At 68.3% G+C, this 115343-nt stretch carries 95 protein-coding genes and 1 tRNA gene (1 of these 96 running past the window's edge); 47 read left to right on the top strand and 49 right to left on the bottom strand.

Annotation, left to right across the window (positions count from 1 at the left end):
- Positions 1-35 precede the first annotated feature (35 nt).
- The 3 genes from SYV04_RS39885 to rpe form a co-directional block, all read right to left on the bottom strand.
- A complete protein-coding gene (locus tag SYV04_RS39885; protein WP_321551328.1) occupies positions 36-266 on the bottom strand; it encodes an addiction module protein in 231 nt (76 codons plus the stop codon).
- 169 nt (positions 267-435) lie between these two features.
- Positions 436-512 (bottom strand) — tRNA-Pro (locus SYV04_RS39890).
- Between the two features lie 167 nt (positions 513-679).
- Complete coding sequence (rpe, locus tag SYV04_RS39895) at positions 680-1339, bottom strand: ribulose-phosphate 3-epimerase (RefSeq protein ID WP_321551329.1); 660 nt, start codon at positions 1337-1339, stop codon at positions 680-682.
- Between the two features lie 256 nt (positions 1340-1595).
- Here rpe and SYV04_RS39900 point away from each other — a divergent pair, with 256 nt between their 5' ends.
- Both SYV04_RS39900 and SYV04_RS39905 read left to right on the top strand, forming a co-directional pair.
- Entirely contained in the window at positions 1596-3023 is a 1428-nt protein-coding gene (locus SYV04_RS39900) for a GAF and HD-GYP domain-containing protein (protein WP_321551330.1), read from the top strand.
- A gap of 34 nt (positions 3024-3057) precedes the next feature.
- Positions 3058-3420 (top strand): hypothetical protein, encoded by a 363-nt coding sequence (locus tag SYV04_RS39905; RefSeq protein ID WP_321551331.1) that lies wholly within the window; start codon positions 3058-3060, stop codon positions 3418-3420.
- A gap of 58 nt (positions 3421-3478) precedes the next feature.
- Here the strand turns inward: SYV04_RS39905 and pyk are convergent, their stop codons facing one another.
- The 5 genes from pyk to SYV04_RS39930 form a co-directional block, all read right to left on the bottom strand.
- Positions 3479-4918 (bottom strand): pyruvate kinase, encoded by a 1440-nt coding sequence (pyk, locus tag SYV04_RS39910; RefSeq protein WP_321551332.1) that lies wholly within the window; start codon positions 4916-4918, stop codon positions 3479-3481.
- A gap of 100 nt (positions 4919-5018) precedes the next feature.
- A complete protein-coding gene (locus SYV04_RS39915) occupies positions 5019-5861 on the bottom strand; it encodes a hypothetical protein (protein ID WP_321551333.1) in 843 nt (280 codons plus the stop codon).
- Positions 5862-5939: 78 nt separating this feature from the next.
- Positions 5940-6497, bottom strand: coding sequence for a YkgJ family cysteine cluster protein (locus tag SYV04_RS39920; RefSeq protein ID WP_321551334.1), 558 nt, complete (start codon positions 6495-6497; stop codon positions 5940-5942).
- Positions 6494-7954 (bottom strand): NFACT RNA binding domain-containing protein, encoded by a 1461-nt coding sequence (locus tag SYV04_RS39925; protein ID WP_321551335.1) that lies wholly within the window; start codon positions 7952-7954, stop codon positions 6494-6496. The genes SYV04_RS39920 and SYV04_RS39925 overlap by 4 nt, the downstream gene beginning before the upstream one ends.
- A 96-nt stretch (positions 7955-8050) precedes the next feature.
- The gene (locus SYV04_RS39930; protein ID WP_321551336.1) at positions 8051-8212 is read right to left on the bottom strand and encodes a hypothetical protein; all 162 of its coding nucleotides are present in this window, start codon (positions 8210-8212) and stop codon (positions 8051-8053) included.
- A gap of 296 nt (positions 8213-8508) precedes the next feature.
- Between SYV04_RS39930 and SYV04_RS39935 the strand changes: the two genes are divergently transcribed.
- Complete coding sequence (locus SYV04_RS39935; protein ID WP_321551337.1) at positions 8509-9804, top strand: glycoside hydrolase family 1 protein; 1296 nt, start codon at positions 8509-8511, stop codon at positions 9802-9804.
- Here SYV04_RS39935 and dusB read toward each other — a convergent pair.
- Positions 9783-10796, bottom strand: a complete 1014-nt coding sequence (gene dusB, locus SYV04_RS39940; RefSeq protein ID WP_321551338.1) for a tRNA dihydrouridine synthase DusB — start codon at positions 10794-10796, stop codon at positions 9783-9785. The two genes, SYV04_RS39935 and dusB, sit on opposite strands and share 22 nt — an antisense overlap.
- A 92-nt stretch (positions 10797-10888) precedes the next feature.
- Between dusB and SYV04_RS39945 the strand changes: the two genes are divergently transcribed.
- The 5 genes from SYV04_RS39945 to SYV04_RS39965 all read left to right on the top strand — a co-directional run bounded on the left by SYV04_RS39945 (position 10889) and on the right by SYV04_RS39965 (position 15609).
- A complete protein-coding gene (locus SYV04_RS39945) occupies positions 10889-12271 on the top strand; it encodes a TPR end-of-group domain-containing protein (protein WP_321551339.1) in 1383 nt (460 codons plus the stop codon).
- Between the two features lie 82 nt (positions 12272-12353).
- Positions 12354-13358 (top strand): acyl-CoA desaturase, encoded by a 1005-nt coding sequence (locus tag SYV04_RS39950; protein ID WP_321551340.1) that lies wholly within the window; start codon positions 12354-12356, stop codon positions 13356-13358.
- 82 nt (positions 13359-13440) lie between these two features.
- A complete protein-coding gene (locus tag SYV04_RS39955; protein ID WP_321551341.1) occupies positions 13441-14046 on the top strand; it encodes an RNA polymerase sigma factor in 606 nt (201 codons plus the stop codon).
- Positions 14043-14831, top strand: coding sequence for an NrsF family protein (locus SYV04_RS39960; protein ID WP_321551342.1), 789 nt, complete (start codon positions 14043-14045; stop codon positions 14829-14831). The genes SYV04_RS39955 and SYV04_RS39960 overlap by 4 nt, the downstream gene beginning before the upstream one ends.
- Positions 14832-14877: 46 nt before the next feature.
- On the top strand, positions 14878-15609 hold the full coding sequence (locus tag SYV04_RS39965; RefSeq protein WP_321551343.1) for a DUF1223 domain-containing protein: 732 nt from the start codon (positions 14878-14880) through the stop codon (positions 15607-15609).
- A 59-nt stretch (positions 15610-15668) separates the two neighbouring features.
- Here the strand turns inward: SYV04_RS39965 and SYV04_RS39970 are convergent, their stop codons facing one another.
- Genes SYV04_RS39970 through SYV04_RS39980 form a run of 3 tightly spaced genes read right to left on the bottom strand, consistent with a single transcriptional unit; the run spans position 15669 to position 18611 of the window.
- Positions 15669-16106 (bottom strand): peroxiredoxin, encoded by a 438-nt coding sequence (locus SYV04_RS39970; RefSeq protein ID WP_321551344.1) that lies wholly within the window; start codon positions 16104-16106, stop codon positions 15669-15671.
- A gap of 15 nt (positions 16107-16121) precedes the next feature.
- Positions 16122-17420 (bottom strand): UDP-glucose dehydrogenase family protein, encoded by a 1299-nt coding sequence (locus tag SYV04_RS39975; protein ID WP_321551345.1) that lies wholly within the window; start codon positions 17418-17420, stop codon positions 16122-16124.
- Between the two features lie 51 nt (positions 17421-17471).
- On the bottom strand, positions 17472-18611 hold the full coding sequence (locus SYV04_RS39980; RefSeq protein ID WP_321551346.1) for a CgeB family protein: 1140 nt from the start codon (positions 18609-18611) through the stop codon (positions 17472-17474).
- Positions 18612-19148: 537 nt separating this feature from the next.
- On the opposite strand from SYV04_RS39980, the gene SYV04_RS39985 reads away from it, so the two are divergent.
- From SYV04_RS39985 to SYV04_RS40005, 5 genes are all read left to right on the top strand, one after another.
- On the top strand, positions 19149-19784 hold the full coding sequence (locus SYV04_RS39985; RefSeq protein ID WP_321551347.1) for a helix-turn-helix transcriptional regulator: 636 nt from the start codon (positions 19149-19151) through the stop codon (positions 19782-19784).
- A gap of 177 nt (positions 19785-19961) precedes the next feature.
- The gene (locus tag SYV04_RS39990) at positions 19962-20225 is read left to right on the top strand and encodes a histidine kinase dimerization/phospho-acceptor domain-containing protein (protein ID WP_321551348.1); all 264 of its coding nucleotides are present in this window, start codon (positions 19962-19964) and stop codon (positions 20223-20225) included.
- Between the two features lie 172 nt (positions 20226-20397).
- Entirely contained in the window at positions 20398-21324 is a 927-nt protein-coding gene (locus tag SYV04_RS39995; RefSeq protein WP_321551349.1) for a DUF4202 family protein, read from the top strand.
- Entirely contained in the window at positions 21321-22448 is a 1128-nt protein-coding gene (locus SYV04_RS40000; RefSeq protein WP_321551350.1) for a CgeB family protein, read from the top strand. Before SYV04_RS39995 ends, SYV04_RS40000 begins: the two co-directional genes overlap by 4 nt.
- Before the next feature lie 112 nt (positions 22449-22560).
- On the top strand, positions 22561-23556 hold the full coding sequence (locus SYV04_RS40005) for a UDP-glucuronic acid decarboxylase family protein (RefSeq protein ID WP_321551431.1): 996 nt from the start codon (positions 22561-22563) through the stop codon (positions 23554-23556).
- A 13-nt stretch (positions 23557-23569) separates the two neighbouring features.
- On the opposite strand, the gene SYV04_RS40010 is transcribed toward SYV04_RS40005, so the two are convergent.
- A complete protein-coding gene (locus SYV04_RS40010; protein WP_321551351.1) occupies positions 23570-24136 on the bottom strand; it encodes a Uma2 family endonuclease in 567 nt (188 codons plus the stop codon).
- A gap of 191 nt (positions 24137-24327) precedes the next feature.
- On the opposite strand from SYV04_RS40010, the gene SYV04_RS40015 reads away from it, so the two are divergent.
- Positions 24328-25191 carry a hypothetical protein gene (locus SYV04_RS40015; protein ID WP_321551352.1) on the top strand — a complete coding sequence of 288 codons (864 nt, stop codon included), beginning with the start codon at positions 24328-24330 and terminating at the stop codon, positions 25189-25191.
- 72 nt (positions 25192-25263) lie between these two features.
- On the opposite strand, the gene SYV04_RS40020 is transcribed toward SYV04_RS40015, so the two are convergent.
- From SYV04_RS40020 to SYV04_RS40040, 5 genes are all read right to left on the bottom strand, one after another.
- Complete coding sequence (locus tag SYV04_RS40020) at positions 25264-25782, bottom strand: peroxiredoxin (protein ID WP_321551353.1); 519 nt, start codon at positions 25780-25782, stop codon at positions 25264-25266.
- Between the two features lie 56 nt (positions 25783-25838).
- Positions 25839-27119, bottom strand: coding sequence for an amidohydrolase family protein (locus SYV04_RS40025; protein WP_321551354.1), 1281 nt, complete (start codon positions 27117-27119; stop codon positions 25839-25841).
- Positions 27120-27275: 156 nt separating this feature from the next.
- Complete coding sequence (locus SYV04_RS40030) at positions 27276-27725, bottom strand: hypothetical protein (RefSeq protein WP_321551355.1); 450 nt, start codon at positions 27723-27725, stop codon at positions 27276-27278.
- Between the two features lie 11 nt (positions 27726-27736).
- Positions 27737-28180 (bottom strand): hypothetical protein, encoded by a 444-nt coding sequence (locus SYV04_RS40035; protein WP_321551356.1) that lies wholly within the window; start codon positions 28178-28180, stop codon positions 27737-27739.
- Positions 28177-28632, bottom strand: a complete 456-nt coding sequence (locus tag SYV04_RS40040; RefSeq protein WP_321551357.1) for a hypothetical protein — start codon at positions 28630-28632, stop codon at positions 28177-28179. Before SYV04_RS40040 ends, SYV04_RS40035 begins: the two co-directional genes overlap by 4 nt.
- Before the next feature lie 186 nt (positions 28633-28818).
- Here SYV04_RS40040 and SYV04_RS40045 point away from each other — a divergent pair, with 186 nt between their 5' ends.
- From SYV04_RS40045 to SYV04_RS40055, 3 genes are read left to right on the top strand one after another with little or no spacing between them, the layout of a single operon-like run.
- The gene (locus SYV04_RS40045; RefSeq protein ID WP_321551358.1) at positions 28819-30921 is read left to right on the top strand and encodes a protein kinase domain-containing protein; all 2103 of its coding nucleotides are present in this window, start codon (positions 28819-28821) and stop codon (positions 30919-30921) included.
- Positions 30922-30935: 14 nt separating this feature from the next.
- A complete protein-coding gene (locus SYV04_RS40050; RefSeq protein ID WP_321551359.1) occupies positions 30936-31958 on the top strand; it encodes an extracellular catalytic domain type 1 short-chain-length polyhydroxyalkanoate depolymerase in 1023 nt (340 codons plus the stop codon).
- Positions 31925-32719: a carbohydrate deacetylase gene (locus tag SYV04_RS40055; protein WP_321551360.1), complete on the top strand. Its 795-nt coding sequence runs from the start codon at positions 31925-31927 to the stop codon at positions 32717-32719. The genes SYV04_RS40050 and SYV04_RS40055 overlap by 34 nt, the downstream gene beginning before the upstream one ends.
- Here SYV04_RS40055 and SYV04_RS40060 read toward each other — a convergent pair.
- Entirely contained in the window at positions 32703-34622 is a 1920-nt protein-coding gene (locus SYV04_RS40060) for an ATP-binding protein (protein WP_321551361.1), read from the bottom strand. The two genes, SYV04_RS40055 and SYV04_RS40060, sit on opposite strands and share 17 nt — an antisense overlap.
- Before the next feature lie 213 nt (positions 34623-34835).
- Between SYV04_RS40060 and queF the strand changes: the two genes are divergently transcribed.
- On the top strand, positions 34836-35198 hold the full coding sequence (gene queF / locus SYV04_RS40065) for a preQ(1) synthase (protein ID WP_321551362.1): 363 nt from the start codon (positions 34836-34838) through the stop codon (positions 35196-35198).
- On the opposite strand, the gene truB is transcribed toward queF, so the two are convergent.
- Both truB and SYV04_RS40075 read right to left on the bottom strand, forming a co-directional pair.
- Positions 35195-36112 carry a tRNA pseudouridine(55) synthase TruB gene (truB, locus tag SYV04_RS40070; protein WP_321551363.1) on the bottom strand — a complete coding sequence of 306 codons (918 nt, stop codon included), beginning with the start codon at positions 36110-36112 and terminating at the stop codon, positions 35195-35197. The genes queF and truB overlap by 4 nt on opposite strands.
- A gap of 58 nt (positions 36113-36170) precedes the next feature.
- A complete protein-coding gene (locus SYV04_RS40075) occupies positions 36171-37049 on the bottom strand; it encodes an NmrA/HSCARG family protein (RefSeq protein ID WP_321551364.1) in 879 nt (292 codons plus the stop codon).
- A 121-nt stretch (positions 37050-37170) separates the two neighbouring features.
- Between SYV04_RS40075 and SYV04_RS40080 the strand changes: the two genes are divergently transcribed.
- Entirely contained in the window at positions 37171-37602 is a 432-nt protein-coding gene (locus tag SYV04_RS40080; protein ID WP_321551365.1) for a hypothetical protein, read from the top strand.
- Here the strand turns inward: SYV04_RS40080 and SYV04_RS40085 are convergent.
- On the bottom strand, positions 37592-38608 hold the full coding sequence (locus SYV04_RS40085; protein ID WP_422724023.1) for a serine/threonine-protein kinase: 1017 nt from the start codon (positions 38606-38608) through the stop codon (positions 37592-37594). The two genes, SYV04_RS40080 and SYV04_RS40085, sit on opposite strands and share 11 nt — an antisense overlap.
- Before the next feature lie 208 nt (positions 38609-38816).
- On the opposite strand from SYV04_RS40085, the gene SYV04_RS40090 reads away from it, so the two are divergent.
- Both SYV04_RS40090 and SYV04_RS40095 read left to right on the top strand, forming a co-directional pair.
- Positions 38817-39014, top strand: coding sequence for a hypothetical protein (locus SYV04_RS40090; protein WP_321551367.1), 198 nt, complete (start codon positions 38817-38819; stop codon positions 39012-39014).
- A gap of 115 nt (positions 39015-39129) precedes the next feature.
- Positions 39130-40185, top strand: a complete 1056-nt coding sequence (locus SYV04_RS40095; RefSeq protein WP_321551368.1) for a phospholipase D-like domain-containing protein — start codon at positions 39130-39132, stop codon at positions 40183-40185.
- 18 nt (positions 40186-40203) lie between these two features.
- On the opposite strand, the gene SYV04_RS40100 is transcribed toward SYV04_RS40095, so the two are convergent.
- The 4 genes from SYV04_RS40100 to ppk1 form a co-directional block, all read right to left on the bottom strand.
- Positions 40204-41232 (bottom strand): Rpn family recombination-promoting nuclease/putative transposase, encoded by a 1029-nt coding sequence (locus SYV04_RS40100; protein WP_321551369.1) that lies wholly within the window; start codon positions 41230-41232, stop codon positions 40204-40206.
- 111 nt (positions 41233-41343) lie between these two features.
- Positions 41344-42747 carry a serine/threonine-protein kinase gene (locus SYV04_RS40105; RefSeq protein ID WP_321551370.1) on the bottom strand — a complete coding sequence of 468 codons (1404 nt, stop codon included), beginning with the start codon at positions 42745-42747 and terminating at the stop codon, positions 41344-41346.
- Positions 42748-42963: 216 nt separating this feature from the next.
- Entirely contained in the window at positions 42964-43545 is a 582-nt protein-coding gene (locus SYV04_RS40110; RefSeq protein WP_321551371.1) for a hypothetical protein, read from the bottom strand.
- A 497-nt stretch (positions 43546-44042) separates the two neighbouring features.
- On the bottom strand, positions 44043-46232 hold the full coding sequence (ppk1, locus tag SYV04_RS40115) for a polyphosphate kinase 1 (RefSeq protein ID WP_321551372.1): 2190 nt from the start codon (positions 46230-46232) through the stop codon (positions 44043-44045).
- 113 nt (positions 46233-46345) lie between these two features.
- On the opposite strand from ppk1, the gene SYV04_RS40120 reads away from it, so the two are divergent.
- Positions 46346-47848, top strand: a complete 1503-nt coding sequence (locus SYV04_RS40120; RefSeq protein WP_321551373.1) for a Ppx/GppA phosphatase family protein — start codon at positions 46346-46348, stop codon at positions 47846-47848.
- Positions 47849-47997: 149 nt separating this feature from the next.
- On the top strand, positions 47998-49218 hold the full coding sequence (locus SYV04_RS40125) for a zinc-dependent alcohol dehydrogenase (protein WP_321551374.1): 1221 nt from the start codon (positions 47998-48000) through the stop codon (positions 49216-49218).
- A 120-nt stretch (positions 49219-49338) separates the two neighbouring features.
- Here SYV04_RS40125 and SYV04_RS40130 read toward each other — a convergent pair whose 3' ends face one another.
- The 3 genes from SYV04_RS40130 to SYV04_RS40140 all read right to left on the bottom strand — a co-directional run bounded on the left by SYV04_RS40130 (position 49339) and on the right by SYV04_RS40140 (position 54908).
- Positions 49339-52962 carry a DUF5011 domain-containing protein gene (locus SYV04_RS40130; RefSeq protein ID WP_321551375.1) on the bottom strand — a complete coding sequence of 1208 codons (3624 nt, stop codon included), beginning with the start codon at positions 52960-52962 and terminating at the stop codon, positions 49339-49341.
- Between the two features lie 198 nt (positions 52963-53160).
- Positions 53161-54186: an S-adenosylmethionine:tRNA ribosyltransferase-isomerase gene (locus tag SYV04_RS40135; RefSeq protein WP_321551376.1), complete on the bottom strand. Its 1026-nt coding sequence runs from the start codon at positions 54184-54186 to the stop codon at positions 53161-53163.
- Positions 54183-54908 carry an SDR family NAD(P)-dependent oxidoreductase gene (locus SYV04_RS40140; protein WP_321551377.1) on the bottom strand — a complete coding sequence of 242 codons (726 nt, stop codon included), beginning with the start codon at positions 54906-54908 and terminating at the stop codon, positions 54183-54185. Before SYV04_RS40140 ends, SYV04_RS40135 begins: the two co-directional genes overlap by 4 nt.
- An 85-nt stretch (positions 54909-54993) precedes the next feature.
- On the opposite strand from SYV04_RS40140, the gene SYV04_RS40145 reads away from it, so the two are divergent.
- Positions 54994-55554: a helix-turn-helix domain-containing protein gene (locus SYV04_RS40145; RefSeq protein WP_321551378.1), complete on the top strand. Its 561-nt coding sequence runs from the start codon at positions 54994-54996 to the stop codon at positions 55552-55554.
- A 12-nt stretch (positions 55555-55566) separates the two neighbouring features.
- On the opposite strand, the gene SYV04_RS40150 is transcribed toward SYV04_RS40145, so the two are convergent.
- A complete protein-coding gene (locus SYV04_RS40150) occupies positions 55567-56400 on the bottom strand; it encodes an ATP adenylyltransferase family protein (RefSeq protein WP_321551379.1) in 834 nt (277 codons plus the stop codon).
- Positions 56397-57005 (bottom strand): 2OG-Fe(II) oxygenase, encoded by a 609-nt coding sequence (locus SYV04_RS40155; RefSeq protein ID WP_321551380.1) that lies wholly within the window; start codon positions 57003-57005, stop codon positions 56397-56399. Before SYV04_RS40155 ends, SYV04_RS40150 begins: the two co-directional genes overlap by 4 nt.
- Before the next feature lie 60 nt (positions 57006-57065).
- Between SYV04_RS40155 and SYV04_RS40160 the strand changes: the two genes are divergently transcribed.
- Positions 57066-57680, top strand: coding sequence for a DUF4230 domain-containing protein (locus SYV04_RS40160; RefSeq protein WP_321551381.1), 615 nt, complete (start codon positions 57066-57068; stop codon positions 57678-57680).
- Positions 57681-57784: 104 nt separating this feature from the next.
- On the opposite strand, the gene SYV04_RS40165 is transcribed toward SYV04_RS40160, so the two are convergent.
- Together SYV04_RS40165 and SYV04_RS40170 are read right to left on the bottom strand one after the other, a co-directional pair.
- Positions 57785-59035 (bottom strand): tetratricopeptide repeat protein, encoded by a 1251-nt coding sequence (locus tag SYV04_RS40165; protein WP_321551382.1) that lies wholly within the window; start codon positions 59033-59035, stop codon positions 57785-57787.
- A 9-nt stretch (positions 59036-59044) separates the two neighbouring features.
- A complete protein-coding gene (locus SYV04_RS40170) occupies positions 59045-59794 on the bottom strand; it encodes a hypothetical protein (RefSeq protein ID WP_321551383.1) in 750 nt (249 codons plus the stop codon).
- Positions 59795-60161: 367 nt separating this feature from the next.
- Between SYV04_RS40170 and SYV04_RS40175 the strand changes: the two genes are divergently transcribed.
- Positions 60162-60566, top strand: a complete 405-nt coding sequence (locus SYV04_RS40175; protein ID WP_321551384.1) for a DUF1801 domain-containing protein — start codon at positions 60162-60164, stop codon at positions 60564-60566.
- A gap of 27 nt (positions 60567-60593) precedes the next feature.
- Here SYV04_RS40175 and SYV04_RS40180 read toward each other — a convergent pair whose 3' ends face one another.
- Both SYV04_RS40180 and SYV04_RS40185 read right to left on the bottom strand, forming a co-directional pair.
- Positions 60594-61985, bottom strand: a complete 1392-nt coding sequence (locus SYV04_RS40180; RefSeq protein ID WP_321551385.1) for a sensor histidine kinase — start codon at positions 61983-61985, stop codon at positions 60594-60596.
- A complete protein-coding gene (locus SYV04_RS40185) occupies positions 61982-62668 on the bottom strand; it encodes a response regulator transcription factor (protein ID WP_321551386.1) in 687 nt (228 codons plus the stop codon). The genes SYV04_RS40180 and SYV04_RS40185 overlap by 4 nt, the downstream gene beginning before the upstream one ends.
- A gap of 155 nt (positions 62669-62823) precedes the next feature.
- On the opposite strand from SYV04_RS40185, the gene SYV04_RS40190 reads away from it, so the two are divergent.
- From SYV04_RS40190 to SYV04_RS40205, 4 genes are all read left to right on the top strand, one after another.
- Entirely contained in the window at positions 62824-66060 is a 3237-nt protein-coding gene (locus tag SYV04_RS40190) for a galactose-binding domain-containing protein (RefSeq protein ID WP_321551387.1), read from the top strand.
- Positions 66061-66457: 397 nt separating this feature from the next.
- Positions 66458-67636, top strand: a complete 1179-nt coding sequence (locus SYV04_RS40195) for a DUF2380 domain-containing protein (RefSeq protein WP_321551388.1) — start codon at positions 66458-66460, stop codon at positions 67634-67636.
- Positions 67633-68100, top strand: coding sequence for an NUDIX hydrolase (locus tag SYV04_RS40200; protein WP_321551389.1), 468 nt, complete (start codon positions 67633-67635; stop codon positions 68098-68100). Before SYV04_RS40195 ends, SYV04_RS40200 begins: the two co-directional genes overlap by 4 nt.
- Positions 68101-68279: 179 nt before the next feature.
- Complete coding sequence (locus SYV04_RS40205; protein WP_321551390.1) at positions 68280-69476, top strand: site-specific integrase; 1197 nt, start codon at positions 68280-68282, stop codon at positions 69474-69476.
- Here SYV04_RS40205 and SYV04_RS40210 read toward each other — a convergent pair.
- The 3 genes from SYV04_RS40210 to SYV04_RS40220 all read right to left on the bottom strand — a co-directional run bounded on the left by SYV04_RS40210 (position 69454) and on the right by SYV04_RS40220 (position 76123).
- Entirely contained in the window at positions 69454-69849 is a 396-nt protein-coding gene (locus SYV04_RS40210) for a helix-turn-helix domain-containing protein (RefSeq protein ID WP_321551391.1), read from the bottom strand. The genes SYV04_RS40205 and SYV04_RS40210 overlap by 23 nt on opposite strands.
- A gap of 1519 nt (positions 69850-71368) precedes the next feature.
- Positions 71369-73954 carry a DEAD/DEAH box helicase gene (locus tag SYV04_RS40215; RefSeq protein ID WP_321551392.1) on the bottom strand — a complete coding sequence of 862 codons (2586 nt, stop codon included), beginning with the start codon at positions 73952-73954 and terminating at the stop codon, positions 71369-71371.
- A 3-nt stretch (positions 73955-73957) separates the two neighbouring features.
- Positions 73958-76123, bottom strand: coding sequence for a site-specific DNA-methyltransferase (locus SYV04_RS40220; protein WP_321551393.1), 2166 nt, complete (start codon positions 76121-76123; stop codon positions 73958-73960).
- A 3150-nt stretch (positions 76124-79273) separates the two neighbouring features.
- Between SYV04_RS40220 and SYV04_RS40225 the strand changes: the two genes are divergently transcribed.
- From SYV04_RS40225 to SYV04_RS40250, 6 genes are all read left to right on the top strand, one after another.
- Positions 79274-79585, top strand: coding sequence for a hypothetical protein (locus tag SYV04_RS40225; RefSeq protein ID WP_321551394.1), 312 nt, complete (start codon positions 79274-79276; stop codon positions 79583-79585).
- A gap of 250 nt (positions 79586-79835) precedes the next feature.
- Positions 79836-80681, top strand: coding sequence for a DUF2381 family protein (locus SYV04_RS40230; RefSeq protein WP_321551395.1), 846 nt, complete (start codon positions 79836-79838; stop codon positions 80679-80681).
- Positions 80678-82558 (top strand): serine/threonine protein kinase, encoded by a 1881-nt coding sequence (locus tag SYV04_RS40235; protein ID WP_321551396.1) that lies wholly within the window; start codon positions 80678-80680, stop codon positions 82556-82558. Before SYV04_RS40230 ends, SYV04_RS40235 begins: the two co-directional genes overlap by 4 nt.
- A gap of 624 nt (positions 82559-83182) precedes the next feature.
- On the top strand, positions 83183-84370 hold the full coding sequence (locus SYV04_RS40240) for a serine/threonine-protein kinase (protein WP_321551397.1): 1188 nt from the start codon (positions 83183-83185) through the stop codon (positions 84368-84370).
- Positions 84371-84802: 432 nt separating this feature from the next.
- Positions 84803-85171, top strand: a complete 369-nt coding sequence (locus SYV04_RS40245) for a helix-turn-helix transcriptional regulator (protein WP_321551398.1) — start codon at positions 84803-84805, stop codon at positions 85169-85171.
- The gene (locus SYV04_RS40250) at positions 85168-85584 is read left to right on the top strand and encodes a hypothetical protein (RefSeq protein ID WP_321551399.1); all 417 of its coding nucleotides are present in this window, start codon (positions 85168-85170) and stop codon (positions 85582-85584) included. Before SYV04_RS40245 ends, SYV04_RS40250 begins: the two co-directional genes overlap by 4 nt.
- 304 nt (positions 85585-85888) lie before the next feature.
- On the opposite strand, the gene SYV04_RS40255 is transcribed toward SYV04_RS40250, so the two are convergent.
- Positions 85889-86644, bottom strand: coding sequence for an SDR family oxidoreductase (locus tag SYV04_RS40255; protein ID WP_321551400.1), 756 nt, complete (start codon positions 86642-86644; stop codon positions 85889-85891).
- A gap of 91 nt (positions 86645-86735) precedes the next feature.
- On the opposite strand from SYV04_RS40255, the gene SYV04_RS40260 reads away from it, so the two are divergent.
- Positions 86736-87656, top strand: coding sequence for a LysR family transcriptional regulator (locus SYV04_RS40260; protein ID WP_321551401.1), 921 nt, complete (start codon positions 86736-86738; stop codon positions 87654-87656).
- A 190-nt stretch (positions 87657-87846) separates the two neighbouring features.
- Here the strand turns inward: SYV04_RS40260 and SYV04_RS40265 are convergent, their stop codons facing one another.
- Positions 87847-88470: a TetR/AcrR family transcriptional regulator gene (locus SYV04_RS40265; protein WP_321551402.1), complete on the bottom strand. Its 624-nt coding sequence runs from the start codon at positions 88468-88470 to the stop codon at positions 87847-87849.
- Between the two features lie 295 nt (positions 88471-88765).
- On the opposite strand from SYV04_RS40265, the gene SYV04_RS40270 reads away from it, so the two are divergent.
- The 3 genes from SYV04_RS40270 to SYV04_RS40280 all read left to right on the top strand — a co-directional run bounded on the left by SYV04_RS40270 (position 88766) and on the right by SYV04_RS40280 (position 93774).
- On the top strand, positions 88766-90337 hold the full coding sequence (locus tag SYV04_RS40270) for a CocE/NonD family hydrolase (RefSeq protein WP_321551403.1): 1572 nt from the start codon (positions 88766-88768) through the stop codon (positions 90335-90337).
- 271 nt (positions 90338-90608) lie between these two features.
- A complete protein-coding gene (locus SYV04_RS40275) occupies positions 90609-91796 on the top strand; it encodes a hypothetical protein (protein WP_321551404.1) in 1188 nt (395 codons plus the stop codon).
- A gap of 160 nt (positions 91797-91956) precedes the next feature.
- The gene (locus SYV04_RS40280) at positions 91957-93774 is read left to right on the top strand and encodes an N-acetylmuramoyl-L-alanine amidase (protein ID WP_321551405.1); all 1818 of its coding nucleotides are present in this window, start codon (positions 91957-91959) and stop codon (positions 93772-93774) included.
- Between the two features lie 86 nt (positions 93775-93860).
- Here SYV04_RS40280 and SYV04_RS40285 read toward each other — a convergent pair whose 3' ends face one another.
- From SYV04_RS40285 to SYV04_RS40305, 5 genes are all read right to left on the bottom strand, one after another.
- Complete coding sequence (locus tag SYV04_RS40285) at positions 93861-95867, bottom strand: hypothetical protein (RefSeq protein ID WP_321551406.1); 2007 nt, start codon at positions 95865-95867, stop codon at positions 93861-93863.
- Positions 95868-95962: 95 nt separating this feature from the next.
- The gene (locus SYV04_RS40290; protein WP_321551407.1) at positions 95963-96967 is read right to left on the bottom strand and encodes an SRPBCC domain-containing protein; all 1005 of its coding nucleotides are present in this window, start codon (positions 96965-96967) and stop codon (positions 95963-95965) included.
- A gap of 78 nt (positions 96968-97045) precedes the next feature.
- Positions 97046-98350 (bottom strand): Zn-dependent hydrolase, encoded by a 1305-nt coding sequence (locus SYV04_RS40295; protein WP_321551408.1) that lies wholly within the window; start codon positions 98348-98350, stop codon positions 97046-97048.
- Between the two features lie 106 nt (positions 98351-98456).
- On the bottom strand, positions 98457-99014 hold the full coding sequence (locus tag SYV04_RS40300; RefSeq protein ID WP_321551409.1) for an ester cyclase: 558 nt from the start codon (positions 99012-99014) through the stop codon (positions 98457-98459).
- Positions 99011-100117 carry an aromatic ring-hydroxylating dioxygenase subunit alpha gene (locus tag SYV04_RS40305; RefSeq protein WP_321551410.1) on the bottom strand — a complete coding sequence of 369 codons (1107 nt, stop codon included), beginning with the start codon at positions 100115-100117 and terminating at the stop codon, positions 99011-99013. Before SYV04_RS40305 ends, SYV04_RS40300 begins: the two co-directional genes overlap by 4 nt.
- Positions 100118-100219: 102 nt before the next feature.
- On the opposite strand from SYV04_RS40305, the gene SYV04_RS40310 reads away from it, so the two are divergent.
- A complete protein-coding gene (locus tag SYV04_RS40310) occupies positions 100220-101461 on the top strand; it encodes a hypothetical protein (RefSeq protein ID WP_321551411.1) in 1242 nt (413 codons plus the stop codon).
- Positions 101462-101635: 174 nt separating this feature from the next.
- Here SYV04_RS40310 and fusA read toward each other — a convergent pair whose 3' ends face one another.
- Positions 101636-103738: an elongation factor G gene (gene fusA / locus SYV04_RS40315; RefSeq protein ID WP_321551412.1), complete on the bottom strand. Its 2103-nt coding sequence runs from the start codon at positions 103736-103738 to the stop codon at positions 101636-101638.
- A 507-nt stretch (positions 103739-104245) separates the two neighbouring features.
- Here fusA and SYV04_RS40320 point away from each other — a divergent pair.
- The 4 genes from SYV04_RS40320 (at position 104246) to SYV04_RS40335 (ending at position 110120) form a co-directional block, all read left to right on the top strand.
- Positions 104246-104410: a hypothetical protein gene (locus SYV04_RS40320; protein ID WP_321551413.1), complete on the top strand. Its 165-nt coding sequence runs from the start codon at positions 104246-104248 to the stop codon at positions 104408-104410.
- Positions 104411-104982: 572 nt separating this feature from the next.
- Entirely contained in the window at positions 104983-106767 is a 1785-nt protein-coding gene (locus SYV04_RS40325) for a DUF5011 domain-containing protein (protein ID WP_321551414.1), read from the top strand.
- Positions 106768-107093: 326 nt separating this feature from the next.
- Entirely contained in the window at positions 107094-109589 is a 2496-nt protein-coding gene (locus SYV04_RS40330; RefSeq protein WP_321551415.1) for a CARDB domain-containing protein, read from the top strand.
- A gap of 51 nt (positions 109590-109640) precedes the next feature.
- Positions 109641-110120 (top strand): GFA family protein, encoded by a 480-nt coding sequence (locus tag SYV04_RS40335; protein WP_479691458.1) that lies wholly within the window; start codon positions 109641-109643, stop codon positions 110118-110120.
- 414 nt (positions 110121-110534) lie between these two features.
- On the opposite strand, the gene SYV04_RS40340 is transcribed toward SYV04_RS40335, so the two are convergent.
- Positions 110535-111398, bottom strand: coding sequence for a serine/threonine-protein kinase (locus SYV04_RS40340; protein ID WP_321551416.1), 864 nt, complete (start codon positions 111396-111398; stop codon positions 110535-110537).
- 219 nt (positions 111399-111617) lie between these two features.
- Here SYV04_RS40340 and SYV04_RS40345 point away from each other — a divergent pair, with 219 nt between their 5' ends.
- Together SYV04_RS40345 and SYV04_RS40350 are read left to right on the top strand one after the other, a co-directional pair.
- A complete protein-coding gene (locus SYV04_RS40345; protein WP_321551417.1) occupies positions 111618-112211 on the top strand; it encodes a PadR family transcriptional regulator in 594 nt (197 codons plus the stop codon).
- Positions 112201-113781, top strand: coding sequence for a nitrilase-related carbon-nitrogen hydrolase (locus SYV04_RS40350; protein ID WP_321551418.1), 1581 nt, complete (start codon positions 112201-112203; stop codon positions 113779-113781). Before SYV04_RS40345 ends, SYV04_RS40350 begins: the two co-directional genes overlap by 11 nt.
- On the opposite strand, the gene SYV04_RS40355 is transcribed toward SYV04_RS40350, so the two are convergent.
- Positions 113778-115187: a DHA2 family efflux MFS transporter permease subunit gene (locus SYV04_RS40355; protein ID WP_321551419.1), complete on the bottom strand. Its 1410-nt coding sequence runs from the start codon at positions 115185-115187 to the stop codon at positions 113778-113780. The genes SYV04_RS40350 and SYV04_RS40355 overlap by 4 nt on opposite strands.
- An 83-nt stretch (positions 115188-115270) precedes the next feature.
- Positions 115271-115343, bottom strand: partial view of a DUF808 domain-containing protein gene (locus SYV04_RS40360; RefSeq protein ID WP_321551420.1) — the 3' end only. It continues 872 nt past the right edge of the window; only the last 73 of its 945 coding nucleotides appear in the window; its start codon lies beyond the right edge, outside the window — the gene reads right to left on this strand; its stop codon occupies positions 115271-115273.

Consider the following 115343-nt stretch of genomic DNA (forward strand, 5'->3'; position numbering starts at 1 on the left):
AGCGAAGAATTTGGCTCCCAGGCCAACGCGCTGGCCTAGCCGAGCCGGGCACTGATGCGCTCCTCGACCTGCTCCCAGGAAACCGTCTTCACGCTCCCGTTGAGCACTTCACGAGCCCGGCGCTCCAGTTCCGCAGACCACTCGACCTGGGCCTCCGGGTCCTCGTCCTCAACCTCCAAGCTGAGCAGAAGCTTGTGGGCAACCTCGGCGCGCTCCTCTGGGGGAAGCCGCAGCACATCCGAGAGGAGGTCTTCCTTGGTCGCCATCGGGCAGAGTTTAAGCCCCGCCCCATCCACCGGCAACGAACGCCCGGCCCGGAGGGCTGCCAGAATCGAGCCCTCTCCGCTTGCCGCGGGTTTGCGGCTGAAGGGCGTCGGGGAAAAACAAAAGCCCTGGAGTTTCTGCGGAAGTCCGCGAAACCCCAGGGCTTTCGAATGGTCGGGGAGACAGGATTTGAACCTGCGACCCCTTGGTCCCGAACCAAGTGCTCTACCAGGCTGAGCCACTCCCCGTTACCTGTCCTCTGCCGGGGTGCTTCCTCGGGCCGACAGAGTGCGGCGGATGTACCCGACCCGCCCGGCTGAGTCAACGTCTCAAGCACCCCTTTTCGTTCCTCCTACCTCCCAAACGCCAGCAGGCCTCCGCTCCACCCGGGGGCTCGCCGCCCCGGTCGCCTTTCCTACCCCTCCGGCCTCAGCGAACGGATCGCCTGCGCGTAGTCCTTCGAGCCAAACACGTACGAGCCCGCCACCAGCACCGTCGCCCCCGCCTCCACCACCCGCCGCGCCGTCTCCGCGTTGATGCCCCCGTCCACCTCGATGTCCGTGTTCAACCCCCGAGCGTCCATCATCGCCCTCAGCCGCCGCACCTTGTCCACCGTCGACTCGATGAAGCTCTGCCCCCCAAACCCCGGGTTCACACTCATCAACAGCACCATCTCCACCTCCCCCAACACGTCCTCCACCGCGGACACTGGCGTCGAGGGGTTCAGCACCACCGCCGGCCGCGCGCCCGCCTGGCGGATCTGCTGCAACGTCCGGTGCAGGTGAGGGCTCGCCTCCACGTGAACCGTCAGGATGTCCGCTCCCGCCTTCGCGAACGCCTCCACGTACCGCTCCGGCTCCACGATCATCAGATGCACGTCCAGCGGCCGGGTCGCCGACCGCTTGATGGCCTCCACCACCACCGGCCCGATCGTGATGTTCGGCACGAACCGGCCATCCATGACATCCACGTGAACCCAGTCCGCCCCCGCCGCCTCCACGGCGCGCACTTCCTCCGCCAGACGGCCGAAATCACAGGACAACAGCGACGGAGAGACGCGAACGGGACGGTTCATGGCGGGTCCGCTTCTTAACCGCTCCGGGTTTCCAACGGTACCGGACATTCCCTGCATGCACGCCGGTGGACACCCCGCTATCCAGTATGGTGGGCGGCCAGGCAGGCCGGACCCTCACGCGTCGTGCTACAACATGCGTGCCGACCCAACCCACGCCGTCACCCGGAGTCGCTCACCGGTGCTTTTCTCGTCCGACGAAAACGCTCTGACCCGCCGTCTTCAAAAGCTCACGTCCATTCTCGACGTGACCAAGGCGATGAGCGCCGAGCGCGATCTCGACCTGCTCCTGCCTCTCATCATCTATGAGGCCTCCAAGGTCGTCGAGGCTGACCGCTGCTCGCTCTTCATCCTCGACCGCGAGCGCAATGAGCTGTGGAGCAAGGTCGCTCAGGGCTCCAAGAACGAGATCCGCCTGCCCGTCGGCAGCGGCATCGCCGGCCAGGTCGCCGCCACCGGCGCCGTCATCAACATCCCGGATGCCTACTCCGACGAGCGTTTCAACCGCTCCTTCGACATCTCCAGCGGCTACCGCACGCAGACCATCCTCTGCGTCCCCATGCGCGATGCCAATGGTGAAGTCACCGGCGTCATCCAGGCCCTCAACAAGCGCGGCGGCCGCAGCTTCGACGCCGAGGACGAGGAGCTGCTGCTCGCTCTGGGCGCCCAGGCCGCTGGCGCCATCGAGAACGCCCTGCTCCACGAGGAGATCAACCGTCTCTTCGAGGGCTTCGTCTCCGCCTCCGTCGTCGCCATCGAAGCGCGCGACCCGTCCACCGCCGGTCACTCCGGCCGCGTGGCCGACCTCACCGTGTCGCTCGCTCAGACCCTCGAGCACCTGGAGAACGGCTCCTACGCCAACACCCGCTTCTCCGCCGTGGAGTTGCAGGAGCTGCGCTACGCCTCGCTGCTCCATGACTTCGGCAAGGTCGGCGTGCGCGAGGCCGTGCTCGTCAAGGCCGAGAAGCTCTACCCCCATGAGCTGGAGATGCTGCGCGCCCGCTTCCAGATCGCGCGCAAGGATCTGCAGCTCCAGAGCTACCGCCGCCGCCTCGCCGCCGTGAAGGTACGCGGCGACAAGGCCCTCGCCGAGATCGACGGCGAGGAGGATGAGCGGCTCGCCGAGGACCTCAAGCGCCTGGATGAAGTGTTCGACTTCCTCCTCACCTGCAACCGCCCCACCGTGCTCGCCCAGGGCGGCTTCGAGCGCCTCACCGAGCTGCGCAAGCTCACCTATACCGACTCGCGCGAGCAGTCCCAGCCACTGCTGCTCGACGGAGAGATCCGCTCGCTGTCCATCCCCCGTGGCACCCTCTCCACCGAGGAGCGCAAGGAGATCGAGAGCCACGTCGAGCACACCTACCGCTTCCTCTCGCAGATCCCCTGGACGCGCGCCCTGCGCCGCGTGCCGGAGATCGCCTACGCCCACCACGAGAAGCTCGATGGCACCGGCTACCCCCGCGCCATCCCCGAGAAGACCATCCCCGTGCAGTCGAAGATGATGGCCATCTCGGACATCTACGACGCGCTCACCGCCTCCGATCGGCCCTACAAGAAGGCCGTACCCCACACGCTCGCCCTCGACATCCTCAACAAGGAGGCCAAGGGCGGACAGCTCGACCGCGAGCTGCTCACCGTGTTCATCGAGGCGGAGATCCCCCGGAAGGCCCTGGGCTCCGTGAAGTAAGGCGTTCCGGCTTCGCCGCATCCTCATCCTCGGCGTGCTGCGCCCGAACGGCGCCGACGGCGGGTTCCAGCACCTGAAGCACCTGCTGGCCCCGAGGCTCGACGCGGAAGGGGGTACCCTCGTGCTCAGCGCCCACCAGACCCAGGCCACCGAGCTCGGCGGCGGCCTGCTCCACCCGCCCGTCAACGGCCACTCCTTCGTCGCGAAGTACACGATGAGCGGCGCCTTCCGCTGGGCCCGGGTGGTGGCCATGACCAGCTACTCCCCGCATGTGGCGCTGCTGCCGGATGGCGGGACCGTGGGCGTGCTGCCCGTCTTCGATCGCGTCTTCTTCGATCAGAGAACCTGGAGCAGCACCGGCCGGTTCGACACGCTCTTCTTCAACGCCGGGCCCTAGCCCGCAAAGCAGAAGCCCCTCCCACCGGGTGGTGTGGAGGGGCTTCTTTACTTCCGCGCTACGAAGCTCCGCCCTGGATGGTGTGCAGCCGCAGGCTGTTGATCTTGCCCGGCTGCCCCACCGGCGCGCCGTAGACGATGACGATGCGATCGCCCGCCCGGGCCAGCCCACGCGCCAGGAGCTCCTCCTCCACGCGGCGCACCATCGCCTCCGTGTCCTGGATGGGCTCCAGCACCCGCGGCACCACGCCCCACAGGAGCGCCAGCCGGCGGCGCACTTCCTGGTTCGGGCTGAACGCGACAATCGGAACCGGCGGCCGGTAGTGCGCCAGCAGCCGCGCCGTCACGCCCGACAGCGTGAACGCCGCGATGAGCGAGGCTCCGCTCGCCGCCGCCGCCTGGCACGCCACCCGGGCAATCACGTCCGGGAAGTGCGCCGGCAGCCCCAGCGGCGCGTCGATGATCCGCCCCAGGTTCTGCACCCGCCCCGCCGACTCGGCCGCCAGCACGATGCGGTCCATCATCTGCACCGACTCGATCGGGTACTTGCCGCTGGCCGTCTCGCCCGACAGCATCACCGCGTCCGCCCCATCGAACACCGCGTTGGCCACGTCGCTGGCCTCCGCGCGCGTGGGCCGCGGGTTGTCGATCATCGAGTTGAGCATCTGCGTCGCCACGATGACCGGCAGGCCGCGCGCGTTGGCCCGGCGGACGATGTCCTTCTGCACCGCCGGCACCTCCTCGGGCGGAATCTCCACGCCCAGGTCACCGCGCGCCACCATCACCCCGTCCGTCTTGTCCAGGATGGCGTCCAGCCGCGCGATGGCCTCCGGCTTCTCCAGCTTGGCGATGATGGGCACCTGCCGGCCCACCTCCGCCATCGCCTGCCGCGCCATCTCGATGTCCGCCGGCTGCCGCACGAACGACAGCGCCAGGAAGTCCACGCCCGCCTTGATGCCGAAGACCAGGTCCTCGCGGTCCTTCGGCGTCAGCGCGTCGGCCCGCACCGCCACGCCCGGCAGGTTGATGCCCTTGTTGTTCTTCAGTACGCCGCCCACCACCACCTGCGTGCGCAACAGCTGCTTCTTGTCCGTCTCGATGACCTTGAGCTCGAGCAGACCGTCATCCAGGAGGATGCGGTCGCCCGGGTTCACGTCCGCCGCCAGGTGCGGGTACGTGGTGGAGACGATGTCGTCGTTGCCCTTCACGCTCTCATCGGTGGTGATGGAGAACGTGGCGCCCTCCTTCAGCTCCGTGCTTCCGGTGATGAAGCGGCCGGTGCGGATCTTCGGGCCCTGCAGGTCCCCGAGGATGCCCACCGCCTTGCGCACCTTCATCGAGGCCGCGCGCAGCTTGGCGATGTTCTCCGCGTGCTGCTCGTGGCTGCCGTGGGAGAAGTTCAACCGGGCCACATCCATGCCCGCGTCCAGCAGCGCCTCCAGCATCTCCTGGCTCTGGCTGGCAGGGCCCAGGGTGCAGACAATCTTTGCTCGTCGCATAGGGGCAGGGAGGATGGGGGGCCCCTCGCGCGCGGTCAAGCACGCAACGCAGGCCCTTCGCTCGGTAAAACGGTAAAAGGGCTGCCAGGCCGCAGAGGCTTCAACCTCTCAACAACACGCCCAGGTTCTCCCGCTCCCAGCGCAGTGCGGCAGCGTAGTGCGGGAAGGCCTTCTCTCGGTCCCGGAACGCTCGCGGGTGGTGAACCCGCCGCCCGCCCCGCCCCGTGCTGGGGAAGAGCTGGTGCAGCATCTCGTGGAAGACGATGAACTCCACGAAGAAGGCAGGCACCTCGGGCCGGTCCAGCGCCGGGTGGATGCGAATCTCGCGCGTCTGGTGGTCGTAGACGCCCAGGCGGATGGACTTGCGCCGACGCCGCGGCGGCATGCGCCCCCAGCCAATGCGCGCCTGGATGCCGTCCTGGAAGTAGGTGCGGTTGACCGCCTCGAAGAGGGCCTGCAAATCGAAGCAACGCCCCTGCGGGTTGAGATCCGCGTCCGTCTCCCGACGGAACTGGCGGATGCGCGGCTGCTGGCCCCGGATGTAGTCGTCCAGGAGGCCGCCCGCTCCCCTGTGGCCCCGGCCGGCGTAGTCCGCCACCGCGCGCACTACTGGCTCGGGCGCGTCCAGGAACATGTGGTGCAGCCGCAGCTGCAGCACGTTGGCGCCCCGGCGAAAGGACACCATCGTCGAGCGGTTGTCCGTCACCGCCAAACGCACCGGCATGCCCAGGTCCGCCGACAGTCGCCACGCCAGCGACTCGGCCCGGGAGAACAGCTCGTCGCGCGTATCGCTGACGACGCGCGGCGCTTCCTCCACCAACCGGTTGCGCACCGGTGGCTGCATCGGCACGGGCACCGGTACAGCCCCAGGCACGGGCTGCACCTGCGGCGCCGGGCTGCCGGACAGGGTGAAGAGGGACATCTGGCGGGGGTACTCAGGCATCACTCGCCCAGCATCGTACCCGGCACCCCCACGGACTCAAGGCCGGTCGACATCGCCCGCCTCCTCTCCGTCGTGCCGTCAACCGCGGCCATGGTTCCGCGCCTCCTCCGCCAGCTGCGCTCCCAGCGCCTCCACCACCTCGCGCGTCGTACCAAAAGCCACTAGCACTTGCTCCATGGACTCGGCCTCCTCCACCGCGAGGCATGCGCTGCCCTCCTCGCGCGCCGCCTGGAGGTCCCCATAGCGGCCGACCGCCAGGCTCCAGCTCCCATCCGCCCACCGCTCGAAAGGGTAGAGCCGGCAGGCTATCGGGCGCACGTCCGCGGGGAGCATGCAGCCACGCTCGCGCTCATAGAAGACGCAGGCCCCTTCCTTCGCCAGCAGCGTCAACTGCACCGGCCCGCGGCGGAAGTAGCCCCGGTAGAGCGGCCAGCGGGCCTCGAAGTCCGCTGCCTCCTCCTCGGAGACGCCCACCTCCCGGATGAAGCGGCGCGGGGCGAGCCACGTATGCGCGGCGATGCGCTCCACGTCCGAGCGCGTCACCATCGCCAGCGACTCGGTGCCTCGCGGCTCGCAGCAGGACTTGCCCAACAGCTTCGGGCAGCGCGCACAGGCCGGGCTCTGCGGCGGCTTCATCCGAGCTGCGGCTCCGCGTGGCGCGTCTTCAGCAGGCGCTCGAGCCGCTCGGGCTCCAGGCGCACCATGAACGTCTTCTCGCGGCTGTAGAGCACCTGGCCGGGCGAGGCTCCCTTCACCTTGCGGACGAACTTCACCGGCACGTAGCTCACCTCGCCCCGCGGCTCTCCCTTGGCTCCCGAGTGGTGGAGCGCCAGGTGCGCGGCATCCAGCAACACCTCCTGCGCCACCTCCATGCCCTTGCCCAGCGGCACCACCACGTGGCTGCCCGGCTGCCCCCTCGCGTGCAGCCACAGGTGGTAGGGCCGCGCCACCTTGAAGGTCAGCGCGTCATTGTCCTCCGAGCCCCGCCCCACCCAGATGCGCTGGCCCCCGTGCCCCACGTACTCCTTATAAGGACGGCCCTCCTGCGGCCCCTCCTCTCCCGCCGGGATGTGGAGCACCTCCGCCTGGGCCAGCAGCGCCGCCTCGTCCATTCGCTCCAACTGCTCCAGCGCTGACTGCGCGTGCGCCACCTCGCGGGCCAGCTCCGCCTCGCGCCGGCGCGCCTGCTCCACGCCTCGCGTCAGCCGCTTGTACTGGTGGAAGCGCCAGTCCACCTCCTCCTTCGGCGAGCGCTTCGGGTCCAGCGTCACCTTCACGTCCTCCACGCCCGCCTCCGTATAGGCGGTGAGCGTCACCTCCGTGGCGCCCCGGCGCAGGCGGTGCATGTTCTGCGTGAGCAGCTCGCCCAGCCGGCGGTGCTCCTCCGCCTCCGGTCCTCGCGCCGCTTCGGCCCGCACCTTCTCCAGTGTCCGCCCCGAGCGCTTGAGCCGCGCCCGATAGGGCTGCGCCAGGCGCCGACGAATCGTCTCCGCGCGGCTCTTGCGGTCCCGCTCTCCCAGCAGCCGCTCGGCGGCCTCCGCATAGGGGGCGAAGTCTCCCGGCACGGGTGCCAGGCGCGAGGAGGACTGGCGCGCCTTCTCCAGCGCCTCGGGCGCGAGGGGCTCCGGTGGCGTCCACTGCGCTCCCGGGTACAGCCCCCGACGCTGGCCCAGTCCCTCGCCCGAGAGCATCAGCACCCGCCCGCTCTCGCTCAGCAGCACCAGCCCGCCCGGTGACGACAGCTCCAGCACCAGCCGCCGCGTGCCCTCCTCCTCTTGATGGAAGTCGAGCTCCACCACGCGCTCGGCCTCGCGCCAGCGCGCGCCGCGCAGCTTGAAGCCCGTGAGCTCCTGGCGCAGCCACCGCTGAAAGGGCGCGGGCTCTCCCGGCGTGGGGAAGCGATCAGCGGCCACCGAGAGCCGCGAGAGCTCTCCTTCCGCGCACAGGCACAGGAAGAAGGAGCGTCCGGGAATGCGCATCTCCACGTACGCCAGGCGCGGCAGCGGGCACCACGCCTTCTGCACCACCGCGCCCTTGAGGCGCTCCCCCACCTCCACCACCACCTGCTCCAGCTCCGTGGGCCGCAGCGACATGAGGCCCCTCCCCTCTGGAAAAATGAAAACGGCTCGGCGGAGTCCGCCGAGCCGTTCACGGGAGTCTAATGGAGTCTAACGCCCGTGGAGACCGCTTCAGGCCGTGGGGGCCGGGGTCGCAGCCGCCTTCTTGCGGGAGGCAGTCTTGCGCGTGGCCTTCTTGGCAGCCCCGCCCTTCTTCGCCGCCGTCTTCTTCTTCGGGGCGGCGGACTTCTTCGTGGTCTTCGCGGTCTTCGCGGTCTTCTTCTTGGCGGCCATGCAAAACCCTCCGTTGAGTTGGTTGCCCACACCCAAGGGGGGTGGGGCCCTGCACTCGCACTTCGTGATCGAGTGCTTGGAACTAATGGTAGAGGCGACTTGCGTGTGTGTCAACGCATGGTGACGTATTGCAGTGCGTGGCGAGGGCCGATTTTTCGGCCTCCGCGCATTCAGCGGCCCCAAAGTCGGGCCAGCGGCGAGCAGCCGAGCCCTCGCCGAGGCCGAAAAATCGGCTCCGGACGCGCTTCGCCGCGCGGGCCGAGAATTCGGCTCCGGACTAGGGTGCGCGCCCGACCATGAGTGCCGACGAGAAGACGTTTCCCGAGGACTTCACCTTTGGAGTGGCCACCTCCGCGTACCAGGTGGAGGGCGGAATCGAGAACGACTGGGCCGAGTGGGAGCGCGCCGGGAAGCTGAAGGAGCCGCACGTGCGCTGCGGCCGCGCGGTGGACCACTGGAACCGTTACGAAGAGGACTATGGGCTCGCGCTGGAGGCGGGGGCGCGCGCCTTCCGCATCTCGCTGGAGTGGGCGCGCATCGAGCCGGAGCGGGGCCGCTTCGATGGCGCGGCGCTCGAGGCCTACCGCGAGCGGCTCTTGCGGATGAAGGCCCGCGGCCTGCGCCCCGTGGTGACGCTGCACCACTTCACCCACCCCACGTGGTTCCACCGGGAGACGCCGTGGCACCTGCCGTCCAGCGTGGAAGCCTTTCGCGCTTATTCCCGCGTGTGCGCGCCGCTGCTGAAGGACCTGGACGCGCTGCTCATCACCCTCAACGAGCCCATGGTGGTGCTGCTGGGCGGCTATCTGCAGGGCCTGCTGCCGCCGGGCATCGCCGACGGGCCGAAGACGATGGCGGCCCTGGAGAACATGGTGCGGGCGCACGTGGCCGCGCGCGAGGAGCTGCAGGCGGTGCTCGGGAAGGTGGAGCTGGGAATTTCCCAGAACATGCTCTGCTTCGCGCCGGACCGGTGGTGGCACCCGCTGGACCGCGCCCTGGTCCGGCTGGGCGGCCACGCCTACAACCACGCCTTCCATGAGGCGCTCGTCACCGGAAAGCTCCGGGTGACGATGCCGGGCGTGGCCTCCACCCGGGTGGACATTCCCCAGGCGAAGGGCTCGTGCGAGTTCATCGGCGTCAACTACTACTCCCGCGCCCACCTGCGCTTCATCCCCCGCCCCCCGTTCATCGAGTTCAAGTTCCGCGACAAGCTCGGCCGCGGCCTCACCGACATCGGCTGGGAGGACTACCCCGAGGGCTTCGGAGACATCCTCCGCGAGGTGAAGCGCTACGGGCTGCCCGTGTGGGTGACGGAGAACGGCATCGACGACCGCGACGGCGCGCGCCGGCCCCACTACATCCACCGGCACCTGGAGCAGGTACTCGCCGCCCGGGCGCAGGGCGTGGACGTGCGCGGCTACCTCTATTGGAGCCTGCTGGACAACTTCGAGTGGCTGGAGGGCTGGGGGCCCCGCTTCGGGCTCTACCACGTCGACTTCGAGACGCTGGAGCGCCGCCCCACCCCCGCCTGCGCGTACTTCCGCGAGGTGGCGCAGGGCCGAAAGCTGGTTCAGCCCAGCGCGGCCCGGTAGTCCACGTCCTGCTCCTCCTCGGGAGCCGACAGGTCCACGAGGGCGGAGGCGAAGAAGCGCCGCACGGCCTCCTCCACCGCCTCGGGCGTATCCAGCGCGTTGACCTCCGCGCGGAAGGTAGCGGCACCGCGCAGGCCGTGCGCGTACCAGGCCATGTGCTTGCGGAACGAGCGCACCGCGCCCAGCACGTCGCCCACGAAGTCCACGTGCGCGCGGAAGTGCTCCAGTACCCCCGCGCAGCGCTCCTCGGGCGTGGGCGGCTCGCCTCCGGCCAGCTCGCGGAAGATCCACGGGTTGCCCAGCGCCGCCCGGCCAATCATCACGAAGTCACAGCCGGTGGACTCCTGCATCCGCCGGGCGTCCGCGGGCGTCTTCACGTCCCCATTGCCGATGATGACCCGGTCCGGGAAGTGGCGCTTGAGGTCGGCGATGACGTTCCAGTCCGCGTGCCCCGAGTAACCCTGGTCCCGCGTGCGCGGGTGGATGGCCAGCGCCGCGCAGCCCGCCTCGAACAACGTGCCCGCGAGCTGCAGGTAGTTCAGGTTCTGACGGTCCCAGCCCGAGCGAATCTTGCAGGTAACAGGCAGCCCCGTGGCGATGACGATTTGCCGGACGATGTCCGCGGCGCGCAGCGGCTCGCACAGCAGGGCGCTGCCGGCCCCGTTCTTCGTCACCTTCTTCACCGGGCAGCCCATGTTGATGTCGATGATCTGCGCGCCGTACTCCTTGCCCATCACCGCCGCGCGCGCCATGGCCTCCGGCTCGCCTCCAAAAATCTGCAGCGAGTAGGGGCGCTCCACCTTGGAGTCGAAGCGCAGGTACTTCAGCGTGCGCTGGTTGGCGCGCATCAACCCCTGCGAGCTCACCAGCTCCGTGGGGCACAGCGCCGCGCCCATCCGAAAGGCGATGACCCGGAAGGGGCGCTCGCTCACCCCCGCCATGGGCGCGAGAATGTAGGGGTTGGGGAGGCTATAGGGGCCGATCTGCAACATGGGGGGCAGGGAAACTAGCGGATTGCCAAACGGTGTGCAGGTGCCTAGCAACAGCCTGCACGGTCACACCCTAACGGTTAAGGTGGTAGCCCATGTTCCGCTTTCGCCTCGGGACGATTCCCGTCGAGGTCCAGGCCAGCCATCTGCTCACCTCGGCGGTGCTCGCCTTCTCTTTCATGCCCGAGACCCGGCCCGGCATCACCGGCTCGGCCGCCTTCTATGTGCTGTCGTGGGTGCTCATCGTCTTCGTGTCCGTGCTCATCCATGAGCTGGGCCATGCCCTGGTCAGTCGGGTGTACGGCTACCAGCCGAGCATCACCCTGGCCTGGATGGGCGGGCATACCCACCCCAATGCCCCCGGCCCCATCCCCTGGCACCGGGACGTGCTGCTGACCCTGGCCGGCCCCCTCTTCGGGCTGATGCTGGGGGTGGCGTGCTGGGCGAGCCTCCGCTTCCTCCAGCCCGAGTCGGAGGCGCTCCAGTACTTCTTGATGGTGGGCGCCATCGCCAACTTCTTCTGGGCCGGCTTCAACATGCTGCCCGTGCTGCCGCTGGATGGAGGGCGCATCTCCAGCGTGCTGGCGGTGAAGTTCTTCGGACACCGCGGCTTCGTGGTGTCCCAGGCCGTGGCGCTGCTCACCTGCGTGGCCCTGGTGGCCTGGGGGCTCCAGCAGCGCGCGCCCATGCTCACCCTGTTCTTCGCCATGTTCGGATTCCAGGCGGCGCGCACCCTCACCGAGGCGCTGCGCGGCGGTGGCAAGCAGGTGGGCCTGGAGCAGGCGCCCCTGGTGAATGCGCTCGAGCAGGCCGAGCTGGCGCTCTCCCAGGGAGAGACCCGGGAGGCGCGGGTCCGGGCCGCCTCCGTGCTCGACGCGGGCGAGGCGCTCACCCCGGAGCTGGCCAGCCGCGCCCACTATCTTCTGGGGTGGGTGGCCCTCAAGGAGGGCCAGGGCCGGCCGGCGCTGGACCACTTCTCCCAGGTGCAGGGCCAGTCCGTGGAGGCCCACGCCCTGGGCGCGGCCTTCTCGCTGATCGGCGACGAGCCGCGCGCCCTGCCCCTGTGGGAGAAGGCCTGGCGCGACAGCGGGGATCGCACGGTGATGCACGAGTACGCTGGCTGCCTCATCCGCTCGGGCAGGACGCCCCAGGCGCTCAAGCTCCCGGGGGTGGACCCGGCGGCGGCCTTCTCCTGCGCCGAGCGCGTGCTCTTCATCCGGGGCGCGTACTCGGAGGCGGCGGCCATGGGAGAAGAGGCGCTCGCCCACGCGCCCAACCCCACCATCGCCTATGACGCGGCGTGTGCATTCGCTCGCGCACACAACACCTCTGACGCGGTGCGCATGCTGCACCGCGCCAGCGAGCTGGGCTTCCGCGACGCGGCCTATGCCGCCTCGGACGAGGATCTGGCGCCGCTGCACGGGCACCCGGGGTTCGAGGCCTGGCTGGCCGCACTGCGGCAATCTGCATCCTCCTGACAGAGCCATGACAAAGGGGGGTGTTGATGCGGGGTGAGGCTGAGCACTTTCCCGCCCGCTCAACACCCTGCCGAGGCTCCGCTTGCAAACCGACTCCCCCCTCCAGGTTTCCGACGAGAAGATCAACTGGGTCAGCTCCATCCCCTTCATCGCGATGCACCTGATGTGCCTCTTCGTGTTCTACGTGGGGGCCAAGCCGGTGGACGTGCTGGTGTGCCTGGCGCTGTACGTGGTGCGCATGTGGGGCATCACCGCGGGCTACCACCGCTACTTCAGCCACCGGGCCTATAAGACGAACCGCGTCTTCCAGTTCATCCTGGCCTTCGTGGGCACCACCGCCACGCAGAAGGGCGTGCTGTGGTGGGCGGCCAACCACCGGCACCACCACCGCGAGTCGGACTCCGAGAAGGACATCCACTCGCCCATCCAGAAGGGCTTCTGGTGGAGCCACATGGGGTGGATCATGTGCCCCAAGTACGAGGCCACCCGCTTCGAGTCCATCAAGGACTTCGCGCGCTTCCCGGAGCTGCGCTTCCTCAACCGCTTCCACCTGCTGCCGCCCATCGCCCTGGCCGTGGCGCTGTACTTCATCGGCGGCTTCTCGATGCTGGTGTGGGGCTTCTTCGTGAGCACCACCGTGCTGTGGCACGGCACCTTCACCATCAACTCGCTGAGCCACATCTTCGGCAAGCGCCGCTACAAGACGACCGACACCAGCAAGAACAACTGGCTGCTGGCGCTCATCACCCTGGGCGAGGGGTGGCACAACAACCACCACTACCACCAGAACACCGCCAACCAGGGCTGGTTCTGGTGGGAGGTGGACTTCAGCTACTACTCGCTCAAGGCGCTCTCGTGGATGCGCATTGTCAGTGACTTGCGCACCCCGTCCGATTCGGTGAAGTACTCCTTCAAGAAGTACTCGGCCGAGGACCGCGCGGCGCTCAACGCCCCCACGGCCTTCTGGGGTGCGATGGCGGCGCAGAAGAAGGCGGCGGAGGGCAAGGTGCGCGAGGCCCTGGCCGCCGCGGCCGACCACCTGCCCACCTCGGCGCCGGCTCCCCAGCCGATGCTCAAGCGGCAGTAGGGCAGGCAGGGCGGCCCGCACGTCACTCCCCCGGTCGCCCAGGCGCCGGGGTAGAGTGCGCGGGCCTGTGTCACCTTCTTTCGTGAAACCTGAAGCCGGCCTCCCGCGTACAGGACAGGCCTCGGCGCGCAGCGGCGCCGAGGAGTCCGACGAGGAGTTGATGGCCAGGTTCTGCCAGGGAGAGGCGGGAGCGTTCGACGCGCTGTTCCAGCGCTATTCGCGCCCGGTCCACGGCTACCTGACGCGGCTCACGGGAAGCCCCTCGGCGGCCGAGGACCTGGTGCAGCTCACCTTCCTGTCCCTGGTGCGCGCCCGTGGGCGCTTCCAGCCGGGCGCCCGGGTGAAGCCGTGGCTGTACGCCATCGCCACCAACGCCGCCCGCGACAACCAGCGCCGCAACAAGCGCCCGGAGGAGCTCACCGAGGAGGGAGAGCTGCCCGCCACCGTCGCCGCCGACTCGCCCGGCCCCCGGGACACGGGCCTGGAGCGCACGGTGCAGCGCGCCCTGGAGATGCTGCCCGAGGGCCAGCGCGTCCCCATCGTCCTCCACCGCTTCGAGGGCATGAGCTTCGCGGAGATCGCCGAGTCCATGGGCCTGACGGAGTCAGCGGTGAAGGTGCGCGCCCACCGGGGCTATGCGCGGCTGCGCGAGCTGCTCGCGGGCCTGCGAGAGGAAACGAGCTCATGAGCCCCGAGTGCGAACGCGTGATGGATGCCCTGGGAGGCCCGCTGCCGCCCGAGCTGGCCGCGCATGCCGCCTCGTGCCCGGACTGCCGCGCCCTCACCGCGGGCTTCGGCGCGCTCGAGGCCCTGCCGGTCGCCGCCCCGCCGGCGCCCGCGGTCTCGGCCCCGAAGCTCGAGGCGGCGCGCACCCAGGCCCTCCAGGAGTTGGCCGCCAAGCCCCTCCCCACGCCGTGGTGGCGCGAGCTGCTCGTGCTGCTGGCGGTGTATGCCGTGGTGATGGTGGGCGGCGTGTTCGGGCTGGGCCGCGTGGGGCTGGTGGCCAACATGGCCCCTCCGATGGTGGTGGCCGGCATCGCCTTGCTCCTGCTCGCGCTGGTGGGCGGCGGCGCGTTCATCGCCGTGTCTCCCTCGGGCCGGCGGACGCCCTGGCTGTTCATCGGCGCGGTCGCCGTGGCCGTGGCCATCGTCCAGATCGTCGGAGGCTCGGGTCAGCCAGGGCTGCGCGGCTTCCTCGCGGGTGTGATTGGGTGCATGAAGACGGAGGTGCTCTTGTCGGTGCCTCCCCTGCTCATCACCCTGGTGCTGCTGTGCCGCACCGCCTTCCAGCCCGTGCGCGCCGTGGCCGCCGGGCTGTCCGCGGCCGGAGTGAGCCTCTTCGTCCTGCACCTGCACTGCTCGGACGGCACCGCCTCGCACCTGGCGCTCGGCCATGTGCTGCCGTGGCTGGTGCTGGCCGGGGTGGCGCTGCTGCTTCGCGCGTGGCTGCCCACGCGCAGCTACGCCCCCTGAAAGGCCCGCGTGTAACCGGCGCGCGCGGAGCGGCGTACCACCGGGTATGCACGCCGTCCTCCTCGCCCTGCCCATGCTCCTCACCGCCGCCACGCCGCGCACCCCTGTCCTGGTGGAGCTGTTCACCTCCGAGGGCTGCTCGAGCTGTCCCTCCGCGGATGACTCCCTGGCGCGGCTGGCCCAGAAGCAGCCCGTGGAGGGCGCCGAGCTCATCGCGCTTGGGTTCCACGTGGACTACTGGGACTCCCTCGGGTGGAAGGACCCCTACGCCGCGCCCGAGTACGGCGCCCGCCAGCGCCGCTACGTGCTCGATGGGGACGAGAACCGCGTCTACACCCCGCAAATGGTGGTGGACGGCGAGCGCACCTTCGTCGGCAACGAGGAGGAGGCCCGCGCCCAGGCCGCCGCCGCCGCCAAGCGCCCCAAGGTTCCCCTGAACCTCACCGCGCGCGTGGAGGGCAGCGCGGTGGTGGTGCGCGTGCGAACGGAGACGGCCCCCGCCGAGGGCCTGGAGCTGTGGGCGGCGCTGGCCGAGGACGGGCTCTCCTCGGAGGTGAAGCGGGGGGAGAACGCCGGGCGGAAGCTGGTACACGCGGCGGTGGTGCGCACCCTGGCGAGCCTGCCCGCGCCCAAGGCGGCGGAGGGCAGCTTCGTCTCCGAGGCACGGCTGAAGCTCGCGCCGGGCTGGAAGCGGGAGAAGCTGCGCGCGGTGGTGGTGCTACAGGCGCCCGGCGGCGCGGTGCGCGGCGCGGCGGCGGTGGAGCTGGCGCAGCGCTGAAGGGGGCGGAGGCGCACCCGGGTCCTGCCCGGACACGCCCCGCCGTCCCTGAAAGCGGGTCAGACCTCCGAGAGCGCCTGCTGGGGGAAGGCGCGCGCGTCCACCTTCGGGTAGTACGCCTTCACCAGCCCGTCCGGGCCGACGATGACCCCCACCCGGCGCGCGTTGGGCGCCTTGGCGTCGTCACAAGCGCCGTAGGCCATCCCCACCGTGCGCTCGGTGTCGCACAGCAGGGGGAAGTTGAACCCGAACTTCTCGGCGAAGGCCTTGTTCTCCTCGGCCGTGTCGAAGCTGATGCCGAGGATCTCCGCGGACTTCTCCTGGTACTTCGGCTTGTGGTCGCGGAAGCCGCACCCCTCGGCCGTGCAGCCCGGGGTGTCCGCCTTCGGGTAGAACCAGAGAATCACGGTCTTGCCCCGGTACTCGGACAGCGTGTGCGTCCGACCGGTGTGGTCCTTCACCGTGAAGTTCGGGGCCATGTCTCCAGGCTTGAGCATGGGGCGCTTTCTAACTCAGGGACGGCCGATGCCGTAATAGGTGAAGCCTTCCTCCCGCATCTGTGTCGGGTCGAAGATATTGCGGCCATCGAAGATGACCGGGTTCTTCATCAGGCCCTTGAGCCGCTGGAAGTCCGGGCGCCGGAACTCGTTCCACTCCGTCACCAGGAAGAGCGCGTCGGCCCCTTCCGCCGCCGCGTACCCGGAGGGCGCGTACCGCACGCGGTTGCCGAAGTAGCGCTGCGCTGCCTGCGTGGCCACCGGGTCATGGCACTGCACCCGGGCGCCCTTGCCCAGCAGCCCCTCGATGAGCTCCACCGAGGGCGCCTCGCGCATGTCGTCCGTCTTCGGCTTGAAGGCCAGCCCCCACACCGCGAACGTCTTGTCCGACAGCTCCCCGAAGTGCCGCACCGCCTTCGCCAACAGGCAGCGCTTCTGCCGCTGGTTGGTGTGCTCCACGGCGCGCAGCAGGTCCAGCTCCACGCCGTTCTCCCGCCCCGTGGCCATCAGCGCCTTCACGTCCTTGGGGAAGCACGAGCCGCCGTAGCCCACGCCCGGGTGCAGGAACGGGTGGCCGATGCGCCGGTCCGAGCCCATGCCCTTGCGCACGAAGTCCACGTCCGCGCCCACCTTCTCGCAGAGCGCGGCGATGTCGTTCATGAAGGAGATGCGCGTGGCCAGCATCGCGTTGGCCGCGTACTTCGTCATCTCCGCCGAGCGCGCATCCATATAGAGGATGGGGTTCTCCGTGCGCACGAACGGCGCGTAGAGCTGCCCCATGATGCGCCGCGCCCGCTCGGAGCTGGTGCCAATCACCACCCGGTCCGGCTTGAGGAAGTCCTCCAGCGCCGCGCCCTCCTTGAGGAACTCGGGGTTGGAGACGACGTCGAACTCCACCTTCGTCACCTGGGCAATGACTTCCCGCACCTTGTCCGCCGTGCCCACCGGCACGGTGCTCTTGTCCACCACCACCGTGTACTGGCGCAGCGCCCGGCCGATGCCCTCGGCCGCGTCCAGCACGTAGCTCAGGTCCGCGTCCCCACTCTCGCCCTGCGGCGTGCCCACGGCGATGAACACCACCTGCGCCGACTCCACCGCGGCCGAGAGGCTCGTGGTGAAGTGCAGCCGCAGCGCCTTCATGTTGCGGTGCAGCAGCTCCTCCAGCCCCGGCTCATAGATGGGGCACACGCCGGCCTGGAGCGCGCGGACCTTGCCCTCGTCCACGTCCACGCAGGTGACGTCATTGCCAGACTCGGCGAGGCAGGTGCCTGCCACCAGGCCCACATACCCTGTACCCACGACTGCGATCTTCATGGCGTGCCAGTCCCTTTCACGTCGGTGTCGAAAGTGTTGCGCCGCCCTTGCTCAGGCGGTGACCCGCTCCTGAGTCATCGGCTGCGCCGGCCGGGTCTCCAGGCCCAGCTCGCGGCAGATGATGAGGAGCTCCTCCACGCGGTGGGCGCAGGTGTGGCGCGCCAGCACCGTGCGCAGGCCCCGCAGGGCGAACTCGCGGCGCATGGCCTCGTCCGCGAGCAGCTCCGCGAGCATGCGCTTCATCTCCTCGCCCGTGCGGGCGACGAGGAAGTCCATTCCTGGCCGGAAGAGGCCCTCCGCGTCCCACCAGGGCGCGCTCACCAGGGGGATGCCGCACGCCAGCGCCTCGAAGGGGCGGATGGTGGGGATGCCCGGCAGCGCCCGGACATAGGGCCTGCGTGGCACATGCACCGTCACCTTCGCTCGGGCGAAGGCCTCGGGCGCCTCGTGGTTGGGCAGCCAGCCCGTGTAGGAGATGCCCGCCTCCGCCAGCGCCTCGCGCGCCGACTCCGGGTAGCGCACGCCGTAAACCGTGGCCTTCAGCTTCAGCGCCTCCACCGGCTTCAGGAGGTATTCATGCAGCTCGGCGGTGCGCTCGTCGTCTCCCCAGTTGCCAATCCAGACGAGGTCCTCACTCCGCTCGGTGCCCGGCATGGGGCGGAAGACACGCGTGTCGGCCGCCTCGTGCCACGTCCAGGCGCGGCGCGCCCAGCCCTTGGAGACGTAGAGCTGGCGGATGACCTCTCCGAAGGCGAGCACGCCGTCGTAGGGGTTCAGGTCGTAGCTGGCCAGCTCGTGCGGCGCGGTGACGCTGCGGTGGTGGGTGTCATGGAACAGGAGCCGGAAGCGGCCGCCCTGTGCGCGCAACTGGCCCAGGCGCTGGACCAGCTCCGGCGTACACCACTCGTGGACGATGACCAGGTCGGCGCCCTCGACGGCGCCCTCCAGGTGGAGCGTGCGCGGGTCGTACCGGAGCGGGCGCACGCGCGGGTAGGTGAAGCGCACCGCGTCCAGCGCCTCCTTCGCCCGGGGCTCGGCCAGGAGGTTGCGCATGCTCCAGGCATCCCCGGGCTCGTAGACACGGACCTCATGCCCCCGCGCGCAGAGTTCCGTGACGACACCCCGCAGGAAGTGGGCGTTGCCGTGGTTCCAGTCCGACAGCAGCGAATGACAGAAGAGGACGACTCTCATGAGACGGGTCCCTCGAGCAGGGCCGCCGGTTTCCCGGAGGCGCGGGGAAAATGACGCCACGCGTGAGCCCTTCGCCCCCCCTGGGAAAAGGAGAGGCGACGGAGCCGGCGACAGCACCCGGCCCCGTTGCGCGCATCGCGACTCGCTTGGTCGTGGCCGAACCTAGGCAGGCGTGCATGGGGCCGGAAGCCCTCCCAGCCCATGTCCGGCCGGCGTACAGGGCGATCAGCCGCCAGTGAGCAAGTGCTTGAGACTCCAGGGCTTTCAGGGACTCGACACCCCACCTGCCCTGGCCCCGCGGGGCGATTGACGGGCTCCAAGGTCGTCCGTCACGCTCACAACGTGTCAGGTCGGTGGCCAGGGCTCGCGGAGGCGCCGCAGCCCCCATGACGCAAGATTTGCGGCCTCAGATGGGCGAGCGCAAAGTTTGCGTGTACTCAAGAGGATTCTTCCCCTCTGTTCATTGGGGAACACTGCTTGCAGTATTGAGGGGCCTTACCCGAGGGCCCCACCGTGCGAGAGCCAAGCATTGCGATTTTGTCGGACCGAAAGCCGTTTCGAGAAGGCATCGTCCGTTTCCTGCAGTCCCAAGGGCTTCAGCACATCACCGAGTACGACTCGGGGGCGGAGCTGGTGCGAGACCTGCGCAGCGTGGTGACGCGGCTGGTGCTCATCGACATGGAGCATCGCTCGGAGGCGCCCTTCTCCCTGCTGCTGGAGGTGCGCCGCCACGCGCCTGGCTGCACGGCCATGATTCTGGGAGCGACGCTGCCGAGCGCGGCGGCCAACAGCGACGGTGACGCCGCCACTCCGGAGCGCGGGGTGCTCGGAGTCGATCCGCAGATGCTCATGGCGGTGGCGCAGCTGGCCCAGGCGAACGCCGAGCCTGGCACGCTTCAGGCCCAGGAGCCCCAGCGCCAGCGCTGGTCCACCCTGACGCCCCGGCAACGCGAGGTGCTGGGCTACCTCTCCACCGGCTCGGACAACCTGAAGATCGCCGCCCACCTGGGCATCTCCGAGCGGGCCGTGAAGGCGCACGTCTCCGCCCTGCTCTCGCTCTTCAGCGCGGAGAACCGCACGGAGCTGGCGGTCCTCGCCTGCCGGGCCGGGATGCGGCCTCCCCACCGCAGCCAGCCGACTCCGCCTCCCTTGCCCCAGCCCCGCCTCGCCTGAGAGCGCCTCCGGAGCGCGCCCGCCCCACGGGACCGTGTCGCAGGTGGGACGACATGCCCTGGAGAGCGATCTCCTCGGAGCGCGTTTCGGTTGAAGATGTCGAAGTCACGGCAATGTGACACATCCAATGCACGGGAGCGTCTCGCCGACGCCTCCGTGCTGGGGGGGTGGAAGACCATGGGAACGATCACCACGGGAGGTGCGATGCACCTCCTCGAGGAAGCGACGACCGTTGTGGACACCGCGGAGCGCGTCGCCTCCGAGTTGCGCTACCCGCTCACGGCCCTGCGGCTGTCGGCCGAGGGGTTGTTGAGGCAGCTCCAGGACACGCAAGGCGACCCGACAGAGATCGACGCGGCGCAATCCCTCATCCACTCGGTGGAGCGGATGAGCCGCATGGTCCAGACCTTCCTGGAAGTCCAAGCGTCCGAGCTCACCTGAGCGAGAGCCCCACACGCGGGCCGAGCCCTTCACCTCGCGAGGCGGGGGCTCGGCACCTGCCCGCTCTGTACGCTGGTCCACGGAAGTCCTGCCCGGACCGCCAGTGGTGGCACCGGGGCTCTATCCCCAGCATGGGCGGGGGTTCAGCCGGCGGGCGGCCCTGGGAGGCAGGATGCTGCGCCAGCTGTGGGTCACCGAGCTTGATGCCGTGCGTCCGGGCGCGTGGGAGGCCTGGACGCTCCTCTCGACGGAGTTCCCCACGGTGGCGGTGTTGCCGCCGGCCTCCGATGAGGGCGCCGAGGTGGTGCGCCTGGATGTCGAGGAGTGGCGCTCGCCGGACTTCGATCCCCTTACGTGGGATCCGCGCGTCTTCTCGGCGGAAGGGGCGCCGGTGCTCGCGCTGCACCTGGAGGGCGCGCGGGGGGCGGAGCTCGCCATGGCGGCGCTGGAGATCCTCACGCGCTACCAGGCGCTGGTGGGCCGGCGCAACCGGGCCTCCTCGACGCCGTTGTTCGAGCGCATCCTCAAGAAGCACCGGGAGCTGCACGACATGCGCAAGCCCCTGGTCCGCTCCGACTACCTGCACGCGCTGGACGCGTGGCAGTGGGTGCTGCGGCTGGAGCCGGGGGCGGAGCTGAGCGTGCAGGTGGCGGCGCTCTTCCATGACGTGGAGCGGCTGCTCTCGGAGCCCGACTTCCGGGTGGAGCATCACGCCACCGACTACCAGGCCTTCAAGGACGCCCACGCCGAGCGCGGCGCGGAGCTGACGCGCGCGCTGCTCTCGGAGATGGCGGTGGACGCGGCCACGCGCGAGCGGGTGCGCTGGCTCGTCACCCGCCACGAGCGGCCCGGCGAGGATGAGGGGCTGGCGCTGCTCAACGACGCGGACGCCCTCTCCTTCTTCTCGCTCAACGCCTCGGGCTTCGCCCGCTACTTCACCCCCGAGCACACCCGCCGCAAGGTGGCCTATACGCTCGCCCGCCTCCGTCCCCAGCACCACGCGCGGCTGGAGTGGATGCGCCTGGCGCCGGAGGTGCGGCTCCTGCTCGACGACCAGTTGCAGGAGCTGCGCTCGCCCTTTCAGGAGGGCGTCGCATGAAGCTCGTCATCTTCGGTCTCACGGTCAGCTCTTCGTGGAGCAACGGCCACGCCACGCTCTGGCGTGGGCTCATCTCCGCGCTGGTGGCGAAGGGCTACCGGGTCGTCTTCTTCGAGCAGGACCTGCCCTTCTACTCCCCGCGCCGGGACCTGACGGAGCTGCCGCAGGGTGGAGAGCTGGTGCTCTACTCCTCGTGGCAGGAGGTGTTGCCCCGCGCCCGTCGGGAGCTGGCGGGCGCGGACGTGGGGCTGGTGACGTCCTACTGCCCGGATGGCGTGGCCGCCTCGCGGCTGGTGCTGGACTCGAACGTGCCGGTCCGCTGCTTCTATGACCTGGACACGCCCCACACCCTGGAGCGCGTCCAGCGAGGCGAGCGTGTGGAGTACCTGCTTCCGAACGGGCTGGGCGCCTTCGACCTGGTGCTGAGCTACACGGGAGGCCGTTCGCTCACGGCGTTGCGGGAAGTGCTGGGCGCGCGCCACGTGGCGCCCCTCTACGGGAGCGTGGACCCGGGCATGTACTATCCGGTGCCGCCCAAGCAGGTCTACTGGTCGGACTTCTCGTACCTGGGCCCTCACGAGGAGGCGCTGGAGCGCTTCTTCCTGGAGCCCGCGCGGCGGCTCCCCCGGCGGCGCTTCGTCCTCGGAGGAGAGCGCTACCCGACGGACTTCGCCTGGCCGCCCAACCTCTTCCTCGTCCAGCACCTGCCCCCCACCGAGCACCCGGCCTTCTACAGCTCCTCGCTGCTCACGCTGAACGTGACGCGCGGCCCCATGGCGGAGCTGGGCTACTGCCCCTCGGGGCGCCTCTTCGAATCGGCCGCGTGCGGTACCCCCGTGCTCAGCGACAGCTGGGAGGGCCTGGGGACGTTCTTCCGCATCGGCGAAGAAATCCTCGTGGCCCGCAGCACGGAAGAGGCCCTCGAGGCCATCTCCCTGCCAGCGGAGCAGCTGATGCGCATCGGCCGGGCCGCCCGGGAGCGGGCCCTCACCGAGCACACATCGGATCACCGCGCCGAGGAGCTGGTCCGGCTGCTGGAGGCCGCTCACTCCCCCTACACCCGTCCGCCCCGGCGCCCCGAGCCCCCCTCCCCACAGGCGGGCGCCTTCAGCGCAAGGACCTGAACCCAACGCTGGCGGTCGGGGACGTGTCGAGAGAAGAACCGTCGCGCGGCTCCGGAGTCCCTCGCCTCTTTCGTTCCAGGCCCTCCCGCCAAAGCTTGTGGGCATGAGTGACATGAACGGCAAGCGCATCGTGGTCCTCGGGGGAACGGGCTTCCTCGGCTCTCACCTGTGTGAGCGACTGCTGCGCGATGGCGCCGAAGAGGTCATCAGCCTCGACAACGGCATCACCGGTGACGAAAGCAACGTCACCCGCCTGTCCGAGCTGGGCAACATCCTCCCCGTGCGCCACGACATCACCGAGCCCATCCGCCTGCTGGGGCCGGTGGACTACGTGTTCAACCTGGCCTCGCCCGCCTCGCCCATCAACTATTCCCAGTTGCCCATCGAGACGCTGCGCGTGGGCGCGCTGGGCACGGAGAACGGGCTGCGGCTGGCGCGCGAGAAGGGCGCCGTGTTCCTCCAGGCCTCCACATCGGAGGTGTACGGAGATCCGCTCGTACATCCGCAGCGAGAGGACTATTGGGGAAACGTGAACCCCATCGGCCCGCGCGCCTGCTACGACGAGGCCAAGCGCTACGGCGAGGCCCTCGTCATGGCCTACCACCGCGCGCACGGGGTGCGCACCCGCATCGCCCGCATCTTCAATACCTATGGGCCGAAGATGCGGCTGGTGGACGGCCGCGTGGTGCCCGCCTTCATCGGCCAGGCGCTGCGCGGCGAGGACTTCACCGTGTTCGGCGATGGCTCGCAGACGCGCTCGTTCTGCTACGTGCGGGACCTCATCGATGGGCTGGTGCGGCTGGCCCTCTCGGACGTCCTCGTGCCGGTGAACCTGGGCAACCCGCGCGAGATGACCATCCTCCAGCTCGCCGAGGCGGTGCGCACCGCGGCGGGAGGTGGAGGCCGCATCGTCTTCCAGCCGCTGCCCCGGGAGGACCCCAAGCAGCGCCGCCCGGACATCTCCCGTGCCCGGCTGTTGCTGGGCTGGGAGCCCCAGGTGTCCCTGGAGGAGGGACTCGCGGAGACGCTCGCGTACTTCCGCAAGGTGCTCGGCATCAGCGCTCCAGCCGGGTACGAGAGCACGGAGCAGGGCCCGCTGCTCATGTAGGCGTTACCGAGGGTCAGCGCTCCCAGAGCGCGCCCAGTTCCAGGGCGAGCTGGGCGAACGGCTCGGCCTGCACCGTGACGTCGCCCAGGTGCGCGCCGGTCCGAGTCCACTGGCCATCCTCCAGGCGGTACACCTCCAGCACATGAGGCCGTGGGTCCACCAGCCACAGGTGCTTCACGCCCTCGCGTGCGTACGAAGCCATCTTCTGGACGCGATCCAACGCCTCCGTGGAGGGCGATAGCACCTCACAGACCCAATCGGGTGCCAGCGTCATCGCGGCGGTATCGGGCAGCTCCGGCAGGCGTTCGCGCCGCCACCCGGCCAGGTCTGGCACCAGCGCCTCGCCACTCAGGTGCAGTTCGGGCTCGAACAGGAGCACCCAGCCGCCAGGGCCCTCCCCCTCCAGATTCCGGTCGAACGGCCGCAGCGCTCCGCTCAGTCGGAAGGCCGCTCGGGCATGCCGGGGCCTCGGTCGGGGACTCACATAGAGCTCGCCCCCGACGATCTCCCCCACGAAGTTGGAGGGAACCGCCTCCAGATCTTCGTATGTGGCCTCACGCCGTGGCGGCCTGTCGCTCATCCGCTCAGGATGCAGCCCCGCCTGTGTCACCGCAACCGGCCCCTCTACCCGCCCTTGGACATGCTCGCTCATACGCCCAGCATGCACCCTACCTCTGACATCCTCTCTCGGTGGCGCTACTCTGTAGGTCGCAGGAGCACCTTCCCGGGATACCATTGGCAATTCATGATTTTCTTGCTATCCAAGAATACATGAAAAACCACATTTTCAAGGCGTGCGTCGCTGCCCTCGTGTCCACCGCGTGCGGAGGCGAGCTGCCTGAAGCAGATGAGGCGCTCTCGACCCGAGAGCAGGCCGCCTACGCGGGCGTGAACGGCTCCTACTGTCTCGAGAGCCCCTACAACTGCAAGCTTCAGGCATCTGGCGGCAATCGCGTCCCCACCAACGATCCCGCCGATGACAACTGGGGCCTGGTAACGGGCGTCCTCATCCGCGACGGCAACGGCACCGTGATGGGCACCAACACCCGCACCAGCTCCGCCTTCAACTACGGGCAGACGCGCACCTTCGCCGGCGAGCTCCATGCCTTCGCGGTGTCCACCTCCAACTCGAGCGCCGGGTGGCTGCCGATCTCCGCCATCCTCGGGCGCACGTCCTTCGAGCAGAAGGTCGGCCACGTCTCGGCGCTGGGCGCGGGCCTGGCCAAGCTGGGTTGCTACTCCGTGCGCAACTCGCACGACACCACCCTCGAGCTCAAGAAGGTGGTCTACGACAGCCAGGCGACCCATGAGCGCGCGGGCGACTACCTGCCGCTGGTGCGCGCCAACGGCCTGCGCTCCGCCAACCTCACCTTCAACGTGCCGGGCTTCGCCCTCGGAGGCCCCGCGGTGGACCACTTCCCCGCCGGCACCAAGTTCCAGCGCCTGGACGTGCCCACCGACAATGGCGCCCCGTCCATCGACATCCCGCTCTGGGTCCAGGACAGCGTCGGCCGCTACCGCCAGCAGTCGGGGACCATGAAGTTCATCTACGGCTACGTCATCGCCGCCACCGGCACCAAGCGCAACGGGTGGATGGCCTACGACGCGCTCCAGGTCAGCTCCGGCTGCCCCTGAGCCTCTACTGAAGGCCCAGCCTCGCTCGAGCGCTACCGCTCGGGCGAGGCGGACCCCTTCTCGCGTTCCGGGTTACGGCGTCCCCGCGTCCGGCTTCTTCTCCGGCCTGCGCAGCGGACACGCCACGATGGCTCCTTCCGGATCGATGGCGTCCTTGCCGGACTCCACCTTGAGGATCTTCCGACCCTCGCCAATCACGAACGTGTAGCGCTGGGCGAAGGACACCACCGGTGTCTTCACGTCGAACGACTTCACCACCTTGCCTTCCGGGTCGGGGATGAAGGCGAACGGCGCCTTCAACGATTCCTTGAACTTCTTCAACGTCACCGCGTCATCCATGGAGACGGCCAGGACCTGGCCGTTGAGCTTCTCGATGTCCGCGTACCGGTCCCGGTACGCCGAGAGCTCGCGCGTTCAACCAGGTGTGAACGCCTTGGGGAAGAAGGCCACGATGACCGGGCCCTGCTTCACCATCTCCGACAACGTGTACGTCTTGCCGTCAGTGTCCGTCACCGTGAAGTCCGGCGCCGTGTCACCAACTTGCGGGACGGCTCCCGAAAAGAAGCCCGTCACCAATATGGGAAGGAGCATGCCTCCGTCTTAGTGGCCCGCCCGCCTGCAAAGCAAGCTGGCCCGGAGTGCCACTGTCAGCCGCCCGCCATCCGCGCCCACACCGCCGAGGCCGCCTCGCGCGCCTGATCCGCCACCACCGTCGGGTTCACCGACAGCGGCCGGCGCGCCCACAGGCGCCACGTGCCCTCCACCATCACCGCCTCCACGTGCCGCGAGCCCAGGCCGAACACCACGTGCCAGGCCAGGTTCTCCGCCGAAAGCGGCGTGGCCGGCAGGTAGTCCAGGATGAGCAGGTCCGCCAGCGCGCCCTCGCGCAACGGCCCCACCGGCGTGTCGAACGCCTGCGTCGCCAGCCGGTGGCCATTGGCCAGGTAGCGCAGCACGTCGATGGGCTGCCCCGCCTCCTGCGAGCGCAGGTACGCCGCCTGGGCCTCGGCGAAGAGATCCGCGCACAGCCAGTCGGCGCCCAGCGTCGCCCGCGCGCCGAACTTCAGCGCCGGCGCGTACCCCACCTCGAGCCGCTGGTTGGAGCGCGGCGTGTGGACCAGCCACGCGCCCGTGCTGATGACCTGCGCCAGGTCCGCCCACGCCAGGTGCCCCGCGTGCGCCATCAGGCTCTTGGGCGACAGCAGGCCGTTGTCCATCAACCGCGACACCGGCGCCGCCCCGTGGCGCTCCACCGAGAGCTTCTCGTCCAGCGGATCCTCCGCCAGCGGCAGGTGCAGCCCCGTGTTGGTGGAGGCCAGCGCCTCCTTCAGCCCCTCCAGCGCGTCATTGCCCAGGGTGAAGGTCGGCCCGGCGCCCACCTGGCCCCGGAAGCGCCCCTTGGCCTTGCGGGCAAAGCCCACCGTCTCCTCCAGCCCTTCCTCGCGCCCCACCGCCCCCATCCGGTCCGTCACCGCGTAGGAGAGCACCCCGCGCACCCCCACCTCGTGCAGCCCGCGCGCGACCCGTACCAGCGAGCCGGAGATGGCCTTGGGCGAGGAGTGCCAGTCGAACAGCGTGGTGGTGCCGCATTGCAGCGCCTCGAGGCCTCCCGCGCAGGCGGCCACCTGCACCGCGTCCCCGTCCAGCGCGCCCTCGTAGCGCCAGCGCACCTTCTCCAGCACCTCCTGGTAGCTGTCCAGCTTCGGCTCGGGCATGCCCCGGCCCAGCGACATGTGCAGCCGGTGGTGCGCGCTCACCAGGCCCGGGAAGACGAGCTTGCCCGACAGGGCCACCACCTCGTCCTCCGGCCCGGGCCGCAGATCCGGCCCGCGCGCGACGATGCGCTCGCCCTCGATGCGCAGGTCCACGCGCTCGACGACGGCCGGCTCCAGCTCGACGACATTTCCACCCTTGAGGACGGTGCCCAACGGCCCTCCCACCACGAAGAACGGCGACGTATCGCGTCATACCGGGCACCCCACGCTTCGGGGCTCCCGGCTCTGTCCGAGGTTACCACCGCCTCCGGCGCTGGCCAGCGGTGGCGGCACAGGCAATCGACTCCCTGGGGTCCGCCTGACTCGCCCTCAGCGAGCGGCGACCGGGGGACGGGGCTCGCCCTGGGCTGGCCGCTCGGCGCTGCCTGCCCGCTTGAGCTTCACCACCTCCGCCGTCACTGTCACGCTGCTGGGCAGCGGCACGAAGAAGAAGATGGCGCCCAGCACCTTCTGTACGGGCAGGTACTGCGTCTGCCGGAAACGGACGTTGATGGCGCCATCCCCGCCCATCTCCCGCACCTGGGGGATGAGCACCTCGCGCAGGCCCGCGTCGATGTCCGTGCCCACCACGTCAATGAAGCCGAGCAGCAGCACGCCCGAGCGCGTGGCCTGCACCACGCCCAGGCTCTCGTAGGGCTCGGCGATGTCGCCCGCGGCGAGGAAGGTGTCCGGGCCGCCGGGCTGCGAGGGGATGGAGGCGGTGTTGATGACGGTGCAGCCGGTGAGGGCCACGAGCGAGAGGGCAAGCACGAGACGCATCGAAGGAGGCCTCACGGAGCAGACAGGAACTGGATGACTTCGCCGGTGACCACCACCGAGCGGTTGCGCGTCTTCACGCCTCCGCCCGAGCCGCTCAGGGCGCTGGAGACCGATTCGGAGAGGTCCGAGACCCGCTCCACCTCGGTGGGTGGGTTCTCGTCGTTGAACTCGATGTGGATGACGCCATCGCCGCCCATGCCCAGGGCCACCTGGGAGAGCGTGCCCCGGATGGTGCCGTCCAGCCCAGCCTCGCCCATGTCCGACACGCCGGCGACGGTGACGCCGTAGCCCGTCACCTGCGCGAAGCCCAGCGTGCGGTAGGCGCGTGGGGCGCCACCGGTGCTCAGGTAGACGCCGCGCTCGTCGGCGGAGGGACGGTTGGACAGCGGCGAGCCGCGCACCGTGGCGCCGCAGCCGGTGGCCACCACCAGCAGCAGGGGGAGCAGCAGTCTCATAGCGAGGTACCCGGGACGCTCGTCACCGTGCCGGTTCCCGGAGGTGCGCCGCCGGGCTCGAGCTTCACCACCTCGCCGGTGAGGGTGGCCTCGTTGGGCAGCGGCAGGAAGAAGAGGATGGCAAAGAGGATGCGGGTGGGCAGCGTGTACTGCGTCTGCTGGAAGCGCACGTTGATGACGCCGTCGCCGCCCATGTTCCAGATCTGCGGCATGAGCTGCTCCTCCAGCGTCCCCTGAAGGTCCGTGCCGGCGGGGTCCGCGAAGCCGAACAGGAGCACACCGCGCCGCGTCGCCTGCACCACGCCCATGCTCTTGTAGGGCCCGGGGATGTCCGAGGTGGAGACGAACACGCCCCGGCTGCTCCGGTCGGCGGGTACCCGCGCCACGTCCACCGTGGTGCAGCCTCCCAGCACCGCCACCCACCCCAGCACAAGTACCAGCCGACCCCACATGCGGTGCGCCCTCCGTTGCCGCGGACGCGGAGCGTGGGGCGGGAAACACCCGTGGGCAAATTTCCGGCTTCCCCGGTCTCCTGCCCGGCAATCAGGCGGCGGCGCGCCTCAGGGAGATAGGACGGGGGCCTCCGGCTACGTAGACTGCGGCCCGCCTTGAGCGCCCCGGATCAGAACCCCAACTGGATGGGCCCTTACCGCCTGAGCGCGCGCATCGCGACAGGTGGCATGGCGGAGGTGTACCTCGCCCGCCGCATCGATGAGGACGGGCGGCGCGGCCCCTCCGTGGCGGTGAAGCGGCTGTTGCCCCACCTCATCAATGACCGGCGCATCGTCCAGATGTTCCTCAATGAGGCGCGCATCACCGCCCAGGTGCGTCACCCTCACGTCGTCTCCATCCTCGAGCTGGGGATGGCCGAGAGCGAGCCCTTCATCGCGATGGAGCTGCTGGAGGGCCGCTCGTTCGCGGAGGTGCGCCAGGAGGCCGCCGAGCGCGCCCGCCGCGTGCCCCTGGGCGTCACGTTGCGCGTGCTGGTGGATGCGTGCCGGGGGTTGGACGCCGCCCACCGAGCCGTGGACGAGGCGGGCCGCCCGCTGCGCATCGTCCACCGCGACTTCACCCCGGACAACATCCACGTCGGCGTCAACGGCTCCATCAAGGTCATCGACTTCGGCATCGCCAAGGCCGAGTCGCTCGGCTCCGGCACCGAGCCCGGCACCCTCAAGGGCAAGTTCTTCTACATGTCGCCGGAGATGATCGTCGGACAGACGGTGGACCACCGCGCCGACATCTTCGCCGCGGGGGTGATGCTCTACGAGCAGCTCTGTGGCCGCCGCCCCTTCACCGGCCTCAACCCCGAGGAGGTGCTCTCACGCATCGCCGAGGGCCGCCCCCGCCCGCCCACCGACTTCGACCCCTCGGTGCCCCTCGCCCTGGAGCACATCTGCCTCACCGCGCTCCACCGCCAGCCGTCGGCGCGCTTCGAGACGCTGCAGATGTTCATCGACGCCATCGAGAGCGTGGGCGGCCCCGCCGAGGTCGCCACTCCCGAGCAGGTGGCCGCCTACGTCGAGTCGCTCTTCCCGCTGGACCGGGACCCCAAGCGGCAGGCGCTGCAGCGCGCCCGCTCCGCCGACCCTTCGGACTCGGGCTCCGAGCCGATTCGGCCCCTGGTGGACCTCGCTCGGATCGCCGCCGCCCAGGCCGCCAGCTCCGCCACGGTGTCGGTGCCGCCTCCGCCCGCGCCGCTGGCGCCCGTGGCCTCCGCGCCCCCCTCGCTCCCTCCGGAGCCCGCCACCCGGCCCGCCACGCCCTCCGCCAAGGCGCGCACTCCCTCCACCGAGGCGCGCTCTCGTGGCCCGGGGCGCGCGCTGCTCCTGGCCGGGGTGCTGCTGCTCGCGCTCGGCGCGGGCGTGACCTTCCTGCTGCTGCGCCCCAGCATGCCTCCGGCCGAGCGGCTCACCACCGCCGAGGCCTCCTCCACCCGCGAGGCGCGGACCTCCGCCCTGAAGGGGTTGGGCGAGGACCCTCGCTCCACCGCCCAGGAGCTGGCGCGGGCCGGGGCGCTGCTCATGGACGTGGGCGCGCATGACGCGGCGCTCGAGCTGGCGGAGGCCTTCACCCGGCGCTTCCCTCGAGAGGTGGAGTCGCACCTGCTGGCCGCGCGGGCCGCGACCGAGACCCGCATGGGCAAGCGGGCCGAGCGCGCCATCGAGGAGGCCTCCGCGCTGGCCCCCGGAGATGTGCGTCCCATGCTCGCCCTCGCCGAGCTGCGCGAGCGCCAGGGGGATGTGTCCGGCGCGGCGGCGGCGCTCTCCAAGGCCTACGAGAAGCGCCCCAAGGACACCCGGATCGCCCCGCGCTACGGGCGGCTGCTGTCCCTGAGCGGCAAGCTGGACGAGGCGGCCGAGGTGCTCGGCGCCTGGACCAAGGACAACAATGACGCGGAGGCCCTCGCCGAGCTGGCCTTCGTGCGCTACCGCCAGGAGCGCATGGACGACGCGGCGGCGCTGCTCAAGCGCGCGCTGCGCAAGGCCCCCAAGCTCGCCGTGGCGCACTACTACCTGGGCGCCGTCCTGTTCCACCAGGGAGACAGCACGGGCGCCGAGCGCGCCTACCGCGAGGCGGATCAGCTCGCGCCCCAGGATCCGCGTGCCCTCGCCGCGCGCTGCCAGCTCCATGCCCGAAAGGGCAACGCGGCTGCCGTGGCCGAAATCCGACGGGAGCTGGCCTCCCGCTTCCCGGACCGCTCCGAAGCGCTGGCGGCGGAGTGCCAGGCGCGCGATTAATCCTCACGCCCTCTATGCCCTCCTCCTCCCGCCTGCTGGCTCTCGGCGCCGCGCTGCTCCTGCTCGGCGCCACCGGTTGCGACTCTTCCTCCACGCCTCCGGCCCAACCCGACGCGGGCACCCCGACGCCCGACAGCGGCTACCCGCCCATCGTGGACCGCACCTCCTGCTCCGGCCTCACCGTGGGGCCGGGCGACCACGAGTGGACGGTGCAGCACCAGGGTCGCGCCCGCTCCTACAAGGTCCACGTGCCTTCGGGCTACGTCGCCACGCGCCCCACGCCCACCGTCATCGCCTTCCACGGCTTTGGCTCCAACGCGCTGGAGCAGGAGGGCCTCAGCCAGATGTCCCAGGTGGCCGACGAGGAGGGCTTCATCGCCATCTACCCCACGGGAGTGAACTACCCCGAGGCGCTGCGCAACCCGGACGCGGGGCTGGACGACACGCGCAGTTGGAACGGGGGCGGGTGCTGCGGCCCGGCGCAGATCTACAACGTGGATGACGTGGGCTTCGTGGAGGCCCTCTTCAACGACCTGGACACGCGCGTGTGCGTGGACACCCGGCGCACCTACGCCACGGGCATGTCCAATGGCGCTTTCTTCTCGTACCGATTGGCGTGCGACCGGGCCGAGCGCTTCGCGGCCATCGCTCCCGTGGCGGGCATGGAGAACAACACCTCCTGCGAGCCCCGCCGCCCGGTGCCGGTGATGCACTTCCACGGCACCGCGGACACCACCATCCCCTTCGACGGAGGCACCATCCCCCTCGGTCGCCCCTACACCTCCGCGCCGGCCACGGTGGCGCGACAGGCCAGCCGCAACGGCTGCAACGGAGCGCTCCAGGAGACGTACCGCCGGGGGGACAGCACCTGCCAGACGCACACCGGCTGCACCGCCCCGGCCACCCTCTGCACCATCCGGGACGGAGGCCACACCTGGCCGGGAGGGCTGATGCCTCCCGAGTTCGGCCACACCACGCGGGACCTCGACGCCACGCGCGAGATGTGGCGCTTCTTCGAGGCGCACCCCCGTCCCTGAGCGCGAGGCCTTCCCTGAGCGCCCGCGCCCTCATCATCAACGCCGATGACCTGGGCTACGAGCCCGCCATCACCCGGGGAATCCTCCGCGCGATGCGCGAAGGGGTCGTCTCCTCGGCCACCTTCATGGTGAACACGCCCTACTCCGAGGAGGCGGCGCGCCAGGCCGGCGGGCTGTCCATCGGTCTGCACCTCAACCTCGCGCGCGGCAGCCCCGTGTGGCCTGGCTTCCCTCGGAACTTCCTGGTGGACGGTGCCTTCTCCGAGCCCCTCGCGCCCACGCTGCCGGTGGAGGTGGTGGAGGCCGAGACCCGCGCCCAGCTCGAGCGGCTCTCCGCGCTGCTGGGCCAGCTGGCCACCCACGTGGATGTGCATCGACACTTGCACCAACACTCGAACGTGCTCACCGGGGTGGCTCGCGCCGCCCGGGCCGCGGGGCTGCCGGTGCGCTCCATCCATGAGGCCATGCGCCGCGAGCTCCAGGCTCAGGGTGTGGCCACCAACGCGCACTTCGTGGGCGAGTCGGGCGCCGAGGCGTACTGGACGCTGGAGCGCTTCGAGGCCGTGCTGGCCGCGCTGCCTCCCACCGGCGTCACCGAGCTGATGTGCCACCCCGGCTACCGCCCCGAGATGTTCAAGGGAAGCTATGCGGCCCAGCGCGAGGTGGAGCTCGACACCTTCCTCCACGCGCGGGCCCGCGAGGCGCTCGCCCGCGCGGGGCTCACCCCCACGGGCTTCGGCGCCCTCACAGCCGGGCGCTGACCTCTTCCAGGACGCGAGGATTGGTCTCCTCGGCCACCGGCCAACCCGGATCCGGCGTCAGCGCCAGCGTGTTGCGCACCCGGGCGATCAGCTCGTCGGCGCGGTAGGGCCGTGAGCAGAGGATGGTGCCCTCCCAGGCCCAGGCCGGAAGCTCCGCGCCGGCCAGGAGGATGGGCACCGGCCGGGCGCGCGGCAGGGTGGCGAACGTCTCCAGGAAGAGGCCCACCTCCTTCTGCGAGGCGCTGGCCGACAAGAGGATGATGTCCACCGGAAGGTGCGCCGCGTCCCGCAGCGCGTCGCTGCCGTTGCGCACCGTGAGCACCTCGAAGCCCTCGGCGCGCAGCGCACGCTCGGCCTCGGCCTCCTGCAGCCGGTCCTCGTCCAGCAGGAGCACGCGCGGCGGGAGCTGCCGCACCTCGCGCGCCGGCATGCGCGGCAGGCACACGGTGAAGGTAGAGCCCAGGCCCTCGGCGCTGGAGAGCGTGAGGTTGCCCCCGTGCAGGTTGCAGATGGAGTGGCTGATGAAGAGCCCCAGCCCCAGCCCGCCGAAGTTGCGGTGCGACACGTTGCGCGCCCGGTAGAAGCGCTGGAACACCTGCGACTGGTCCGCGCCGGGGATGCCGATGCCGTGGTCCTTCACGTGGATACGCGCCTGGCCATCCAGCTCCTCCAGCTCCACGTGGATGGGCTCGCCCGCGGGGCTGTACTTGTGCGCGTTCTCCAGCAGGTTGACGATGACCTGCTCCAGCCGGTCCCGGTCTCCCTGCACCCACAGGCGCCGGGGCGGCATGTCCACCGTGAAGGAGCGCTCGAAGGCGTGGCGGAACTGGTCCACCACCTCGGCCACCAGTTGCCCAATCTCCAGCGGCGAGCGGTGCAGCTCCAGCTTGCCCAGCTCCAGCCGCGAGGCGTCCAGCAAGTCATCCACCAGCCCCACCAGCCGGTCCACCTGCCGCTTGGACTTGAGCACGCTGGAGAGCTCCACCGGCTGCCCGGCGCCGATGCGCCGCTCCATGGTGAAGAGGCTGAGCTTGAGCGGCGTCAGCGGCGTCTTCAGCTCGTGCGAGGCGATGGACATGAACTCCTCGCGCACCCGGAGCGCCGCCTGGGCCTCTCTCAGGAGCCGCGCGTTCTCCACCGCCACCGCGAGCTGGCCCGCCGCCGCCGTCCACAGGTCCAGCTCGCGCGCGGAGAACGAAGCGCCCTGCTCCTTATAAAGGAGCAGCAGCCCTACCGTGCGCCGCGGCGCGCACAGCGGCACCGCGGCGAAGATGGAGCCCATGGAGTCGCCATAGCCCCGCTGAATTCCAATCTGCGCCCGCCGCGTCCCCAGCGCCTGCTGGAAGGGGTCCGCCGACGGGTCAAAGGCATCTTCGGGAGACTCCGTGCTGGCCAGGTCCGACACCGCCGCGCGTCGCAGCGTGCCCTGCTGGCCCTCCTCGCAGAGGAACACCTCGGCGCGCCGCACCCGGGCATAGCGCACCAGGGCCGTCACCGCGGCGGCGCACACGCTGTCCACCTCCAGCGTCTCGCCCACCGCGCGCGCCACCTCCTGGACGACTTGAGAGAAGGCCTCCTCGTCATCCAGCCCCGAGGGCTCGAAGAGCAGCCACATGCCCGGCGCCTCGCCCTCGCAGGGAGGCCGCACCTGGACACGTACCTGTCGCATCATGTGGGTAATCACATGGCCGACGTGCTCGCGCTCCTCGCGGACGGCGCGCTCCAGCGCGTCGCGGCCCCTGCCGAACTCCAGGACTTCGAGCAGGTTGCGGCCGAGTGTCGGCGCTACTCCCACCTTCCGGGCGAAGTCCGCCTCCAGCCACTGCACTCGCAGATCCGTTCCCACGCGGGCCATGGCCTGCGGCAGGTGGGAGAGGACGTTTTCGAGGTCAGGGGGAAGCATGGGAGGGGCAATCACCGAAATAAGGGTGCCCCACCCCGATCGACAACCCACCCCCTGGTTTTTCCTGCGTATCCGACACCTGCCCCGTTCTAGGGCGGACAGAGCATGCGGGGGAGCCTCCGGGGCTCGACAGTGCTCTTGCCCCACGGGCGGGTAGACGTCGTTTACGGAACCCATGCATCCGCGATTCCGTGTGGTAGACGACACCCCGCCATGCCTTCTCAGCCCACCAAGGACCTACAGACCTTCCCCAACCCGGCCACCGACCGGGACTACGAGATCGCCTTCGATGTGCCGGAGTTCACCTGCCTGTGCCCACTCACGGGCCAGCCGGACTTCGCGCACTTCAAGATCCGCTACGTGCCAGATCAGCTCTGTGTGGAGCTCAAGAGCCTGAAGCTCTACATGTGGGCGTACCGCAACGAGGGCGCCTTCCACGAGAAGGTGACGAACACCATCGCCGACGACATCGTCCGGGCCATCAACCCGCGCAAGCTCACGGTGGTGGGCGACTTCTTCGTGCGCGGTGGCATCGGCACCGTCGTCACGGTGACGCACGAGAAGAAGAAGGACTAGAGCCCGCCGCGCAGCTCCAGCTCCGCGCGCAGCTCTCCGGTCTGGGCCCGCAGGAGCGCCACCAGGCGCCCCTGGTGGAAGCCGCGCACGGGGGCCTCGGGATCCGGGTACCCGGCGGGGAGTCTCCAGTCGGGCGGCAGGAGCCTCCCCATGGGGATGGGCCGCTCGCGCCGGAGCTCTCCCACCTCCGCGTCCGAGAGCTCGCGCGTGGCGCACCAGGGCAGCACCTGCCGGCCGTGGAGCCCCACGCGCTGGCCTGGGCCTGGGTCTTCCCAGGGGCCGATGGCGGTGCGGTGGAGCCGGGACAGGTGCGCTCCGCAGCCGAGCGTCCGCCCCAGCTCTCGCGCCAGCGCGCGCACGTAGAAGCCACCGCGGCACGTCAGCTCCAGGCGGCTCGCGCGAGGCAGCTCATGGGAGAGCCAGCGCGCCGCGTGGAGGTAGACGCGCGAGGGCGGCAGCACCACCTCCTCGCCTCGGTGGGCCTTGCGGTAGGCGGGCTCTCCGTCCACCTTCTTGGCGCTGGTGGCCGGGGGCACCTGGTCGTGCCAGCCTCTGAAGCCCGCCAGCGCCGCGTCGAGCGCCTCGGGGGTGAGGGGGTCGGTGCGGCCCTGGTGGACGACACGGCCCAACAGGTCTCCGTTGTCGGTCTCGGTGCCCCACACCACCTCCGCCACGTAGCGCTTGGGCACGGAGTGGATGAGGTCCATCAACCGCGTGGCCTGTCCCACCAGCAGCAGCAGAAGCCCCTCGGCGAACGGATCCAGCGTGCCGCCATGACACACGGGGGTACGCTTGCCGGGCTTCGCGGCCTGGAGCTCCGCCATGAAGGTCCGCACCACCGAGAAGCTCGTGTCACCCACGGGTTTGTGCGCGAGGTAGATGCCGGGCTTCATCCGCGAGTCGTGGGTGGGCATGGCCCGTGGCTCCAAGGCCGAACAGAGGCCCGGAGCATAGGCGCGAAGTCCGCGGGCTTCACCTCGACAGTTCACCCCAGTCTTGGGCCTCCGCCCACTGAGCGAAGGTGCGCCAGCCCACCTCCGGGTACTGGCGGCGAAGCGCGGGAATGTCCACGTGGAAGCCGGTGCGCGCCATCCAGGCGAGTGTGGCCGCGACGTTCCGGCCGAGTTCCCCTTCGACTGGGAAGGACTCGAGGGGAAGCGACACGGGCTGGACGGTGCGCCCCAGCAAGCGCGAGAGGATGGCGGCGAGTAGGGGAGCGTTGAGCGCGTCTCCGGCGATGTCGACGCGGCGGCCCAGGAAGTCCTCCCGGTGCGCGAACACACTGGCGCAGAAGCGGCCGATGTCCTCGACCGTGATGAGCTGCACTGTCTTCTCGGGCGGCATCCACCGGACGTACTGCCCCTCCCGCAGGCGCGTGAGGGCGAAGGGCGTCAGCAGGTTCTCCATGAAGTACACCGGCCCCACGAGGGTGAAAGGCACCCCGGAGTCGCGCAGGTGCTGCTCCACCTTCCGCTTGCTCTCGAAGCTGGGGATGCCGGTGGACTCGTCGGTATGGGCGGCCGAGGCATAGACCACGTGGGAGATGCCCGCGCGCCGAGCGGCCTCCACCCACGCGATGCCATGGCGCACCTCGGCGGCGATTCCCTCGAAGGGAGTCGTGATTCCGAAGAGCGCGTCTGCCCCCGCGAGCACCCGGTCGAGGGAGGCCGGGTCCTCCCAACTGCCCGCCCATACTTCCACCCCCCAGCTCCGAAGCCGTTCAGCCGCCGGAGCCTCCGGCGTGCGAACCAGCGCCCGAACGGGGATGCCCCTGTCCCGGAGTGCGCGGGCCACGGCGCCTCCTTGCTGCCCCGTGGCTCCGAGAACGACGACCTGCCGTGGCTGACGCATCCGCGCTCCTCTCGCTCATGAGATGGAGTGCCATGCCGTGCCTTCCAACGACCGCGACGCCCAGCCTTCCAGACAGGCCCCCTCATGCACGGCTCCCCTCCATCCGAAGTACCCTCGGGTCATGGATGGGCCTAGCCAGAGCGTCGCCACCTTCCTCACCGCGCTTCAGGATGCACGCACGCAGTTGACCACCCACAGGAACGCCTTCGCGCGACATGGCTTGCGCGTGGAGACCTACTTCGTCCTGGGCGGGCGTCCGTTCACCGTCCTGGAGAACGAAACCCAACGGGTGTTCTCCGGCACCATCAGCCTGGGGCTGCTCGTCACGGGAGCCAATCGACGGGAGTACCAGCTCGGCGTCGATCTGATGTGGGACGAGCAGCAGTGGACGCTGCAGACCGAGGCCTGGGTCGAGGCCGAGACGGAAGGAATGAACTTCCTTCGCGGCCTCCCCGAGCGCACGGCGGACACCCTGCCCCAGTGCCTGGAGCACCTGCGCGCCGCCATCGAGGACCTGTCGACCTTCGCCGACCTGGTCCCCGTCAGCGCTTGATCTTCTTCTCGACGGTGGGCGCCCAGAGGTCCTGCGTGAAGTAGACGCCGGTCGCGGTGGCCAGGGCCAGCAGCGCCGCCACCACCACCCACTTCAGCCAGCCGGCGCCCGAGCGGGACTGGCGCTCGGCCGCGCCCGACTCCAGCACGTTCAGGTCCGCCTGGGACAGGTGCGCCAACGCCTCCGTCTCCGTGAGCTTCTGCCGGTGCCGCAGGAACGACACCAGCAGCGCTGGGTGCGACACCTTCACCTCGCGCGCCAGGTACACGTCCAGCTCGCGCCGCATCGCCGCCGCGTCCGGGAAGCGCGCCTCCGGCTTCACCTCGAGCGCCCGCTTGACGATGTTCGTCAGCGCCTTGGGCAGGTGCGGCGCCACCTTGTGCAGCGGCGTGTACTTGCCGTCGCGGATCCTCGCGAAGATTTCGCCCGCCGTCTTGCCCTGGAAGGGCCGCGCCCCCGTGAGCGCCTCGTACAGCAGCACCCCGAGCGAGAAGATGTCCGTGCGCGGATCCAACGGCACGCCCGTCACCTGCTCCGGAGACATGTACGCCGGCGTGCCCACCGCCATGCCCTGCTGGGTCAGCGCCGCCAGGTCCACGTCCTTGGCGATGCCGAAGTCCATCAGCTTCACCTCGCCCGCCTTGGTGAGCATGACGTTGGCCGGCTTGAGGTCGCGGTGGATGATGTGGCGGAAGTGCGCGTGGTCCAGCGCGCTGGCGATGCGCGCGCCCACCACCGCCGCCACGTCCGCCGGCAGCGGCCCGTCCTTGATGAGATCCAGGAGCGTGGGCCCGTCCACCAGCTCCATCACCATGAAGGTGCTGTCGTTCTTCTCCACCAAATCGTAGAGCGTGACGATGTTCTGGTGACGGAAGGCCGCCAGGGCGAGCGCCTCGCGCATGAAGCGCGATTGCGTCTCCCGGTCCCTCTGACCGTCGGGGAGCAGCTCCTTGAGCGCCACCTCGCGTTGGAGCTGCTCGTGCAGCCCACGGTACACCTGTGCCATGCCGCCGCGGCCCAGTTCTCCGAGCACGCGATAAGCCCCCACCTTGCGGTGACGGATCGGCGTCTTGTCCGACTTGTCCTTTTCGGGAGCAGCCACGGCGCGCAGGGTATCGAGTTGTGCCCGGACCGTCGACAGCCCCGCACGCCTGCCTGTGGATTGAGCGGGCGGCCCATCGCATTTCGGCCGAGTCTGGATAGGCTGCGCTCCCATGACCCTCCGTCTTCTCCTGCCTGTCGTTGCCCTCCTCTCACTGGGAGGCTGCATCGTCCGCACGCCCGTCGCGGCGCCCGCCAAGACGAAGAAGTCCAAGCTGTCCGCCTCCGACTGCCACCCCAGCCAGTACTGGGACGGGGACCAGTGCCGCCACAAGGGCAAGGGCAAGGGCGCGCGGAAGCACGACGATTGATGCACCCGTCGCGTTCTGCCCGAAGAGGAAAGTTCCAGGTCTGACAGCCTTGAGGCCCGAACCGCTGCTTGCTCCGCCGCCGGACCTGGACTCTGTGGAGGCCGGGAGCCGGTGGGTGACGTTGCTCGACGGTGGCGCCGAGGCGTACCCGCAGATGCTGGAGGCCATCGCGTCGGCCACACGGCGGGTCCACCTGGAGGTCTACGCGTTTGACCGGGAGGGCGTGGGCACGAGCTTCCTGGCGGCGCTGGCGGCGGCGGCGCAGCGGGGCGTGGAGGTGAAGGTCATCGTCGATGGCTGGGGAAGCATCGGCGACAGTGGGCCCATCACCCGGATGCTGCGGGCGGCGGGGGCGAAGGTGCGCATCTACAACCCGCTCTCGTCGCTCTTCACGGGGCGGGCGTGGCGCAACCACCGGAAGATCCTCCTGGTGGATGACCGGGTGGCGTTCCTGGGCGGCATCAACATCGGCGACCCGTACATGGGGGTGGATGGGGAGCCGGGCTGGGCGGACCTGGCGCTAAAGCTGCGGGGAGACATCTGCGTGCAGCTGGGAGCGAAGCTGCATGCGGGGGCGGTGGAGATCGCCTCGGGGCCACTGCGGGTGCTGCTGTCGGGCTTCGGGGGTGGGCGGCGGCTGCGGCAGCGCTACCTGGACGCGCTGGAGAAGGCGCAGCGGGAGGTGGTGCTGGCGCATGCGTACTTCCTGCCGGACCGGGGGTTCATGCGCGCGCTGAACCGGGCGGCGAGGCGAGGCGTCGCGGTACACTTGCTGCTGGCGGGGCGGAGCGATGTGGCCTTCGCGCGCGCGGCGACGATGCGGCTGTACCGCGCGTTCCTGCGGGCGGGGGTGCAGATTCACGAGTGGACGGCGTCCACGCTGCACGCGAAGGCGGCGGTGGTGGATGGGAAGCGGCTGCTGGTGGGCAGCTTCAACCTGGACCCGCTGTCGCTGGTGAATCTGGAGACGCTGGTGGATGTGGAGGACGAGGTGGTGGCGGCGCAGGCGACCGCGTGGCTGGACAGACACCTGCGCGAGGCACGGCGCGTCTCGCTGGAGGACTGCGGGCGCTCGGGGCTTCAGCGCTGGCTACTGGATGTACTGGGGCTGGCGGCGGCGCGCTTCACCGAGGCCTTCGCGAGCTTCATGGGCCGGCGGCGGCGGCGGTAGCCACTCACGGCGCGGGCCCTACGCGGTCGTGTCGCCGAGCACGTCCAAGAGGCGGGTGGCGCTCAGTGCCCGTGCAAACCATTGGTCGAGGGTGGCCATGTCCATGCACGACAAAATGCGCTGCCGCGTCTGAGCATCCACGTGTACGCCCCGAGCCCCGAGCACCTGAAGCACGCTCTCGGCCCTCGCTTCGGCTCGTCCCTTGGACCATCCCTCCTGCTGTCCCTCCTGCCGCCCTTGCTGGCGTCCCTGCTCGAAGATCTTCTCCCCCACGGTCGGCATCAGTTCCTCCGCTCGCTGCGCACCCACCACCGAATGTAACACTTCCACCGTGGCGGCTTGCGCCGCCTCGTCTCCTACCCACAGCAGATAGTGAACCACCGTGCCGAGCGCCTCGAAGCCGTTGGGGGCCGCCTGCACCTGAGCAAAGAGCGACTCCCAACCCGGCAGCTGTTCCGCCAGCGCTTCGGTCCGCCCGTAGCGCAGCACCCGCCAGGCCAGCCGCACCAACGGTGGACCCGGGCGCATCAGCAACACCTCAGCTCGCTCGGCCGTCAGGTCATCCACCTGGTACTCGAAACGCGGCAGCAGCGCTCTCCAGCGCTCTGGCTGCTGCTCCTCCCCAGGCACTTCGAAGAGCTCTTCCACCCGGCGCGGAGCGCTCCAAGCCCCTTCCGGCCCGTGGTACAGCACCAGCGGGAGGATGAGCGGTAGCACCTCATGCTCGGGGTGCTCGTGTCGCCAGCGCTCCAACTGGCGCACCACGTAGCGCAGCATCCGCAGCGCCATCCACCGGTCCACCGAAGACTGGTGCTCGATCAACACATAGCAGAGCAGCGATCCGCCCCCACGCAGCCGAGCGGAGAACAGCAGGTCGCTCTCGGTTTCCCGCAGTTCCGGGTCGATGACAGAGCCTGGCTCTCTGTGCAAGGTGTCCCAATCCACCTGAGACACCAGTTCTGGAGGCAGGACCGCGCGCAGTTCGGCCGCCGCGTGCTCGGGATGGCCGAAGGTTCGGCGAACAAAGAGGTCATGAGGGCCGGACATCGCCCCAAGGCCCCAAGCACAAGGTGGGCCAACGCCACCGCGCAGGGACTCAGCATGCTTCAGGTGTCCACCGCTGAAGAACACAGTCCCGCTCGGGAGACGGTCTCGCCGTCATGGCGGGTCCGAGGTCGGCGCGCGAATGGGAGGGAAGACGGGGACATAGCACTTGCCCTTGTACACGTACCCGTCCCCATTGCAGGCAGTGGTGTCCGCATCCAATGCCAACCAGCATCCCCCGTTGATGGCGACTTGGAGCTTGCTGTAACACCGCCCATTCGCATCAGGCCTGCGCTGTCCCGGAAAGGGCTCCCTGGGCAGATCCAACATGATGGGCTCGCGTCTGCTCGGCTTGGCTGAGGACGCTGGAGTCGCTACAGCGGTGCTCCCCAATGCCACCACACTGTCATCCTGTGCTGCTTCAGGCTGAGTGGCTCGTGCCTCCACGCCCTCCCATCGCGTCTTCAGGATGAGGTGCAAACCCATGGCCGCCATGGCGATCCAGGGCAGCCACTTCCATGCGTGCTCCTGGATTCGTGCTCGCTCCTGAGTTGGAGCGTTCCCGCCGCGCTCCCTTTCCTCGACGGCCTCTGCACTCCCTCGAGCGCTCCCCCTCACTGGCACATCCGCTTCGGGGCCAGCACCCTTCAGTGCGGCCTCGGCGGCCTCCGCCACCTCGCGCGCCGAGCCCCTGGCTTCGGGGGTCTCGGCCAGCAACCGATCGATGAGTTCCACCAACTCTGGGGCCACACGCAGCGCAGCTCCCACTTGCCCCGTGGCACGACTCCGCTTCACCAGGGTCCGCGAAGCCACCTCCGGAGAGGGATACTGGCCAGTGAGCACACGGTGGGCGGTGACGCCCAGCGCGTAGAGGTCATCCGCCGCGCCTGCCACGTAGCGCGCGCCAGGCGTGTCCCTGAAGCGCGCCTGGAAGCGGAGCGCCTCGGGGCTGCGGTACTCAGGGGTGCCGGGAGGCAGGAGGTCGTCCGTGAGCCGTGGCGCCCCGCTCCAGGTGCCCGAACCGAAGTCCAGCAGGAAGGCCTGCCCCTCCGGCCCCACGAGCAGGTTGTCACCCTTCACATCCCGGTGCAGGCAGCCCGCCTGGTGCGTCGCATCGAGCGCTTGGGCCAGTTGTGCGATCAGCCGGAGCACCTCGCGAGAGGTGGGGTTGTGCGCGGTGGCCCACGCGTACAGCGGCGCCCCCTCCACCCAGGGCATGACCAGATAGGCCAAGAGGCCCCTTCCGGGCGACCGCCAGACCCCCTGATCCAGAAGCGCTGGTACGCATGGATGACGGACGCGCAGCAGCAGCTCTGCCTCTCGCGCGAAGCGAAGATCGCGAGGATGCAGCGCGAGTTTGAGCGCAACGTGGCCGGACTCCTCTGCTCCCGCGCTGACGGCGCGATAGACGGCGCCATAGGTGCCGCGGCTCCGCAGGCTCACCACGCGCCAGGCGCCCACCTTCGTCCCCGATGGCAGGGCGGCGGGGTTCAACTCGGGGCCGCGCGTCAATTCCATCCGGTGCCTGGCCCCAAGTCAGGGGCTCCTCCCGCCACCACCCTACCTTCTCAGTCGTGCCGCGTCAGCCCATTCTCATGAATCCACTCAACACCGAGTTTGGAGAAAGGGCGACGAAATCTGTCGAAGGCATCCAGGTCCCTACACACCAAGATGCGCTGTCGAACCTATCGGCATCAACTTCTCCGCTCGTCATGCACCGGACAACTGACTGAGTCAGGGCATACCGGCATCTGTTGATGGCTGCGGGCCTTCTGACGTACCGGCGTCCACGGACTGCAGCGGGGCGCGCTCGGCACGGACCTCCACATGCGCGATCCGCTTCCCCTCGAAAGAAAGCAGCGAAACTTCGGCTTGGATGCATTCCGGACCAGGCTTGGTGAACAACAGGAAGTGCATTTGGGTGCCGTACCAATAGCCGCTGTTCAAGATGAGTCGTTCCTCTTCGCGAGCGGCCGGACGGAACCCATCCATGGTCACAAACGACACCAACTGCCCCGTGGCACAATCCGCCACGGAATCGACGTTGATATCAGCACCAGAGTCCAGTCGCTTATCCAAACGCAGACCATCGACCAATGACCCCACTAGCAGCCTTCCAGAAAGGATGCGTCCGTCATACTGGCTATTGTGAACTTCCAAGACCGCGAGCGGACTCTGCTGCGTATCCTCCGACATACGCTCCGACTCAGCCACTCCAATGTAAGCGGCCTCTTTGTTTCCAGAGAAGAGAGTGCCCGTACAGGCAATCATCAGCCAAGGGATGACCCACGCCAGCTTGATGACAGTTATTCGCATAGAACCAGCCCGTTGCTCCTGACGACACACTCACACTCACGTATCGTCGTTGTATCTCCAGGGACACCACCCCCTCGCCCATGCCGCCACCCGCAGGAGTGCGCCAGCTCGTGGACAATCACCTGGAGGATGCATTTGAAGGAGGCAGGTTCTTCACACCAGTGGGCTTCTTTCACCGGAGAGGATGTGGTGGTTGATGCCAAGGGAGCATCTACGTAGGCCAGGATGTTCTTCTTCCTGAGCTTGCTTTCCTCCTTGCATAGCTTCCGAATCTCCTCACCACACTTCACGGTCGCATCGCCGCACTGCCGAGTGACACAGGCTCTGAGTTCTCCATTGCTGATCACCAAAGCGGCCTCACGACATTCCTCAACGGTAGGCAGCGTGACCGTCGCGGGACAGTTCGTTTGCATGGGAGTACCGGGCTGGCGCGGAGTCGCGCATCCGGCCCACACCATGAAGCCCAGCAACCAGAGCCCTCGAAGCATAGCTTTCCGTCAACTCGCCGGAGGCACGGGCGCGGTCGGTGAGCGCAGCGTCTCGGCCGGCAGTTCCGGCGCCGCCGCGTGCCGCATCAGCGACTCGATGGGCTTCGGGTCTGCCATGCGCCGCGCCATCTCCAAGAGCACCATCTGGCTGCGCACGGGTGCCCCATCCTGCCCCACCGGTACATACGTCCCCTCGCGCTGCAGCCTTCGCGCCTTCACGTTGTCCTTCAGCCCCACCCCCAGCACCTCGTCCAGCAACCGCTGCCTCAGCGCCGGCTCCTCCACTGGGAACATCGTCTCGATGCGCCGCACGAAGTTGCGCGGCATCCAGTCCGCGCTCGACATCCACACCTCCGCCTGGGCCCCTTCCCCAAACGCGAACACCCGGCTGTGCTCCAGGAACCGATCCACCACGCTCGTCACCCGGATGTTCTCGCTCACCCCGGGCACTCCCGGCCTCAAGCAGCACACGCCTCGAACCAATAGATCGATGCGCACCCCCACCTGACTCGCCACATACAGCGCGCGAATCACGCTCGGGTCCACCAGCGAGTTCATCTTCGCCACGATGCGCGCCGGCTCTCCCTTCTTCGCCTTGTCCACCTCGCGCTGGATCAGCGACAGCACCTTCTCCTGCAACCCCATCGGCGCCACCGCCAGCCGCTTCCACTGCGGCGCCGTCGAGTACCCCGTCAGCATGTTGAACAGCGCCGTCACGTCCTCGGCGATCTCCTGCCGCGTCGTGAACAGCGACAGGTCCGTGTATTGCCGCGCCGTCGTCGGGTTGTAGTTCCCCGTCCCCAGATGCACGTAGCGGCGAATCCCGTTCCCCTCACGCCGCACCACCATCGCCACCTTGCAGTGCGTCTTCAGGCCGATCAGCCCGTAGACCACGTGGACCCCGTTCTCTTCCATCCTCCGCGCCCAGGCGATGTTGTTCGCCTCGTCCAGCCGCGCCTTGATCTCCACCAACACCGCCACCTGCTTGCCGTTCTCCACCGCTCGCGTCAGCGCCCGAGCAATGGGGCTGTCTCCGCTCGTCCGGTACAGCGTCTGTTTGATCGCCAGGACGTTCGGGTCCTCCGCCGCCTCCTCCAGGAAGCGCACCACCGGATCGAACGACTCGTAAGGGTGGTGCAGCAGCAAGTCCTTCTTGGCGATGACGCTCAGCACCGGCTCCTCGTCCCGCAGCACCGGAGGCACCGCCGGAACGAACGGCTCCACCCGCAGCTCCGGCCGCGCATCCAAGTCCGTCAGCGTCATCAAGTCCGAAGGCTGCAACGGCCCGTGCAGCCGATACACATCCGGCGTGCCCAGCTTCAGCGCCGCCGCCAGTGCCGCCTCCAGCTCCGCGCTCGCCGCCGCGTCCAGCTCCAGCCGCACCGCCGCGCCCCGGTCCCTCCGGCGCAGCTCCTCCTGAATCGTGGAGAGCAGATCCGCGCTCTCCTCCTCGTCCACGTTCAAGTCCCAGTTGCGCGTCACGCGGAAGGCCGCCGTCTGCTCCACCGCGAAGCCTGGGAACAGCTCCCCTGCGCACAGGGAGATCAACTCCTCCAGCGGCAGCACCGCCAGCACCACGCCCTGCGGCGCCGGCAGCGGCACCAACCGGCTGAGCACGCTGGGCACCTGCACCACCGCCAGCGAGGTCTCCCGCATGTTGCGCTTGCGCTTGGGCCCCTCGCGCCGCAGCAGCACCGCCACGTTCAACGACTTGTTGCGCAGGTGCGGAAACGGGTGCCCCGGATCCACCGCCAGCGGCGTGAGCGCCGGAAACACCGAGGAGCTGAAGTACGTCTTCGCCGCCGCCTTCTGCTCCGACGTGAGCTTGTCCCGCGTCAGCACCGCCACCCCGTGGCTCGCCAGCTTCGGCAGCAGCTCCTCGCGCCACAGCCGGTACGCCGCGTCCACCATCGCGTGGACCCGCTCGCTGATGGCCGAGAGCTGCTCCGCCGGCAACATGCCGTCCGCCGCCGTCTCCGCCACGCCGCTGGCCAACTGCTGCTTCAACCCCGCCACCCGCACCATGAAGAACTCGTCCAGGTTCGAGGTGGTGATGGCGAAGAACTTCAGCCGCTCGTAGATGGGCAGGCTCGCGTCCGCCACATCCGCCAGGACTCGCTCGTTGAAGGCAAGCCAGGACAGCTCGCGGTTGATGAAGAGCTGGGGGTCGTTGAGATCCACGAAGACAGACTCTTGCATGGAAAGGCCCACGTCACGTCACGGACGTGTCACAGGGGACCCACCCCGCCAACGCTCCGGCAGGGACTGCATCCCCCTCGCGTTGGAGCCGCTACACTGCCGCCCTCCTGTTTATGCCCACTTCGACGATCCAGCCCGTCCTCGCCGCCATCGACGTCGGCACCAATGCCGTCCGCCTGGAGCTCGCGCGTCCGGATCCCGACGGCGCCCTCGAGACGCTCCACCAGGAGCGAGACCCCATCCGTCCGGGCGAGGGCGTCTTCTCCACCGGCTCCATGCCCAAGGAGACGGCGGACCGGCTGCTGTCCACCCTGCGCCGCTACTCCGCCCTGTGCCGCCGTCACAAGGCACGCGTGCGCGCCGTGGCCACCAGCGCCCTGCGCGAGGCGCGCAACCGCACCGAGGTCGTCCGTCGCGTGCGCGAGGAGGCCGGGCTGGACCTCGAGGTCGTCAGCGGCAAGGAGGAGGCGCGCCTCATCTGCCTCGGCGTGCTGCACCGCAAGCCGTCCGATGCGCGCTCGCTGCTGGTGGACATCGGCGGCGGCTCCACCGAGGTGGCCACCGCCACCGGTGAGCGGCCCGACAACCTGTGGAGCCTCGCCCTGGGCGCCGTGCGCCTCACCGAGGTGTTCGACGCCTCCAAATCCGTGACGCCCAAGCAGCTGAAGCTGATGCGCAGCTTCGTGGCCGAGGTCATGCGCAAGACGCTGCCCGAGAAGCTCCCCAAGGTGCCCCGCGTGGCCCTGGGCTCCTCGGGCACCATCAACGGGGTGGTGGGCTTTGCCTCCGCCGACGGCGCCGGCAGCGCCACCGCCCGGCAGATCAGCCACGCGGTGGAGACCCTGGCGGAGATGTCTCCGGAGCGGCGCCGCAAGCGCTTCGATCCCCGCCGCGCCGACATCATCGTCTCCGGCGCCGTCATCCTCGAAGGCGTGGTAAAGCACCTGGGCGTGGAGTCGGTGGCCGCCGTCAACCGCGGCCTCCGCGACGGCCTGCTGGTGGACCTGCTCTACCGCCAGGACGCCTCGCGCGCCGACCACAGCCTGCGGGAGGCGGCGCTGGCCATCGGGCGGCGCTTCTTCTTCGACGAGAAGCACTCGCGCCAGGTGGCCCGGCTGGCCCTCGCCCTGTTCGATGACCTGGCGGCGCTGCACCACCTGCCCCTGTCCACCCGGCCGTACCTGGAGGTCGCCGCGCTGCTGCACGACATTGGCACCGCCGTGAGCCACGAGCGCCACCACAAGCACACCTATTACCTCATCCACAACGCGGACATCCCCGGCCTGGCCGACCGCGAGCGCGAGCTGGTGGCCCGCGTGGCCCGCTACCACCGCCGCAGCGCCCCGGACCTCGCCCACTCCGGCATGGAGGGCCTGACCGCTCCCGAGAGACGCACGGTGCGCAAGCTCGCCACCCTGCTGCGCCTCGCCAACTCGCTGGACCACAGCCACCAGCAGCCCATCAAGTCGCTCAAGGCCACCAAGAGCCGCGAGGGCGTCTCCCTGCACCTGTCCGCGCACAAGCCCGTGGACCTGGAGCTCTGGAACGCCGAGCGCGAGGTGGCCAACTTCCGCAGCGTCTACGGCAAGCGGCTCTCGTTCCACGCCAGCCGATAGCGCTCGACCCCTCCCCTGCCCTCCAGAAGAGGCGGCGCCGCGCGCTTTGCCCTCCCCCGGCCGGATGGCCAGCCTCCATGGCGCAGGGCTCGCCGTGCGGGCGCGCCCGTACCCTCCCAGCGCCCGGTTGGGGGAAGGAGCTGCGCGCGATGAAAGCCGTCGTTTTCCATGGAATCGGTGACATCCGGCTCGAGGAAGTCGAGGAGCCGCGAATCGAGAAGCCCACGGACGCCATCGTCCGCCTGAGCGCCAGCGCCATCTGCGGCACGGACCTGCACATGATTCGCGGCACCATGCCCGGCATGCGCCCCGGCACCATCCTCGGCCACGAGGGCGTGGGCTACATCGAGGAGCTGGGCGAGGACGTGCGCAACTTCAACGTGGGCGACCGCGTCGTCATCCCCTCCACCATCGCCTGTGGCAGCTGCGTGTACTGCCGCGCCGGCTACTACGCCCAGTGCAACGAGGCCAACCCCAACGGCGCCCAGGCGGGCACCGCCTTCTTCGGCGGCCCGGAGATGACGGGCCCCTTCCACGGCATGCAGGCCGAGAAGGTACGCGTGCCCTATGCCCACGTGGGCCTGGTGCGCGTGCCCGAGGGCGTCACCGATGAGCAGGCCATCCTCCTGTCGGACATCTTCCCCACCGGCTACATGGGCGCGGAGCTGGCGGAGATCAAACCCGGAGACACCGTGGCGGTGTTCGGCTGCGGCCCCGTGGGCCAGTTCGCCATCGTGAGCGCCAAGCTCCTGGGCGCCGGCCGCGTCTTCGCCATCGACTGCCACGACGACCGGCTGGAGATGGCGCGCGCCCAGGGCGCGGAGATCATCAACTTCGACGCCGAGCACCCCGTGGAGACGCTGCTGCGGCTCACCGGCGGCATCGGCGTGGACCGCGCCATCGACGCGGTGGGCGTGGACGCCATGCACCCGCACCACGGGCCAGCCGCCAAGGAGGCCAAGGCCGAGAAGTCGGAGTTCAAGCGCGAGGTGAAGGAGGTGGCCCCCAAGACGAACCCGGACGGCGGCAACTGGGTGCCAGGGGATGCGCCCGCGCAGGCGCTCATCTGGGCCGTGGCGGCGCTGGCCAAGGCGGGCACCCTGTCCATCATCGGCGTCTACCCGCAGACGGCGCGCACCTTCCCCATCGGCGAGGCGATGAACAAGAACCTCACGATGAAGATGGGCAACTGCAACCACCGCAAGTACATCCCCAAGCTGCTGGAGCTGGTGCGCACCGGCGTGGTGGACCCCACCGCCATCCTCTCGCGCGTGGAGTCGATGACGAGCGCCATCGACGCCTACCGCAACTTCGACCTGCGCAAGCCCGGCTGGCTCAAGGTGGAGCTCGAGCCGCCCATGCTCACCTGAGCCCCGCTGGAAAGGCAGAGGCCCGACACTCTCGAAGGAGTGCCGGGCCCTCTTTGCGCGGGAGGAGGGGGTCGATACCTCCCGCGCGGTCACCGTGAGGAGCGCCTCGGGCGCTCGGGACTACCGGTACACCGTGTAGCCGGCGGCCGCGCCGTCGTCGATGCCACCGCGGCCCGACTGGTCGTGCGGCACCACGAACTTGCAGGTGGCCGTCTGCTGGGCGCCGGAGCTGTCCGTCACCTTGAAGCGCACGCCGTACACCCGGCCGTTGCCCTTGCCCTGACGCTCGGCGCGGAGCTTGAAGCTGCTGGCGCCGGTGATCTCGATGTCGTCATCCGTGTTGCCGTCGCCGTTGCCGTTCGCGTCCTCGGGCTCGTCGCTGTAGATGGAGAGGATGGTGCCCATGGTGTTGATGTTGCCGTTGCTGCCGCCGTTGTCGCCGCAACCGCCCCCATCATCGTCGCCGCACGTGGTCTGAACCGAGGCGCAATCCGAGAGACGGAAGGACTGCATCTTGTGGTTCGGCGGCCAGATCTCCTGCGTGGGCTTGACCGTCACCGTGGTGGAGCAGGCGTTCACCACCGTCACGGACCGCGTCACCGAGGCGGACAGGCCCACCGCGTCCTGCACCCGGTAGGTCAGGGTGTAGGTGCCAGCCACCGCGGTGTTCACCGAGCCCGTCTTCACGATGGCGCTCGTCAGGTTGCCGGCGCAGCTGTCCGAGGCCGTGGCGCCCGGATCCGTGAAGGACGCGCCGCGATTGACGCTCATGGAGGCGGAGCCCACCAGGGCGATGCTCGGCGCCTTCGTGTCGTTCACGGTCACCGTGCGCACCACCGAGGCCGCGTTGCCCGAGGCATCCTGCACCCGGTACGTCAGCGGGTAGGCGCCGCGCACCGCCGCGTTCACCGAGCCCGTCTTCACGATGGCGCTCGTCAGGTTGCCGGCGCACACGTCGCTGGCCACCGCACCAGCCTCCGTGTACTGGCCCACGCCGCACTCCAGCGTCTGCGCGGCCGCGCCGTTGAGCGCGATGCTCGGCGCCTTGGTGTCCGCCACCTGCACCGCGCGCGCCACCGAGGCGCTCAGGCCCGCGCCGTCCTGCACCGAGTAGTTCACCGTGTAGCTGCCCACCGCCGCCGCGTTCACCGCGCCGGAGGTGACGATGGCGCCCGTCAGGTTGCCCGAGCAGACATCCGCCGCCGTGGCGCCCGGGTTGCTGAAGCTGTCCACGCCGCACTCCAGCCGCATCGACGCCGCGCCCACCAGGGCGATGCTCGGGGCCAGCGTGTCATTCACGCTCACCGTGCGCACCGCCGAGGCCGCGTTGCCCGAGGCGTCCTGCACCCGGTACGTCACCGCGTAGGCGCCACGGGCCGCCGCGTTCACCGCGCCGCTCTTCACGATGGCGCTCGTCAGGTCGCCCATGCACAGGTCGCTGGCCACCGCGCCGGCCTCCGTGTAGTGGCCCACGCCGCACTCCAGCGCCTGGGTCGCCGCGCCGTTGAGCGTGAGGCTCGGCGCCTGGGTGTCCGCCACCTGCACCGCGCGCGCCGCCGAGGCGCTCAGGCCCGCGCCGTCCTGCACCGAGTAGCTCACCGTGTAGCTGCCCACCGCCGCCGCGTTCACCGCGCCGGAGGTGACGATGGCGCTCGTCAGGTTGCCCGAGCAGGCGTCCGCCGCCGTGGCGCCCGGGTTGTTGAAGCTGTCCACACCGCACTCCAGCCGCATCGAAGAGGCGCCGTTCAGCGTCACGCTCGGGGCCAGCGTGTCATCCACGTTCACCGTGCGCACCGCCGAGGCCGCGTTGCCCGAGGCATCCTTCACCGAGTAGCTCACCGCGTAGGCGCCGCGCGCCGCCGCGTTCACCGCGCCGCTCTTGATGATGGCGCCCGTCAGGTCACCCGCGCAGGCATCGCTGGCCACCGCGCCGGCCTCCGTGTACTGGCCCACGCCGCACTCCAGCGCCTGGGTGGCCGCGCCGTTGAGCGCGAGGCTCGGCGCCACCGTGTCCGCCACCCGCACCTCGCGGCTCACCGAGGCCGTGTTGCCCGCGCCATCCTGCACCCGGTAGTTCACCGTGTAGCTGCCCACCGCCGCCGCGTTCACCGCGCCGCTCTTGGAGATGGCGCCCGTCAGGTTGCCCGCGCAGGCATCCGCCGCCGTGGCGCCCGCCTCCGTGTACTGGCTCAGGCCGCACTCCAGCGTCTGCAGGGCCGCGCCGTTGAGGTCGATGCCAGGCGAGCGCGTGTCCACCATCGTCACGGAGGTGGCGCACGTCGCGTCATTCGTCCCGTCGTTGGCCAGCCACGTCACCGTGCGCGGCGTGCCCAGCGCGTAGGACTCGCCCTCCATCAGGTACGTCACGAACGGGGTGCCGCAGTTGTCCGTCGCCGTGGCCGGGTTGTGCTCCGGAGAGACGCTGCCCATGCCGCACTCGAAGGAGCGGGCCGCCGGGCAAGAGATCTCCGGGGCGATGCTGTCCACCACGTTGATGGTGGCGGTGCAGCTGCCCACCAGCCCGTGCGCGTCCGTGCAGGTCAGCGTGGCGGTGTACCGGCCGATGCCGAAGGAGGTCACGTCCTGCGTGCAGCCCACCAGGTCCCCGTCCGCGTCATACGAGCCGTCGTCGATGGAGCCGCCCGCGCCGCAGGTGCCGGCCGGCGTGCCCAGCGTCAGGTGCTTGCACACGGCCACCGGCGGGCGGCGCGTGGGCGGAGGGGGCGGGGGCGGCGTCGGCAGCAGCCGGCAGGAGCGCGGGCACACGCCCTTGCCGTTATCGAAGCCCAGGTCGCAGTCCTCACCCTCGTTGACGACGCCATCGCCACACCAGTCCAGCCGGCACGTCGCCGAGCACACCGAGCCCAGAGCGCCGCTCTCCTGGCCCAGATCGCACTCCTCGTCCTCCTGCTGCTCCCCGTCACCGCAGCCCACCAGCGTCACGCCGCGCGCCAGCACGTAGGGGGCGCCGAACGTGCCGTCCGTGAAGTCGTGCCCGCCCTGGTGCGCCCCGCGCGAGCTCTTCTCGTACACCGCGATGGACCAGGGGGAGAAGTCGGCCATGGGGAAGGTGTCGAACGCGGCGCCCACCGAGCAGGCCCAGTTGGACATCGTCTCGTCCGAGAGCGCATCCAGCGTCGGGTGCGAGGCAACGATGTGGGCCTTGCCGTGGCAGCCGCCGCTCTGCACCGAGAACTGGCCGAAGGGCTCCAGCAGCTCCACGTGCGTGTTGGGCGCCGCGTTCTGGTAGTAGCAGCTCAGCGAGGCGTAGAAGCCCGTCTTGCCGGACAGCCGGGAAGCGAACTGGATGGACTTCTCCGTCACCTGCCCCGGGGCGCCGTTATGCACCGGCGCCGTGCCCGAGATGAGGATGTTGCCGTTGACCACCGGGCCCCACACGTGGCGGTTGGCCACCGCCGCCGACACCGCCTCCAGGTTCGCGCACGAGGCATCGCCCAGGACGATGGCGCGGTAGGCGCCGAACTCCTCGGCCGACATCATCGCCCACTGCTCCGGGGTGGCGAGGACCGCCGTGTAGCCCAGATCGCTGACCGCCTGGAACTCGGCGCTCTGCGCACCGCCCGTCACCGTGCTGTCCAGGATGAGCACCTGGTTCGTGCTGAACACCGCGTCCTGGCGAGTGGCCAGGGCACGGTGCGACTCGGTGGGAACCGACTCCTGACCACAGGCAGCGGTCAGGGCGACCATCAGCAGTGACGCTTTCCACAAGTTTGCGCGGCTCATGTGGCACTCCGGGGTGGGCTGATGTAGGACGTGGGCTGAAGGATTCCAGCTGCCCGCGAATATTCTATCTATGTACGAAACCCGGAAAACAGTCAAGCGCAGCTGAACTTTTACAGTAGGAAAGGTCTTCAAAGCAGGTTTACCCAGCGTGAAAACGCTGAGACACACCTATTTTCAGTAGGTTACGGGACTCCAGGTTCAGGGATCGAGGATGAGGCAGGCGTCGCCGAACTCGTGGCCCAGGTAGCCGAGCGCCTCGGCCCGCTTCGCCGCCTCCTTTAATAGGGGCTGCGGCGCGAAGGCCTGGAGCAGGGTGTAGTGACTGGTGGTTGGCTCGTGTACACCGGTGAGCAAGCCCTGCACCACGCGAAGCTGGAAGCCTGGCCCCAGGAGCAGGTCCGTCACCCCTTCGCCGGGCGTGAGGGTGCCTCCCCCCTGGGCGGCGCGTCCTTCCAGGGCGCGGACCACGGTGGTGCCCACGGCGATGACGCGCCCGCCGCGCTCCCGCGTGGCGTGGATGGCCTCCACCGTGGCCGAGGGGAGCTCGAAGCGCTCGGGGCGAGGCAGCGCGGCGTCGAGCGCCGGGTCTCCGGTGGAGGACAGCCCGGCGGCGTGGGTGAGGGAGGCGAGCTGCACGCCGTTGCGCCGCAGCTCGAGCAGCATCGCCCACGTCAGCGGCAGTCCCGCGGACGGAGGCTCCACCGCCCAGGGCCGGGCCGCGTACGCCGTCTGGATGTGCCAGAGCGAGAGCGGACCCGCGAGGTACGAGTACTGAACGGGGCGACCGGCGCGGTACAGCCCGGCCCACAGCGCGGCGCCCTCGGCGTCGAAGGCCACTCGCAGCAGGCGGGGAGAAGGCGGCAGCACCTCCACCACGCGCGCCGTCAGCGGGCCCAGCAGCAAGCGGGCACCCACGGGCAACACGGGCGGAGGAGGCCGATCCTCGGTGCGCATCCGCCAGTCACCCGCGCCGAAGAGCACCGCCGTCCATGTCCCCTGGGGCTCACGCGCGAGGAGCCGCAGTTCGAGCGCCGCGCCCTCCTCCGTCTGGCCCTGCAGGGAGGCCGGGAGCGTGGCCGCGTCGTTCATCACTAGCAGGTCTCCCGAGCGCAGCAGCGTGGGGAGCTGCTCCACCCGGGTGTCTTGGATTTCCCCGGTGGCCGGCGCGACGCGCAGCAGCCGGGCCGCCTCCGGGCGCTCTCGAGGCCAGCGCGCGGCGTTCATGCGGCCTCCAGACGCGCGGCTTCCAGGCGGCTGCCCGTGGGCACGGCCTCGGCGCGCTCGATCAAGGTGACGAGGCGGGCGGCCACATCTTCGGGACGCGCCAGCGTGGCGGGGTCGGCCTCCGGCAAGGCGTCGCGGTGCATCCGCGTGTCCATGTCGCCCGGGTCTACGTTGAGGAAGCGCACCCCGGTGGCCTCCAGCTCCGCGGCCCAGATGCGGCCCAGGTGCTCCAGCGCCACCTTGGAGACGCCATACGCGCCCCAGCGCGGGTAGGCAGACACGGCCGCGTCCGAGGTGAGGTGGACCACCAGGCCCCCGCCGCGCAGCGCCATGGCACCGGCCACCGCCTTGGTGAGGCGGAAGGGCCCCACCACGTTCACCTCCAGCACGCGCGTGAGGTCCTCGCACGCGGTGTCCAGCAGCAGCGGCAGCGGCGTGGGCCCCAGGGTGCTGGCGTTGTGCACCAGCACGTCGATGGGCCCCACCAGCGCGCTGGCCGCGCCCACCAGCGGGTAGATGGCCTCCTTGTCCCCCACGTCGTAGGCCAGCGCATGCGCCTCGTGCCCTTCCGCGCGAAGGGCGGCCGCTACCGCCTCTATCTCTCCCGCGTTGCGCGACACCCCCACCACGCGCGCCCCCTTGCGCGCCAGCCGCTTCAGCAGCGCCTCACCCAGCCCCCGGCTTGCTCCCGTCACCAGTACCGCCTTGCCCTCGAGCTTCATCGTGACTCCTCCTGTGCCTCATGGAGTACACGTGTTCCGCCCATGGATTGGCTTGCCTGCCAAGGCATTGGCAGAATGCCACCGCATGAGCGACGAAGAGCTGGCGGGCTGGCTGGCGCGCAACATCAAGGCGCTGCGAGAGGCGCGAGGAGCCACCCAGGCGCAGCTCTCGAAGCTGGCGGGCATTCCCCGCGCCACCTGGGCCCACCTGGAGTCAGGAGCGAGCAACCCCACGCTCGCCGTGCTCCACCGGGTGGCGAGCGCGCTCCAGGTCTCCTTGGAGGAGCTGGTGGCCCGGCCCCGGGCCAACGCCCGGTACTACCCTCGCGAGAGCCTGACCGTGCGCCAGCGCGGCGCGGGCCTGCTGCGCAAGCTGCTGCCGGATCCGATTCCGGGCATGGAGTTCGATCGGATGGAGCTGCCCCCTCGGGTGCGGATGACGGGCGTGCCGCACACCCCGGGCACGCGCGAGTACCTGGCATGCGAGGCGGGGCAGCTGGCGCTGGTGGCCAGCGGCGAGCGCTTCCTGCTCCAAGTCGGGGACGTGGTGGTGTTCCGGGGGGACCAGAAACACTCCTATGAGAACCCCGGGGACCGGACCGCGGTGGGCTACTCCGTCGTCCTGCTGGCACCGCCCTCGAGGTGAGCCGCGCCCGCGCTACGAGGTGCCCGTCACCGCGCGCAGCATCGCCATGGGCCCCACGGCGCGCACCCGCTCGAGCAACTCGCGGTTCTTCACCAGCAGCGAGCCCGCGAAGGCCAGGGAGTTGAGCGAGATGCCCTCGAAGCACTCCTGCGCGCGGGGGACCACCAGCGTCCAGTCCCGCGTGGCCAGCAGGTTGTAGGGCGTACCGGGCCGCTCGCAGCCCACGGCGCGCAGCAGGTCCAGATAGGTGGCGTGCGCCTGCGTGGGCGTCTGGGGCGGCGGCCCCAGGGCGTGGCGGAACGGCAGCGGGCCCCGAGCGATGGCCACGTCCATGGGGGTGCGGAGCCCTCCGGCGGCCAGGGGCACCGGGACGAGCTGGAGGTGCTTGTGGGGCTGGCTCGCTCCGGCGGTCCTTCCACCATTATAGAAGGCGAGCGCGTCGAACTCGGCCATGCCGCACAGCAGCGCCTCGAAGTCGGCCGGGGTGAGCAGCTCGTCCTGGTCCTCGTAGTCCCGGGTGACGAGCAGCGCGTGGTGCTCGAAGACGTTGAACTTGTTCAGCAGACACACGTGCGCGGGCGGCACGTGGCCCACGAACAGGTCCTCCTCATAAGGAGGCAGGAACGGGTTCTTCGGCGGCTTGCCCTGCGCCGGAGGCTGCGCGGCCCGCGCCTTGCGCTCCAGGCTGGAGACGACCCGAACGAGGAAGGGAACGCCCTCGTCCTCGACGTGCTCCACCTCGGTGTGGATGGGCACGAGCGCGCCGCTGGCCAGGGCCCGTTCGGTGCGCTGGACGATGGCGCTCCAGAAGGTGCCTCGCGCGAAGAAGGGAGGAAGCTCGCTCATCGGCCCACCGTATCGCGCCCGTAGTACCACGCCGTCAGGGCGAGCCTCGGCGCGTGCGCGGGCAGCACCTCGTGCTCCAGCTTCTCACTGAGGAAGACCACCAGCCGGTCCAACGTGGGCGCCACCTCCACCGTCCCCTCCTCCAAGAACAGCCGGAGCTGGCCGCCATGCTCGGGGCGCCAGTCCGGGTTGGCGTAGAAGATCGCCGTCACCCGCCGGTTCGACTGGCCAGGGAAGGCGTCCCGGTGCCGCACATAGCGCGCCCCCTCGCCGGGATACCAGGCGAGCTGAACATCGAAGCGGCCCAGCCCCAGGTAGGCCGCCGCCGAGAGCGACTGCCCCAGCGCCTCGAAGGCCTCCCACAGGGAGCCCAGCGCCGTGCTGCCCGGCTCTGGCGTCACCCAGGTGATGAAGTCTCCGCGCACGGAGGTGTCCTCGGTCCGGTCCGCGCCGCGACGAATGCCTGCGGGCCGCAGCGCTCCAGCCTCCACCCGCGCGAGTGCCGCCGCGTGGACGGCGCTCGCCCGCTCCCTGCCCAGGAAGGCCTCTCGCGTGAAGAAGCCCTGCGTGCCCAGCGCTTCGATTTCCTCGTCTCGGAGCTCCATGTGTTCACCCGCACCGTGCCCCAGACGCGGCCCTCTGTCAGCCGGAGTAGACTTGGGGACATGAGGCTCATCCTGCGGATCCTCCCCGTCGTGCTCGCCGCCGTCCTGGGTGCGGTGGGTGCCTTCGTCGCGCTGCGCCCCTCACCGAAGCTCCTGCCGGACCCGCCGGCCCTGGTGCTCCAGATGCGCGAGGTGACGCGGCTGGAGACGCTGGATGTCTCCCTCTACAAGAAGGTGAGCTTCAGCCCCGAGCCCACCGCCTCGGACGCGCTCTGGAAGGACGTCATCCACTGGGCCGCCTACTCCCTGCGCACACCCCGGGGCCGCGCCATCGTCTTCGCCGACGTCCACCTGGGCTATGACTTCCAGCGCGTCGACACCTCGTCGCTTCGCGTGACGGGCACCCGCGTGGAGGTGGTGCTGCCACCGCTGGAGGTGAAGGTGGAACTGCGCCCGGGGGAGACGGAGATCATCGACTCCAACCTGGACAGCGCGCAGACGGCGCAACTGCTGGAGCGCGCCCGCCTCGCCTTCGAGAAGGAGGTGCGCGGCGATGTGCGCCTCCAGCAGCGCGCGCGTCAGTCCGCGGAGCGCTCGCTGCGCGGCCTGTTCCTGTCGCTGGGCTTCAACGAAGTGCGCTTCGTGGACCAGCTCACCCAGGCCTCGGCGGGGTAACGCGCCCCGCGCACCGCCCTGGCCCAAAGGGGACTGATGATGTGGGTGACAGCGCTACACACCCTCTGCGTATAGCGCCTCGGAGCGCAAGCCGAGGGCTGCCGCTACAGTCGCGTCAGCCCCTCGGCGGTGAGGCGAAAGAGGCCGGGGATTCCATCCGGTGCGTGGCCCACCTTCGCCAGCGCCTCGCACTCGGCCTCATCCCCCTCGCGGCACACCAGAGCGAATTCGCGGTGCCCCAGGCTCACCCGCAGGGGACCTTCCCCCGCCTGCTGCACCAGACGCCGCCGCTGCTCGGCGGTGAGCAGCCGCGCGCCATCATGCCCGTCTCCCTCCGCCACGGCCCACAGGCCGCTGAACGCCTCGGCCAGCCGCACCATGCCCCGGTCCAGCACCACGGGGTGAACGGGCGCCGGAGCGGCCTCCAGGTTGCGCCATGCCGCCTGCTCCACCGCCTCCGTGCTCAGCCCGGCGGTCTCCAGGGCGGACACAGGCAGGTAGCGCACGTACTGCGCATCCTCCAGCACGAAGAAGACCTCCAGCCCGGCGGGCCCCGGGCGGTGCAGCGCTCCCACGGCCTGAGCCTCGAAGCCCGCCGGTCTCAGCACGGGCCGGAGCCGCGACTCCAGCGTGGTCGCGTCTCCTCCGAGCCCGGTGCCCATGCCGCCCAACTGCCGGGCCAGGTCCTCGACATAGGCCGTCAGCCCACTCCGGCCGCCGGGATAGGCGCCATACAGCGAGGCCACATCCACCCGGGCCAGCTCGCCGCTCTCGAGTTTCACCAGCACGTTGCGTCCCTGGAGGCGGAACTTCACGCCTGCCCGCCTCAGCGCCGCCGCCAGCGCCGCATTGAACTCAGGGCGCAGCACCTGCTCCTCGGGCTGTGCCGGAGGAGGCAGCTCCACCGCCTCCAGCTCTTCCTTCAGGAGCCGTGCCTCCTCGTCGAACGGGTCACGCTCCAGCACGTCGCGGACATACTCCTGCGCCCTCCCCTTCTCGCCCCGGCGCAGCGCCAGCACGGCCAGCACCTTGATGGCCTCGGGGTCTCCGGGGCTCAGCGCCAGCGCTTCCCGCAGCGCCACCTCCGCATCGCCGTAGCGGTCCAGCCCGAGCAGCGCCCGAGCTAGGCCCAGGCGCACCTGCAAGTCCTTCGGGAAGTCGCGCCGCAGTCGCTCCAGCAGCGGCAGGGCCTCGCGCTCGGCGCCCGCGTTGACGAGGGCATGCGCCACGGTGAGCCACAACGTGGCGCCCGAGCTGCCCGCGGCCGCGGCCCGCAGCGCGTCCAGCTCCGCCTCGCTCAACGTCTCGCCCAGTTCCACCTTGCGGCGGAGGCTCTCCAGATTGCCGCTGCTCACAGCGCGACTCTAATCCATCAGCGCCTGGGGGCGTTCGGGCATCAGCATCCGAAGAACCTCGGCCGCCCGCTCCCAATAGCCGTCCTCCACCTCCTGCCCGAGCTGCACGGAGAAGAGCACACCTCTCTCCCCATGGAGAAACCAACGGAGTTCATCCCATGTCCGGGTGGGGCGCTCCGTCTGGAGACAAGCCTTCAAGTCCTGGAGAGAAAAACCAAGGAACCGTGCCGCCAGCCGCACCTGGACGTCACTCCATTTCGAGCCCTCGGGTACACCATGAATGAAGAGGAGGCGCGGCTCGGGCATGGACGACAGGAGCGCGCCCAGGAAGGCCTCGCGTTCGCCTACGGGAGTGGCGACCGAGTCGGAGCGCCTGTCCGCGGGGACAGTGGAGAGCTCGAGCAAATAGACATCATCGAGCAGGTGGGGCGCGGTGTTGTCCGCGACGCGCTTGGGCTGGAGCAGATCCCGAGGAGTGCCGCCCCAAGCGAGCGCGATGAGCGAAGCAAGCCGGCCCCAGGTGCTGCGCGAGGGATTCCGGTAGAAGTCATTGGGATAGCGCTGAAAGGGAACCTCACTCCAAGCAGAGCACTCCAAGGCACCGGCCGCGACGTGGACATCCGCGTCCGCGAGCCAGAGGGCCTGGAGGAGCAACCCTTCCAATAGGAACTCAGGGCTATCCAATGTGTAGACAGGTTCGGGCCCCAAGACGAGCAGGGGCGCGGAGGGATTGCCCAATCCCACGGCCCAGGAGTTCAACAACTCCGGATGCCCGCCCGCTCGATGGAGCGGCGCGAAGGGGATCCGGAGGTCGGATGGAGCCAGTTGCCGGGTCCGCAAGACCTGGTCCAGCAGCTGAGCCAGGGTTCGCGCCACCTCTCGGAGCGCCACGCTTTGAAGAGCCCCGGAGGACCGGCTGCACAGCTCGCGAAGATGTACCAGGTACCGCCGGGCGCCCTCTTCGACCACAGAAAGATACGCCGTCCGAGCCGGGCTTCGTCCGCCTTCCATGCATGAACGATAGCACCTGCTTACCTCAAGCCCTCCAGCTCCTCGTTCCTTGCAGATTGTACTGAGCGGTGCGAGGAGTCTGGTCAGGACGCAACCCACACTCGATGGAGAAGCCATGAAGAAGGCGATCGCGGCCGCGAACCCTACGGCATACGTCGCGGCCCTCTCCGGCTGGCAGCATGCGTGTGTCACGAAGCTGCGAGCAGCCGTCCGGGCGGCAGGCCGCGCTGCGGGGCCACTCGATGAAGTGATCAAGTGGGGGCACCTGGTCTATTTGGCGCAGGGGCCGGTGCTGCTGATCCGCGCCGAGCCGACGCGCGTGCTCCTTGGCTTCTGGCACGGGAAGCGGTTGCGCGACCTCGAGCCGCGCCTGCGCCCGGGCGGCAAGTACGAGATGGCGACGCTCGAGCTCCGCGAGGGCGATGCCATGAGCAAGGCGAGCGTGCAGCGATTGACGGAGGCCGCGCTCCAGCTCAACGCCACGCTCGGCGATCCGACGCAGGCCGTGCGCGCCCGGTAGGAATACGTGCGCCGCTCACCCGCGGCTTCAACCCGGGGCGCAGGGGCCCTCGATGATGACCTTGAGGCCGTGAGGCGCGTTGGGCACGAAGGCCACCTCGAGCCCGACGCGCCGGCCCAGCTCTCGAACGATGGCCACGCCCAGGCCACTGCCGCGGGGATCCCTGCGCCGCGCCTGGCTCGAGCGGAAGAGACGCTCGCCCAGGCGCTCCAGCTCCTCGGGAGTGACGCCAGGCCCGTCATCGAGCACCGTGAGGCGAAAGCGCTCGGCCCCCACGGCCTCGAGCACCGCCACCACGTGGCCACCCCGGTGGCCATGGGTGATGGCGTTGTGGAGGAGGTTGCTCACGGCCTGCTCCAGCATCGTCGGGTTGCAGCGCACCCAGAGGGCGGCGTCCGGGTATGCGGCCTCCAGGGTCAGCTCCTTGCGGCGAGCCAGCAGCGAGAGCCGCCGGGTGACGCGCTGGACAATGGCCCCCAGCTCGGCCCGGGGATCGCCCGCCAACGGGTCCACGCCCTCGCCGAGCTGGCAGGCCAGGCGCAGGTTGTCCACGAGCGAGGTGAGGTAGACCGTGTCCTCGATGCCCTGCACCAGCAGCCCGGAGACCTCTTCCGAGGGAGCGGTCGCGGCGAGTTCCAGCGAGAGCTGCAGCGAGGCGATCGGTGTCTTCAGATCGTGGGCCACGTCGGACAGGAAACGCTCCAGCGCGTGCTTCTGCTCCTCGATGCGGGCGGCGTCCGCCACGACGCGCGCGTGGGCGGTGTCGAGCACCCGCGACAGCTCTCCCAGCTCATCGGGGAGCTTGTCCTCCGTGGACGCATAGCTCGAGCCGCCGAGCTGTCCGGCCGCCCGGTGCAGCCGACGGAGCCTCCGCAGGAGCGGCCGGATGACGGAGGTAGTCGAGAGCGCGGCCCCCAGCGAGGCGACAATCACGGCCGCCAGCAGCATCCACCGCAACCCGTACAGACGAACCGTGGTGACTGGCCACCGGCACTCGATGAGGCTGCAGGGCCCGCTCTCCGCGCCCCGCATCAGCACGGCCCCACCCCACCGCTTGCCCTCGAAGAGCGGGAAGTACAAGATGATGGGCTGCTCTTCACCCGCGGCCAGCCGTGCGACCAGGGAGGGATCGGGCCCGGTGTCCGGAGCGGCGGTCCACCCCGGGGCCAGCACCTGGCTGGCATCGAACGCCACGAGATGGAGGCCCTCGGGCAAGGTGAAGCTCCACCCCGCTGGAGCCGCCTGGCACTGGGGCACATAGGTCGCGCGCAACGCGCTGGAGAGGAAATGGGTCGTGGACCGGATGCCCGCCTCCGAGCCTCTCCGGAAGAAGAAGTAGGCCACCACCGTGGTCGTCAGCAGCCCCAGCAGCACGGAGAAGGCCACCGTGCGCCGGGCCAGCCCGCTCCAGAGCCTCATGGCTGGAGCTCCAGCTCGAAGCGGTAGCCGATCCCCCACGCGGTCTTGAGGTGTACCCCCGCCGGCCCGAGCTTCTTGCGGATGCGCGCCACGTGCGAGTCCACCGTCCGATCATCCCGCTCCTCGTTGGCCGGCAGCGCATGCTCCGCGATCTGCGCCCGGGTGAGGGCCCGGCCGGGGCGCTCGACGAGGTACAGGAGCACATCCAGCTCGTGGCGGGTGAAGGGCAGCGCACCCAGGCCGGGGCGGCTCACGGTCCGCGCGTCCAGATCGAGGGTCACATCTCCCCAGCGCAACACCTTGCGCTCACTCTCCTCGGGGACCTGAAGCCGCGCCTGGATGCGGGCGATGAGCTCCTCCATCCAGAAGGGCTTGGCCAGGTAGTCCGCAGCGCCCAGGCCGAAGGAGCGCAGCCGGGCCTCCAGTTCCTGCCGCGCGGTGAGGACGATGACGGGCACCCGGAGCCGCGTCTGCCAGGTCTCGAGCAGCGCGAAGCCGTCTGGCCCCGGGAGGTTGAGGTCGAGCACCACCAGGGCCGGCCGCTCCTTCTCCGCGGCCTGCAGCGCCAGGTTCCCGTCCGTGGCGAGCGAGACCTGGAAGCCCGCGCGCTTCAGCCCGCGGACCAGGCCCGCGGCGATGGGTGGGTCGTCCTCCACGACCAGGATGGGACCGCGTGATTCCATGCAGCTCGCCTCCAGAGGGATGCTTCCAGCATGGGGGCGCTCCTGCCCTCATTCAACCGCGCCTTCGCCGCCCTCCACAAAGTCTCCACACTCTTCGGGCTTCATGGAGTCCGTGCAGCGCCAACGCGGCGCCGCGACTCCGAGGAGGAGACACCATGAAGTGGAAGAACGTGCGCGGTATCGGCAAGGCGCTCCTATCGCTGCCCCTGATGGGGCTGATGGCCTGCGGGCAGGGCCTGCCGGAGGAGGCGGCCGCGCGGAGTGCCGCACCCGAGCCCTCGGCAGGTCCCTCTCAGGGGGCGGGGCTCCTGGCCCGCCTGGCAGCCGCGAGCGACTGCAGTATCAACCCCTTCGGCGCGCGCCTCATGCTCGGGGGCGAGTTCGAGCCCTTCGTGGCCTTCCGCTACCCCCGGGAGCCCGTCAATCACATGGCGGACACGACACCCTATGTCACGATGCTGGATCGTGTCGTGAGCAGCCCCAGCAACGAATACCTCACCGAGCAGTGGATGTACTCGGACGCCTCGAATGGGCGCTACTACACCCAGGCGCACGACGCGACGGCGGCCGACCTGAACGGCGACGGTCGGGACGAGCTCGTGCAGGCATTCCGGGACGCCGACCAGCGAATCCAGATCCTCTCCATGAGCAATGCCGGCACGGGCACCCCTTCGGTCTCCACCTGGACCACCCTTCCGGGCACTCAGATCTTCAGGGATATCCGCTGGATGGCGACCACCGCGGGAAACCTCGACCGCTCCAGCAACCTGGATGAAGAGCTCAGCTTCGGCTTCGTGCGCCCCAACGGGTTGTTCGACATCTACATGCTGGACGGCAACTCCGCGGGCGGCATCGCGCAGGCGGCGGGCCAGTTCCAGGGCTGGTGGAAGCCGAGCCTCAGCGAGGCTTCGCGCGTGAATGTGAAGTACCTGGGCGTGGCCAGCGGGGACCTCGATGGAGACAGCTACAACGACGAGATCGTGGTGGCCTTCCTCGACGCGGAGCAGATGGTCCAGCTCATCGTCCTGAAGTACCAGCAGGGCTATACGAACGAGAACAAGGCGCTCAACTACAAGGAGATCGCCTCGGCGCGCTTCATGCCGAACGCCCCCCTCACGGGAGACCTGCGGGTCGCCGTCGGCAACATCGATGGAGGCTTCCGGGACGAGATCGTGGTGGCCGCCGGCGTTGTCGACGCCGATGTCCGCATGAACACCCAGCTCCAGCTGCGCACCTTCAAGCTCGCCTTCGACACCACGGGGGCTGTGATCGGACTCACCCCCTACTCCGCCTGGGACCAGCACTTCAACTTCGACTCCCTGGCGCTGGCGGTGGGAGATACCGATCGCGACGGACTCGACGAGATCGCGCTGGCCTTCCGAGGCTACGAGTCCACGCTGAGCAGTGGCTCTCGGACCGTCACCGTGGGCTATGGCTTCAACGCGCTGACGCTGGACGCGGAGTACAACACGCTCCTCATCCACAACCACCTCTTCGACACCGCCGACTACCGCACTGGCACGGAGTTCAGGAACCTCTCCCTGGCCGTGGGGGACCTGGACAAGGACGGGTACCAGGATCTGGTGGCTTCCTTCAAAGACAACCAGAACTACCTGCAGACCGTGCGCCTCGCCGACATGGACAGCCCGGGCTCGGGGCTGCGGCTGCGGAGCACCCGGCGCGACGGCTCTCGGAAGTGGCCGAGCGACATCAAGGTCGTGCTCGGCGACTGGACCAACGACTCGATCCGGGGGTACTACGAGCCGGTCACGGGCACCCCGCTGAAGTGCCAGGTCGTCGTCGACCCGCAGATCTCCTCGGCGATCTTCGTCCCTCCGTTCTGGAAGAACATCAACACGCAGGGCCTGAGTGGTTCGATCGGGAAGTCCTCGACGGTCACCGCCTCCGAGCAGACCACCGTGACCGCGTCCTCCAGCCACTCGATCTCGAGCTATGTGGGCGTGGGGGCCGGCATCGAGGGGGTGGCGCTCGAGGCCAGCGTCCGGGTGACCGCGGGCCGCGAGTGGGGCCGCTCTCAGTCGAGCGGCCATGGCGGGAGCGACTTCACGACGATCTCCGAGGGGTGGAGTCACAGCGCTGACTTCGCGGTCATCGAAGAGCACTACTCCAAGTGCTACACCTACCAGCTCCGCCAGGGCACGCAGCCCATCGACGGCTGGTCGCGCGTCTGTGAGCCCCTGGAAGTCGACCAGGACGCGACGCAGCTGAATATCTGGGACGTCCAGTTCAGCCCGCTCAACAACACCAACACCCACCAGTGGGTGCCGATCGCCCGCGACTGGAGCAACCTGGCATTGCTCCGGTTCCCCTACGCGGCGCAGTCCAGCACCTGTGGCAAAGGGCCCGACAAGGCCGTGGATGGTCGTATCCAGCTCGACAACAACGCTTCCTCCTACGCCACCACCTGCACGAGCAGCGCCCCCTGGTGGCAGGTGGATCTGGGCTCCTCTCAGGCGGTGGGCAAGGTGCGCGTGTGGAACCGCCCTTGCGATGCCAAGTCGAACGAGCCCTGCCCGGTGGGCTTGAAGGACTTCTATGTCTTCGTCTCGGACACGGACTTCCGCACCATCTCCAGCGACCCCAACGTGCTCAAGAACGACCCGCGCGTGCATGCCTCCTTCCATGCCGGCGTGGCCATTCCCGGAATGACCTTCCTGACCTTGGCGCAGGGCCAGCCGATCACCGGGCGCTACGTGCGGATCCAGATGGCGGGGACGGGCGAGTTCTCCCTGACGGAGGTGCAGGTCTTCGGGACCAACCACGTGGAGCCCGATCGCTACCCGCGCGCCGTGCGGAACCCGACCAGGAACCCAGACACCTTCGAGGTGGAGATCTACGACAGCGTGAGCAACAAGTACCAGTGGGTGCCGATGCGGGGCAGGCTGCTGTGGAACGGTGCGGCGGACAACGTGCTGGGCACGCAGATCGTCGGTCCGGGAGGAGCCATCATCAACTGGTCGCTGACCAACGGGGGCTCCGAGTTCCTCACGGAGGCGCAGTCGTTCTCCAACACCTGGCGCGCCGGTATCTCCATGGAGGCCAGCGTCGGTGTGGCCATCAAGGTCCAGATGGGGGCCGGGTACGAGTACTCCTCGGGCATGACCGAGGAGGAGTCCCGCACGGTGTCCTACGAGAACGCCTTCGAGCTGGCAGGGAGTGTGGGCGGCTTCCCGTCGATGGTGGGCGGTCAGATCGTGCTCTGGCCCGACCAGTGCCGCTACCGGCTCCACCCCTACTACTACGAGACGACGGAGCGCTCGAAGGATGGGTTCGAGCATCGCTTCCTGGTCGTCGACTACATGGTACCGAGCTTCCTGGACCGCACCGCGGATCTGCAGCCGTGCCGTGATGGCCAGTACTCGCTGCCCTGAGTGAAGGTCAGCACCAGGTCGAGGGCGGGTTCGATTCCCGCCGCCTCCATCCCGAGAAGCCCTGCAGTCTTGAAGAGCTGCTGGGCTTCTTCGGTCCCTAGGGCTTCATGTACCATCGGCCCTCATCATTGCTGCAGGCAAGCGAATGAAACTGACCCTCTTCGCGTTGGGATGCATGTCCGCTTTGCTCATGGGCTGTGCGACTGAGGAAGGCCATGCCAGAGCTCGGGTGAGGGCCGCTACCCATTACCGGCAGGCTGGCGGCCCCGCGGGGCACTTGTTCTCTGCCCCAGAGGCTTCATCTCTCGCCGCTTCAGATCCAGGGAGACAGACTGTCACGCAGGCCAGACAAGCGCTCCTTGGGACCGTCAGCGACGTGACGCGCTCCACAGGCAGCATGGCCAACACGCTCCGCCAACTCGCGGCGAACAAGGGAGGACTTGGCGGACGGGCCAATGGCTTGTTCATCCCGTATATCGGCTATGGCGCTGGTCAACTGCAATGGATTGACGGCGCGCGCCGGGGAGCCACCACGCTGGCGGACGCAGCCTCGGAGGCCGAGGATCTGGACATGGAACTGGGCATTCTCCGGCTGAGCGGGCCCCGGCTCCAGTCCGCCATTTCCGGAGCTCTTCTTCTTGCCGCATGGCTCGATTTCCTGAGCCTCGCCGACGCAGTGCTCCAGCGATGTCCCTTTTATGGCACCGAGAGGCTCTTGGCAGACATGAGCCGCGTGCAACAACTCATCGAGCCCTCCCTGAGGGCGCTTTCATCCTTGGCGCCAGGGCATGTCGAGGCAGCGACGGTCGCGCTGCCCGAACTCATGGGCCAGCTCACCCGCGAGTTCCATTCCATTCGTGAGGCCGCGGGCGTGGCTACTGCGCGCGGCGGTCAGCTCATGACGGCGGCGCAGTTCATCGAGATGATCACTCTGATCTCGGCGATGAAGATGGCGCTGCCGCGGCAGCCTCCGTCCGTTCCCACTACACTCGGCGTGGGCTGGGTAATGGACTCCAGCGGAGTGATGATGGGCTCACGGCTCGTCGTCTCCGCCGCGTGGGTGGAGATGATGCGCCGACTCGTGCAGGCGGGCGTCCTCTCGGTTTCAGCCGTCAGCGCCGCTGTCCGCATTCACGCCGGTCAAGTGATGATGTCGCAAGCGCGACATGACCTGCCACGGGGTGTCCGTGAAGCGCTCGGCGACAGTCCCGAGGTTCGCGCCATGCACGAGACGGGTAAAGCAGGGGCTGGCATGGCCGAGCGGCCGCAGCACCATGTCCTGCCGGATGAGCATCGCGAGTGGTTCGAGAAGCGCGGCTTTACCGGCGCCATGGACATTGATCAGTTCTGCGTCGAGATGGAGGTGGCGCGTCACCAAGCGCTCCACGGCGGGGGTAATTGGCGCCTGGGCCGGATGTGGCCCGGTGAATGGAACCAGATGATCATGCGCACGCTACGAGAAGCTGAAGACAGGGCTGGCCGGATGCTGACGCAGCCCGAGGTTCTGGACATCGTCGCGTCAGCCATGAGGCGCTATAACATCCCAATGAATTTCACTCCTTGGAGAGGGCGATGACCGAGGGAGATTGGCAGGGCAACTGGAAGGCTCGCCTCTATGAACGAGTCCGTGAGCGCGGCTATGCTTCGCTCACCGCCTTTGCCGAGGCGCGTCCCACTGCCTCGCTGATTGCGCTCGCCGAGGAGCTCAGCGGGGACGACCTCAACGCGGTGCAGGTGTTCAGCGGCCTGGTTGCCGAGGCAGAGCAAAGTCATCAGCTCTCTCGCCTGGTGCGCGGACAGCTCGTGCGTGAGCTGTGGGAGGGGCTCCCCGACGGCTGGCCGGCCGTGCTGGATGACTCAAACCGTTTCAAGGTCGCCAAGGCACTTGGCTTATGGTCTGGCTTCACTCCAGAAACTCATCTGGATCGTGCTCGGCAGGCAGGGTCGGCGCTACTTGCCACACCGCCGCCGCCCGGCTGGCGCCCACTCGGTCCCGACGACGAACTTCTCCGTACGCTCTTACCAGACGAGGAAGCTTGATTCGTCGTAACCGGCATGCTCCGGTGAATGAGCGGCGGGTTCGATTGCCGCCGCTTCCACGCCGAGCAACCCGCCGCTTTCAAGGCGCCGCCCTCTGAGAAATGGGGCGGCGCTTGCATTTCGGGACCAAATCCGGTTTTTTGGGACCAAAAAAGGACCAAACCGGAGGCGGAAACGGCATGAGTACCAAGGTGTGGATCGGCAAGTGGACGGGTGGGCGGATGTTCGCGGGCAAGGACGGGCGCCCCGTCTACGTGCTGCGCAAGATGATCAACGGGCGGAACTACACGATCCACCTGGACGCGCGCAGCGAGGCGGAAGCAGAGGCGGAGCTTGCCCTGTTCGTGCGCGACCCCGAGGGCTATCGCACGCGGGGCGAGGCGCAGAAGATCAAGAATGAGTCCGCCGTCTACATGGACGCGGCAAGCGTGGCCCGCTACCTGGAGCACATGAGGAGCAAGGGGACAACCGAGCGCTACGCCAAGAACGTGGGCTTTTACTTAGCCGCGTGGGCGGAAGACTTCGCGGGGCGCGACCTGCGCACCGTCACCCTTCAAGACCTGCTGCGGGAGTTGAAGAAGCACAAGACCGCGCGCAAGAACCGGATCACGGCGCTCAAGTCCTTCTGTGCGTGGCTGCGGGAGGTAGAGGGTGCATTGACGGCGGGGGAGGATGCGTCGATCTCGCTCAAGATCCCGGTGGCCCGCCCCGAGAAGTCCGTGCGGGATAAGGGCTACAGCATCGAGACGATCGAGCGGCTGTACCGGGCGATCAGCGGGTGGGAATTCTCCAACTTCAACCGCGAGGAGACGCGGCGCCGCACGGACGTTCAATGCGTGCGTGACGTGCTGTGCATCCACGCCAAAACGGGCATGCACGGCACGGAGATCGAACGGCTGGCGCGCGGAGAGGGCAAGGTGTCCCTCGTGGAAGAACCGGGCGAGATCGCCGCAACCGTCACGTTCATTCACAAGAGCGGACAGGTCCACCGCCAGAGCATCGACCGTCAGACGTTGGGAGCGGTGCACCGACTCCAGGCGCGCGGCGCGGCTCCCGTGGACAGCCATATCCGCCGCGTGGTGCGTCGTGCGTGCAAGGCGGCGCGGCTGCCTCTGGTGAGCTTCGGGGAGCTGCGGCATAGCTTCGTTACGTGGGCCTCGGAGTGCGGACAGGAAGTGCGGCCCAAGGCGGGAGGGCTGCCCCTGGCGGCTGTTGCCGCCGTGGTGGGCCACCACTCCGCGCACACGACCAAGCGTTTTTACGAAAACGTGAAGGTGCCCCCGATGATCAAGATCCCGATCAAGCTGGAGCATCCCGAGGATCCCGTCGTGCTGCCTGTCCGCCGTGCTGCGCTCAAGCTGGCCGAATCAGCTTGAGGATCGCTGCACTCTCCCGTTTGCCCTGCCCGGTATCACGCCGGGCGGGGCGCCGCTTGAGCTTGGGGGTCTCTGGCTCGCGGTCCACGCGCTCTAGGAGTGCTTCCAGACTCTTCGCGCAGATCATCGCGGCCCTGCCCACCTTCGGCCCGCGTCGTAGTGCTCCGCTCCTCAACAACTCGAAGATCCGCGAGCGCCCGCAGCCAAGCAGGGTTTGCGCCTGCTCGATGGAAACAGCCAACGCCCGTGCAGCTTGAGCGGGCGCCGCGTTGCTGATCTTCGTGTGGATCTCGTTGACGGACTGGCGCAGCCCCCGCAGCTCCTCGTAGATGGCCCGCAGGATGTTGTCCTGTTCTTCGCCTTGCCCCTTCACGGCTGAAACTCTCCCGACTGCTGGCGGTGGGACGCCGCGCGCTTGTCGCCAGAGTGCGAGGCGCCATGCCGTGAGAGGCCAGAGCCCGCGAGGGCTAGGAGGCGAGCCGCGCGCACTCCGGGGGCACGGAGAGACGATGCGCTGCGGGTGCCGTTCACAACGGCCCGCCCCCAGCTTCGGGGGCCGCCGTCGTGTCTCACTGCACGGGCCGCGTTGTCTCGCGTCCCGCCTCGCACCGTCAACGCGACTGTCCGCGTTGGGCACTCCTGGGCAGGTGTGGCCACCGCTGGACAGGAGCGGGAGCGTGCTACCCACCTGGGGAGCGCGGGCGCCCGTCGCATCCGACGCGGGGCGTTCTGTGTAGCGTGAACCATGGCGCCCACGGTGCCCAATCGCCACGCTCTTGGACATTGGGCGTATTTAGGCAATTTCCGGCGTATGCGGGCGAACACCAGCGGATACCCGCAAACACCCTGTTTCACCGTGAAGCACCGGCGCACGTAGGCGCCGAACGTGGAGGGGGTCCCCTCCCGAGAGCCGTTACCGTCCATGTTCCACCTGCCCGCCCGCCTACCTGCCCGGCGTACCCGACAACCGACCCGGCGCGAAATTCCCACGCGCGAGACGGGAACTGGTGCGAGCGAGATCAGGCAGCGCGCAGACGCGGGATCGCCCGGTGTGACAGCGGCGCGACGCGGCGTGACGGTCGGCGTGACTGCGGCGCGACGTGGCGTGACGGTCGGGGTTTCAGCCTCGCTCGGGTTGCGAGGCGCCCTCAACGAGCCCGCCTGGAGTAACCACAGGCCCCGCCTGGAGTGACTACCGGCGTTGTTCCCGGTGTCGCCACGTGTCAGCCAACAGCGGCGCACGAATGCGCCGCACACGGAGGGTTGCCCCTCCAGGGAATCGATCTTGTTCATCACCTACCCGCCCTAACGACACGCCCAACAGCCCAAGAACTACCCAGGCCACGAGTGACACAGCGCAACGCTGTGTGTCCAGGGCACCCGCAAACCGCGACCGCTGATCGCTAAGAGCGCAGCCAAGCAACCGAGGAGCACGCGGGCGAACGGGCGAGAGTGGAGAGCACCCGCGCCGCGCGGCCATCACTCCGCGAGGCCCATGTCCGGTGCGTCAGGCCTGGAATGCGCTAGGAGGCTGCCAGGGCTCGCCACGAGGCCCGCGTCGACGTGGCCTGCCTCCAGCGCCTCTGGGCGTGCTAGGAGGCTGCCAGGGCTCGCCACGAGGCCCGCGTCGACGTGGCCCGCCTCCAGCCCCCCTGGACTGGCTAGGAGGCTGCCAGGGCTCGCCACGACGCCCGCGTCGACGTGGCCCGCCTCCAGCCCCCCTGGACTGGCTAGGAGGCTGCCAGGGCTCGCCACGACGCCCGCGTCGATGTCGCGCGCATCTAGCTCGCCCGGACGCTCGCTTGCCACGAGGCCCTAGCGCACCGCGAGGCGCGCGTCGACTTACCTAGCCTGGACGCGCACCGCGCCCAGCACTCACGCGACAGATCAAACTACGTAGAATCGGCATCCCGCGCACTGCTCGCCGCAGCTAGCGCAAGATCGATCTCACTCCGAAACCCGGCGACGGTCCCCTCGCGCATCTTCTGGAAAAACTTGTTGATGTCCTTGGGGGTCAGAAAGTTCATCTGGTAGCGGAGACCAATTCCCTCTCTCTCCAGCCACTCGTTAACGCGCTCGAAGTGCTTAACCGCGTGCTCATACTTCTTTGCGTTCTCCGGGGACGGATCTGCGATCTCTGAGTCGTCCTTAATCTCCACCACCAAAACCGCACTGCCCTGCTTGAGAAAGAAATCTGGGCTGAATTCGCCTCTCTTGGTGTGACTGCCCTTTTTCCATGCGTACTCAACCCAATAAAAGCCCTGAGAAGTGTTCTTCAACCAGCCATCAATAACTTTGGCATTGTCGCGTTTGCAGAGTTCCCGAATGAACTTCCGTTCCGGGGTGGCGTCTGCAATCGCAAGATTCAGCGGAGACCTGAAGTCAACATCCGCCGCAACTTCCTCGCGGCCCGCGACAAACTCGCCATCGGGATCCTTTACCTCCTGCAAGAACTGGCGTTGCTCGTCATTTAGCGGAGCTTCCGCTTTGGGGCCGTAGAATACCGTTTTGCTCTGGCGGCGAAGCTCCGCCGCACTGCAACTGTCTGCCTGCCGCTCTCGCGTAGACACCACACGCAGAGCATTCGCACGCTGCGTAAAGACGATCCGCTGTCCTTTCCTTCGAGAGAGCGAACCCAAGGCCTGCAAGAACCTTTGTCGGTTATCCTCAGTAACTCGGTCGGACGCGATGCCGGCCCGCTTCAATGATTCGCGAACAACCGCGAGGCACTTTTGCAAAGGCATCTTCTGCGTGTAGTTCGTAACCTCAGCGGAATCACCAGACGCTTGAGACTCCTGATCAATCGAGAGCAGGCGATTAAAGATATGTTCTGCGACCTCCTCGGCGGAATAGGTTTTGTGCTCAAGCTGAGTCTTGAACTTCGAGCGCTTGGCTCCAACCACACCTTCAAACTCTATGACTACATCTTCGGTGTCCACCTGTGTCGGAAGGTCCACATAGCCGTGCTCAAAAAGCTTGGCCACGGTCTTCCTTGTGAGCTCTTGCTTGGTCTCCTCCTGAGTGTAATCAAGCTGGTGCAAGTCGAAGTTATAGGAAGACCGCTTATCAACCACGGAGGAAAGCCGCCGCTCGAACTCAAGCACCTCATTTACCAACTGCCGAATTCGCGGCGCCCATGAGTCGTGATTAAATACGGTTACAGTAGCCTGCTCGCCCTTCCACTGGAGCGGCACCCGCAGGCCCCTGCCTAGAACCTGAGAGATGAGCAACTTGCTGTTAAACGCACGCTCATTATGCGGAACGATTTGGAACACATTCTTCACGTCCCAGCCTTCAGTCAGCATCGACACCGAGACAATCCACTCAACTTTGCTGGTTGGGCTATCCACCTCTCTGAGTTTCGCCAAGTAAACTTGGTGCTCCCTTGCCGATGTCACAGGAATGACCAATTCGGCAGCATGATCGGAAGTAGTCTTGGCCCATTCCTCGATAAAATTGCGAAGTTCCTCGGCAACGCGGTTGCAGTCGGGGATGGTCTTGGTGACAACAATCGTAAGCGGACGAATACCCGCCGACTTTAGGCGCTTCTTCAAGTCAGCATGACGCTTGTAGATGAGCTGCCACCACTCGTCTGAATTCGCGGTTGCGGGAACCTCCGCGACATACTCAATGCGCTTAACCACCCGGTCTTCAATCGCTTGCCGGATCGAGTATCTGCTTACAACGTCGGCAAAATACTCGTCACCGACATAGCAGGTGCCAGACACGCCCACATGGAATCTGAAATCGAAGTCTGGATCGAGCAGGAAGCTTTTCCAAACCTTCACCTTTCCTGCCGCCTCATTTGCGATGTGGTGAGCCTCGTCAGACAGCACAGCGGTTCGCGCGCCTTTGCCCTTGAGGCTGTCACGCACTGAGGAGCCGACATGCTCCAGGATGGCGTGATAATTCTCCACGCAAATTGCGCCAGCAGCAATCGTTTCCGATGCGTCGACTATACTGGGCGCACTCACGCGCGCGGTCGGCGGCAGCAAAGCCTGCAAGTCTGCGTTTGACGAGAGCGCGCGAAACTTCTCCATCAGGCCTGATTCAATCGTTGTGGAAGGGCAGAGCACGAGAACCCGATCAACGATCCCCTCGGCCAAGAGGATCGCGGCAAGTCCATAGAGGACGTAGCTCTTACCGGCCCCCGTCGCTATGTCGAGCGAACAGGAAAGTTGATCAGGTAATTGCAGGTGCGCTTCCATCGCCGCGAACGAGCCATAACGCTCTTGAAGGCTATCGTTCTCCTCGAAGTTCTCGCGCGCTAGTTCTCTTAGGTTTGCGTACCGCCCGCCGAGCAGGTACCGCAGCGTAGTGCGGATGGCTTCCGCTTGGTACTGGTGATGGACTCCGCATAGCTCGTCAAGGAACGCCTCATACTTCGACTCGTCCCATTTCTTGGGATCAACGTCCGGTGACACCTTGAGGACGAGTTCTTCATTTCGAAAAGTCTTGCGATCCCCTTTCGTAACCATGCGTTAAGTCCTCGCCTTCTTTTGCGTGGCCTTCTTGGCGCCAAGAATCGCGCCGAAATCGCCGACAGGGATCGGAATGCGCGCCTCGTTTCCGTATATGTCAATAAAGATCGCCATCATCATCGTTCCGAGTCGCGCGTGCGGGAAGCGGATCTCCCAGTCCAGCGCCTGCATATCTTCAGCAAAGACAACTTCGTCTAGCTCAAACAGTTGCTCTGACTCGTCATAGTCATAATCGAGGAGCACCATTGATAGGGTTTCAAAATTGGCCTTCTTTGCGAGTGGTTCGCGCACGGTGGCCACGCTCTTGAAAGTCGTCAAGCGGACGAATGCTTCGGGAGTCGCCCCCGCAGTTCGAATGCCACACTGCATTTTGAGTTCAGGCGTCTTGATGAAGTCAAAGCCCACTGCATCCACTGTTTCGTTTACTTCTCGTGAGTCCGAGGGTTGGCGCAAGGCGCGGAACTCTCTCTGGTGCAACTCATGAATGACAGAATACGGGATGCGCAGTGCGTAGTAGCGAGTGTCTTCGATGTCTATGTAATCCTGCTGAAAGCCAAAGGTGAGTGCTGGGGCAACAATAAAGACCTTGTTGCCAGCGCCTGACCCTAACGCCCGGTGGAGACTCTCGATGGTCGCTTCGTCAACGCGAGCATCCTTGTTCTTGGTGTGATTGAAAATCAGGACGCTACCGCCCTTGAGAGTGCCATCAAATTTGACTCCTCCCACCTTATGAGGGTTGTCCCGGCACTGGAAGAGTTGCAATGCAAAGAACCGCCAAGCTTCCCAGGGCAGTTCCTTGAGCTTCGAGAAATCATACAGGCCAGCATTGTAGAGCGTGAAAGGCTTTGGCGTGAGCGCTTCGCCCGTGTTCCCAATGTCAGCGCGGAGGGATAGTAAACGCTTTTGAATGGTGTAGATGGCGAGCGTGCCGCAATCAACGCCTATCCAGCGGCGTCCCAATTTCTCTGCCACAGCCAGAGTTGTGCCTGAGCCAGCGAAGCAATCCATCACCAAGTCGCCCGGCTTTGAGGTCGCCTCAATCATTAGAGCAAGCAGCGTCTCCGGTTTCTGCGTGGGATAGCCCAGGTTCTGGGTGCGATCCGCTGGTTGAAGCATTGAGAGTCGCCACACATCGTCGAGGCGCCTCTCGTCCGTCTCGATGTAGATGACATTGCCATTCGCGTCTTTGGCGTTTACGAGTTTGCCCCTCTTCGAGTCCCAGACGCGCTTGAGCAATCGTGCAGTGCCTTCTTCTCGCTCCAAATATTGGGCGTTGAATGTGAACGTGTCGCCCGCTGAATAGAGGAAGATGTTTTCGTGGTTGGATGGGAAGCGGCTGATGTTCCCCTGCATCTTGTTGTAATACCACCAGATGATCTCGTTTCGGAAACGACTCTCCCCGAAGATTTCGTCCAAGAGCACCTTGAGATAATGCCCCTTCTTCCAGTCGGTGTGGACGTAGAGGACTCCATCATCCGCGAGGAGTTCTTTGATGAGGATTAGCCGTTTGCGAATGAACTCTAGGAACTCTGCACCGGCAATCTTGTCTTGGTACGCCCTTTGATTCTGCGAACCCTGGAAGTCGCGACGGGTGGCGAAGGGCGGATCTATGTAAACGAGTTTGACGCCCTCGGTGCCATCGGCACTGCGCAGTGTCCCCGCACGCTTCTTTTCGAGGAGCGCCTTTAGAACCTGCAAGTTGTCGCCGAAAACCAACATATTCTGCCAATCTTCATCGCCCACCTTCCTCCCGCCGCCGTAGGTCCGGGCAGGTTGCAGCGGGACGGCCATCGTCTCGGCGATGACCTCCTCAGACCGCTCCTTACCTTGGTAAACGAGTTCGTATTCTCGGCGTTCCGGCGGGAAGAGGACACGCGCCCATTCGGCGGAAAGCTCCTTGCCTTCCTCAATGAGTCGGACAACCTCTTTTCGCTGTTCAGGGGTCATAGGGGGGGAGGTAACTTCCCCCAACGCGGCATGTCCAGCACGAAGGCCCGTTGATGCCCGCCCTTTCGGGGCGCGGCCCGCGTCCGCCGTGTCCGCATCCAGCTTGCCTGGACGCTCGCCACCAACCCCAGCGCTCACCACGAGGCCCATGTCCGCCGTCTCCGCATCCAGCTTGCCTGGACGCTCGCCACCAACCCCAGCGCTCACCACGAGGCCCATGTCCGCCGTCTCCGCATCCAGCTTGCCTGGACGCTCGCCACCAGCCCCAGCGCTCACCACGAGGCCAACGTCCGATGTGTCCGGCCTGGACGCTCACTGCGAACCCCAGCATTCGGGACGCGCCCGCGCACTCACCGCGAGGCGCGCGTCCGACGTGGCCGCGTCCGGCCTGCCTGGGTGCGCAGCACGAGGCCCGCGTCTACATGGCCCGTCTCGCCTGCCTGGATGCTCGCAACGAGCCCCTACACCGCGAGGCGCGCGTCGACCTCGCCCGCGTCTGGCCTGCCTGGAAGCTGTCCACGAGGCCCGCGTCACCGTGGCTACCTGTCCCGCCTGCCTGGACGCGCTAGGAGGCTCCTAGCGCGCACCGCGAAGCCCGCGTCCGACGTGGCCGCGTCCGGCCTGCCTGGACGCGCTAGGAGGCTCCTAGCGCGCACCGCGAGGCCCGCGTCACCGTGGCTACCTGTCCCGCCTGCCTGGACGCGCTAGGAGGCTCCTAGCGCGCACCGCGAGGCCCGCGTCCGACGTGGCCGCGTCCGGCCCGCCTGGACGCGCTAGGAGGCCCCAGCACTCATCACGAGGAGCGCGTCGACGTGGCCCGCGTCCGGTACAAGCGCCGCCGCCACGGCGGACGCCGGGGTAGCGCCGGGGTAGCGCCGGGGTAGCGCCGGGGTGGCGCCGGTGGTGGCGCCGGTGGTGGCGCCGGTAGTGGCGCCGGTGGTGGCGCCGGTAATTTCCGGTGGTGGCGCCGGAAATGCGCCGGAGCAACGCCGGAAATGCGCCGGGAGCAACGCCGGAAATGCGCCGGGAGCAACGCCGGAAATGCGCCGGGTGTCGCGCCGTGGGGCGGGCGGGCGGGCGCGGCTGTTGGCGCGTCCCACGCTCCACGCGGCGGCACCCTTCCAGATCACCAAGCGGGCGGGTGAATTCGCGCCGACGCTGCGCGCCTGTCGGCGCGTGAATTCGCACCGTCGATGCCGCGCGCCAAAGGGCAGGCGAAAGGGCACGGACGCCGCGCGCCAAAGGGCAGGCGAAAGGGCACGGACGCCGCGCGCCAAAGGGCAGGCGAAAGGGCGCGGACGCCGCGCGGGCGGGTGGATTCGCGGCGATGTCGCGCGCCAGCGGACGCGCGAAAGGGCGTAGACGCCGCGCGCCAGCGGATGGGCGAAAGGGCATGGATGCCGCGCCAGCGCGCACGCGAGGCGCACGCGAGGCGCACGGACGCCGCGCGCCCGCGGGGCGGGCGGATTTGTGCCGATGCCGCGCGACGAGCGCCGCGTCGACGCGCGGCTCGTGGCGAGTGCTGGGGGACGCGGCAAGCGTCCAGGCAAGCTGGACGTGGGCCTCGTGGCGCGCGCTGGGGCTCGTGGTGCCTCTCCAGGTTGGCAACGTCGGACGCGCGCCTCGTGTGCTGGGGTTGGTGGCGCTGGCGCTCGTGGTGAGCGTCTGGGCCGGACACGTCGGGCGCGCGGCTCGTGGCGCGCTCCGGGCCTCGTGGCGAGCGTCTAAGCGCCCACGTCGGACACGTCGACCCGGGCCTCGCGGTGCGCGCTGGGGCCTCGTGGCGAGCATCCAGGCCGCGAGCATCCAGGCCGAACACGGCGGCGCGCGCGGCGCCGAATGTGAGCGCGGCGCCATCCGCCAGGATGACAGCCACCGTCACGCGCCCAGTTCGGCCCGGTGGAACTCGCGCCCAGCTCGGCCCGATGAAGCACGCCCGCCTTTGGGCTTGCCTGCTAGGCCGGTGGAGCGCGCGCGCGTCGGACACTTCCAGCTCGGCCCGGTGGCGCCCACGTCGGACAGCTCCAGCTCGGCCCGCTGGTGCGCGCGCGCGTCGGACAGCTCCAGCTCGGCCCCGGTGGGCGCGCGCGTCGGACAGCTCCAGCTCGGCCCGGGGCGCGCGCCAGGACGGCAGCCATCGTCGCCGCGTCCAGCTCGGCCCGCTGGTGCGCGCGCGCGTCGGACAGCTCCAGCTCGGCCCCGGTGGCGCCCACGTCCGACAGCTCCAACTCGGGCAGGGGCGCGCAGAGTGGACAGCATTCGCCCGCGCGAGGGGCAAGCAACCTGAATCTCTGCCCCCCCGATAATCCCAGTTGTCAGAGTTATGCCCGCACTCACGGACACGAGGGGAACGCCATGCACAGAAGGATCCCCGCACACCGCTTCGCCGTCCTCTGCGTCCTAGCGCTCGCTGCTGGCGTGCTGGGCGTGGGGTGCAGTTTGGGGATGAGTGGTTGCTTGCCGGGGGACGACACAGAGACGTGTTGCCTGAAGGAGTTTCCCGGCCAATACGAGCGCTGCGTGGGGGTGACTCCAAGGGGGGGAACTCCCAAGGGCGGGACGACTCCCAAACAGAGCCCCAACCCTAAGCCTGACGAGGGGCCACAGCCCGGCCCCGGTCCAGTGCCCCCGCTGCTTCCGAAAGACCCAAGGAAGAGAGAGGAAGCCTGTCGGGAGTATTACGACCGGTGCATTGAACGTGGAGGGGAATACGAAAAGCGAGGGATGTTCGGGAGGACCATCTGTCAGTCGTGCTACGAGACGTGCAAAAAAGAGGGGTACTGGCCCGATCAGGTGAATGACTTCCCCTGTCTTGGTGGGTAGCTATGAGGCGAACGCGCAAAGATTGGTGGAACACCGTTGCAGAGGAACGCGAGTGGCTCACTCTTGGGATGAGCTACGGTGACATTCCGTTTGAGGCGCGGGTTGCAGCGCTCCTAGACCTTGAGAGGCGGTTTCTGCGCGAGGCACGGACGCGCGCAGAGCGCGAACAACTGATGCGCTTGACCGCAGAGAGCGTACTTGTTGACGCCTATCTCTTTGACCGCCCCTGGGAGGATTTCGCCCCGTGGCTGCGGCGACTCAAGCGGCTCGGGTTCACGGATCTCCACTACCGGCAAACGATCGCGTCCGTCTACGTGAAGTCCCTACCCAACTTCCCACACCGGGCGCGGGACGCATTTGCGATGCTTGCGGACGCGGATCGCCGGATACGGAGGCGACGAAAGGATCGGCCTTCCCGCCAACAACTCCTAGACAGCAGCGAAAACGCGCGCCGGGAGGTTGCGCAACGCGGGATCCTTCCCCCTGGTTCTGTCGCTCGGTAGCTCGGCCCGGTGGCGCGCGCGTCGGACTGCTCCAGCTCGGGCCATGGCGCCCACGTCCGACAGCTCCAGCTCGGTCCGGGGCGCCCACGTCCGACAGCTCCAGCTCGGCCCGGTGGCGCTCGCGTCGGACGGCTCCAGCTCGGTCCGGGGCGCCCACGTCCGACAGCTCCAGCTCGGCCCGGTGGCGCTCGCGTCGGACGGCTCCAGCTCGGCCCGGGGCGCCCACGTCCGACAGCTCCAGCTCGGCCCGGTGGCGCTCGCGTCGGACGGCTCCAGCTCGGGCCGGTGGAGGACGCCCGCAGCTTGGCGGTGCGGAAACCGGGTAGGAGAGCGCGCCCGGGGAGCACGGCGCTAGCCGCTCCCATGGCCTCTAGCACGCGCTGCCACGCCCACGGGGCGCCCCACCCCCCGGGCCTGGGCATCTCGAACGCATGGCGGCCCAGCGCTGGCAGGCGTGGGAGAAGACACGCGGCGCGCTGCTGCGGGGTGCCTGGCGCCAGGCACCCGGAACCGCTGGCGCCAGCACGCGACGCGCGGCCCCGTCGAGCGCTCCCAGCGCCCGCGCCGGGTCTGCTAGGGTGGCCTACCTCGGAGGTAACGCACCCTTGCTCTCACCTGCGACTCTGGCCCTTGCGCTGCTCCTCCTCGGGGGGACGCTGGCGCAAGCACAACCGGCGCCCACACGCGAGCCGCGCCGCCGCTCCGTCACGCTGACAGGCGCGCCGGTAGAGGCACGCATCGCCACGGGGATCCGCACGTTCCTTGTCTTCTCAGTCCCCATCCGGGGGAAGGCGGTGGAGGTGGACCCACAGCGGATCAAGGTCGTTGCGTTGGGTGACGTGATCCTTGCTATCGAGCCCTTGAGCGAACCCCGGCCCGGTGAACGCTGGACGTTGCGTGTCCCGTTGGCGGATGGGAAGGCGCCCGACGTGGCCGAGTTCTCGCTCGTCGCGCACCCCTCCGAGGTAGATACAGAGATCGACGTTGCACGGCGCGAGGAGTCGCCTACCGCCTGTCCGACGTGCGCGCCGTGCGCCGCCCTGAATCCGGCAGACGCCATCGCTTCCGGGTTCATCAGCAAGGACGGAGTGCAAACCCGGGAACTGGCCAGCTTCATGGACGCCGCAAGCGGCTTCGATTCGCAAGAGGGTTTGACCTATCGCGCGGCGGATTGGGTGCTGGTGGATGTGGAGATCATCCCCCCGCCTGGACACCCAGCATGGAGGCCAACCGGAGCCACGTTGACGAGCAAGACCGGCGAGGCGCGAGTGCGGGCGGTGAAGGTGGCACCGGGCAAGCTACCGAACGCGGTGCGGGTGCTCGTGACAACGGACAAGCCACCGCCAAGCGCGGGGCTCAAATTCACCTTGCGCCTGAACGGCCCGGACGGGGCGCAGTCCTTCTCGATTCCTGCTGTGACACTGCCGCCAGCAAAGGAGCCCAAGCGATGATCGGAGCAGTGGAACTTCAACCCGGCACTCTCCTAGACGGTTGGCAGATCGTCCGGCCCCTGCGGACGGGCGGCTTTGGTGCCGTTCACCATGCCCAGCAACAAGGGAAGGCGTTCGCGATCAAGGTCGCACTGCACCGCGAGCAGAGCGGCGACGTTGGCAAGACGCACGCGCGCGCGCTGCTCGAAATGTCGCTCCTGTTGACGCTGGATCATCCCAACATCATCAAGCCGCGCGGGTTCGGATACCTGCCGGATGGCCGCGCCTATTGCGTGCTGGAGTACGTGGAGGGCTGGACGCTGGGAGAGTGGAAGGAACGCACGTTTCCCACCTTCCGCGAACTCGCGCGCGTGTGCGCCAAGATTGCCGGGGCCATCGAGTACATGCACGCTCGCCCGCGCAAGGTGTTTCACCGTGACTTGAAGTTGTCCAACGTGATGATCAGCAGCAGCACGGGCGAGCCGGTGATCATCGACCTCGGCGCCGCGACCTACGAGAACGCCGAGGAGTTGACGACAACGCCGCTGCCCCCAGGCACGGACCGCTATCGCTCGCCCGAGGCGTGGGATTTCTACTACCAGCAGCGCCACACCCCCGGGGCACGCTACCCGTTCAAGGTGACGGATGAACTGTTCGCCGTGGGAGTGATGCTCTACGAATTGCTCACGGTTCCGCTGCCTGCCAAGGAACCGCCTCGGCTCGACTTCTCGGAGCGCATGGCGAATCTGCGAGCTGCCCGCGAGGTGAACCCGCGTGTGCCGGAAGCATGGAGCGCTCTAGTGGAGGACTTGCTAGCGCACGATCCGGCGCAAAGGCCGGTAAACTTCAAGGCGCTGCGGAGCAGGCTGGAAGAGTTGGCCAACCACCCGGGGCCGGAACACGCGGCAGAGGTGCACGCGCCCTCAGCGCAGCGCCAGCCCCCGCCCGGCAACGGGGCGCGAAGGAAACAGGGTTGGCGCAAGGTGCTGGCATGGGCTGACAAGCAGGCAGCCCGCCTCCGTGGCCGACTCCAACCGCGCGCGCTTGTCGCCAGGGTGCCGGCCTCTCGCCGGCAATGGCGCAAGCCTCTGGCATTCGCGGGCATGGTGGCTGCCGTCGTGGTGGCTGCTGCTGCTGCCGCGTGGCTGACGCATGGTGAACGCCCCGCGCCCGCATCGGCGCCCGCTCCCGCGTCGGTGCCCGCGCCGAAAGTGGCCACCGCGCCAGCCGTCCCGACTGCCCCGGCGCTTCCCCCTGTGAAGCCCCCGCCCGTGTCTGCTCCCGCTCCCGCAACTGCACCGAAGGAAGGATCCACCGTGAAGCCCAAGCCGCCCGATGCTCCCAAGTCGCCCCGTGCCGCACGCGCGCTGAAAGCAGCCCCCGCCCCGAACGATCCCGGCTTCCCGGCGTGGTGCAAGGCGCTGCCGCTGGCGCTCGCCATGGCTACCGAGGGGTGCGCGTCCATCCGTATCAAAGCCGAGCCCTTCGAGTGTCCGCCCGGGGCGAAAGAAGCCATGGAGAAACTAGGCTGGATGGAAGACGGGATTGGCCGTGCATCCTTAGCCGTGAAACTCGACGAGAGAGGCCCCGAGCGTGGCGCGTGGACGTTCACACTGGGAGCCCCGGTTACCGGCGTCCTCAAGGGCGCCGATAGAGGGGAGGTCCCGGCAGGCTCCCTGCTCTACGGCACGGCCTACAAGACCGATGCGCTCCCAGACGCCCCCCTCGGAGAACTCCGCATCATCTACGACCACGTAGAGATCCCCGGCAAAGGAAAGTTTCCCGTGTGCGTTGTCTCGCAACGCTCCGCGATTAGGGAATTGAAGGACAATAAGGCGACGGCGCAAGCGAACGTGGGAGCAGGCCCCGTCTCAAGTTGGGAGCCGCCGCGCGACTAGGGCAGGGTCGCGGCCCCCAGCTCAGGCCGGGGCGCCCACGTCGGATGGCTCCAGCTCGGCCCGATGGCGCGTGCCAGGACGGCAGCCATCCTCGCCGCGTCCAGCTCGGCCCGGTGGCGCGCACGTCGGACAGCTCCAGCTCGGCCCGGTGGCGCGCGCGTGCGTCGGACAGCTCCAGCTCGGCTCGGTGGTGCGCGCCAGGACGGCAGCCATCGTCGCCGCGTCTGCTCGGCCCCGGTGTGCGCGCGCTGGACAGCTCCAGCTCGGCCCGGTGGCGCGCGCGTGCGTCGGACAGCTCCAACTCGGCCCGGGGCGCGTGCGTCGGACCGCTCCAGCTCGGCCCCGGTGGCGCGCGCGTCTGACTGCTCTAGCTCGGCCCGGTAGTGCCCACGTTGGACAGCTCCAACTCGGCCCCAGTGGCGCGCACCTCGGACAGCTCCAGCTCGGGCCGCGTCGAGACTCCCGAGCGTTACGTGGTGCATTTGTGTGGCAGCGCTGGAAATTCGCCGGTTTTTGAACGCGCCCGCCCAACCTCCCCCGTCGTTCCCCCTGCCCCCATGTGCCGGGTAGTTTCTCCTCCCGTCGCGCGGCGCCCCGCTCGCGTTCCTCTAGGAGTCTCCATCCATGGCCTCCGTCACAGGCCCCCAGTTACCCGAGGGGGTGATCCTCTTCTCCCTGGGCGATTTCTCTTATGCCTTCCTCCGAGTCCTGGAGACGACCAACCACGGCGAAACGGTGATGATCGTGCAGCAGCGCTCACGCCTGGGACCGGAAGGAAACTACATCGCGCGACGGGTTCTGCCCACCTCGCCCACGCACGATCCCGAATCGCTCGCCAGGATCCGCGCTCGGCTTGAAGAAGAGGCGCGGCTGGCCACCTACCTGGATCATCCCAACATCGCCCGTGTTCTGGGGCGGGCCGAGTCTCACGGGGTTCTCTACATCCTGTGCGAGCGAGTCTCAGGCACCCGGCTAGACACCATCGTGACAGCCGCGAGCATGCGGGGTGTCTGCCTGTCGGCGGGCTTTGCGCTCCACGTGGGCGCCGAAGTGGCGAGCGCTCTACACCACGCGCACACGCGCACGGACGAGCAGGGCCGCCCGCTCGGCATCATTCACCGAGACGTGAACCCCGCCCGCATCTACGTGAAGGGTGACGGCTCGATCAGGCTCACGGATTTTGCGCTTGCCCGCTCGCTGTTACCGGGCCGGGTGGCAACCTCGGTGCCGCGCCCGCAGGGGGATGCCTTCTACGGCGCCCCCGAGGCACTGCTAGGCGAGCCGATGGATCCGCGCTCGGATCTGTTCGCGCTCGGCTTGGTGATGCTGGAGATCGTCACGGGACGAGGGCTCTACGGCACGCTCACGGTGCGGGCCTCTGACTTGGAGGAGGCGCTAACGCCCGACGTTCGCGCGAAGGTGGTCGCCGCTCACAACATCGCCACGCTTGCGGAACTGCCCGAGCAGGTAGACGACTACATTCTGCGGGCTGCCACGTACACCGCGCAGGAGGTAGAGGAACTGACGGAGGACGTTTTCCCCCCGCTCCGCTCCATCCTCCGAACGTTGCTCCAGCGGCGCCCGGAGGATCGCTACCCGTCAGCGGCAGCGCTACAGGACGATCTCCGCAAGGGGCTGGCTGCGTTGGGCGCGCCCTATGGAGCCCCCGAGGCTATCGCGGAGTTGCAGCGCATCTCGAAGGCCGCGCGCATGCACAAGGACGTAGGCGGCCCCACTGCACAGGATTCCGCGTCCACGACGCGCAAGCTGTCCGCTGATCACGTGATCACGACGCCGGGTAGCTCCGCGTAGCACTCGGCTCCCTCTTCGCTCTCAGCCCCGCAGCCCGCATCGGCATCGCGCCGAGACGGGATCGGCTTGCCTCTGACCTTGGAGGGGGGACAGGCCGATCCCATCGGAGCGCGTGCCACTGGCCACACCGAGGGGAGCGGCGTGGCCAGTGCGAAGCGACTGGGGGCGCCCTGCATCCTTGGGGGCGCCCCTGGTCGCGGCAGTTCACCGCGCCCGGTGAGCTGATCGGCTGCCTGCCTCTCTCCCTGCCATGTGCCCCCGGCTTGTGTGTTTCGTGCTGGCGCGGCGCGCGAGGTTCCCACGATGACAGGCCACCAGACAGCACGGCCCGCAGAGGCCCTCTCTCAGCGCAAGGCCCGCAGTCAGCGTTCCCCGCTTCCTCGGGACGCGAAGCGCCAAGAGCAACGGCTCGGGGCTACGCTCGGAAGGGCGTTGCGAGCGGCGCGGATGCGCGCGGGGCTCACTCAGGCCGAGATTGCCGAGAGCGTCGGCATTGTTCCCGAGGTGTTCGGGCGGATGGAGCGCGGGAAGATGCTTCCCAGCCTGCCCACGCTGTTCCGGCTGTGCGTGGCCCTGCGAAGTGGCCCGCACGAACTGATGGGCTTCGCCCCCGTGGCCAGTCTGCCGCAAGCGGCACAGCTCGAAGTTCCGCCCGAACTGGCACCCACGCCCGAAATGCGGCGCCTGCTGCGCCTGCTGGGACGGCTTCAAGGTCTCCAGCTCAAGCTGATCTTGCGCCTCGTGATGGCCTTCATAGCGGAGCCCAAGCGCCCCCGGCGCGAGAGGAGGGATCGAGGATGACCACGCCCCCGCAGCAAGACGCCCCGACGATGTTCTATCCCCTCAACCCCTGCGGCCATCTTCGCGGCCCCGGTGGCGGTTGCATCGGCTCCCCCGAGTGCAAGCGCGAGCCTGTCAGCGCGGACAAGCTGGGGGAGTTGGTGCAACGTGCTGGAGAACTCCGCGCGCGGCTCGTGGCCCATCCTTCCCAGGCGTTCACAGGGGAAGGCCGCGCGACCGTCGCGGACAAGCTCGGAGCGGCGGTGAGTCTGGGAGAGTGCCTTAGCGCGGTGCTGGCCAACTTGCTGGATCACAAGGCCATCCTGACGACGGAGGAACAGGCGACGCTGGCCACCATCGGCGCGAACGTGGAGATGCGGGTGCGGGATCTCTGCGACTTCCTGACGACTTGGACAGGTGGGGTCCCTTCGTGAAGCAAGGCGCGTCCTGACGTGCTCCAGAGGCCCCCAATGGTCCGATTGGGGGGGACCAAGGGGACCAAAAAAGGACCAAATCCGCTGGACTCGTGCGGACTCGTGTGGACGCTTCGAGGGGCCGCTTTTCAGAGGGAAACAGAGGGGAGCGCCGTTTTTCAGAGCGGGCCGGTTTCCCCCCTACACGGCTTCGATTCCCGCCGCCTCCACTCTCCGGTATCCAGGCCTCGCTGCCTGACCGGCTCCAGCACGTTCGGGCTGCGAGCCGGTCGCCAGGGGGAGCGGACTGCGGGCTCGGGCCTGGTCAGATCTGGGCCATTCCGCCATCGGCGAAGAGCTCGGCGCCGTTGACGAAGCTCGAGTCGTCCGTGGCGAGGAACAGGACGGCCTTGGCGATCTCGTCCGTCTCGGCGAGGCGGCCCAGCGGTACCTGCGTCGCGAGGTAGTCGAGCAGTCCCTGCTGCTGGGCGGCCTCCGGCCCTCCGAGCTCGGCCAGCCCCGGGGTGCGGGTGGGGCCCGGGCTGATCACGTTGACGCGGATGCCGCGCCCCTTGAGGTCGAGGACCCAGCTGCGGGCGAAGTTGCGCACCGCCGCCTTGCTGGCGCCGTAGACGCTGAAGGCCGCCGTGCCCATGGTGCCGGACGTCGAGCCCATCAGGATGATCGAGGCCCCCTTCGTCAGCAGGGGCAGCGCCTTCTGGACGGTGAAGAGCACGCCCTTCACGTTGCGATTGAAGGTGTCATCGAAGTGCTCTTCGGTGATGGCGCCAAGCTGCAACATGCTGCCGCCGCCCGCATTGGTGAACAGCACGTCGAGCCGGCCCTTCTGCGTCTTGATCGTCTCGAAGAGCCGGTCGAGATCGGCGAGGTTGGCCGAGTCGGCCCGGATACCGGTCGCATGGGGGCCGATGGCGGCGACGGCGGCATCGAGTTCCGTCTGGCGGCGGCCGGTGATGAAGACATGGGCACCTTCCGCGGCGAAGCGCCTGGCCGTGGCGAGGCCGATACCGCTGGTGGCACCCGTGACGAGGGCGATCTTTCCTTCGAGCTTGCGAGACATGGGGACCTCCGGTGTGGATGGGCCAAGAGGTATCGACACGGTCGACCTTGCGAAATAGAAAGGGCTGCAAACCATCGTTGCAGGATTGTCGATGTCCAAGCTGCCGGATTTCGAAGGGTTGGCGATGTTCGCCAAGGTCACGGAGGAGCGCTCCTTCGCTGCGGCGGCGCGAGCCCTGGGGGTCTCCGTGGCGACGGTGTCGCGCGGTGTCACGCGGCTGGAGGAGCGGCTCGGTGCGCGGCTCTTCAACCGGACCTCGCGCCAGCTGGCGCTGACGGAGTTCGGGCGGACCATCGCGGAGCGCGCCAGCCGCATCTATCGCGATGCCGAGGAACTCGAGGGCACCGTCCGGGAGCTCTCCGTTCGCCCCCGCGGTGTCGTCCGCCTGGCGGTGCCGATGTCGTTCGGGCTGCGCTGGGTGGCGCCAATCCTGCCGGACTTCTTCCGCGCCTATCCGGAGGTCTCGATCGATCTCCACCTGTCCGATGCGACGGTGGACCTCGTGGGGCAGGGCTTCGATGCGGCGCTCCGCATCGCCGTCATGCTGGACTCCTCGATGGTGGCGCGACGGCTGTGTCCGGTGTCCCGCTTCATCGTCGCGGCGCCGAGCTACCTGAAGCGGCATGGCACTCCTCGGCACCCCCGGGAGCTGATCGGCCGGCCCTGCCTGGGCTACGCCTATCGTGCGCGGAGTGATGCCTGGCGCTTCGTCAACAAGGCTGGCGAGGAGGAGACCTTCACGCCGGCCGGCCCGCTGCGAGTGACCAATGCGGACGCCCTGGTGCCGACGATCCTCGCGGGACTCGCCATCGCCGAGCTGCCGGAGTTCATCGCCAGTGAGTACCTCCGGGATGGGCGGATGAAGACTCTCCTGTCGGACTGGACCGTGGCCACGGGCGGCCTCTACTTCGTGACCCCTTCGGCGCGCACGCGCCCCGCCAAGGTGGAGGTGCTCGCCAACTTCCTGGCGGAGCGGCTCTCGAAGCCCGCCTGGAGATGGCCTCCGTCCTGACTTCGCCTCTCCCCTCCGGAGAGCGGTTACGCCGGGGCAAGCGGGGTCGGTTCTACCGGTGCTGCGCTGGCCGCCGACGCGGCGGCGCGCCCACATTACAAGCGTCGCGCCTCTCAGCGTCACCGATAACACCTGCCGACCCCTCGCCCCTCAACACCCTACGGCCTGGGGTGTCCCTCACTCCCGGGCATCATCTCCGCCGATTCGAGAGGAGCACTGGGCGTTTGGGAAGGTGGCGCAGCCCCATCCAGACGAGAGAGGAGATATGCGCGGCAACCTCCTCGACAGGCGGCTTGCGCACACCCGTCCACCACTGTCCGACGAAGGTGACCATGCCGACCAGGGCATGGGCGTAGATCGGCGCCACCTTGGGATCGTAGCCCGCGGCCTTGAACGAGGTGACGAAGATATGACCGACGCGCTCGGCCACATCATTGAGCAGCGACGACATCCCACCGCGAGCAGAGGTCACAGGTGTGTCGTGAGCGAGGACGGCAAAGCCATCGGGGTGCTCCTTCACATACGTCAGAAACGCGATGGCTGCCTGTTCGACGCGTTCACGGGAACTGCCCACCGCGATGGCCTCGGCGACGCGCCTGACCACGTACTCCATCTCACGGTCTACGATGACTGCGTACAGGCCCTCCTTGCCACCGAAGTGCTCGTAGATGACGGGCTTGGAGACCTTCGCCACCTCGGCGATTTCCTCGACCGAAGCCGCCTCGTAGCCGCGTCGGGCAAAGACAGAGCGTCCGACGTCGATGAGCTGGGCGCGTCGAGCAGAGGCAGGGAGACGTTGAGCACGGCTGGCCATCGAAGAGCACTCTAGTACACACGCTCCGACCCTGCTCCGCCTTTCCCCCGTGCGGCTCGCAGCGCGTTCCTGATGAACGCCCGAGGGTTCTCTTAGCAACCTACGCCAACGTAGTTTTGGCACGCGTTCATGCCGCTCGGGTTTGACAATGAATCTACGCTTGCGTAACCTCCGCAGGCGTAGGTTTCGAGACGAGCTGGCCGCGCTCGATGGCGGAGCGCACCCACCGTGCCCGTCACACTGCGGCCCCCATCGATTCAACGCGGTCCCCAGTCCCCCATGCCGGAGGTGCGCTTTGTCCTGGTTGCGTGCGTTCGCTGTGTCCGTGGTTTTGTTGCTGTGCGTGGCCGCCGGTCCTGCGTCGGCGTCCTCTTCGTTCCAGGTCGTCAACTTCCCCACGCGGGATGGAGTGACCCTGACGGGCAACGTCTTCACGCCCGATACGACAGGGAAGCACCCGGCAATCATCTTCATCACCAGTTGGGCGCTGCCCAGCGTGGAGTACTACGTACAGGCGCAGCGGTTCGCCGATGCCGGGTACGTCGTGGTCTCGTACACCCCCCGAGGCTTCTGGTCATCGGGGGGCACCATCGACACGGCTGGCCCCAAGGACATCGGCGACCTGAGCGAAATCATCAACTGGACGATTGCCAATACTCCCACGGATCCGACTCGCATCGGTGCGGCGGGCGTGTCCTATGGCGCGGGCATGGCGTTGATCGGCTCGGCCTTTGACTCACGTATCCGTGCCGTGGCCGCGCTGAGCTGCTGGACGGATCTCACGTACTCGCTGTTCTCGAACCAGACGCGCCATCTGCAGAGCGCCGGGCTGCTGTGGCTCTCGGCGGAGTTGACCGGACAGCCCTCGGCGGAGCTGCAGCAGGCCCTCTCGAACTTCTTCGACAACCAGAACCTGGACAGCGTCATCGCCTACGCGCAGGTGCGCAGCGCCGCGACGTACCTGAATCGCATCAACACGAACCGTCCGGCCATCCTCATGGCCAACGCCTACGGCGACACCTTCTTCGGGCCGAATCAGCTCGCCGACTTCTTCACCCGGCTGACGGGGCCGAAGCGGCTCGAGCTCCGTCCGGGTGACCACGCCATCGCCGAGCTGACCGGCATCATCGGCCTGCCCAATGACGCCTGGACGAGCACGCGTCGCTGGTTCGACCAGTACCTGCGCGGCGTGGACACGGGCATCGCCTCGGAGAACCCGGTTCAGCTCCAGCTCCGGGGCCAGAGCACCTATGAGTCGTACCCGTCGTGGAGCGCCGTCTCGACGAGCACCGCGCGCTACAACCTGAGCGAGATTCACTGGTGGAGCAACGAGGGAGACCTCATGACGGGCTCGCAGACGGGCTGGAGCAAGACGATTCTCGCGGGCGATGACACCGTCGCCAACGGAGGCGTGGTGCTGCTGACGAACGGCGCGGAGGCCATCACGGGTGAACCGCCCACTGCGTGGATTCCAGCGGTGGACCGGTCGAATGCGGCAGTCTGGCAGTCGGACTGGCTGACGAGCCCGCGACGCGTGCGCGGTACCCCGCACCTGCGCCTGACCGTCACTCCGGGTAGCTCCGGTCAGACGACGGTCCTCGCCTACCTCTACGACACGGACTGGGGAGGGACGGGGAGCCTCGTCACACACGTCGCGGTCACGCTCCGAGACGCCGTTGCTGGCCAGCCCTACGCCGTGGACGTGGACTTCCTTTCGACTGCCTATGACATTCCGAGCGGCCATCGCCTCTCGCTCGTCCTCGACACCGTCGATCCGCTCTACGCGGACAAGGCGCCAGCCTTCTCCACGGTGCGGTTCTCCTCGCCGTCGAGCAGCCCGTCCTATGTGTCTCTGCCACTGAAGTGAGACGAGGCGCTGTCGGCACATCTGGTGGATCATGATCACAGTACGTGCGAGTCGTTGTTCGCCCTCGTGGGTTCTCTTCCTGGCGCTCTCTGTCGCGGGACCGCTCACTGGCTGCAGCGCGTCGTCGTCGGAGCCTCCGTCCGAGGAGACTCCGCTCCCCGAGGAGGAGAAGCCGCCACTACCAGTCCCTTCGTTCAGTTGGGGCGGCGGCACGGACACTGGCACGCTCGTAGGCAACCTGTGGACCCCCGGGCGTGACGCGACGGGGCTCGTGAACCAGGCGTCTTGGGCGCTCGTGCCCAAGGGGCGGTGGATCGAGGTCGCGGGAACGCCGCTCACCTCGCTCGACGCGGAGCTCAAGGCGGCGCTCCCTGGCCACCGGGATCTCGGCTCCCAGGGGCTCGCTGGTGTCATCAACGCCTACTCCGGCGTGGCTGTCGACGCGCCTCATGCCCGCTGGTGGGCCTTCGGCGGCGGACACGCCGACAGCTCCAACAACGGCCTCTACCGCTTCGACATGGCGCAGATGCGCTGGAGCATCGAGCAGCTCCCCGATAACTCGGCGAACTGGGCGGGTGCCAACTACGTCGACCCGTACAGCTACTACCCCCCCGCCGCGGGGTACGCCCGGGCGCACCCTGACAGCGACGTCTTCTGGGATGAGTTCTTCGATCCAGACCGGCCCGCCGCCTCGACCGGCAACCCCGTGGCCCGCCACACGTACAACGGGCTCATCTACAACCCGGACCTCCAGGAGGTGGCCTTTGGCGTCCGGCGGATGTGGCGCTACAGCCTGCGCACCCGGACCTGGAAGCGCCACACCCCCTTCAACACTCCAGGGGCCACCTACAGCGGGGAGACCGGATATGGCGGCGCGGCCGGCTGGACGTTCTGGGACGAGGTGACGCACCGCTACTTCTTTGGCCCCACGGAGAACTACAACTATTCGCGGTGGTGGTCCTTCGACACCGACGACCAGTCCTGGAAATGGGAGGTGGTCACCCCTCCTGCATGGTTCTTCGCCCAGATGGTCCGGGTCGATCGCAAGCTGGTGAGCTTCCCCAACCCGCAGTCGGCCTACGGGACCTTCCCTCCGAGACTGGTCACGTACGATCTGGACACGACGAAATGGGAGACCTTGCTCCTGGAGAGCAACCTCGAACTCTCACGCTGCTACAGCGAATACTTCGAGGGGATGATCCTCACCTACGTGGCATCGCGTCAGCGCTACGTCGCCGCGTTCCGGTACGACGGGGATGGGGATGGGGCGTTCGAGTACCGAACCTTCGAGATCGACCCGGGTACCCTCGAGCTCCGCGAGGCACCGGAATACGAGGCCGGCGCGTTCGGCGGTTGGCACGACCTCGTCAAGAACCGCTTCTTCTACCTGGCGACGCTCGATGCCCTCATCTACGTGCGCAAGGGAGAGGAGAACCTGCGAGTCTTCCGGCTCCCCTGAGCCATGAGGTGAGAACGAGAAGTCCTGGCATGACTTTTTTTACCGATTTCTGGGATGTCCGGTCGGCTCGTCCCCTCTTTGTACTGGGCCCCTCCTCGCGCCTGTCTTCCGCGAAGCCTGGAGCCGCCCATGACTCAGGTGACGAACTCCGGAGGAATCGATGAAGAACAGGCCAGGAATTGTCATGCTCGCCGCCTCGCTGGCGCTGACGCAGGCGTGTGGCACGAATGAGCAGCAGCCGCGGTCATCCGCGGTTCCCACCACGCAGGTGGAGACGCTCAGGACGGAGGACTCCGCCCGCGAGGATGAGTCCTTCGATGCGCTGTTTCAGGAGGCTGGCGAGGAGTTCGAGGTGCCGCCCGCGCTCCTGAAGTCCCTGTCCTTCGTGCAGACGCGCTACCAGATGGTGGAGGGCGCCGAGGAGTTCGAGGGCCGCCCGGCCGTCCACGGAATGATGGCACTCACGAGGACGCAGCTCGAGGAGGGCGCGAAGCGGGCCGGCGTCACGGCGGAGCAGGCGAGGACCGACGCGCGCTCCCACGTCCGTGCGGCGGCGGCGCTGCTGTCGCGCCACGCGGATGCGCTGAAGGTGAATCGCACGCTGGCAGCGAGCTGGGCACCGGCGGTGGCCGAGGTGTCCGGCATCCAGGACGAGGAGGGCCGTCGCAGCTTCGTTCACAACGAGGTCTTCCGGGTGGCCCGCCTGGGAGTCGGGACGCTCTCGAAGGAGTGGGCCACGAGTGGACAGGGCCTGGCCGAGGAGAAGCTGGAGCAGCAGCCCCAGGCGCTCGCCGGTCCGGACTACGCACCAGCCGTGTGGCGGCCCTCGTCCAACTTCAACGCCCGGCCCATGGGGGTGAAGATGGTGGTCATCCACACCTGTGAGAGCAGCTACTCGGGGTGCTGGAGCTGGCTGACCAACACCAGCTCGCAGGTGAGCGCGCACTACGTGGTGCGCGAGGACGGCGGGGAGATCAGCCAGCTCGTGCGCGAAGGGAGCCGAGCGTGGCACATCGGCGCCACCTACCAGTGCAGCAACAACAGCGGGATGGAGTGCGGCCTGAACGGGAGAAGCTCCAACGACTTCACCGTGGGCATCGAGCACGGCGGGTATGCGTCGACGGTGAACTGGCCGGTGGGGCAGATCGACGCCTCGGCCCGGCTGCTGTGCGACATCACGCGTGACCACGGGATTCCACGCGACCGTTACCACGTGGTGGGGCACGGCAAGCTCCAGCCGTACGACCGCACGGATCCCGGCGCCAACTGGCCCTGGACGGACTACCTCCACCGGGCCAATGCGCACTGCGGCACGGCGTGCGTGCTGATGGGGGACATCAAGGCGAAGTACGACGCGGTGAACGGCCCTGTGTTGCTGGGCAGGTGCCAGGCCGGCGAGCTTTCCACACCAGACGGAGTGGGCCGCTACAACCACTTCGAGCGCGGCAGCATCTACTGGACGCCGACGCTGGGCGCCCACGTGGTCGTGGGGCAGATCCGCATCAAGTGGGAGCAGCTGGGCTGGGAGCGCAGTGTGCTGGGCTACCCTCTCACCGACGAGCTGACGACGCCGGACGGGCGCGGCCGCTACAACCACTTCCAGAATGGCAGCATCTACTGGACCCAGGAGCTGGGAGCCTGGGAAGTGCATGGCAACATCCGGGCCAAGTGGGAGCAGTTGGGCTGGGAGCGCAGCGTGCTGGGCTACCCGCTGACGGACGAGACGACGACGCCGGATGGGGTGGGCCGCTTCAACCACTTCCAGAATGGCAGCATCTACTGGACGCCGACGACGGGAGCCCACGAGGTGCATGGCCCCATCCGAGCCAAGTGGGAGTCTCTTGGCTGGGAGAGAAGCGCGCTGGGCTATCCGGTGCGCGACGAGTACGCCGTCACCGGTGGGCGAGAGAGTGAATTCCAGAAGGGCTTCCTCACGCTCAACACCGCCACCAACACCGTCACGGTCCGCATGAAGTAGCAATCTCCCCTCCCCTCCATGGCTGGGCTTCTGGGAATGGAGGCGGCGGCCTACGGGGCAGGAGACTTCCTGAGCTGCCCACTCCGTCAGCGCACCCGGAACAGGGTGTCCGCCACCAGGACGTGCCAGGCTCCGTCCACCCACAGGGCGCGGCCTGGCACGGGGCCCAGGTCCAGCAGGGTCCCATCCGCCTGGCTCACGTGCAGGTGCTCGCCGGTACGGACAGCGATCTGTCCCTCCGGGCCGAGCGCTGCCACGGTGCTTGGAGTACCGAAGTCGGAGACCTTCCGCGTCTCACCGAGCGGGCTGCGCAACCACACCTGGAGCTGTCCCGCCCCGCTCGGGGCGGTATAGGCCACCCAGCCCCCGTTCACCGCATAGTCGATGCCCGGCTGCGGCCCCAAAAAAGACGCCTGGGCGCGCGGCTGCGTGAGGAGCGTCTCCTGTTCTCCGGTGTGGAGGGCAATCACGAACGTCTGCGAGGCGACCAGGTGCTTGCGGTAGACGACGAGCGTCCCGTCCGTGACCGGGTACGTGTTCCACGTCGTGGCGTCCGGGTCATTCGTCAGGCGCCGCGTCACGCCGTCCTGAAAGGTGTGGATGTCGTATCCGAGGCCCCAGAACGCAACGAAGCCGTTCCGGGCAACATCGTTGAAACTGTTCGCGCCCTGCCCAACGGACACCGTGGCGCCGGTCGCGAAGTTCCGCAGCATCAGCTCATCGCCTGGGTAGTGCGACCAGAGGGCATGGTCTCTCGCTGCCTTGACCCACACGAGTGCCTTGTCCGGATCCAGCTCAATGAGGGAGCCCTGGCGATACTCATACAGCCGCCGGGTCGAATCGTCGGTCCAGAAGGAGAAGAGCACTCCGGAGGAGATGAGCTGAGCGTCCCCGACTCTCCTCCCCTCGGGAACGGGAACCGGGGTGTCCTGGCCCGAGGACCGGTGGCGCACCACCAGGCCGGTGTCATTGCCGAGGGCGCTTCCCCCGGTGGCGTAGAGGAGGCGGGAATCATCCACGTCCACGAGCTGTCCGGGGACGGTGGCGACCCGCTCCAGGGAGGGGCTCGTCACGACGAGCACGGTCTGTCGCTGCGAGGTGAGCTGGCCCAGAGAGTCCTCCGCGATGAACTCCAGTTGCAAGCGCCTGTCCGTGAACGAGGAGAGGTCTACGCTCGCATCGAGCGTCCCGATGCCCTCCGCCACGGACACGGACTCGTACTGCCCGGCGACCCGAGCCACCAACTTGCACTCCGTCGCGTCATCCGCGCATGTCGCGCGGAGACGCTGGGTGGTGGAGGAGAGAGCGACCTGCCATGAGGCCGGCTCAGCCACCTCCAGATGGGGAGGACGATCGAGCACGAACGTCGCCGGAGTGACGAGGCTGTTTCCCCGGCTATCCGTGACCACGATCTCCAACGGGTGCTGCCCCGGGCTCAGCGGACCGAGGTCCAAGGTGCCCACGAGGTTGCCGGAGTTGTACGTGAGGGGTGTCTGTCGGTCCGTTCCAGGAATGCGTGCGACCGCGCTGGCCTCATAGGTCGACCAGACGGTAGCGCGGACGGAGAGGTGCTCCCCCGTCACCACGCCCTCGCACGCCCACATGGGCCTGAGCCTCACCTTGCATGCGGGCGCGAGGAGCTCCGTGCGCAGGTGTTCGGTGGGGCGGGGCGAGACCGTGAGCGACAGCCTCGCCGAGCGGCTCGGGTCTGCGATGGAGGTCGCCTCCACGACGACCGTCCCGGTGAAGGTGCTGTCCGCGAAGAACAAGGCATCCGTGGAGCTGCCGTAGGGCGTGGCGGGCGCGAACCGTCCCGGACCTTGAACGAGGCTCCAGGTGACGCCACGGTGCGTCGCCCCGAGACCTTGGACACGCGCGGTGAGGCCCGCAGTCTCTCCCGGTGCCAGGGTCGTAGGGGCCGCCGCGATGAGCACGCCCGTCACGTTGGGAGGGGTGGTGGGGGGCGGCTCGGGCGGCTCGGGCGGAGCGGTGGGGGGCAGCTCGGGCGGTGGGGCACCGTCGTCACTGGCAGCGCGGCAGGCAACGAAGAGCGCTGCGGCCAGCAGCATCCAGGGGAACGGAAAGCGTCGCATGTCTTCTCCGGGCCCGGCCCCTCTCCTCACCCAGGCGCAGCGTAGCCAGTCAGGGAGGAGGCGTCTACGCAGTGTCCGCGCGGGCGTCCCCCAGATCAATCCTTCGCGATATTCGCGAGGATCTTCGACCAGTGCTCGCGCATGGCCTCCCGGGCCTTCGCGTCCGGCAGCTTCTCCATGTGTACGTGGAGGGCGGCACCTCTCGCCTTGGACTCCAGGGTGAGCTGCAACGTGGCCGGCTTCGTCCAGCTGTCTGGCTGCCACGTCATGCGCAGGCGCTCTCCGGGCTTCACCACCCGCAGCTCTCCGCGCACGCCGGGGGCTCCGCGCCTCTTGGGAACCTCATAGCCCTTCCCCGGCTCGAACTTCAGCTTCGCGCCCGGACCCAGCCAGCGCTCCGCCTGCTTCGTGAGCAGGTCCCACAACTCGGGAGCGGTCATCGGCAGCGTGCGCACCACCCCCACCTGGAAACCCGTCGTGGCTGTCTCGCCCACCACCCGCTTGCCGCGAGCTTGCTCATACGCCACCGAGATCGACTGCTGCCACCAGCCGGACTCGACCTCCCGGGCCACGAGCGCGACAAGCTCCTTGTGGTTCAGCTCGGCCGCCCCCGCTGCATCCAAGGCGCGCATCCAGGCCTTCCAATCCCGTCCGGTGGCCTCCTTCACGGCGCTGTCGGTCACACGTTCGGTGATGAGCGCCTTCTTCTTCGCGGCCGCGGGCTTCTTCCCGCCCGGGGCAAGCTCCGCGAGTCGCGCCTGCACCAACCGCTTCACCAGCTTCGCCGGCAGCGGCTCGTCGGGCAGGAAGGTGACGCCGCTTTTCGACGTGGCGTACCCTTCCAGCTCCGGCTTCAGTGCCGGCACCACACCGCCGCTGAACGGGTAGTAGCCACAGTGGCTCTTGAAGAACGCGAAGCCCGCCACGACGTCCCCATCGACCTTGAAGGCGGGCATCCGGTAGCTGATCGTCTCGGTTGCCCCTGGAAGCAGCTTGCGCAGTTGCTGGCGCAGCGCCCCTAGCGTCTTCCTCGCTACCGGGTCCTTCACGCTCGCCAGATATGCATCGATCGGCTGCTGTTCCTGCTTCTTCGTCGCCATGCTCTTCGACCCCCTGAAGCGTTTCGCCCCGACTCAACGGAACCGAGGCTTTGCCCACAGCGAAAACCGGAAACGGTCCTAGCGGCGACCTCCGGCGGCCAGCTTGCGCCGGGGCTCGGCCTTCCGCGCGAGGTGCTTCACGGTCTGCTCGACCGTCGCGAGGAACGCGCGCACCGACTTGTCGAGCGCCGGCTCCGGCGTGTCCTCGATGCGGGTGTGCGAAATGCCCGGTGATGACTGCGCGAAGACCATCGCGGTCGGCACGATGTCGGCCATCTCCGCCGCGTCATGGAGCGGACCCGATGGGATCTCCGGCGAATGGCCGGTGACGTCCTTGACCGCTTTTCGCACGAAGCCGGTGAGCGTCTCATCGAAGATGCGCGGGGTGATCTTGAGGATCGGGCTCCACTCGACCTTGACTTTGAACTCCTTCGCAGCGGCGAGCGACGCCTTCTTCGTCCCCGCGAGCAGCTTCGCGAGCACGTCTGCGTCGAGCGCGCGCATGTCGATGGAGATCTCCGTGCGGCCCGGCACCGCGGTGACGAAGTTCGGCTCGACCTTCACCACGCCGCAGGTCGCGACCACGCGCGTGCGCGGCGTCTTCCCGGAGAGCTTCGTCGCGAGCGCCTGCGCGGCGAGGGCGAATCGGGCGCCTGCGAGGAACGCATCCTGGCGCAGGTGCAGCGGCGCGGCGCCGGAGTGCGCGGCCTGCCCGATGAACTTCAGATGGTGGCGCTCGACGCCCATCGTCCCGAGGACGACGCCTACCGGGCGCTTCATCTCCTGCAGCACCGGCCCCTGCTCGATGTGCAGCTCGAGGTAGGCCTCGGCCCGCAGGTCGTCGAAGTACTTCCGCGCGGTCTTCATGCCATCGAGGGTGATGCCGTTCTCGTTCAGCGCGTCGGGGAGCTTCACGCCGGCGCGGTCCACGAGGTGCGCGAGTTCCTTGTGCGGCTCGAGCGAGCCGGCGGACGCGGCGGACCCGGTGAGGCTGCGGCCGAAGCGCGCGCCCTCCTCGTCGGCCCAATCAACGATGTGGATCGTCACCGGCGGGCGTTCGCCCTTCGCGGCGTATACGCGAAGGACCTCGAGCCCTGCGAGCACGCCGAGACAGCCGTCGAGCCAGCCGCCACCAGGGACCGAGTCGAGATGGCTGCCAATGACGATGCTCCGCTCGGAGTCGCCCTGGAGCGTGGCCCAGAGGTTCCCTGCGCCGTCCTGGCGTATGGGGAGGGAGAGCTCATTCTTCAGCTTGCCCGCGAACCACTCGCGCGCCTTGCGCCAGACGGGGCCCCACGCGACGCGCTGGGCACCGCGCTCGTCGGAGGTGAGCTTCTCGAGTTCCTTGAGGTCGGAGATCACACGCTTCGAAGAAGGGTTCATGACCCACTTCATAGCGCTGATGCGGGGATGGAGAGGAGCGTCCTCGGGACCTTGCGCGAGTGGGTCTCCTTTTTCCAACAGCCTCGGCACGGCTCCGGCGGTCTCCTTATGTCTCCCGGGTCGCCGAGCCCACCTTGGATAGCTCCACCGAGGAGCCCTGAGCAGCTTTCGAGGACTGGCCCCGGTTGAGGACCCAGAGCGGCAGCCGCGGGAACAGGCCCAGGTGGAGCCCAAGCACCGCCCCGAGGGACGGGATGACCCCCAGCTGCGGCAGCACCCCCAGGACATCCCAGCTCGTCCAGGCCTCCTGGATCTTGCCGTCGGAGATCCGGAACATGTCGATACCCTGGAACTTCAGCCGCTTTCGGGTCGCGGGAAAGCCCAGCAGGCGCGCGGTGTGCGTACCCTCGGAGGTCCACCGCACCGACACCCGGTCCCCGGCCGCGACGATGTCCTCGACCTTGAACGCCATGTCGGGCACGGCGCTGATGTAGAGCTGGGCCGCCCGCTTGAGGCTCTCGGCGCCCATGCCCAGCGGCGGAGTGAGCGGATCGAGCGCGTGGAGCACGAAGCCAGGGGCCAGGATTTCGTCCGCCAGCTCGGGCTTGCGCGGGAGTTCGACGCGGCAACGGATCGCCAGCGCACACGCTTCTTCTGGGGTCATCGGTCACTTCCTCCAAATGCGGGCGGGCGGCCCCAGGGGGCGGGCCCTGCGGGGGCAGCTTCGACTTCGGGGGGCACCGCGGCACTCTCCAGGGCAGGACTGGCCGCGCAGCGCTGCCGAGCGTGCTCGAACCCCTGGAACCACAGGTCCTGCTCGTCGGCGTGGCGCTGCCACCGGTGGTAGCGGTTCAGGAGCGCATCGAAGAAGTACCCGGTCGTGCTCTTGGCCTTCATCGCGAGGTTCTCCATCTGTCCGGAGAGCAAGTGCATGTCCTCGTTGATGGCCTTGTAGAACGTCAGCTCCAGCAGCCAGTTGGAGAGCTGCCGGAGGACGGGCGCCGTGAGGAAGCCTCGGTAGACGAACATGTTGCCCCGCGTGTGGGTCTCATCGGTCGGGGTGTTGAAGAACAGCGCCGTGAAGGAGCGGCCCCCGGGCAGGGCCATGTCCACCCGCATGTGACACGGGCGGAAGATCTTCATGGTCACCGGCAGTCGCTGGGAGAAGATCTGATAGTAGAAGCGCACGGTCATCTCCTCGGCGCTCTCCTGCACATCGACGACCTCGGGCAGGCTCTTGCGCGAGGCGGGGTAGAGCCTCAGCAGCGTCGCCGCGTGGACCTGGAAGAAGTGGGGAAGATCGAGCACGTGCTCGATGAGGTAGTCGTACCGACTGGGGATGCGCTTGTGGAGTTGGTTGGTCAGCTCGAACCCCTCGGGCAGCTCCGTCGGCAGCGGCAGGGGGCTGGCGGCGGCGCGGCGGGGGTCTCCCGGCCAGATCCACACGGCCCCCTCTCGCTCCATGCAGGGGTAGGCGTGGGCCACCGCGGTCCGGGGGATGGACTGTCCCTCCGGCAAGAGCGGCAGGTGGACACAGCGCCCCGCCCCGTTGTACTGCCAACCGTGATAGGCGCACGCGAGCCGGCCCCGCCGCACCTTTCCGAGCGAGAGAGGGACGAAGCGATGCGGACAGGCGTCGAGGAAGCAGGCCGGCTGGCCCGATTCGTCACGGAAGAGCACCAGCGGATCCCCGAAGAGTTTCACTGGAAGTGGCTGTCCCCCGGGCAGCTCCTTGCTGAGGAGGACGGGGTACCAAGCGTCACGCATGCTCATCCGCTCACAAGTGACAGGTCACCGCATGAAGTCAAGAGCAGCCCGGGGGGTGCCCTGGCGGTGCTGGCACCGGGAGCCGTTTGAAGAATGGGCCCCATGAGGAACACGACGGGAAGCGCTGCGGTGACGCTCCAGGATGTGGCCAGCGTCGGTGGCCTCGCCGTGAACCACATCGTCCTCCTGTTGTACGTGCAGCTCGGATTCATCGACCGGCTCCAGCAGCTCGCGCTCGGGACGACCCAGGCGCGCTACGTGCTCGCCGCCATGGGGCTGGCCGGGTTCACGACCAGCCTGGCGGCGCCCGGACTGCTTCGCGCCAGGCACCCGGTCACGCCCCTGCGGCTGGGGTTCGGGGTGTCGTTCGTGGCTATCGCGCTGTCGCTGGCCTCGGAGGCATTGCCGCTCCTGGTCCTGTCCGCGGCAGGCATGGGGCTGGGCGTGAGCCTGAGCTACATCTGCCTGGTCGCCGCCGCGCGGCCGTCCTTCCGAGTGGAGCGGGTCGGCATGAAGGTGGGGCTCGGGACGGGCCTGGCCTACGCCATCGGCAGCGTCCCCTGGCTGTTCCTCGCGTCACCCGAGGCCAAGGGGCTTGCCTCGCTCGTGGCGTGCGCGCTCGGGGTAGGCATGACGTTCGTCCCGCGCGATGCCGCCTCCTCGGAGCGCCTGACAACGGAGGGAGGCGAACCGGAGCCCGAGAAGGAGCCAGCGGGGTTCTGGCCGATCCTGGCGATCTTCTTCGCGCTGATCTGGCTCGACTCGGGGGCGTTCGCCGTCATCATGAGCACCCCGACGCTGAAGGCCGCCTCCTGGGGAACGGAGCTGTTGCAGTGGCGAAACAGCGCCCTGCACCTCGGGTCGGCGCTCCTCGGCGGCTGGCTCATCGATCGCGGCAGGCTTCGCTCCACCCTGGTCCTGTCCTACGTCCTGATCGTCTTCGCCATCCAGCTCTTGCAGCACTCGCCGTCACTCGCGCCGCTCGCCTCCGTCGGCTATGTGTCCGCCGCCTCGCTGTACACCGTGGCCCTCTTCGCCTACGCCCCCGCGTGCCTCGGCCCCCGTAGGGACACGCGTCTTCACGGGCGTTGGATCCTCTTCACGCTCGCGGCCTGGGTGGGCTCGACGCTCGGCATCGGGATGGTACAGGACCTTCACTTCGTGCCGTCGTGGGTCATGGTCGTCGCGGGGCTCGTGGTGGGCTCGGCGCTGCTGGTGCGGGAGGAGGGCCCGAAGTCCTCCACCGCCCTGCCCTGGCTCCCGTCGTCCGTGAAGTTCTCCGGCGAGAGTCAGGCGGTCAGCCGCACACCGATGGCCGGCCACTCCAGCCCCAGGAGCGAATAGCTTGCCGCCGCTCCCGCGTCCTGGCATGGGCCCACGTCTTCTCCGCCTTCACCGCGTGGCGCGTCTCCAGCGCACGCCACCTCCGGCACCGCCTGCGCGGACACGCCCCGCAACTTGCGCGCGTACTTCGAGCAGAGGGCCCCGGGGCACATCGCTCCCCGGGGCCCTGGCTTCTTACTGCTGAGCCTCCAGCACCGACTCCTGCAGCGTGTCAGGCACCGGCTCGTAGGTGGCCAGCTTCAGGGTGGCCATGGCCCGGCCCTGGGTGCGCCCCCGCAAGCTGGTCACGTAGCCGAAGAGGCTGGCCATGGGCACCTGCGCGGAGACGCTCCGCACCGTGCCATGGCCCTCCATCCCCCGCACACGCCCACGCCGCGCGGACAGATCCCCGAGAACCTCTCCGAGGAACTCCTCCGGCGTGGTGACCTCCACGTCCATCACGGGCTCCAGCAACCTCACGCCCGCCCTGCGCGCCGCCTCCTGGAAGGCCAGAGAGCCGGCCAGGGTGAACGCCTGGGGGGTGGAGTCACGCACGTGCGTGCTCCCATCCACCAGCCGTACCTCCACGTCCACCACCGGGTAGCCCGCCAGCACGCCACGCTGCATGGCGCCCTCCACCCCCTTCTCGATGGCCGGGATGAACTCCTTCGGGATGACGCCGTTGTGCGTGTCATCCACGAAGACCAGTCCCGAGCCTCGCGGCGCCGGCCCCACCTCCATCACCACATGGGCGTACTGTCCGGGCCCGCCGGTCTGTCGCACGTGGCGGTAGTCCTGGCGGACCTTCTGACGCAGCGACTCGCGGTAGGCCACCTTGGGCTGGCCTACGCGCGCCTCCACGCCGTACTCGGTCCGCAGGCGATCCACCACGATCTCCAGGTGCAGCTCGCCCATGCCGGACAGCAGCTGCTGCCCGGTCTCCGGGTCCACCACCACGCGCAGCGAGGGATCCTCCGCCGCCAGCCTCACCAGTCCGTCCTCCATCTTCTGCTGCTCCCCCCGAGAGCGCGCCTCGATGGCGAGCTGGATGACCGGCTCGGGGAAGCGGAGCGACTCCAGCACCACCGGAGCCTCCAGCGCGCACAACGTGTCGCCCGTGCGCACCCCGCGCAGGTTCAGCGCCGCGCAGATGTCGCCCGCATGCACCTCATCCACCTCCTCTCGCTTGTTGGCATGCATGAACATCAGCCGCCCGACGCGCTCGCGGCGCTGCTGGCGGGGGTTGAGCACGGCCATGCCCGTGCGCAGCGTGCCCGAGTAGACGCGCAGGAAGACGATGCTCCCCACCGCCTTGTCGTGCATGAGCTTGAAGACGAACGCGCACACGGGTTCCTCCTCGTTGGCCGAGCGGGTGACCTGCACCTCGGTGTCCGGAGTGACGCCCTCGACCGCCGGGAGATCCGACGGCGCGGGGAGGTAGTTGACGACCGCATCCAGCAGCATCTGCACACCCTTCTTCTTGAAAGCCGCCCCGCAGAGCACCGGCACCAGCTGCCGCTGCAAGGTACCCGCGCGGAGCGCGCGCTCCAGCTCCTCCTCCGTGATGTCCGCCAGCCTTCCCTCCACGTACTTCCGCAGGACAGTGCCATCCACCTCCGCGCACGCCTCGATGAGCCGCAGGCGCAACGCCTCCGCCTCGGCGCGCAGCGCCTCGGGGAACTCCCGCTCCGAGGGCTCTCCCGACGCCTCGTCGAAGTGGAAGGCCTTCATGCGCAGCAGGTCCACGACGCCGCTGAACTCCGGGCCAGCTCCGATGGGGAGCTGCACCGGCACCGGGTTGGCATCCAGCCGCTGGCGGATGGAATGCACGCTCATGGCGAAGTCCGCGCCCACCTTGTCCATCTTGTTGAGGAAGGCGATGCGCGGCACCCCATGCCGGTTGGCCTGGTGCCACACCGTCTCCGACTGGGGCTCCACGCCCTGGCTGGCGTCGAACACCGCCACCGCGCCATCCAGCACGCGCAGCGAGCGCTCCACCTCGATGGTGAAGTCCACGTGTCCCGGAGTGTCCAGGATGTTGATGCGGTGCGCGGTGCCCACGAAGGGCCCTCGCATCGGCTTCCAGAAGGCGGTGGTGGCCGCCGAGGTGATGGTGATGCCGCGCTGCTTCTCCTGCACCATCCAGTCCATCTCGGTGGAGCCAGCATGCACCTCGCCCATGGCGCGGATGCGACCCGTGAAGAAGAGGATCCGCTCGGTGAGCGTGGTTTTGCCCGCGTCGATGTGGGCCATGATGCCGATGTTGCGGTAGCGCTCGATGCGTGTGGTGCGAGACATAAAGGTTTCCCGTTCCCGTCGGGTGAGGCCACCCGCGGGTCAAAAGACAGACACTGGTTGAGAGACATTGAGCCCCGGGCACACGGGCGCGCGCACGGGCCTGGCAGCGCCCCCTTGGGGGCGCTCAGGTCAGCGCGAAGACACACGAAGTCCGGGAAGGATCAGGGCGAACCGAACCCGCTCGGCACACGGAAACCAGCCAATCCGCGCCAGGGGACTTCGGTCCGCCTGCTCAAATGTCGAGCAGCACCTTGTGACGGGAGTCGAGACGCACGTCCGCCACCGGCGCGAGCACGCGCACGGACGGCACACCCAGAATGGTGCAGACGGGCCTCATAACTCAAACATATGTAAGCAGAGGGCTGCGTTTGTCAACCGCATGACTCGCAGCCACCGAGGTTCGAACAACCGCCCCCTCGGGCTGGGGGCTCTTGTCATCGAGAGTCTGCTCGTGGCGGCGACACGAGCCTCTCGCCGGTGCGGCGGAATCGGCAGCCCGCCTCATCGATGAGACGTTGCGAGGAGACCCCGAGCGACGCGCAGCAGGTCTATAGCGCGGGCGCAGGCGCGGGCGTGGGGGGGATGGGCGTGGGGGTAGGAGTGGGCGTGGGCTCAGGCTCGGGCGTGGGCGTGGGCGTCACCCAGCTGCAGCCGCCGCCAGTCTTCCAATAATTAGGCGGACAGGTCGCAGTGCAGTTACCGCCGCCCTCCTTACACAGAACGGTGGTCGCCGAATTCCTGGTTTCACAGGTGATGCTGCCAGTGCATGTCAGGGTGGGGGCCACAGCGAAGGATGAGAGGACTGCCTCGGAGCTCATCTCCGTGCTGATCACCGATTGCTCGATCGGCATCGGCTCTTCCGTGGTGTCAACGCCGCAGCCTGCAACCAGAGACGTGACCGAGAGGAGAAAAACCGCTTTGAAGAACTTCATGCTCGTACCTCGCGTGGGGGCCTTCTTGCGGACTCCAGTGGCCGCAAGTGCCGGGGTGGACTGCGGGAGGAATAGTGCCGCACAAGTAGAAAAATACACAATAGCCGCAATGCGATTTTTCCTAAGCATCCATGCTTAAGCGGAATAAACCCCTCAGATTGGGCAGCCCGTGGCCTTCACGCTCCGGAACTGTCTGATTTCCTACAAGTTCATTCACCCTGGAAATCTTCAGCAACTGCTTATTCTTAAAAAGCTATAAATCCCGTTATGACCAAGATCCAGCATTGGGTTCCCTTTAGAGGCCTCAAGGCGTTGTCTCGCACCGCCCTCCTGGGCTCGGTAGTGGTCAGCGCTCTCGCGGGCTGTGGTTCCACAGAGCAGCAGCCCGAGCCAGACTCCACGCTGGCCGCCCGGGCTCGGCTGCCCATGGCGCAGGCCACGTCCGCCTCCCCTGTCATCTCACCCGACTTGTCGACACGGACTGTCACCCCGCCGCCGTGGATTCACCAGACCATGCCCTCCATCGTCGCGGGCAATGGCATGTACCTGGTCGTATGGACCGAGGCCAACAGCCAAAACAGCCCCTCTTCCCATGACGTCTTCGCGACGCGGGTGAATGCCTCGACGGGCGCACTGCTGGACTCCGAGCCCATCGCCCTCGGGACGGCTTCGGATGTGGATGTGTACCCCGCGGCCGGCTTCGACGGGACGAACTTCCTCGTCGCCTGGAGCCGAGTGCCCTTCGCCTACGCGGTGCGGGTGAGAGCGTCGGATGGCGCGCTGCTCGACAGCCCCCGCAACATCAGCCATCCGTATCCCAGCCGCACAGGCTACCCGCTGCCGCACATGAACCCCGCCATTGCCTTCGACGGGGCGAGCTACCTGGTCGTCTGGAACGGCGCCTACGGCACTCAGGACGGGTTCATCGAAGACGGCATCCTCGGTGCCTGGGTGAACCCCGCGACCGGGCAGCCCCACTCGGGCTACAGCTTCGTCATCAGCCGGCGCCAGGGCAGCTCCCCCAAGGTGGCCTACGGCGGCGGGCGCTACCTGGTGACCTGGTCCGACAACACCGGCGGGTCGCAGAACGTCTATGGCGTGCGCATCGACGCCGCATCCCGGCAGGTGCTCGACGCAACGCCGCGGCCTCTCATCGCCGCCCCAGGAGCCCAGGAACAGAGCCCGGTGGTGGCCTCGGACGGCAGCAACTTCCTGGTGGTCTGGCGGCTCAGTAACGGCACGCTCGAGGCGGCCCGGGTGCAGGGCGCGACAGGCACGGCCCTCACGCCCTACACCACCGTGGGCACGGCGAGCACCCAGGCTGCCGCGGTCACCTTCGATGGGCAGGACTATCGGGTGGCCTGGGTGGGCAACCACGAGGGGGCCGTGAAGGCGTTCGGCACCCAGGTGTCCACCAGCGGCGCGGCCGGCGAGCAGCTCTTGCTCTCCTCCACCGCCTACACGACCCAGTCGGATGCGCCGGGCATCGCCGCGACGAGTCCGGGCCGTTTCCTGATGCTCTACAGCTTGTACGACCGCACCCGGATGCGGCTGGTGCAGGACGAGCAGCCCCAGGAATGCGGCGCGCAGCAGCCCACGATGGTGCTCAACGGCCCAGCGACGATGAACCTGCAGTGTACCCAGGGCGCCACCTACACCGACCTCGGCGCCCAGGCGTTCGACGGGTGCGGCAACCCGCTCGTGGTGCGCGGGCACAACACGGGCTCGGACTCCTCTGGCCCCGGCCCGAACCCGGGGGTCGAGGGCAACTACACGATCTCCTACGTCGCGTGGGACGCGCAGGGGCGCACGGTGAGCGCTACCCGCACGGTAAACGTGGAGGACTCCCAGGCGCCCACGCTGCAGTTCCTCGGCGCGGCGGAGGTGACGCACACCTGCGGCAGCATGTGGAATGACCCCGGCGTGACGGCCTCGGACGCGTGCTACGGCTCGCTGACGCACACCGTGTGGCGCACCGGTGAGGTGAACGGCTGGGCCGCGGGCACCTACACGGTGACGTACTCGCTGACGGACACCGGTGGCAACAGCGCCCCGCCCCTGACCCGCACCGTGCATGTGGTCAACTGCCCCTGGTAGGTCCCACCCCCGGGGCGCCTCTTGGGCGCCCCGGTTTCTCATGGGGTCCCATCCCTGGTGCGCTTCCGCGGCTGGCCGTGGCGGCGACATGGAGCTGGGGTGCTCGACCGTGAAGACGAACCCGAGCCAGGAGTGAGCGCCCGGTAGAGCGTCTTGAGCAGTCGATCGATGTCCTCGATCTGCGAACGAGGACACGGGGTGAATAGAGACACGGTTGGTACGTCCGAGGGCTTGGTTGGGCCCGAGTGGGTTGGGCGTGGGCGATCGTGGGTCCGAAGTACGCGGGACGGGCCGGTAGCTCTCGCATCCCTGAAAGCAGACCTCTTATGCACATGCCGAAGTGGTGGTTGGGCGCACTCGCGGGTGCGCTCGTGGGCTGTTCTGCGGGGCCGTATCCAGGTGATCCGGACTTCGACACCGAGCCCGGTGGCTGGGATGGCCCAGGGGCGCCTTCCGACACGGGCATGCCGGACTTCCAGCTCGAGTTGGTGACGGGGCCCTCGGAACTGGGCGCGAACACGGCCACCTTGCTTCGCGCGCGGCTGTGCAACCGGGGCGAGGTGGAGGCCAGCACCGAGGTGGCCTTCTTCCTCTCTCTCGACAACGTCATCGATGAGCGCGACGAGTACCTGAGCACCAGCATGCGGGTGCCGGTGTCTGCGGGGTACTGCCGGGATGCGAGCGCGCGGGCGGTGATGCCGAGCGTCGGAGAGGGCAGCTACTTCCTGGGCGCCATCGTGGATCCGCAGGGCCGGGTGAGCGAGGTGAGTGAGAGCAACAACCAGCGCGGGGGGGGCCGCATCCTGGTGGACATCACCGCGCCTGCGGCTCCGGTGCTTGCGTGGACGACGCAGGGGAGTGGCATCCCGCAGCTGCCCCAGCTGTCGGTGCAGACCGAGGCGAACGCGACCGTCCGCATCTACGGCGGAGGCAGCTGCCAAGGGATGCCGCTGGCGGACTCCGCGACCGGTTCGAACACGTATTGCGAGGTGCCGCTCGACCTGCCGTCCTATTCGGTGATCAGCTACTCCGCGCGGGCGTATGACTTCGCGGGCAATGCCTCGAGTTGCACCAACATCCCCGCACCAGCCGGGTACGGGAACACGGACACGACGCCGCCAGCCCCACCTGTGCTGGTCGAGACGAACTGGAGCTACGGCACCACGCAGCATCAGCTCTTCGTCCGGGGCACCGCCGAGCCGCTGAGCGAGGTGGGCATCTTCGTGGACGTGCAATGCACGGGCAATCCGGTGGCCACGGTCTCCGCGAGCGCCAATGGCACCTTCAGCGCCACGCTCACGGTGGCCGCCACGGGCGTGGGCAGCATCCGTCGGGTGTTCGTCGCGGCGCGGGACGCCGCGCTCAACGAGTCCACGTGCATCGGGGGACCCACGTACGAGACGCCGTGCCCGCAGGGCTACGCCAACTGTGACGGGAACCCGGCCAACGGCTGCGAGGTGGACCTGACGTCGGACGCGGACCACTGCGGCACCTGCGGCACCACCTGCCCGGATCGGGGCAACGCGGAGGGTGTCTGCGTGGCGAGCACGTGTGGCATCGGCTGCCCGGTGGGGACGTACGACTGCGACGGCAACGCGGCCAACGGCTGTGAGTCCACCCAGGCGTGCGGCCCGGCCTCATGCACCATCGACCGCTCGGAGGAGCTGGTCATCACCTCGCTCTCGGTGGTGGAGGACATGATCCGCACGCCGGTGGGTGGCGCCTGGCACTTCGAAACGCTGATGCGCTCGCTGGCGGGGGGACAGGATCCGTCTCCGCTGGTGCGCCAGTGGCTCCGGACGTGGACGACGACGCAGACGATCAACGGGCTGACCGTGCCGGCGCGGCCGCAGATGATGACGAAGGTGCTCGGGCCGTGGGAGGAGCTGAGCGGCGGGCCCAATCAACCGCTGAACTTCGCGCATGCGCCGTTCCGGCTGCTGGCGATCGTCAACCGGATGGACCTGCGGCAACCTGGGGTGCAGGCCGGCGAGGGACGCTTCGTCTTCGGAGTGCTGGACCCGAACGGCAACCCGCTGGAGTTCACGGTGATCTTCGAGTACGCGCTGCCGGGCACGACGCCGGAGGCAATCCAGGCCTGGGCGCATGACTGGCATGAGCTGGGGCAGCTGGGGCTGAGCCACCCGGACTTCAAGATGAAGCTGCACGCGCTGACGAATCGCTTCGCCAAGGAGGGAGTGATGCCGGGCCGGCCGCATGGCAGCGCGCTGAACCAGATCCGCACCAACGAGGTGGCGCTGGGCGAGCCGTGGGAGATGCGGGAGTTCGTGCTGACGACATCGGGGCTGCAGCCGGCGACGGTGAAGCTGACGCCGGACAACGGCTTCCAGAACACGAACACGCTGAGCAGCTTCATCAACGCCAACCAGGCGGACATCCTGGCCGAGCAGCACACGGTACCGGAGCGCTTCTCCGGGCAGCGGTTCCTGGGGGCTTCGTCGAAGGTGCCGGAGAACTTCTTCTGGCGTGCGCCCTCGGTGAACACCGAGGCGCGGCACAAGTTCTCGCTCAACACGTGCAACGGGTGCCATGCGGGTGAGACGGGCACGGATTTCGTACACATCGCCAACCGTGCCGAGGGCCAGCTGGCAGTGCTGTCTCCCTTCTTGAGGGGCGGAACGGTGCAGGATCCGGTGACGCGCCAGACGCGGCAGTTCGACGATTTAGGGCGACGTGCGCAGGATCTGGCAACGCTGGTGTGCGGAACTCCGGCCACGGGCATCAAGGGCTCGGACCTGACGTTCGAGTCGCTGCTGGGCTACCCGGCGCCGTCCAACCTGCCTCGGGCGCGCGTCCACTGAGGCACGGTCCTTTTCCTTGCAAGCGGCCAGGCTGCGACCCACTCTGCCGGGATGGAAAAGCCTGCGTCCGAATGGAAGTTGCCCTGGGAAGGCGGGTGTCGCTGCGGGAAGGTCCGCCTGCGCGTCACCCTGCCGCCGCTCCTCGCCATGGCGTGTCACTGCACGGGCTGTCAGAGCATGAGCTCCAGCGCTTTCAGCCTCTCGCTGGCAGTGCCCACGCCCGGCTTTCAGATTCTCTCAGGAGAGCCCGTGGTGGGCGGGCTGCATGGGCCGTCGAAGCACATGTTCTGCGACTACTGCATGACGTGGATGTTCACGCGGCCCGAGGGCATGGAGGAGATGTTCGTGAACCTCCGGCCGAGCATGCTCGACGACCGGAGCTGGTTCGTGCCGTACATCGAGACCTACACGAAGGAGAAGCTGCCCTGGGCGACGACGCCCGCGGTGCATTCATACCCAACGTTTCCGGAGATGTCCGCGTACGAAGGGCTCATACGCGAGTTCGCCGCGAAGGGTGCACGCCCCAAGTAGAGGAGCTCTCGACCCCTGGAGGTGTTCCCGTGAAGTGCTCTCTCGCCGTACTGCGGCCTGCAACGGGGGACAGACGGTCTCCTGCTCGGGCATCACCTGCTCCGCGACGACCAACTCCGGTGTGACGTGCGACGGCGTGTTCACCGCTTGTCCTACCCCTGCCTGCAATGGCCTGCCCGCCTGCAACCTCTACGCAAACCAGCGCTGCACCGCGCGCGTTGGCACAAGGCTGGATTGCTGCCGGGAGGACGGCTGGGCTGACTACCTCATCTGTCCGAACTGGGGCGGAGGGAGGTACTGGCTCTACGAGTAGAAGGTCGGCTGGGTGAGTTCACGCAGGACGACGGCTACCTCTTCCGCTCCGAGCAGCAGGTGCGGCAGGAGGTGGCCGCTTCGCGCGGGGTCGGCGGGGCGTCAGTGGGCACCCTGACGCGGTGCCGGTGGCTCCGAGGTGGGCTGCCGAATGCTGTCATAGGCAGGGTAGTAGCAAGCATCCCTCCACTCGTATTCATCGTCATTACAAGGGGGCTGCACCTCCGCGAAGCGTCTCCAACACCCGCCATTGATGACCACCTCCCCCTGTCGACATTTGCCGGCGCTGTCAGGGCGGCGCTGGCCAGGCAAGGGGTTGGGAGGCACGTCCAGGCCAATGCTGGACCACCCTCGTGGCGGAGAGGGCTCCTTCATCGGCGCGGTGAGCACCTCCTGCGCGAGTTCGATGGTGCCACCGTCCCCCATGCCTCCGTCCCGGCTCTCGGCTTGAGCAACCACAGGCGCTTCCTCCGAGGATGGCTCCTGTGAATGCTGCTGAGAGATCACCGCGAGCAGCACCGTGGCAATGCCCACGCCAATCCAGGGCAGCCACATCAGGCCTTGTTCCCGTGGCGCGGAGGCAGCCATGACGCGTGCAAGCTCCGCCGCTTCACGCCGCGCGGCCTGCGCTTTGTCCTCGGAGGCCTGCTGCCGCGCCTCGTGTACCTTCCCCACCTTGGGGACAGCCGGTACCAACCCGGCAAACAGCGGTTGATCTGCTGTAGGGCCCGCGCACTCGGCTTCCTGTTCCAACAAACGAGCCAGTTCCTGAGCGGTCCCCCGCGCCTTGGGACGCAACGAGAGCATGCGCAGGATGAGGGCGCTCAGCTGCGGGTCCACCCGAGCGTTGAGCACCCACGGCGTTCGTGGACTGGCCCGGTCCGCGTACCAGAGGCGGGAACCTGCGTTGCCTGGGTTGGTGGTGGGGGGATGCCGGATGCAGTTCGGGACGCGCGGCTTGTCCATCGGGTTGCCTCACAGTGTGGGAAACGGCTACCTCTGGCCACGCACAGCCTACCCGATGAGTAGGCAAGGAGCAGCACCCTCCTTGAGGTCACCCGGCCGCCGCTTCGACTCGATGCCGGGCCCGAGGCCGCGCGGCAGGCCTCCCGGCGCACCACCCCGAGGCATCTTTCTCGTGGCGCATTTATATCAGACTGATATATCCGAATGGAGGAGGTCACCGTGGCGAGAGAGAACACCTGCCAGTTCGCCATCCTGGGGATGCTGTGCCGGGAGCCCATGAGCGGTTACGACCTGCGCCAGGCCATCGAGCAGACGGTGGGGCACTTCTGGCAGGAGAGCTACGGCAACCTGTACCCGACGCTGGAGCGGATGGAGACAGAGGGGCTGGTCGCGCTCGACCGGGAGGAGCATTCGCCCGGCGGGCGGGTGCGCAAGGTGTACCGGGTGACGGCGCAAGGGCGGCGAGTGCTCGCGGAGTGGTTGCGTCGGCCGGTGGTGCCTCACGTGGAGCGCAACGAGCTGCTGCTCAAGCTCTTCTTCGGATCCCGGGTGGGACCGGAGGCCTCGCTGGCGCACGTGGAGCACAGCCGGGCCGAGGCCGAGGAGATGCTGTCCGCGCTGCGGCTCATCGACGAGGACGTCCGCCGCTCGCGCGAGGGCCACCCGGAGCTGCCCTATTGGCACCTGTCCGTTCGCGCGGGACTGCTCGGCCTGGAGGCGCACCTGCGTTGGTGCGACGAAGCCCGAGAGACGCTCCAGCGTCTCGCGCTCACGGAGGGTTCGAAAAAGAAGGAGGAGCGGGATGAGCGGTGAAGAAGGCTCGCGGCGCTTGCCGGTGTTCCTGCCATGGCTCGCCCTGGTGGCTGGGGCAGGCATGTCGATGCTCTTGAATTCGCGTGGGTCGCTGCTGCCCGGCTGGTGCATGGGCGCCTTGCTGCTCTTCTTCGTCCGCCAGCAGCGGCCGGGGGTGGGCTTCGCCGGCATCCTCTGCGTGAACACCCTGGCCACGGGCCTGGTGAATCTGGAGGTGTTCCCGGGATCCGTCGCGGACAATTTCGGCATGGCCTTTGGCGGCGCCCTCTTCCTGGCGCTGGTGTTCCTGGCGGACCGGCTCATCGTGGGGCCACGAGCGTCCTTCGCCGGGACGCTCTTCCTGCCGGCGGCGATGACGGGGCTGGAGTACTTCAGCAGCCTGGGCAACCCGTTCGGCACCTGGGGCTCGCTGGCCTACACCCAGGCTGGCGCGCCGGTGCTGGTGCAGCTCGTGTCGGTGACGGGACTGTGGGGCCTGACGTTCGTCCTGGTGTGGTTCGCCTCCGTGGCCAACTGGGCCTTCGAGCACCGGAACGAGGGGCGCCGCGTGCTGCCCGGAGTCGCGGTGTTCGCGGGAGTGCTCGTGGCCATCCTCGCTTTCGGCGCGCTGCGGCTCGCGGGGGCAGGCAGCGTGGGTGAGCGCGTGCGGGTCGCGGGCATCACTGTGGCGGGCGAAGTGGCCGCAGGACGTGAGGCGGGCCTGTCCCGGCTCATCCAAGGAGGGGCCTTCGGTGACGAGGACTGGCGTGCCTTCGCCGAAGCCTCGGGCTCGGTGAACGAGGAGTTGTTGCGTCTGTCGGAGCGCGAGGCCGAGCAAGGCGCGAAGCTCATCCTCTGGTCCGAAGGCAACGCGGTGGTGCTGGCCGGGCAACTGCCGGCCCTGCTCTCGCGGGGGAGCTCCCTGGCGCGCGAGCGGAGCGTGTGGCTCGGCATGGCGGTGGCGAGCTTCGAGCCCTCGGCGGAGCGCATGTTGCGCAACGAGCTCATCCTGGTGGGGCCGGATGGGAGCGTGGCCTGGCGCTACGTGAAGGCCCGGCCGGTCCCAGGTTGGGAAGCGGACCACTCCATTCCGGGGAGCTCGGAAGTACCGGTGCTGCGTGACTCGGGCGTGGGGAACCTGGGGGGAGCCATCTGCTTCGATGGGGACTTCCCGGCGCATTTCGCCGGCCCCACGGAGCGGGGACTCGAGCTGCTCCTGCTGCCCGCGAGCGACTGGCGAGCCATCAGCGCGCTGCACCGGCGGCAGGCGGTGTTCCGCTCGGTGGAGCAGGGATTCAGCATGTTGCGGCAGGCCAACCAGGGCCAGTCGGTGGCGGTGGATGGCTACGGGCGCGTGTATGGCGAACTGGACCACTTCACGATCGAGGAGCGGGTGCTGCGCGCGGAGCTTCCAGTGGGGCGGGTACCCACGCTCTACGCGCACATCGGCGATTCCGTGGGGGCGCTCTCCTGCCTGGTCACGCTGGGGTGGGTGGGCTGGGCCATCGTGGGAGGGCTTGCCCGTCGGTGGCGTTCGGCGCGTCACCAGACCGGTGCAGGCGTCCCTGGTTCTCAGGGACTCAATCCCTAGCGTGCTTCCGCGGCGGACTGGAGCCGCACCGGCTGCTTGCGAATCCCCAGGCTGAGCGGCACCGCCACCAGGGCGATGGCCGTGGCCACCAGGTAGACATCATTGATGCCCTCCACGAACGAGAACATCTCGATGTGGCGGCGCTCCGTCATCCCCTGCCGCACGAGCACCTCCGCCTCCCGGCTGGTGAAGGTGGACAGGAGCGACGTGAAGATGGCGATCGAGAACGCCCCGAACACGTTCCGCAGCCAGTTGCTGATGGAGGAGGCATGGCCGCTCAGCTCGCGTGAGATCTGCTCCATGCCCGCGTTGCTGGCCGGCATCAGGGAGAAGGCAATCCCCACGTTCCGCACCACCATCCACACCAACATATAGGTGTGAGAAACCTCCGGTGTCAGACGGCTCAGCGCATACGTGCCACCCGCGATCATCAGAACGCCAACCGTCATGAGCGTGCGCGGCCCAATCGGGCCGTACAGACGCCCGACCACGGGCATGAGGAGCGCCATCGACAGAGAGGCCGGTAGGAGGATCAACCCCGTCTCCAGCGGCGACACGCCCTGAATCTGCTGCAGGAACAAGGGCACGAGGAACACGCCCGAATACAGGCTGATGGTGATGATGCTCGAGATGATCAGCGTCACCACATAGCGGCCGTTCGCGAGCACCCGCAGGTTGAGCAGCGGAGCGCGCGTCCTCAACTCCCTGACGACGAAGGCGATCAAGCACAGCGTCCCGAGCAGGAACAGGGACACGCTCTTCACATCCATCCACCCCCAGGCTCTCCCCTGGCTCAGGGCGATCAGGATCGACAGGGTACCGATGACGACGGTGAGCAGTCCGGGCAGGTCGAACGCCTTCGGGACCTGCAGGCGGTAGAAGGGGATGGTCCGCACGGCCAGGAACACGGCGGCGAGGCCAAGCGGGACGTTGAAGAAGAACAGCCACCGCCAGTTGCCCAGGGTGATCAACCAGCCCGCGAAGGTCGGCCCGAACGCGGGAGCCAGGCTCGACGCCAGGCTCCAGAGGCTGGCGGCCAGCGCCTGCCGCTCCCGGGGAACGAGCTGGTAGATGAGCGTCATGGTCACGGGCATGATGGCGCCGCAGAACGCGCCCTGCAGGAACCGGAAGGCCACCAGCGAGCGCGCATCCCAGGCCACCCCGCACAGCACCGACGTCAGGATGAAGCCCACCAGGCTGGCCACGTATACCCACTTGAAACTGAAGCGTCCGCCCAGGTAGCCGGTGAGCGGCGCGCTCGTGCCCATCGCGAGCATGAAGCCCGTCAGCGTCCATTGCAGCAGCGAGAGTTCGGCACCGAAGTGCCGCTGCAGCTCGGGAATGGCGATGGTGATCGTGCTGGAGCTCAGCACGGACATGAACGACCCGATGAACAGGGCGAACATGAACGGCCAGAAGCGAGTGGCCCGTGGTTCTTCGGGTGGGTGCATGGGTTGGGACAACGCGGCAACCAAGCTCACCCGAGGACCTACCCCGCCTTTGGCTTCACCGCCTGGACGACGCGCTTCACTGCCGTCACGAGCACCAGGACCAGCGCTCCG

Origin of the sequence: Hyalangium ruber (assembly GCF_034259325.1) — a bacterium.
Classification (GTDB): Bacteria; Myxococcota; Myxococcia; order Myxococcales; family Myxococcaceae; genus Hyalangium_A; species Hyalangium_A rubrum.

Coding starts and splice junctions, on each gene's coding strand:
- SYV04_RS39885 (WP_321551328.1), bottom strand. CDS start 266: ATGGCGACCAAGGAAGACCTCCTCTCGGATGTGCTGCGGCTTCCCCCA.
- rpe (WP_321551329.1), bottom strand. CDS start 1,339: ATGAACCGTCCCGTTCGCGTCTCTCCGTCGCTGTTGTCCTGTGATTTC.
- SYV04_RS39900 (WP_321551330.1), top strand. CDS start 1,596: ATGAGCGCCGAGCGCGATCTCGACCTGCTCCTGCCTCTCATCATCTAT.
- pyk (WP_321551332.1), bottom strand. CDS start 4,918: ATGCGACGAGCAAAGATTGTCTGCACCCTGGGCCCTGCCAGCCAGAGC.
- SYV04_RS39915 (WP_321551333.1), bottom strand. CDS start 5,861: ATGCCTGAGTACCCCCGCCAGATGTCCCTCTTCACCCTGTCCGGCAGC.
- SYV04_RS39920 (WP_321551334.1), bottom strand. CDS start 6,497: ATGAAGCCGCCGCAGAGCCCGGCCTGTGCGCGCTGCCCGAAGCTGTTG.
- SYV04_RS39925 (WP_321551335.1), bottom strand. CDS start 7,954: ATGTCGCTGCGGCCCACGGAGCTGGAGCAGGTGGTGGTGGAGGTGGGG.
- SYV04_RS39930 (WP_321551336.1), bottom strand. CDS start 8,212: ATGGCCGCCAAGAAGAAGACCGCGAAGACCGCGAAGACCACGAAGAAG.
- SYV04_RS39935 (WP_321551337.1), top strand. CDS start 8,509: ATGAGTGCCGACGAGAAGACGTTTCCCGAGGACTTCACCTTTGGAGTG.
- dusB (WP_321551338.1), bottom strand. CDS start 10,796: ATGTTGCAGATCGGCCCCTATAGCCTCCCCAACCCCTACATTCTCGCG.
- SYV04_RS39945 (WP_321551339.1), top strand. CDS start 10,889: ATGTTCCGCTTTCGCCTCGGGACGATTCCCGTCGAGGTCCAGGCCAGC.
- SYV04_RS39960 (WP_321551342.1), top strand. CDS start 14,043: ATGAGCCCCGAGTGCGAACGCGTGATGGATGCCCTGGGAGGCCCGCTG.
- SYV04_RS39965 (WP_321551343.1), top strand. CDS start 14,878: ATGCACGCCGTCCTCCTCGCCCTGCCCATGCTCCTCACCGCCGCCACG.
- SYV04_RS39970 (WP_321551344.1), bottom strand. CDS start 16,106: ATGCTCAAGCCTGGAGACATGGCCCCGAACTTCACGGTGAAGGACCAC.
- SYV04_RS39975 (WP_321551345.1), bottom strand. CDS start 17,420: ATGAAGATCGCAGTCGTGGGTACAGGGTATGTGGGCCTGGTGGCAGGC.
- SYV04_RS39980 (WP_321551346.1), bottom strand. CDS start 18,611: ATGAGAGTCGTCCTCTTCTGTCATTCGCTGCTGTCGGACTGGAACCAC.
- SYV04_RS39990 (WP_321551348.1), top strand. CDS start 19,962: ATGGGAACGATCACCACGGGAGGTGCGATGCACCTCCTCGAGGAAGCG.
- SYV04_RS39995 (WP_321551349.1), top strand. CDS start 20,398: ATGCTGCGCCAGCTGTGGGTCACCGAGCTTGATGCCGTGCGTCCGGGC.
- SYV04_RS40000 (WP_321551350.1), top strand. CDS start 21,321: ATGAAGCTCGTCATCTTCGGTCTCACGGTCAGCTCTTCGTGGAGCAAC.
- SYV04_RS40005 (WP_321551431.1), top strand. CDS start 22,561: ATGAACGGCAAGCGCATCGTGGTCCTCGGGGGAACGGGCTTCCTCGGC.
- SYV04_RS40010 (WP_321551351.1), bottom strand. CDS start 24,136: ATGAGCGACAGGCCGCCACGGCGTGAGGCCACATACGAAGATCTGGAG.
- SYV04_RS40015 (WP_321551352.1), top strand. CDS start 24,328: ATGAAAAACCACATTTTCAAGGCGTGCGTCGCTGCCCTCGTGTCCACC.
- SYV04_RS40030 (WP_321551355.1), bottom strand. CDS start 27,725: ATGCGTCTCGTGCTTGCCCTCTCGCTCGTGGCCCTCACCGGCTGCACC.
- SYV04_RS40035 (WP_321551356.1), bottom strand. CDS start 28,180: ATGAGACTGCTGCTCCCCCTGCTGCTGGTGGTGGCCACCGGCTGCGGC.
- SYV04_RS40040 (WP_321551357.1), bottom strand. CDS start 28,632: ATGTGGGGTCGGCTGGTACTTGTGCTGGGGTGGGTGGCGGTGCTGGGA.
- SYV04_RS40045 (WP_321551358.1), top strand. CDS start 28,819: ATGGGCCCTTACCGCCTGAGCGCGCGCATCGCGACAGGTGGCATGGCG.
- SYV04_RS40050 (WP_321551359.1), top strand. CDS start 30,936: ATGCCCTCCTCCTCCCGCCTGCTGGCTCTCGGCGCCGCGCTGCTCCTG.
- SYV04_RS40060 (WP_321551361.1), bottom strand. CDS start 34,622: ATGCTTCCCCCTGACCTCGAAAACGTCCTCTCCCACCTGCCGCAGGCC.
- queF (WP_321551362.1), top strand. CDS start 34,836: ATGCCTTCTCAGCCCACCAAGGACCTACAGACCTTCCCCAACCCGGCC.
- truB (WP_321551363.1), bottom strand. CDS start 36,112: ATGCCCACCCACGACTCGCGGATGAAGCCCGGCATCTACCTCGCGCAC.
- SYV04_RS40075 (WP_321551364.1), bottom strand. CDS start 37,049: ATGCGTCAGCCACGGCAGGTCGTCGTTCTCGGAGCCACGGGGCAGCAA.
- SYV04_RS40080 (WP_321551365.1), top strand. CDS start 37,171: ATGGATGGGCCTAGCCAGAGCGTCGCCACCTTCCTCACCGCGCTTCAG.
- SYV04_RS40085 (WP_422724023.1), bottom strand. CDS start 38,608: ATGGCACAGGTGTACCGTGGGCTGCACGAGCAGCTCCAACGCGAGGTG.
- SYV04_RS40090 (WP_321551367.1), top strand. CDS start 38,817: ATGACCCTCCGTCTTCTCCTGCCTGTCGTTGCCCTCCTCTCACTGGGA.
- SYV04_RS40100 (WP_321551369.1), bottom strand. CDS start 41,232: ATGTCCGGCCCTCATGACCTCTTTGTTCGCCGAACCTTCGGCCATCCC.
- SYV04_RS40105 (WP_321551370.1), bottom strand. CDS start 42,747: ATGGAATTGACGCGCGGCCCCGAGTTGAACCCCGCCGCCCTGCCATCG.
- SYV04_RS40110 (WP_321551371.1), bottom strand. CDS start 43,545: ATGCGAATAACTGTCATCAAGCTGGCGTGGGTCATCCCTTGGCTGATG.
- ppk1 (WP_321551372.1), bottom strand. CDS start 46,232: ATGCAAGAGTCTGTCTTCGTGGATCTCAACGACCCCCAGCTCTTCATC.
- SYV04_RS40120 (WP_321551373.1), top strand. CDS start 46,346: ATGCCCACTTCGACGATCCAGCCCGTCCTCGCCGCCATCGACGTCGGC.
- SYV04_RS40125 (WP_321551374.1), top strand. CDS start 47,998: ATGAAAGCCGTCGTTTTCCATGGAATCGGTGACATCCGGCTCGAGGAA.
- SYV04_RS40130 (WP_321551375.1), bottom strand. CDS start 52,962: ATGAGCCGCGCAAACTTGTGGAAAGCGTCACTGCTGATGGTCGCCCTG.
- SYV04_RS40135 (WP_321551376.1), bottom strand. CDS start 54,186: ATGAACGCCGCGCGCTGGCCTCGAGAGCGCCCGGAGGCGGCCCGGCTG.
- SYV04_RS40140 (WP_321551377.1), bottom strand. CDS start 54,908: ATGAAGCTCGAGGGCAAGGCGGTACTGGTGACGGGAGCAAGCCGGGGG.
- SYV04_RS40145 (WP_321551378.1), top strand. CDS start 54,994: ATGAGCGACGAAGAGCTGGCGGGCTGGCTGGCGCGCAACATCAAGGCG.
- SYV04_RS40150 (WP_321551379.1), bottom strand. CDS start 56,400: ATGAGCGAGCTTCCTCCCTTCTTCGCGCGAGGCACCTTCTGGAGCGCC.
- SYV04_RS40155 (WP_321551380.1), bottom strand. CDS start 57,005: ATGGAGCTCCGAGACGAGGAAATCGAAGCGCTGGGCACGCAGGGCTTC.
- SYV04_RS40160 (WP_321551381.1), top strand. CDS start 57,066: ATGAGGCTCATCCTGCGGATCCTCCCCGTCGTGCTCGCCGCCGTCCTG.
- SYV04_RS40175 (WP_321551384.1), top strand. CDS start 60,162: ATGAAGAAGGCGATCGCGGCCGCGAACCCTACGGCATACGTCGCGGCC.
- SYV04_RS40180 (WP_321551385.1), bottom strand. CDS start 61,985: ATGAGGCTCTGGAGCGGGCTGGCCCGGCGCACGGTGGCCTTCTCCGTG.
- SYV04_RS40185 (WP_321551386.1), bottom strand. CDS start 62,668: ATGGAATCACGCGGTCCCATCCTGGTCGTGGAGGACGACCCACCCATC.
- SYV04_RS40190 (WP_321551387.1), top strand. CDS start 62,824: ATGAAGTGGAAGAACGTGCGCGGTATCGGCAAGGCGCTCCTATCGCTG.
- SYV04_RS40195 (WP_321551388.1), top strand. CDS start 66,458: ATGGCCAACACGCTCCGCCAACTCGCGGCGAACAAGGGAGGACTTGGC.
- SYV04_RS40200 (WP_321551389.1), top strand. CDS start 67,633: ATGACCGAGGGAGATTGGCAGGGCAACTGGAAGGCTCGCCTCTATGAA.
- SYV04_RS40205 (WP_321551390.1), top strand. CDS start 68,280: ATGAGTACCAAGGTGTGGATCGGCAAGTGGACGGGTGGGCGGATGTTC.
- SYV04_RS40215 (WP_321551392.1), bottom strand. CDS start 73,954: ATGGTTACGAAAGGGGATCGCAAGACTTTTCGAAATGAAGAACTCGTC.
- SYV04_RS40220 (WP_321551393.1), bottom strand. CDS start 76,123: ATGGGCCTCGTGGTGAGCGCTGGGGTTGGTGGCGAGCGTCCAGGCAAG.
- SYV04_RS40225 (WP_321551394.1), top strand. CDS start 79,274: ATGGCGCCCACGTCCGACAGCTCCAGCTCGGTCCGGGGCGCCCACGTC.
- SYV04_RS40235 (WP_321551396.1), top strand. CDS start 80,678: ATGATCGGAGCAGTGGAACTTCAACCCGGCACTCTCCTAGACGGTTGG.
- SYV04_RS40240 (WP_321551397.1), top strand. CDS start 83,183: ATGGCCTCCGTCACAGGCCCCCAGTTACCCGAGGGGGTGATCCTCTTC.
- SYV04_RS40250 (WP_321551399.1), top strand. CDS start 85,168: ATGACCACGCCCCCGCAGCAAGACGCCCCGACGATGTTCTATCCCCTC.
- SYV04_RS40255 (WP_321551400.1), bottom strand. CDS start 86,644: ATGTCTCGCAAGCTCGAAGGAAAGATCGCCCTCGTCACGGGTGCCACC.
- SYV04_RS40260 (WP_321551401.1), top strand. CDS start 86,736: ATGTCCAAGCTGCCGGATTTCGAAGGGTTGGCGATGTTCGCCAAGGTC.
- SYV04_RS40265 (WP_321551402.1), bottom strand. CDS start 88,470: ATGGCCAGCCGTGCTCAACGTCTCCCTGCCTCTGCTCGACGCGCCCAG.
- SYV04_RS40280 (WP_321551405.1), top strand. CDS start 91,957: ATGAAGAACAGGCCAGGAATTGTCATGCTCGCCGCCTCGCTGGCGCTG.
- SYV04_RS40285 (WP_321551406.1), bottom strand. CDS start 95,867: ATGCGACGCTTTCCGTTCCCCTGGATGCTGCTGGCCGCAGCGCTCTTC.
- SYV04_RS40290 (WP_321551407.1), bottom strand. CDS start 96,967: ATGGCGACGAAGAAGCAGGAACAGCAGCCGATCGATGCATATCTGGCG.
- SYV04_RS40295 (WP_321551408.1), bottom strand. CDS start 98,350: ATGAACCCTTCTTCGAAGCGTGTGATCTCCGACCTCAAGGAACTCGAG.
- SYV04_RS40300 (WP_321551409.1), bottom strand. CDS start 99,014: ATGACCCCAGAAGAAGCGTGTGCGCTGGCGATCCGTTGCCGCGTCGAA.
- SYV04_RS40305 (WP_321551410.1), bottom strand. CDS start 100,117: ATGCGTGACGCTTGGTACCCCGTCCTCCTCAGCAAGGAGCTGCCCGGG.
- SYV04_RS40310 (WP_321551411.1), top strand. CDS start 100,220: ATGAGGAACACGACGGGAAGCGCTGCGGTGACGCTCCAGGATGTGGCC.
- fusA (WP_321551412.1), bottom strand. CDS start 103,738: ATGTCTCGCACCACACGCATCGAGCGCTACCGCAACATCGGCATCATG.
- SYV04_RS40320 (WP_321551413.1), top strand. CDS start 104,246: ATGAGACGTTGCGAGGAGACCCCGAGCGACGCGCAGCAGGTCTATAGC.
- SYV04_RS40330 (WP_321551415.1), top strand. CDS start 107,094: ATGCACATGCCGAAGTGGTGGTTGGGCGCACTCGCGGGTGCGCTCGTG.
- SYV04_RS40335 (WP_479691458.1), top strand. CDS start 109,641: ATGGAAAAGCCTGCGTCCGAATGGAAGTTGCCCTGGGAAGGCGGGTGT.
- SYV04_RS40340 (WP_321551416.1), bottom strand. CDS start 111,398: ATGGACAAGCCGCGCGTCCCGAACTGCATCCGGCATCCCCCCACCACC.
- SYV04_RS40350 (WP_321551418.1), top strand. CDS start 112,201: ATGAGCGGTGAAGAAGGCTCGCGGCGCTTGCCGGTGTTCCTGCCATGG.
- SYV04_RS40355 (WP_321551419.1), bottom strand. CDS start 115,187: ATGTTCGCCCTGTTCATCGGGTCGTTCATGTCCGTGCTGAGCTCCAGC.